Below are 80,974 nucleotides of genomic sequence, written 5' to 3'. Positions count from 1 at the left end.
CCCCCCTCTGCCCTGCCGGGCATCTCCCCCGCAAGGGGGGAGATCGGACGTCGCCGAGACCTCCGCCAATCCTCAACGTCCTTTAAAGCCCTCAAACAAAACCGCCGGGCTTTTACCCGGCGGTTCGTAAGCGAATTCTTATCAATCAATACGGGCAGGCGTTGTCGGCGGTATAGTCGTGCACCTGGATCGTGCCGGCGATGATGTCGGCCTTGGCCTTTTCGACGGCAGCCTTCATCTCGTCGGTGACCAGCGCCTTGTTGTTGTCGTCCATGGCGTAGTCGACGCCGCCTTCCTTGAGGCCGAGATTTTGCAGGCCGCCCTTGAAGGTGCCGTTCTTGCCGTCCATGAAGGCGGTGTAGACCGCAACGTCGACGCGCTTCAGCATCGAGGTCAGCACCTTGCCGGGCTGCAGGCCGTTCTGGTTTGAATCGACGCCGATGCCGAGCTTGCCGGCATCCGCCGCCGCCTGCAGCACGCCGACGCCGGTGCCACCGGCCGCGGCATAGACGACGTCGGAGCCCTGGTCGATCTGCGTCTTGGCGATCTCGCCGCCCTTGGCCGGATCGTTCCACGCCGCGGGCGTGTCACCGGTCATGTTCTGGATGACATCGGTCGCACCGGCCGCCTTGGCGCCGCCGACATAGCCGCATTCGAACTTGCGGATCAGCGGAATGTCCATGCCGCCGATGAAGGACACCTTCTTGGACTTCGAGGCCATCGCCGCCAGGATGCCGACGAGATAGGAGCCTTCGTTTTCCTTGAAGACCAGCGAGCGGACATTGGGCATATCGACGGCATCGTCGATGATGGCGAAGTTGAGATCGGGATATTCCTTCGCGACCACCTTCAGCGCATCCTCCCAGGCAAAGCCGGCCATGACGATCGGGTTGCGGCCGTCCTCGGCGAAGCGGCGCAGCGCCTGCTCGCGTTGCGAGGCGTTCGACACTTCGAACTCGACATAGGCGGTGCCCGTCTCGGTCTTGAACTTTTCGGCGCCGTGATAGGCAGCCTCGTTGAAGGATTTGTCGAACTTGCCGCCGAGATCGTAAAGGATGGCCGGCTGGACATCCGCGGCGAAAGCCGGAAGAACCATTGCGGTTGCGGCCAGGAGGCCGAGAACGATACGTTTCATGTGATCCACACCCTGTCGGTTATTTTTTTCCGTTACGCGCCGTCCGCCTGCCCGGTTCTCCGGCAGGCATGCGGCATCAGCCAGGAGTGTACTCCCCTCCCGCTCAAGGCAATCTGGCACGGCCCGAAACAAAATTCACGCGGAATTTTGACCTTTTGGAAAAGCATGCCCCCCGTTGGAAAAACATGCCCAAGACGGTGACAGCTGTGGGCGATTGCCACATTGTCGTCTCAAGTCCGCTGGGACAACCCATCAGCCCGGCGCGAATTCTCCGCCGCGCCGCCGGCGCCGGTAGCCGATCGCATAGAGGATGAAGGCAAGCACCGCGAACACGGCAAACCCGGGCTGGGCAAGCACCCAGGCGATGCCGCCATCCCATATCATCGGATTGACCTTGGCGCGCACGAAGGTCTCGAAGGCCGCGCGGGTGTCGGGCGAAACCGCCAGCCAGCTCGAATTCAGCGGCGTCATGACCAATGCGGAAGCCGCCACCGAGCGCGTCGCGTCGAGCACGGCCATGATGACGGCGACCGAGAGTGCGACCATGGCCGCGAGGCGAAACAAAAAACGCAGCATCGAAATCTTCCCCGGTCCTCAAGTTCCTCCCGAGGACCTTCCGGTCAAAGGCGAGGAATAGAATGCGCACGCCCGGCGTGCAATCGCCATACGCGAATTTGAAGCCTATCGCCCGCCTATGGCCACTTTTCGGCTCCGCCGATGGACGAGCCAGACGCTGAGGACGCCGCCGCCAATGGCCCCGACCACCAGCCCGGCAAGGCCGATGAACACCGCGAAGTAGCCGCAGCCGCCTTCGAAACAGCTGATGTCGGTGGCTTCGGCGATCCCCGCGCCGAGCGCGAAGCCGGCGACAGTGCCGACGACGGCGCCGAGGATGATGCCGGCCAGGGCGGCGACGATCGAACTAAAGGCTGACGGTGCCTGCGCTTCCGGCCTTGCATAAAAGGCCTTGGCCTCGTCGCGGCGGCGCAGCAAGTAAATGCAAAAAAGGCCGATGACGATTTCGGTGGCGGCGATCGCAAGCTCCCTGGCGGAGACGGTGAAATCGGGCACGGTCAGCGCATAGACCTGCTCGGCCAGCCGCCAGGCGATGGTGGTGATCTGCCAGATGGTGAAATGACGCGGAAAGCGCGCGGAACGGCTTAAGGCGAGGCCGAGCAGATAAAGCCCCCACACGATGGTGACGATGTCGAAGGCCAGTCCGCCAAGCACGAAATAGAAGACCCTGTCCGGCAGGCCGGAACTCTCGAACAGCCACCGCGCCGAGACCAGCCAGTAGACCGACCATGCCATGACGAAGAGGAGCCAGACCACGGGCACGAAGGACAGCCCGCTGTCCGGACGCCCTGCGGGCGTCAGCCCGCCTGGCATGCCTCCGGCCGGCGTTCCGCTGGCCGGCTGTTCATTGCTCGATGTCATGTCTGGACGTTGCCCCCGCAAAGCCTCCGCCGCACTCGACAGGTGGCGAGGGGCGAAGTCAAGCACGGCCGGCCCTGCCGCCTTGCCCGTGCACACCATTCAGAACCGAAGCGCCTTAGAAGCGGAGGCGTTCAACGCCCCGTGAAACGATGCGTGGACGGCAAAGCGAATAGACTGCCGTTATGGCTTGGCATTCGGCGCCGGATCGACTAGATGAGCCCCGCGCCCGTTTGATTGACGGGCGCCGGGAAGGGCATCCGCTGGTTGGCGGTGTCCATCAAGCGGGTCTTCCCGCAAATCCCAAAGGGATGCATCTCCCCAACCCGCGTGGCAAAACCGGCCGGCGCGAATGCAAGGACGGAGAGGTGGCCGAGTGGTTGAAGGCGCACGCCTGGAAAGTGTGTTTACGGGAGACCGTAACGCGGGTTCGAATCCCGCTCTCTCCGCCAGACCCCCTTAAGGTATTGATCCATAAAGAAAACCCTTGCGTTGCAAGGGTTTCGGCTCCAAATGGTGCTACAATGCCTGCTACAAAAAGGGCTAGCCAGCACCATGAAATATGTCAATTTCCAGCGCGGCCGATACGTCGTCCGTGTCACGGTGCCGCTCGAACTTCGTGGGATCATCGGCAAGCGCGAACTGGTCGCTCCGCTCGACGCGGACAAGCGGTCAGCGGAACGCGCAGCGCACGGCGTCATCAATGGCTTTCTGGCGACGATCGATGACGCGCAGGCAAAGTTCACCGCGACCAGGCCAACAACCACCAGCGCGGCCAAGGCGCACTATCAAGCTGAACTTGAGGCCGACGATCGCGAGCGGGCGGGTGCCGGATCAAGCGCCGTCGCCGAGACACAGGCATTGTTCGCGCCACGCCGTGCAAGCCTGCTTCGGCTAGTCGTGGCAGGCCAGATCGACGGCGACGAAGCCGAAGCGCTGATAGGCTATGCCGCCGACGATCTTGAAGCGAAGGGGCTTGCGCCGACACTCCCACGCGGCGACCTATTGCGCGCCCTCGCCGAAGTGCAGCTAGACGCCTTCGCTCGCTTCGATGAGCGAAACAAGGGCGTTGTCGTGCCGGGCGAACCGAAGAGCGCTCTGTTGACCGCGCCAGGGCCGCCAGCGCCCATGACGGCCCAAGATCGTGGCACAGGTGCAACGCTAGACGACGTGCTCGTTGCCTTCCACAAGGAGCGCACGGCCGGCGCAAGGAACCTAGCTGACAAGACCATGAGCGAGCACAAGGTCGCGGTTCGTATGTTCAACGAGTTCATGGGCGGTGCGATGCCGGTCCGGTCGATCACCCGCGCTGATATCCTCGGCTACAAGGGCGCTCTGCTACAGACACCTAATCGCTACGCCGCCCGCTTCCCTGGTCTAACACTGCCACAGGCGATCAAGGCGAACGGCAAGCTCGAAAAGCCGATCCCGACGCTCGACCCGAAAACGATCAATCTTAAATGGCTGTCGCACCTGTCGAGCATCTTCAGATGGGGTGCAAACAATGGGCTGGTCGACGCTAACCCGGCCGCTGGCATCCGCGTTGACGAGGGCAAGGGCTATCAAGAGCCGACCCGCGTTCCATTCACACAGGACGACCTACAGGCGATCTTCGGCAATGAGCTATTCAAGCACCCAGCGCGATACGAAACGCCACAATGGGCGCTGTTGCTGGCGCTCTACACCGGTGCGAGATCGTCAAGCGAGATAGCCAGAATACGGCTTGCCGACATCTATGAAGAGCAAGGCGTTCCGGTCATCAATCTCTCTTTGGCATCTAAAAACGTTCGATCAAAGCGCATCGTGCCGGTGCATGATGCTCTCATCCGGCTCGGCTTTCTTCCCTACGTCGACAAGCTGCGCCGCAAGGGCAAAGAGCGGCTTTTCCCTGATTGGGAGCCAGAGGACAAAATCAACCGCTGGTTCCTGCGAAGCTTTAAGCCGCTTGTCGGAATCAACGACAGCCGAAAGGTATTCCACTCTTTCCGGCACACGCTCAAAACCGCCCTGGCCCGCTACGGCGTCAATCGCGACGTGTCGGACCTGATCACAGGCCACGCCGACCAGTCAGTCGGTGGCATCTACATTGGCGATGCCGCCGTTACGATGGTCCAGGCAATGAGCGATGGAATAAACCGGATTGACTTCAAGCTGCCGATTACCAGCTTAGATCATAAATCGCCCGAAAAGTAAACCTCGATAAAGAAAGATATAGGACTTTGCTCCTATCTATGAACGTGAGACAATAACCTCGAAATCAAGTTCGAGGTTGTGTTGTTCAAGCGTCCCGTTGAGTTGTTCAAGAATTTGTTCGGTGGCGATATCGAAAAGAAATCGATATCGCTTACTGACCCTCTGGCGCTCGACTTGTTCGGTGCATTTCCGACAGTAGCCGGACCTTCGATCAATGCCGCGACCGCGCTTCGTGTCCCGGCCGTGTATTCAGCTATCGTGCTCATCGCGGGCACGATTGGTTCGCTTCCCGCCAAAATCTTTGTAGCAGGGGCAGATGGCGGGAAGCGAACCGCTAACGATCATCCGGCCTATCGCCTTGTGCATGACGAAGCCAATGAGTGGACTTCGGCCGGGCAGCTTCGCGCCACGCTCACTGCCGACGCGCTCCTGCACGATCACGGATATGCCCTGGCTATCCGTGTTGGAGCTGGCAAGCCACAAGAGTTCATTCGGCTCGACCCTCGAACCGTCACCATCAAAACGAACGAGCTGACTGGCGAGCCTGTCTACGTTCGGCGCGTCGGCACTCGCGAGTGGATCTATGATTTCCGCGATGTCCTTCATGTTTCGTCGCCTCTTAGCCTCGCGCCGATCAAAGCCGGCCGCGAAGCCATCGCCCTGGCTACGATCTTAGAGCGGCACGCATCGCAGCTCTTCGCCGGTGGCGCTAAGCCGTCCGCGCTCTTCTACAATGACAACAAAAAGGGCGGTGAGGGCGGCACCTCCGGTTCGAAGGTCATCGCCGCGATCAAGGCCGCCTACCGGGCCGCTACTTCGTCCGGCAGCTTCACCGAACCCATGGTGCTCGATGACGGCTGGAAATACGAACAGATAGCGCTGACCAGCACCGACGCCCAATTCGCTGAGATGCGCGTTGAACAGGTCAACGAGATCGCCCGCGTTTTCCGCGTTCCGCCTCATCTGCTTTTCGAGCTTTCCCGCGCCACCTGGTCGAACGCCGAAGAGATGTTTCAATCGTTCCTGACGCTCACGCTGCGCTCGTGGCTGGATGAATGGGAATGGGCTTACGCCCGCGTCTTGCTCACGCCTGAAGAGCGCAAAACCCATTACGTCGAGTTCGTCATTGACGACCTCATGACCGCCAATTCAGCGACCCGCGCCGAGACCTATCAGAAGTATCGTGCCATGGGCGCGATCACCGCCAACGAGGTTCGCGCCGGCTTGAACCGTGAACCGCTGGAAGGCGGCGACGTTCTGGCAAATCCGAATATCACGCCAGGCGCACCTTCAGCGCAAAATGACAACGGCACCGCCGACAAGGCGGCGGCATGAACGAGCACGTCGCATTCTTCGGTGACGGTGAGCGCACCTTTGCGCTCACGCCCGACCTCATCATCGAACTTGAACGCAAGACCGGGGCGGGCATCGGCTCGCTCTGCCTTCGCTTTCCTGAAGGCAACTTCCGCCACGCCGAGCTTGTCGAGATCATCCGGCTTTCGCTCATCGGCGGCGGCACCACGCCAAAGGAAGCGGCCGCCCTTGCTGACACCTACGCGGCCAAGCGTCCACTCACCGAACCATTCCCGATCGCGGTAGCGGTCTTGCAAGCAGTCTGGAGCGGCACGCCGGCACCGACAACGGAAGGCCAGGCACTCCCCAATGGATAAGCTCGTTCTCGAAACGAAATTCACAACCGATGAAACCGGCGACATCGAGGGCTTGGCATGGCCTTTCGGCTCTGCCGATCGTGTCGGCGACATCATCGAGAAGGGCGCTTTCGCTGGCGTCAAGCTCCCGCTTACCATGCTGTTCGGCCACGACCAGAACGAGCCTATTGGCGTCTGGACAGAAGCGACTGAAGCACCGGATGGCTTGCGTCTGAAGGGCCGGCTTCTGGTCGATGACGTTGCACGCGCCCGTGAGGTTCGCGCCCTGGTCCAGTCTGGCGCGGTGCGCGGTATCAGCATCGGCTTCGTCACCCGCAAGGCCCTGGCCCGCGTCGGCGGTGGCCGGACTATCTCAAAACTCGAATTGCTTGAGGCGAGCCTTGTGTCTCTCCCCATGCATCCCGGCGCGCGCGTCACCAGCGCGAAGTCGGCAATCAAGGCTCTCGGCATCGCCGATGCGCTCAACCGCGCCACGGCGCTCTTACGAAAAGGCCACTGACAATGAAGACTGCAAATAGGCGGGCGCTTACCGGCGCCCTCGAACTGAAGGAAGCCGACGACACTGAAAACGTCGTCACCAAGGCACTCGCCGACCTGACTAAAACGGTCGATGATCGCCTGAAGGCTGTCGAGGCCAAGTCTGGCGATAGCGTCAAGCTCACCGAACGCTTCGAAAAGCTCGAAGCCAAGATGAACCGCCCGGCTGCCGCGAACTCGAATGTTCCCGTCGCCGACAACGACAACCCTACGCCTGAAGCAAAAGCATTCGGCACGTATCTCCGACGTGGCGATCGAGGTCTTCAAGACATCGACGTGAAGGCTCTTACGGTCGCGACGGATGCGACCGCCGGCTATCTCGCACCGACCGAATTCAGCGGGGAGATTCTCAAGGCCTTGCGCCTTTTCAGCCCGCTTCGCCAATACGCCAAGGTCGTGACCATCGCCGGTTCAGAGATCAAGTTTCCTCGCCGCATCGGCTCGACCGCCGCGACCTGGGTTAGCGAGATCGCCGACCGCACCGAAAGCGGCCCGTCCTATGAACAGGTCACGCTGACGCCGTGGGAGATGGCAACCTTTGTCGAGATCAGCCGGCAGCTGCTTGAAGATGCCGCCTATAATGTCGAGGCCGAAGTTTCCAGCGATCTTGCCGAGTCGTTCGCCATCGCCGAAGGCAAGGCGTTCGTTGACGGCACGGGCACCGATCGCCCAAAGGGCATTCTCGTCGCTACCGGCATCGCCGAAGTGAAGACTGGCGTTGCCGCTGACTTCCCGACCACAAACCCCGGCGATAAGCTCATCGACGTCATGAGCGCGATCCCGACAGCACATGCGCAGAACGGCGCATGGGCGATGAACCGCAACACGCTCGGCATCGTGCGCAAGTGGAAGGACAGCCAGGGCAACTATCTCTGGCAGCCCGGTCTACAGGCCGGTCAGCCATCCTCGCTGCTTGGTCGTCCGGTTATCGAAATGGTCGACTTCCCCGATGTCGCGGCCGGCAAGTTCCCGATCGTGTTCGGCGACTGGTCCGGCTATCGTATTGTCGATCGCACCGACTTCAGCATCCTGTCCGACCCCTACACGCGGGCGAAGAACGGCATCNTCCGGCTATCGTATTGTCGATCGCACCGACTTCAGCATCCTGTCCGACCCCTACACGCGGGCGAAGAACGGCATCGTTGTTCTTCACAGCCGCAAGCGTGTCGGTGGCGACGTCACCAACCCTGACCGCTTCGCTAAGCTGAAGATTTCGGCGTAACGAACATGCGGCTCGCACCTGAAACCATCGTCATCCGGCAAGGCAGCCATGCTTTGCGGCTGCGACCGTCATTGCGGGCCGCAAGCATCCTTCAGCACAAGCACGGCCTGGGCATGGTCGTGCACGGCCTCAATCACGGCAACTTTGGTATCATCGCCGATGTTGTGATGGCCGCCACTGATGACCCGGCCGCCTACCGCGACCTTCTAGAGATCGTCGCCGACAAGGGCGTTCGTTCTCTCTCGTCGCTCTGCGATGACCTGTCCCTGTTCGTGGCATTCTGTTTCGGCATCGATGCCGACGCTGAACATCCCGCTGAGACCCGCGAGAAGGCGGGCAAAGAATTTTCAATCGAAGCCGGCCTTGAACAGTTCTTCGAGATCGGCACAGGCTGGCTAGGCTGGTCGCCGACCGACACATGGGCGGCAACGCCTGCGGAGATCATCGTCGCCCAGCGTGGCCTCGTCGCCAGGCTGAAGGCCATTCACGGCAGCGCCGAAGAGACGCCCGAATATGATCCGCTCGAAACTGTAAGCCCGGAACAGGTCCGGGAAGGCATCGCTAGATTGCGAGTGCTGGCGCGTCAGACCCAATGACCCGCCCCCCACACCTTTGCCAATGTGGCAAGATCGTTCCCGCGGAGCCGCGTTGCGCTTGTCAGGTAGTGCGCGACCGGACCCGCAAGGCACGCTTCGATCGCACTAGGCCGTCGGCCCGCGAACGCGGCTACGACTCCAAGTGGGAGAAGGAAAGCAAGGCGTTCCTCGCCATGCCACAGAACCGCCATTGCGCGTGCGCCTGCGGCCGGCTCGCTAATATGGTCGATCACATTGTCCCGCATCGTGGCGACAAGCGGCTCTTTTGGGACCGATCTAACTGGCAGCCGATGGCCGCGTCACCCTGTCATTCGAGCCTTAAGCAACGACAGGAGCGGCAGCCATGAACTCTTTTGGCGTTCGATCAATCAGGCTCAATCTCGACCATACGCTCAAGCATCCGAGCATTGTAGTCACGCCCATCTGCTCCAGAATGCGCACGCCGGTGGCAGTTTGGGCAAAGCCCGATCACGAAGCGGGGATTGTCAGGTCCGCCATCGCTGAGCCGACGAATATGATGTGGCTCAAGATAAGGGACGCCGTTCGGCCTAAGGAACGGTGCGGCTTGGCCGCAGCTCTCACAATTTCCTCTTGCGCGAGCCACGACGTAGTCGCGCACATCACGGCTGCGCTGGATTATGGTGCTCTCGGCCACTCTCCGGCCTGGGGCTTCTACCGACGCCGCGAACGCACGTGCGCGGAGCGCGTCGATATCGCGGCCTATCTGTGGCTCCACTTGTTGTGTGGCTTCCTCGACCGCCTCCAACGCGCGCAGTTCAAAGACGATCGCTTGGCGCATGTTGCCGTCGCGATCAGGTGCCTCTTGTCTGTGATAGCCCGCGCATACCATCTCGCCTTCGAAGCGAAGACCTGCTGGGAGCTTTCGAAAAAGAAGGAGATCGCAACCATTCGACAGGTGATTTGCGATCGCAGCGTTGCCGCGGGCTATCTGCATATCTCCTCTTTGTCCTTCTCCGAAATACTCAAACGTGCCGTCGGCAAGAAGCCGGTCGGCATAGCCGTGTTCAAGTCCTTCCTCACCTGTGATGACGATTACAACCTGGTGAGCGGCAGGCGTGATAATTCCGCCTTGCTGCTGCCCGCCGAAGTGCGCGTGAATGTCTCGACGCCGATTGTAAATCCGGCCGCGTTCGAATCCCCAAGCCATTGTTGCTTTCTCCCCTCAAAGCCCAGTTTGGCGGAGAGACTATCCGCGCGCAACTATCAAGGAAGACCCGAATGACGCGCGACTACACCCTTACGTTCGAAGGCATCTCTCAACCCATCTGGGAATGGGCGCTCGACTATGGAATCCCTGTAAGAACGATCATGACCCGCCTTCACCAAGGCATGTCCGTCGAACGGGCAATCACCAAAACCATTCTAGCCAAGCCAGGCGTCACGCTCGATGAACTCGACCCGACTTGGGCCCGGGGGGTGGTCTCTGACCTGCCAGCATCCGTAGGGACCGGCGGGAGGAGCACCGTGCAAGAGAGCACAAATATAAATATTTCAGCTTGCGCCAGTCATAAAATCCTGTATCAGGATCATGTCGAACCCAAAAAAGGATTTTGAACATGCTCCCTACACCAGCGACGGTCGCCAGCCTTTTCGCCCTCATGATGCAACGCTACGGCAAGACGCGAGCCCGCATCAGCAACGTCACCTTAAAGTCTGTCTCACGCCGGTCAATGCTGCGCGCGAAGTTCCTTTCGGACGTCCGCTCCGAACTTGAAGAGTGGGGCTATCTGATCGTCCCGCTTGATCGCGGCGGATTCGGTCTGCTGTCCAGTGCGTCTCTGGAAGGTGCGCCTCCCATCACCGCTAAGGGTCTCATCCCAGAAGAGCTCGCCGCATTGAAGAAAAACGACCTGAACGAAGATGCAGTCTGGGCGGAATTGGCTGCCGAGGTTGAAGAGCCTCAAGAGGAAACATGACCGACCTTGCCCTTCTCAAATCACACATGAACCTCATCGGCACCGATGACGATGCCTTGCTGACCCACAAAATCGCGGCGGCCGAACAGTGGATTTCTGATCACATCGGAAAGGATCTAGCCAGCATCGATCCGATGCCGGCTACCCTTACCGAAGCCGTGCTTCAGCTTGCAGCCGCCTGGTATGAGCAGCGCGAGGCCGTCTTAATCGGCATTGGCGCGAATGAAGTGCCTTTTGGCGTCCGCGATCTCATTCGCCCTTACCGTGAATGGGTGCTTTGATGGCGTATTCCAAACAGCTTCAAGCCTTCGACAAGGTCATGCGGGAGCTTCCCGACGCCGTCGCGAAGGCTGTTCAGCCTAAGCTGGTCATCGAGGCGAACAAGATCGCCGGCCGTATTCAGCGCGCAGCGCCGGAAGATAGCGGCGACCTGAAGGATTCAGTGGCCGTCACCACACCTGGTCAATCGACGCCTGCCTATTCGCAGCCAGGCGGTTCGCGCATCGCCGCGAACAACGAAGCCATCATCACCGTCGGCAACCACGTCGTTCGCTATCCGCATCTCATTGAATACGGCACTTCCAAGATGGCGGCTCAACCCTATTTCTGGCCGATCGTTCGGGTTTTCGGCCCGCGCGGGCAACGTGCGATCAAGCTCGCACTCGGCAAGCTGGTCAAAGCCGCGTGGCAACGGTCATGATCGAACCATCCCTGGCGCTTCAGACCGCCATCAACACCCGCCTTTCTTCAACACCGGCCGTCACTGCACTCGTTGCGGCCGATCAAATTCGCACCGGCAGCATGCGCCGTGAGCAGCTGCCTTCCGTCATCATGGCGGGCTCGCAAACCGAATATCTTGGCTATAATTCCGGCAGGCAATACAGCGCCCGCGTCTTGCTAGACCTACATATCTGGGCGCTCGACGCTGGCGGCGATTTGGCGAAGGCTATCGGCTTCGCGCTGCACGGCGCGTTGCTCGCGCCGCTCGTCATGGTGGACTGCGCTATCGATTTCTTTGAAGCCAGGAACGTCCGCTGGCTTCGCGACCCGGACCCTGACTTTGCGCATGGCGTCCTCAACGTCGAAGCCGTCATTAGGTGGAGCCTCTAGATGCGCGCTGGTAGACTTTCGAGAACGATCACGCTGCAGCGTTCCAACGGTGAGACAAAGAGCCCGACCGGCGTTGTCACGCTATCCTGGGTGAACCTCGCCACCAGCCTTCGCGCCGAGATGATCGGTGAGACCGCTGACGAGACGCCTCGCACGTTCGGCGAAGCCGAGAACATCACCATCACATTCCGCATCCGCTACGTCGGCAATCTCACCACGGCCGACCGTGTGCTTTATGAGGGGACGCCTTACAACCTGATCGGGATCGCTGAGATCGGCCGACGGCGTGGCCTCGAGTTGCGATGCGAGCGCAAGCGATGACTTGTGCTACCCTCACCGCGCCGGTGGCGCAATTGGTAGACGCGATTCGCAACGCAGCGGCCCGGATGTTGCCGGAAGCCTTTGTCGGCTGCGTTTTTGGTTGCGGGTTCGATCCCCGCCCGGCGCACGAACCATTCCTGTGACGCATCTTCGTGGCGTGAAGCCAGCCCTGTCGCATGATCGCGACCCGCTCACTAAGGCACCGCCACCACCTCGCTACTTCAGCGCGTTCGCTAAGGCCGAATGGGCGCGTGTCATGCCCCGGCTCATTGACGATCGGATCATCACCAAGGCCGATCTCGGCGGCGTCGAAGACTTCTGTCTGGCGCGCGGGCTGGTCCGTGAGATCGACGCCGTCATGCGCGACGATAGCGGCACGATCGACCTGAAGCTGGTGCGGGCACAAGACAAGGCAATGCAGACGGCCCGGCAGCTTGCCGCCGAGTATGGCCTGTCGCCAACTTCGCGCACCCGCGTCGGTGGTCGCGACGACGAAGACGGCGACACGAACCCGCTGGACGTGCGATGACCGCCAGCACTTACCCTGAATGGATATTCGACGGCTCGCCGATTGCCGACCCCCTTGGCTATGGCGACCGCGCCGTGCGCTTCCTGAGAAGCCTCAAGCATCCGAATAGCACCGCGCCTGGTAGCGGATTTCAACTTCATGATTGGCAGGAAAGGATTGTTCGACGCATCTATGGTCCGCGCCACCCAGATGGCCGCCGAATTGTCGAGACGGTTTTCTGGATGATTCCTAGAGGAAATCGGAAGACCTCGTTGGCCGCGGCGCTGGCGCTGCTTCACACGATCGGCCCTGAGAAAGTCCCGGCCGGCCAGGTCATCTTTGCCGCTTCCGATCGCGAGCAAGCCGGGCTCGGCTTCAAAGAGGCCGCGAACATCATCCGCATGGACCATCGGTTGATTGCTGCGACCAAGATTTACGATGCGCACAACAGCGTCAAAAAGATCGTCTACAAAAAGCAGGACGTATCGCTTCAGGCCATTTCGAGCGACGGCGCATCGCAGCACGGCAAGACGCCCGCCTTTATCCTGGTCGATGAAATACACGTCTGGAAAGGCCGCGACCTTTGGGAAGCGCTGAAGTCCGGTTTGGTGAAGACGCCCGGCACGCTCATGGTGATTGCCACCACGGCCGGCCGTGGCTCTGAGAACATCGGTTTCGAGCAATACGACTACGCCCGCAAGATCGCGCTCGGCGACATCGACAATCCCGCTTTCCTGCCGATCATCTTCGAAGCCGCCAATGACAACGATTGGAACGCTGAAGCGCTCTGGCATCGCGTCAACCCTGGCCTAAGACATGGCTTCCCGAATCTGAACGGCCTGCGCTCGCTGGCGAAGGAAGCCGAACACCGGCCGGCCGAACGCCACGCCTTCAAACAATTTAACCTCAACATGTGGCAGGCCCACAGCCGGACACCGCTTTTCGACATGGCTATCTATGACGAAGGCCTGTTCGAGTTCGAGCTTTCCGACCTTGAAGACTTGCCGTGTTTCATCGGCGTTGACCTGTCCGTGAACGGCGACCTGACAGCCGTTGTCGCCGCGTGGCGGCACGACGACGGCCGGATCACGGTCTTTCCATGGTTTTTCGTGCCAGGCGACGACCTGCGTGGCCGCGCCGACCGCGATGGCGTTCCCTATGAGCAGTGGAAGGCAGATGGTTATCTCACCGCAATCGACGGGCCGATCATCGAACCTGAAGTGATTGAGGCCCACGTCCGCGAACTATGCGCGCGCTTTCGCGTCGAGGAAGTAGCCTTCGACCCGCACCTTGCGCGGACGATGATGCAGCGGCTCCACAATGACGGCATCCCCGCAATCGAGATGCGCCAAGGTCCGCTCACGATGGCGCCAGCGATCGGCGACCTTGAGCGCACCGTCAATGGCCGCAAGATTCGCCACAGCGGCCATCCTGTCCTTCGACATCACTTCGACAGCGTCGTGGCCTCGACGGGCGATACCGGCCTGACGCGCATGCACAAGGCGACGGCCCGCGACCGCATCGACGGCGCTGTTGCAACCGCAATGGCAGTCAGCCGGGCCGCTGCGAACGACAACTCCCGCTCGATTTACGATCACGACGATCCCGAAGAACTCTTTGCATAGGAACGACCATGGCAGACGACCAGATTTTAGCCGTAGACCTCATAGCCCGCGATAGCGATTTCCGGCGAAGCTTCGAACGCGCCCGGGTCTCGGCTGTTTCTGACTTCGACAAGATCGAACAGCGTGCAAAGACCATGACATCGCGCCTGGACACGTCGTTCGCGAATATCGGCGGGCTGCTTAAGGGCGGATTGGCCGGCATGTTTCTAGGCGCTGGTGCAGCCGCTACGGCCGCGCTTGCACCGCTCGCGCTTTTCAACAAGGCGCTCGACACGATCGACATGGCTTCGCACCTGGTCGACACGGCCGACCGCATCGGACTGTCGACAACCGCTCTTCAAGAACTCGGCTTCGGCTTTGCGCAGGCTGGCGTCGAACAGTCTGAGTTCGAAACAGGCATGGAGCAGTTTTCGAAGCGCATCGGCGAGGCAGCTACGAAGGGCGGCCGGCTGGCTGACATCCTGAAGGCGAACGGCATCGCCATCCGTGACAGCAACGGGCAGATACGAACTTCCGAGCAGCTTCTCGCCAGCTACGCGGAGTTGATCCGCAATGCGTCTTCCGAGCAGGAAAAGATGCTCTTGGTCACCGAAGCCTTCGGTCGTGGGGGCGGCGCAATGCTCGTCGGCCTCAACGACGGCGCTAAAGGCATTCTGAACATGAAGAAAGCCGCAGAAGATGCCGGCGGTGTCATCGATGAGCAGCTATTGCGTCGTGCGGAGGAGATGGGCGACCGCTGGGACGCTGCATGGCACCGTTTCTCCGTAAGCTCACAATCGGCCATCCTGTCGGCCCTGGAAGGCATGGATGGCCTTAACAAGATGCTGGTGGACCATCAAAAGCTGGTGGCTGCAGCCGGGCTAGGCACGCTTGCCGGTTCGCTGGTGCCTGAGAAGGGTTCGGTCATCACTGGTGCGGGCAAGGGCGATAAGCCTGACGCGATCGACGTTCGCATTTCACAGGCCTTCGGCGGCGAGATCGACAAGGCCGACGACAAGCTCGTCGAACACCTGAAGGCCAGATACGGCAATGCCATGAACCGGGCGACCATCATTCCCGGGGAAGCCGGCGATAAGGCCAGCGGCTCAAAGGCAAAGTCTCCAGCGCCGGATGGTTTCGAGCGCGAGTTGGCACAGACGCAACGGCGCATTGCGCTCATGCGGGCCGAGACAAGCGCACAAGCTGGCCTCAATCCCCTGGTCAACGACTACGGCGACGCGCTCGCCTTCGCTCGAACTAAGCAAGACCTTCTCAACGCCGCACAGCAGGCCGGCAAGACGATCACGCCCGAACTGGCGGCAACGATCGACGGGATTGCCCGGTCCTACGCCAGCGCCTCTACAGAGGCGCAAAAGCTAGCTGACAGCCAGGATAAGACCCGCGCGATCGCGCAAGAAATGTCCGGCCTTGGTCGTGACGTTCTCGGCGGCTTCATTTCTGACTTACGCGCCGGCGCGTCGGCATCTGACATGCTGGTCAACGCCCTTGGAAAAATTGAAGACAAGCTTCTCGACATCGCCTTGAACGCGCTCTTCAGCACGACCGACGGCGGCGGCATCATGGGGATCATCGGTTCACTGTTTGGCTTCAGCGGTGGCGGGCTTGTGAAGGGGGATGCCTGGGCCGGTATGCGTCTCGCCGGTGGCGGCCACGTTCGCGGACCTGGCACCTCAACGTCCGACAGCATCCCGGCCAGGCTCAGCGACGGCGAGTTCGTCGTGAACGCTCGCGCTACGTCTCGCAACCTGGCACTGCTTCAGGCCGTGAACGACAATCGCCTTCCCGGCTTTGCCGATGGTGGGCTTGTCGGCGACACGCCAGCTTTCGCCGGCAATGACAACCGCGCTGGACCTCAAGTCGTCATCAGCGCCCCGGTGACCGTGCATGGCAGCGCGGGCACACCAGCACAGAACGACGACCTTGCTAAGAAGATGGGGCGTCAGATGGAGGCTACGATGCGCGGCGTCGTTGCCGACGAACTTCGAAGGGCCTCACGTCCCGGCAACCTCGCCAACAATCGAGGCCGCCGCTAACTTTCCGCTATATCGTAACCAGCAGAAAAAAAGATCGGCCACAGTTTCCCGACGGCGACCGATCTTCAGGAGTTTCTATGTCTGTATATAGCACTTCCGCGCCCGAAATGCGCTCTACCACAGAGGATTTTTTTCCTATCATCGCGACGACCCTGGGTCGGCCTGGTGACAGAAAGGGAAATCGGAAGCACCTCAAATCACCTTACCGCGATGCAGCGTTCCGCTATGCGTTCCAAGGGCTCGACGCTCTGGACGAGCTTGAGGAAAGCGGGCCGACTTCAGTTACAGTGTCCTTGCCCCTCACCAACACCTCAACCCCTACACGCTACGTCCGCGAACGTCTCTCCTCTGAAGCATCTGCACGCCATGAACGCTTCTGGGAACCCTTCAACGTCTACACCGGCTTGCCCGCCCACGACGTGCCGGCTGTCTGGCGCGATCTCAGCGACGTGTATCGCCTAGAGTGGTTTCATCACGCGCTGCGCCACACTGGTCCCGTTCACGCCTTTACCTTGAATCTCTCTCCCGACATCGACCGTCTAGCCCGCACCAAGCCGTCGGCCGTCAAATGGTTGTCCAGGCGGATTGCCCGTCAGCTTAGGCTCGCTCTCGGAATGCCTATTGATTTCTGGTTCGCTGTAGAGGTCACAGAGACGGGTCAGCCGCGAAGGCTACATTGTCACGGCGAGCTACAGATCGCGCCTGGTGACTCTGTGTGCGCCCGCAAAGCACTACGCATCGCCGGTGGTGAGTGGGATGACGCTCGCCAGTTCCAGGCTGACACCATCCCGAACCCGGATGTTGTCTGGAGTCACTACGTTCGCGGGTTGTCGGTCTTGTCTGGCGTCGTGCCTTATCGAGGGCGGTTCAAGAACCTAAGCCGGCCGATTAACGGTGACTGGTTCACCGCGACCAACACGGTTCGCAGCGGTGCGAGTTCGCTCTATACCGGCCGACGCCTAGCGGTTCTCTCGCTCCTAAAGAACTTTCCGGCAGCCTGAAAGTCATCGATGACTTATATAAGTATCTGAAAATGTTACATAATATTCGTTGACGGCTACGTCGGGATGACTCATGTTGCCCTCGCAATCCTGCAACGGAGGACACCCGCATGGATACCTACATCGATAACGACACCTATGACCGGCTTACCCTGGCTCTCGCCGAGATCGAGCCTTGCCCCTTCACCGGCAAGCGCGAGCCTTACCAGATGGTCGAGGCGCTTATGGCGGCCCAGTTATGGCCCGTGAGCATCAGGGTTAGCCCTAACGTCGGTCCGGCTGAAAAACCGCTATAATAGGAAAAACCCACAACCCGTGGGCTAAGGAGAACCACTTTGACGAACATACCTCTACAGCGGATCACCTATAAGCGTGTCCGTGAACTGCTACTGGCTTCTGCAAACGCCGATAAGGCGCACCAGGTGCAAATCCTGATCGATGAGGAAGGCAAGTCGTTCGCCACCGGCAGTGTCGACACCGACATAGCTGTAATGACCTATGACCGCATGACTGCCGAGCATCCTGACCTGGGGCTTATCCGCGTCTACTGGCCTCGCAAGCGGCCACAGGATCACGGCTACGCGACGGTGGCTTAGCTATGATCTAGGGAGGGATTATGAGCGGCGCATAATGGCGCCGCTCATGCTCCTAGTCTTTGTCGGAATGGTCCGGAAGAATGTCGACTGAAAGGCCGGCTGTGTTGATATCCTCGATCGAGGCTAGCGCATCTCTAGCCACTTGCTCATCAATGTGGTCATCGTGAATCATCGTGCTGAAATACTCTTGCAGCAAGTTATAGCGGCCAGCATTGTCCGCCTCGCCCCAATCGTGGTTGGAGCTCCCGGCCGACATCGGGTGAACAGCTAACGCTGGATGCTGCGGCATTGTCGTCACTACAACCCTTCCCCGGTTTGCTTGGCCTTCGTAAAGGTCGCTATTCGGGGTCCAAACTATCAACGCGTCCTTCGCTAGCATTTTACTCTCCCTGTTATGTTGCTTGAAATTGGGGGCCTACGTGCCGTCGGCCGACGTTCATTCTCATGGACTATCGCGGCCAGTGTCGCTTTCTATCTAATCCGAACTAGCCGGTCCTTAACCCCCTCCAGATCATAGATAAAGCCTTGCCATCCCGCCCGGCGAGCAGTTTCTGATAGGGGCTTTCGCATCTTGAACATAGCCGGCGTCTGAAGATCCGCCGAGAGGTAAAAGATCGAATACAGCCATGCCTCGTCCACGAGCACGAGGAACAGCGGAAAATAGATGGCGGCCAGCATGCGATCGTTCTGCGGCCCCCATGCAGCGCCCAGGATAGCCTTCGGGACGATATCTAGACGCTTAACACGACTGGCTTTGACCTGACCTAGATATCCGCAAAAATCGCATATGACATCTGCGCATTTGAAATTCGGTGGCAACCTGACGAGCGTTTTCGCCCGCTTGCATTTCGGGCAAGCGCAGTCGGCAACCACGCGTTGTTCGCCGAACAGTCCAAGATCCTGCTTGAGAGTAGGCATCATGTCACTCCTTCGAGCCTGAACACCCGACTCGCCGCGCATCGCACCCTGCCGACCTGTCTCAGCGCCCATTAGGCCATGTCTGACCAATCGCCGGACAACACATCCGAAGGGCGCGGATCACACCATGCACCTTTTTAGCCACCGCCGGTCCTTCGCGCCTCTCGCCTTTCTTTGGCTACTCTGATCCGCCCTGGCACCGTGTATAGCCGGGTGAGCAGTTGTTGCGTGAAATCCTGGAGATCAAGGGCATCTGCTTTGGTCAGCGTGCCATCATGGGCGCCGTCGTTTCCGTCTTGTTGCACGGCTTCCGCAAGTTCCTGAAGTTCAACAGGCAGCAGCTTATTGTCAAACAACCACTGCAGCCTAAGGCCAAGCGACCTCCTGATTCCTTTTGAGGGCTCAGGATTGTCTGCAGGCGGCAAAAGTGACTTAGTAGCGAGATCAATAACAGAGCGGAACATTGTTCCGGCCGCGTTCCAACATTCGACAGATCCGCAAGTTGCGCCTTCTAGAAATACGGCCGAGATATCGTCCGGTGTGAATTCGGGTGCCGGATCAATTTGACGATCGCGCAGCGAAATGTAACGCCCAGTTGTCATAAAGTCGTTCAAGTAGCCGTGCTTTTTCAGGAGCGCGCCTGGGGCCTGGATTTCCTCCCGAAGGTCATAAGTTTTGTTTTCAGCGACAAAAATCGTCCCTGTATGGCAATGGCGACATATCGAAAAAAGTTCGAACCGCTCAACCCAATTTGCCTCGACAATGCCTCTCGAATTTTGGCCCGCCACGTCAAACGTCGAATTTCTGGTGCCACATCTCGGGCAATCTTCTCTAAGTAACGCCATCCCCGTCTCTTCTCCGCCCGTGAAAAACTATTCGACTCATGCTCTAGGTAGCTGTCGCGATCAAGAGTGCATATGTTGAGTTGAGTGCAAGCCGGATGACGACTAGGAAATCGGAGGAGAGAACGGTGCCATTGACCCGCGATGAGGCTATCGAGGTGCGCAGGTTGCACTACGAAGAGCACCGTAAGGACGCACACCATGCTATGCAGCTGAATGCGGATTATGGAAAGTGGCTAATTGCCTCGCTTCTCCTGGTCCACGGCGCTGCAATCGCATTTCTGGCACAGAATGACCGGCTCTCGAAAAGCGTTTTGCCTCTAGTGTTCTGGTGGCACGTTACGGGCCTGATCACAGCGCTGACCTGCGGCTTTATCGTGTGGATCAACTGGAGCCTTCACGGCCGGTTCCACGGTTCGGTGTCGCCGCAGATGATATACGATGACACGCAATGGCCCGATTATGACGGTCCCGCGAGGTGGATTAATCGAACTCACTGGCTTGCTATTGCGATGGGGCTTGCATCGGCGATGTGTATCCTTGGCGCCGCCGTCACCGTATATACAAGGGCGATCTAGGGCCGCGTAGGGAAGAGGGGTGGCGCAGATGGGATCAGAGGTAACAAAAGCTCCAGAGGTAACGCTCATAAAAAGCGAGATGGAGGCCGCAGCCGCCCGCGTGGCAGAGAGAGCGATGAACACAACGCTAGACGGCGTGTCGGGCGTCCTGGGCGATTTATTCGGGGGATGGTTCGGCGACGGCATCAAGCAATGGCGAACGCGAAGGCTCATAGACACACTGATTAAGACCAAGGATCATCTGGAGGCGGCCGGAATCCCGATCGAGAATGCAAAGTCCCTACCTATGGGCGAGCTTTATGCGATCTTCGAGGGGTGCTCTAAGCAAGAGGATATTTCCCTCACAGAAATGTGGTCGGCATTGTTAGCAAACGCCATGAATCCGACCAATGACAAGTATATTGATCCATCGTTCTCCAGGATTCTGGGAAATTTAAGCGGGCTCGATGCGGCGATACTAAAGTATATAAAAGATTTTAACCGAAAAAGAGAAACCCTATCCGCAACGCAAAGAGAAATATTGAACAAGGCTCAAACTGATAGGCAGATCAAGGGTGAGAAAAGCTTCCATGAAATGATTGACAAAATTGAAAAGGAATTCTCAGAGTGGGCAGATAATGAGCATCTTAGCCAGTTCAGTGAATTTAGCGCAGAAAACATTTCTTACTCTATAAGCAACTTGCTTAGAATGGGGTTGATTTACCCTCCGGAATACACGATCCCTGAAAATCTTATCCAAGTCGGCATTCAGAAAAAACCTAGGAACGAGAATGAACTCGTAGCCGACGATAGGCGGTTGCGCGCATATCTACGAGCGATGAACGATCAGGCGGGCGCCGCCATCGAGAAGAGAAGCACGCTTCAAAGCCTTGTCACAATCGTCCGTCCCAATTGGCCAATGATTCAGCGAAACGAGACAATTCAGCCGGCGTATTCACTGTCTGGCCTTGCAATACGATTCCTGCTGGCGTGTTCGCCCTAGGCGGCTGCTTACGGGGCTGGTCCGTGGATCATTCGCATGATCTTGTCGAACGTGGATGCCGGAGGCTAGTTTGCCCGCGAGCTTGGCACTGGGTGGAAGGAACATGAACCGAATTGCCGCAATAGCGTTGATCGTAGCTGGATTGTTTCCGTCGCAGGCTTTGGCTCTTAGCACACAGGAGCTTCTGAATGCGTGCCAAAGCAAAAAAGGATCGGACGATAACTTGTTTTGCCTCGGCTATGTCAATGGCGTCGCCGACGCGATGGGTCGGTTGCTCGGGCCGGATGCCAAAGATAGGTATTGCCCCACACAACCTACAACCTATGGCGCCTTTCAGCAGGCATTTGTGAACTGGGCGCTGCGGCATCCTGAGAAATGGTCCGCAATAGCGTTCAATGGAGTGAATCAGGCTCTTCGCGCAACGTGGCCATGCCCGTAAGAAGCCATATATCAGTCGCTACAAAATTTAGCCCGTTGTGTGCTACAAAACTGAGCTATAGACGACCGATAACCCATTGAAATTAAAGGCAGTGATATACCCTCTGCGTTTCCCGCTCTCTCCGCCACTATCAAACCATTGAAACCGCCGCGATTTCCCATCCCAGCGGGTGCGGCTGACTTTACTTCACATGCTCGCCCTGGGTTCATGGCGGATTGCCGGCTTGCTCGCCAAGCCAGGCGCAGAAATGCCGCGGAGCGATGCGGCGGTCGTCGTCACCTGGTCCGCCAGAGTTTCAAAGGCGTAGCGCCGAACCTCTGTCTTCACTCTTCGTGCCCCATCTGTCACCGTCGCAACCAACGCGGTAGTGCCGCCTGGTGCGGTCTCAGGTCGCAGATGAGGTAATTCCATGAATTATAACGATATCGACCTCAATCTATTGCGGGTCTTTGACGTGATGATGCGGGAAAGGAGCGTGACGCGGGCGGCTACCGAATTGGGCAGAACACAATCAGCTGTAAGCCACTCCCTGTCGAAGCTTCGGTATCTATTGCAGGATGAATTGTTCACCAGAGATGGCGGCGAGATGCGGCCAACTCCCCGGGCAGTTGAGCTGCTGTCGAATATTTCCGCCGCACTCGCAACGATCCGCGCATCGATCGACCGGCATCAGATCTTCAATCCAGCAACGACGCGGCGCAACTTTCGCGTTGGACTTACAGATTATCATGCCATGGTTTTCATCCCGGGCCTCATTCGAGAATTTTCCAGGCAAGCTCCTGGCGCGACGCTGAACGTCATTCCCGCAAACGGACCCGAAATCGGTTCATCGGTCTATCTGAGACAAGTTGACTGCGCGCTGACGGGAGCAGCGATACGCGACGACCCAGGTCTCTTGAAGGTGGAGCTTGGCCAGGACCGATTGTTTTGCGCGGTGTGGAGTGGAAGCAAGATCGCCAGAAGCGCAATGACGCTGGAAACCTATCTGGCCAGTTCTCACCTCCAGATTTCCGCAGATGGCCTGGCGGAAGGCCTCGCGGATGCCGCCCTCAAACAGATGGGTCTTCGCCGCAATGTCGTTGCGACCATCTCGAACTATCCGGTGCTGCCCTGGGCGCTTCGCGGCACTGAACTGATTACCCATTGCGGTGATGCCATCCTGCAAATGCTGGATGAGAGGAGTGAGGTGACGTTGGTCCCGCCACCCCTTCCGATAGCGAATGTGAATGCCTGGCTTATTGTTCACCGCCAGATGGCGAATGACCCGGGAACCAGGTGGCTCCGGGAAATCATCGTGGGAATCTACAACGAATCGCGGACCAAGAGACACCAAGGCACGGTCGGAACACCGGGATCCGCCGTAAAATAGATCGCGCGCGCTATCGTCTGTTTCACCACTCGAACGCCTTTGTACCTGCGAGCGGGTGCCGCGCAGTTATGAAGGGCGCTCATTTTGACCATGAGAACAATCGATTTGACGAATAGTTCACCTGGAGAGCACATTCCCTTCAACAATAACAGGGGAATGCCGAAATGAGATCAACGTTCAAGGGCCTACTTGCCCTCGCTATCGCGTGCACCGCCTCCTCGGCGTGGTCCGCAACCCTCGACAATGTCAAGAAAAATGGCGTGCTGACCTGTGGCACAAATTCGGCCACGGCTGGCTTCAGCCTCCCCGACAATGAAGGCAAATGGACCGGATTTGTCGTCGATTATTGTCGCGCCGTGGCCGCTGCCGTGCTCGGGGATGCGCAAAAGGTCAAGTTCATCCCATTGACGCCAAAGGATCGCTTCACCGCCTTGCAGTCGGGAGAGATCGACATTCTCGCGCACAACGCAACCTGGACATCGTCCCGCGATACGTCGCTAGGCATACTGTTTGCCGGCACGTATTTCTATGACGGCCAGGGGTTCATGGTGCGCAAGGCCGACAACATCACGTCGGCCAAGGGGCTCGACGGCGCATCGATATGCGTCACCCAGGGCACCACGACCGAGTTGAACCTTGCCGACTATTTTCGCTCGCAGTCGATCAAGTACACGACGGTTGGTTTCGCGGACGAGGAAGCTGTGGTGAAGGCTTATGAGGAGGGGCGTTGCGACGTCTTGTCCGCAGACACCTCCACCTTGAACGCGTCGAGGCTTCGCATGGCCAAGCCGGACGACAGCATTGTTCTTCCCGAGCTGATCTCCAAGGAGCCGCTTGGCCCGGCGGTGCGGCAGGGTGACGACCAGTGGTTCAATGTGGCGAAGTGGACGCTCTACGTCATGGTGGCCGCGGAGGAATACGGGGTCACCTCCAAGAACGTCGATGCCATGAAATCGTCGGACAATCCCAGCATCCGCCGCCTGCTTGGCGTGGAAGGCAGCATAGGCAAGGACATCGGGCTCGGCGATAACTGGCCGGTCGAGGTGATCAAACAGGTCGGCAATTACGGCGAAGTGTTCGATCGCAATGTCGGCAAGGATTCGCCGCTGAAAATGGAGCGCGGCATGAACGCGCTCTGGAACAAAGGCGGCGTTCAGTACGCTCCGCCGATCCGCTAATGCATGTCGCTCAAAAATGGCCCCGGTTTTGAGACAACGACATGCATACCGAAGACCCTAAAGCGCGTCGCCTGAGTCCGTTCAAACCCGACGCGCTTTAGGCAAAGGCATGGTTGCAAGGCGCTGGCGTGTTACCGTCAGCGCCTTGCACGGACCCGATAGGAACAGCCCATGTCCCATTTGTCGCTTCCCGCGCCGTCGCGCAGGAGGTTGTCGCTGCACGATACGAAGGTGCGGGGCATCTTCTACCAGCTCTTGCTCGCCGGCTGCCTGCTGGCCTTGGCCCTGGGCATCGGCATGCAGACTGCATCGAATATGCGGGTCCGGGGGATTCCGCTCTCATTCGACTTTTGGAATGAGTCTGCCGGCTTCGACATCAATCAAACCCTGATACCGTACGATGCATTGTCCAGCTACGGTCAGGCGTTCTGGGTGGGAGTGGTCAACACCCTCTACGTCAGTCTCCTCGCAATCCTGTTTGCGACGTTGCTTGGCTTCGTCATCGGCGTTGCCCGCCTGTCGCCGAACTGGATCGTTTCGAAGGTGGCGACCGCCTATGTCGAGCTTGTGCGCAATGTTCCGTTATTGCTGCAGCTGCTGTTCTGGTACAACGCCGTCCTCAAGCCGTTGCCCTCGCCGAAGGCGTCCATCGCCATTCCCGGCGGCATCTACCTCAACAATCGCGGCCTCATCGTTCCGGAGATTCATTTGCATCCGGGAGCGGGTCTGGTGGGCCTGGCATTCGTTGCGGCCATTTCCTGCTGCGTTGCGTTCTGGTTTCGCGCCAGGAGCATCCAGAGACGGACGGGCAGGCAGCTGCCGGTGCTTCTGGTCAGTCTGGCGACCTTGATAGGATTTCCGCTGGTCGTGTTCCTGGCGGCTGGCGAGCCGGTCTCGTTCGTCGCCCCGCAGCTACGGGGTTTCAATTTTCAAGGCGGGCATCAGCTCTATCCGGAGTTTGCCGCTCTCCTGATCGGTCTGTCGGTCTACACCGGTTCATACATCGCCGAGATCGTGCGAGGTGGAATTCAGGCAGTGCCAAAGGGCCAGACCGAGGCTGCGCATGCGTTGGGGCTGGCGCCGGGCAAGACGCTTCGTCTGGTCGTCGTTCCCCAGGCGCTGCGCATCATCATTCCCCCTTTGACAAGCCAGTATCTCAACCTCATCAAGAACTCGTCGCTTGCCGTGTTCATCGGCTATCCCGACCTCGTTCAGATCTTTGCCGGCACGGTGCTCAATCAGACCGGAGCCGCCGTCCAGGTCATGGCGATTACTCTGTCGGTCTATCTCGTCATCTCCCTTGCCACGTCGTTGGTCATGAACGCGTGCAACCAACATTTTGCAATTGTTGAAAGGTGACGGATGAGCGATCAGTCCATGCGTTCGCCAATTGTGATCAGCGCGCTCATACCAGCCATGGCGCCTCCCGCGGACGTTCGACCGGGTCCAGTGAGCTGGATGAAAAAGAACCTGTTTTCGACGCCGTCTTCAGGCGCGCTGACAATATGCTTTGTCCTCCTCGCCACGTGGCTGCTGCATCACTTCCTGAGCTTTGCGATCTTCAACGCGGTCTGGAGCGGCGGCCATGAAGCTTGCCGTGCGAACAGCCAGGGGGCTTGCTGGCCTTTCATCGCCGAGAAGTTCGACTACCTGCGATACGGCGCGTATCCGGTTTCCGAGCGGTGGCGCGTGGACCTTGCGCAGGCGATCGGCGCCATCCTGATCGTTTGGCTCCTGTGGACGAAGGCTCCGCGGCGCAAAGTGGCGGCGTTGCTGTTCTTCCTCGTCTACCCCGTGGCCGCGTTCGTTCTCGTGCGCGGCGTTGCCTGGCTTCATTTGCCTGTCATAGATACGACGCTCTGGGGCGGTCTCTTGATCACGTTGCTGATGTCGATCGTGGGTATCGTCTTCTCGCTTCCGATCGGGCTTATCCTGGCGCTTGGACGCAGGTCGGAACTCCCTTTCGTCAAGACGGTTTGCGTCACGTTCATCGAAGTCGTCCGCGGCGTGCCGTTTATCACAGTGTTGTTCATGGCGAACTTCATGATGCCGCTCTTCGTCCCGGATTATCTGACACCTGATCGTCTGTTGCGCCCGCTCATCGCGATAGCGTTGTTCTCGTCCGCCTATATGGCCGAGGTCGTGAGAGCCGGCCTTCAGGCGATCCCGAAGGGCCAACACGAAGCGGCCAAGGCGCTCGGGATCGGCTACTTCGACATGATGCGCCTGATCGTCCTCCCTCAGGCGTTGACGATCGTCATACCGAGCATCGTCTCGACCTTCATCGGTCTGTTCAAAGACACGACTCTGGTCGCCATCGTCGGCATCGCGGATTTCCTGAAGGCCGTGGAAACGGCGCGCGTCGATCCGAACTGGGCAGGCCCGACGATCTCATCAACCGGCTACCTCTTTGCGGGGCTGGTCTACTGGAGCTTTTGCTTCGGCATGTCGCGTTACTCGCAATCTGTGGAGCGCCAATTGGCGCGTGGCCACAAATCCTAGGAGGCGCTGATGATGCCGCAAGCAATGCCCGCGGCAAGGTGACTATCAAATGGCTTGTGCAGACACGCCCGCATCGGCGCTTGGGCAGCGACATATCGCGGGAATAGATTTCGACCAGATCCACGACCGTCAGCAGTTCGGATCCGTCAAATGGGCCAACCAGTGGGACGAGTTCTCTCCCCAGGTCGAGGGCCAGGACCTGCTGTCGCTGTGGACGGCGGATATGGACTTCCGCGCTCCGGAAACCGTCATCGCGCGACTGCGCGAGGCCGCGGAGCATGGCATTTACGGCTACACACGCCGCGATCCGCGCCACTATGAGATCGTGCAATCGTGGTTCGCGCACCGGCACAACTGGTCGCCGAAACTGGAGACCTTGCTTCCCGCGCCGGCGATCATGCCGTCCGTGGCTGCGATACTGCGAACCTTCACCAAGCCCGGTGACTGCGTCATTGTGCAGTCGCCCGTGTACTCGCCCTATTTCGAAGTTGTTCAGGGAAACGGGCGGGTTCTGCTTACGAACCGGCTGAGGCTGCAGAACAACAGATATGAACTCGATCTGGATGATTTCGAGAAACTGGCGGCCGGTGGCGCCAAGGCATTCCTGCTGTGCAATCCTCACAACCCTGCCGGAATGGCCTGGACACGCGAAGAATTGACGGCGCTCAACGACATCTGCGAGCGCCATGGCATCCTGGTCATATCGGACGACATTCACTGCGACATAAGGTTGTCGGATCGTCCTCACATCGTCTTCTCCTCCATCTCGGAAGATGCTGCGGAGAAATCGTTCATCTGCACCGCTCCAACGAAGACTTTCAACCTTGCCGGGGTTCCTTCGGCAACGATTTCGGTAGCCAGCAAAAAGCGCCGCGAGGCGCTTCTTGCCGCAATGCAGGCGTCATTCATGGTGAATGCGAACTTTTTCGGCCGCCTGGCCGTGGAGGTTGCTTACAGCAGCGGCGCGCCGTGGCTCGACCAACTCACGCGCTACATCGCCGGCAACATCGATCTGGTTTGCGAGTTCGCCGGTGAACACCTTCCAGGCATCACGCCCATGCGGCCCGACGCATCGTTTCTGGTGTGGTTGGACGCGTGCGCGCTCGATGGCCGAGTGGGTGGAATTCAGAAATTCTTTGTCGATCGGGCCGGGGTTAATCTCTATGACGGCCGCGTCTATGGGCCTGGCGGCGAAGGCTTCATTCGCCTGAATGTCGGCTGCCCGCGTCCCCTGTTGCGCCAAGGGCTGGAGCGCATGTCCAGCGCGCTGGCATCCCTGTGATCGAGCGCCAGGGTGCTTCGGATTCGAGCCTGGTACTTGATGCCGGCAGCCGGTAAGGAAACGTCCGAGGGCCGACGAGCCGGGTGGCCCGCAAGTCCGGATCCATAACCGTGCCGGACACGACCCTCAAGCCAAGGTCGACATGTCCATCTCGATCGCCGCTACCATTTCACAGCGAACCCGAGCTTGGCGCCCAGGGCGTGGCTATCGCCAAAATCCTTGAGGCTTGTCCGCGCTGTTCCTTCTCCGAAGACGGCGTAGCGACCGTCCGCCCAGCTCAGCGAGCCACCAAGGCCGACACCGCCCCACAGCGCCTGATTTTCGCTGACCAGTTTCGTGCCAGACACATCGACATCATTTCCGTCGAGGAAGTCGTAGTAAAGGTTGCCGAGCCCGTAAATGTGCGTGCGGCTGACTTGCCCCGCATCGTCCACCCACTGGTCTTCATAGTCCGCGGAGAGGCCGAGGCGGCCAACGAGGCTGTTGCTGCTGCCGGGCGACACGACGGCGCCAAACGGGTCGGTGAACGTGTCGAAGTCGACCGACGAATAGACAAGCTGGGCTTGGGGCGTCAGCGACCAGTTGCCGTTGAGGGCGATCTTCTGTCCGGTCTCGATGCTCAGCCCGTAGCCGAAACCGTTGTTGCCGTCCGCAAGCGTGGTGCCCAGCGTGGCCGACCGGATGTCACTGTCATACCATGTCGCCTCGGCCTGCGCGTCGACGTAGAAGCCACCGCTGCCGAACCAGGTGAGCGTGCTGCCGACGCCGTAGCCGGTGGCAGCGATCGACCCTGCCCCGAAGATCGAGGAGACGTCCGACGACGCGGTTCCGTAGTGGGCCGTAATCCCTCCGATCAGGGTACCGGCGTCGCTTTCGTGCAGCAGGCCATCGACGCCGGCCTGCAGCTTCCAGGTGGTCACATCATAGTTCGTGCCGGAGGTCGACGTCTCCGGCTTGATCTCGGCATGGGCAGCTTCGATGCGCGCCCATATCGCCTTGCCGTCGACCGAGCCCTGGCCTGGCAGGTCCGCACCTTGCGGCGTAGCACCCTCGCCCCACGACCGATTGCCAATGCGTTGCTGCATGGTGCCCAGTTCATTGAACGCCTGCAGCACCCCTTCATAGGCCTCGTACAGCGGCACGCCGGGCGAATAGAGCGGCTGCGGATCGGGATCGCCGTTGACCAGGGCCGAGCGCAGATACCAATCGCCATCGGCCGGTGTGCTGACGCCGCCTTGGTAAAGCCTGTAGGCATAGGCGCCCGCGACGACCGCTGCATCGCCTTCGAAGGTATAATTGCCGTCGAGCGAGAAGCTGCCGTTCGAGACGCCGCCGACGTCGACGATCTTGATGCCTCCGACCGTTTGGGCGCCCGACCCGCCGAAATTGACGACCTGAAGGGTACCCGTCCCTGACGTGTTGCCGGCGATCACCAGCATGTCTGTCGGCGAACCGTCACCACCGAGCGCAGCGTTGAGAACGACGGCGCCGCTATTGCCGACATAGTCGCCGCTTACGGTAAGTGTGTCGCCTGGGACGCCACCCGCGATGCGCACCGTTCCGGCGTTGCTCAGCCCCGCAATCGTCTGGGACGTGCCGGCAAGATCGAGCGTGGCGCCCGAGGCGACGGAAAACTGCGAGGAGGAACTGAACGCGTTCGCAGCGCCCGCGGCAAGCGTGCCGCCGCTGACCGCAGTGGCGCCGGTAAAGCCTGAGTTGTCCAACGCAAGCAGCAGCGTGCCTTGGCCGTCCTTGATGAACGTACCGGCGCCCGAGAGCACGCCGGCATAGCTGGCGGAGGCGACTTGGTCGAATGTGAAGGAGGCGCCGGCGCCGATCGCGACATCGCCACCGAAGCGCTCGGCCGCCGAGACGAGGCCGCCTTGATTGACGGTCCAGTCCAGCAGCGACGTGCCTGACAGCGTCAGCACGCCGGCGCCATCCTTCATCATTGCGCCGGTGCCGGAGATATCGCCGGCGAAGCTGGCGTCCGCCGCCTGGTCGAACACGACAGTGCCGGAATTGCCGATGTCGCCACGAATCGAGGTTGCATCGCCGACCAGCGTGCCAGCGCTGACCAACGTGTTGCCGCCATAGCTGTTCGTTCCCGTAAGCGTCAGCGTGCCGGCGCCGGTCTTGGCAAGGCTGCCAGCGCCAGAGATCGCACCGGACAAGGTCAGGTCGGCCACAGTGTCGAAGGTGCCGCCGGCCGACGAAAGCGTGACGTCGCGCGCCGAGCTGAACGCCGCTGTGTTGCGCAGCGTCCCGCCGGAGAGCGTCAGGCCGCCAGCGGCAACGCCGAGATTGTTGTCGGCTGAAACAGATAGCACGCCGCCCAGGACGGTGGTGCCGCCCGTGTAGGTGTTGGCGCCGGACAGCACCAGCGTGCCCGCATCGGTCTTGGTCAGGCTGCTGGTCCCGGTTAGCACGGAGGCGATGGTGGCGGTGTAACCTGCTCCGGCCACCGTGCCGTCGCCGACCCGAATGATGCTCTCGCCGCCAGCGCCATCAAGCGTGATGGCGTCGCCTTCGATGCGGTAGCCATCGGCGGCGAATTGCATGCCCGTAATCGCAAGCGCGCCGGCGCTGCCGTCGGCGATGACGGTGCCGCCGAGCGTCTGGAAGATGGCGAAGCCGGGCTGCGGCTTCATCGCGCCAGTTACCAGGCCGGTGCTCGTCGTCCAGTTCAGGCTTGTCGCCGTCCACGTGCCGTTGCCGCCGTCGACCAGATCATTGTTGGCATTGCCGGCCGCGTCACCATCCCAGAAGAGCAAGTCGGTGCCGACGCTGCTGACGAGATTGACCTGGTTGGCGACGGAGGTCTGCACCGTCAGGTCGGCGGCCGTGACACCGGCCGGCAGATTGCCGAGCTCGAGACCATTGTCGGTGAGTGCGCCGCCATAATTGATTAGCCGGTAGACGCCAGGCCCGAAGCCGCCGACATCGGTGATGTTGAGGCTGCCGTCCAGCGTCAGCGCGCCGGTCACCTCGATCAGGTCGTTGACACCGCCGCCGACAATGGCCGCCTGGCCGAGCTCGTAGTCGAGCATAGAACCGGAGCTCAGGCTGAGCGATCCGACCGTAAGCGTGCCAGGGCTGGACCCCGGCGCCAGCACACCGCCATCGGCGACGATCACCGCGCCGCCGATCGAGCCGGAGCCGCCCAGCGTGCCGCCGCTGTTGACCGTCGTTTCGGTGCTGCCGAGCGAGCCCTCGACGATAAGCTTGCCGCTGTCGACGGTGGTGCGGCCGGAATAGGTACTGTCGCCCTTGAGCACCAGGGTGCCGGCGCCCTCCTTGTAGACGCCGCCCACGCCGGTCAGCTCGCCATTCGCGGTCAGCGTCGTACCCGCCGCCGCGCGGAAGTAGCCATAGGCGGAAGTGAGCTTGACATCGCGGCTCATGGCGAAGCTTGCTGTCGTGCCGAGTTCGCCGCCGTCGAGTGTCAGCAGGCCCGTAGCGGCACCCAGATTCTGGTCCGACGCGACCGAGATGCTTTTGCCGGTCCCGACCTTGGTGCCGCCGCTGTGGGTGTTGGCACCGGTCAGCGTCAGCGTGCCGAAGCCTTCGATGTCGACGCTGCCCGAGCCGGAGATATTTCCGCCGAAGGTGTGGGGGCCGAGGTCGAGAAACGAGACAGCGCCGTTGTCCAGGATGTCGCCACGGATCGCCACGGTGTTGCCGGCAAGCGTTCCTGCATTGACGATGTTGCCACCCGTATAGCTGTTGGACAAATTGGTGACGTTGAGCGTGCCGGCGCCGCTCTTGACCAGTGTGCCGGTGCCGGTCACCTGGCCTGACACGTCCAACTGCGTGCCTGCCACCGTGTCGAACCCGCCGGTCGAATTGATCAGGACATTGCGATTGGTGGCGAAGCTGGTGGTCGTGCGCAACGTGCCGCCGTCGAAGGTCAAGCCGCCCGAGAGGGCGCCCAGATTGTTGTCACTCGAAATTTGCAGGGTCCCGCCGGACAAGGTCCAAGGCGTGACGGCAGTTGTCGTCCCCGTTAGGGTCCAGGTGCTGTTTCCGGTTTTCTCGTAGAACCCAAACCCGTCATATTTGGCGCCAGCGCCGATCTGCGACACACCGAAACTGGCGCTGATATCGCCACCCAGCTTGAATGTATCCGCGGCGCTGAAAGCGACCACATTGCCTGTGATGGTGGAGCCGGCCTGAATCTCCAGCGAATTGACGCCGCCGGTGAACTGGATGGCTTTGCCGGCTGCCGGCGTTCCGCCACCGGTGCCGACGGCACCGCCGCTGATCGTACCCGCATTGATGACCGCGATGTTGGCGCCCTTGATCCCTGCGGCGCCATCGCCGCCTGCCAAGGAGCCCTGACCGCCACTGCCGCCAACGATCGTCGCACCTAGCTTGTTGATGACGGTTCCACCTGAAAGCAGCAGAACAGCGGCGCCACCGTCCCCACCGCCGCCGAGAACTGTTCTTCCACCGGCACCCCCGAGCAGATTCCCGCTGTTCTGGATTGTCCCGCCGCCCATCAGGACGATGGCAGCTGCGCCGCCGCCACCACCTGCTTGGACCCCAATTGTGGAAAGACTCGTGCCGCCGGTAACGCTGCCGCCCGCCTCTACAAACACGTTTGCGGACGAGAATATGCCGACGCCGCCACCACCGCTGCCGCTGTTGCCATTGGTCCCACCTCGGCCGCCAGTGCCACCACTCACCGATCCTGTGCCAGTGACTGTAACGTCGGCCGTGGCACTGACGCCCACACCGCCACCGCCACCGCCGCCGCTCCTGACGACGCCATTCGTGCCAGGGGAGCCCAAAGCGCCGGCCCCGCCGCTGATGCTGGTTGCAATGGTCCCGTCTGTCGAGATGACCAGACCCGTAGCACCAGTGGCACCGGCAACGCCATTTGGGTTGTTGGCTGTCCCACTTACCGCTCCCGATCCTCCTGGCGCCCCGTCACCCGTCGTGAGGTCAATGCCGCCACCACCGCCACCAGCGGTCGCGCCATTGGCGGCATTCTGACCCGTGGCACTCGCGAGCGCGCCGTCAACGCCACCTTGTCCAGCGCCTGCGCTGCTACCATTGCCGCCATCTGCCCGAGCCGGCGCGGCGCTCAGCGCAAGGGCAACAGTTAGGATCGTCAAGGTGGAAGTGCTGGAGCGAAGCGACACGACTTGCGGCAAGCGCGCGAGATGCAAAACCCAAAACCCATCACGCGCAATCCGCTCCGCCATGCCTAAGCTCCCTGATTCCTGAGTGCGCGAAGGCAGCATGAAAGCTATTCGCCCGCAAGAAGTTTATAGTCATGAGAGCTACCAAGAAGCTAACGGTGATCAGTAAAATGAAGTCTGCGACTTTTGAGCGACAGAAAATAGTCAATATTAGATATAGCTTATTAAACAGAGACCTTACGGAATCGCGAGAACAATCTCGCTGCATCAATTTATGCGGAAACGTTCGGACCTCCTGGGCTCCAGCCGATCCCATCGGGCGGAGGTGAGTTTCGCCTCTACGGGGGCGATGAGGCGCTAGGCTGCCCCTTGAGCGACCCCTCACTATCCTGCAAGAAGTGATTCTGTAATCGACTCCCACTCTGCGTCTAGCTTGCCAGTTGCCACAGGCTGCCCGGCGCGGCGGTACCAGTAGGCTGCATTAGAAAGGTCGCCTTCTTTGCGGTGCAGATAGGCATGAACCCATACAGAGGCCGGATCAGATTCGTTGGCCTGCACACACTCATGCGCCCGCTCCCAATCGCCCTGTCTATCCCACCATAGAGCGTGGAGCGCCATCCCAAGATTCGCCGGGGGCTCTACTCCCTGAAGGGTCGCACGGAACTCGTCGATGTCCATAGTTACCTCGCCTCTGGCTACGCCGGTCCTGTCCCGTTCCGTGCAACGAAATGCGCCCTCTGCCGGTGATTTGCTCTGCCGACTTTAGCAATGGCTCTGGCGATCTTTAGCGGAAACGGGGTTTTCGCTCGGCAAAGGCCGCATCAAGGGCTTCCAATTGACGAATGCTCGTTGCAGGGCTGCTTCCTGCTTCTAAGCTTCTTGGACGACAGAAGCTGCCACGGAAACCGAAGGCGCTTCCAGGCTCCATGTTATGCCATGCGGACCGTGTTCGAGAATTCCCTGCCCACTAACCGCTGCGGGCGCGACCCGCTTCAGCACCACGGTTCCAAAGCCACCTTGTCCGACAGTCTGAACCTGCGGACCATCGCTTTCGACCCAGGTGAGGTGAAAGAGCCTCGAACCCCCGGAACCGGTGATGCCCCATGTGACCGAAATCCGGCCCTTGTCCCCTGAGAGCACGCCATATTTGGCCGAGTTGGTCGCCAGTTCGTGGAAGGCAATCCCGAGATACTGAACTGCGTTGGGACTGAGCACCAATGATGGGCCCGACATTTCGATCAAATCCCCCCGCGGGAAAGGCTCGACCTGGGCCGCCAAAAGGTCGCTGATCGTGGCACCCTTCCAATCCGCCGATACAAGCAGGTCGTGAGATCGTGACAACGCCATGATGCGCTCGCGCACCTGGGTTTCAAATTGTTTTGGCGTCTCCGATCGCTTGTTGGTCTCCCGGATCATTGACAGGATGACCGAATACTGGTTTTTCACCCGGTGGTTGACCTCGCGCATCAGCATGCGGATGCGATATTCATTCTCCTTCGTCGACGTGATGTCTCGCGCTATCTTCGATGCGCCGGTGATCTGCCCGGTTGCGTTACGCACGGGCGATATCGTCAGTGAAACCGGAACCAGGCTGCCATCCTTGCGCTGGCGGGTCGTTTCGAATGGTTCGACGCGCTCGCCGCGGCGAATGCGTTGGAGAATGCGGGGTTCCTCGTCCTGATGGTCTTCGGGGATCAGCATGGTCACCGACCGGCCAATCGCTTCGTCGGCGGTGTAGCCGAAAAGCCGTTCGGCGCCCTGGTTCCAGCTTTTTATGATGGTGTTGAGATCCTTGCTGACGATCGCGTCAAATGAGGATTCCACGATCGCTGAGAGGTGCTGCCTGGTTTCTTCGGCACGTTGGCGGTCCGTCAGGTCCAGCAGCATGTTGACGGCGCCGATCAGAGCGCCGTGCTCGTCCCGCAGCGGTGTCGGGTAGGGCAGGAACGGAAAAAACGATCCGTCGGGACGTTGCGCAACAGCTTGCTGATTGCGGACCGGCCTGTTCTCCTTGAGCGCGATGGCCATCGGGCATTCATCGTGCGGCAATTCCTTGCCGTCGGCAGTGAACAGCTTGAACGTCACGCACCATTTATCCTTGCCGATTTCAGGCTCCCTGCCTGCCAGATCGGCCGCGGCGCGGTTGTAGTAGGTGATCGTCCCATCCTGATCGGTCGTGTAGATGGCGACGGGTAGGCCGTCGAGTATCTGGTGATAGGTACTGTCATGCTGCCTGAGCTCCGAGCGGGTGTGCACCAAGTCGGTTACATCGACCGTGAAGCACCGGGTGTTGATCAGCTTGCCGTCCCGGAAATGTCCGCTTGAGGTGACTTCGACGTGTTTGATCGATCCATCGCTGGCCCTCAATCGCGCCGGATATCTTACGATCTTCTCGCCATTGGCAAGGCGACCCAAAATGTCCTCTATGACGTCCCGGTCGGGATAGAACTCGGCGATGTGGCAACCGAGGTAGTCCTCTGCGGGATAGCCGAGAAGGTCGAGCTCAGCCTGGTTGGCATGCACGATTACGCCGTCTGCGTTCACCAGATGGAGGGCAACGGCGCCGTTTTCGAAGAAATCCTTGTAATCGAAATCCAGACCGTCATTGCTGGACACCCCCGGGTTTTCGAAGGCGACAACATTCGCCTGTGTTGCTTCATGCATCCCAAACACCTTGTCCAGTCCAACCAAATATAATGCGGCTTGGATCAGTTGGTTCCCATTGCTCGCGGTCTCGACCCGCTGCGTACGGGAACCGGACCCTAAAAGGGTCGTAGCCTCGACTCGTCTTCCATCTACAAACGTGCGATCATCCGCGCATGGGCAAACCCTTGGTCCTTGTCGTTGACGACGAAGCCTTGATAGCACTGGATATGGAGTCCACTCTTTCGGAGGCGGGCTTTGCCGTGGCATTGGCGGCGACATGTTCCCAGGCGAAACGTTTTCTTGCGGACCATACCCCCGCCGCAGCGATCCTGGACGTCAGGCTGTCGGACGGCGAGGCTGTTGACGCGGCAAAAACCTTGGCAGGGCGGGCGGTTCCTTTCATCGTCTATTCCGGCCTGGGGCTCGAGGAAACCCCCGAAGCGTTCTCGTCTGGCGTAAGAGTGATGAAACCCGCCGGACCTGCAGAGGTGGTCCGGGCTCTCAAAGCGATGACCGCCGCGCAGCATAAGGCGACGGGATAGCCGTGCTCTGAGCACCTTTGGTCTAAATTAGCCAGGCGCTGCCGGAGCAGCTGCCGCGCCTCACGGAGCAGCGAATTGCGGCCGGTGCCGATCAGGCGAACAAGGTCGCGCCCGCGATCCTCGGTGATGCCGGTCTCCCTGGCAATTGACAGCACCAGTGCTTCTTCCCTTCCACTTTCTTAGGGTCGTGCCTTGCCCGTGCTGGCATGCCTTCTCCATCGGCTCAACGCCAAGATCTGCGAGAGACTCATTCCTCGACGCACGGTCAACCTCTTTGTGCCGCGTTTGAGCGGCGGAGATAGCGGCTCAATTTGCATTACCCGGATCCATCCTGGCACAGCCAAGAGGCCGGTCCGTTCGCACGATAATGCGCCCCGCGCAGGGACGGCGCCAGCATGGGCCAGATCGACCAGGCAGATTGAGCAGTCCTATGTCTCTCCGAACTCGGTTTCGTTTCTTGACGTCGGGTGCCGCTCATAGTCAACGGGCGGCGGCAGGAGCACGACTTCGGTCTCCTTGCGGCCGAACTCTCTGCCGATCTGGAACGCTGCATAGATCGCGCCAAGGCGGATAAGGAATCTAAGCATGGGGGGTCTCCTTCGATGTTAGGAACCGCAAGGCCGCGAGATTGTTCCATGGCTTGCGAGTGGGGGACGATCTTGCCGTCTCACCAGGCATTCCAGCGCCGGCGCGGCAATCTGAGACATGGCGGTGCGGCTAGGCTGTTGCGGCCGTTGCCTGGGCCGGGATCCGTTTTCGAGGGGCCGGACGGCGTCGATCGCGGCGTTTCGAAACGACTTTGAGGGGAACGGCCGGCGCTGGAGAAAGTGCGCCAAGCACAGCGTTGACCATGCCGTGCGCTACGAAATCGGCGCTGATGTCGGCGGCCAAAGCTTGCCTTTCTTGCCCGACATCGCCCTGCTCCGCGTCTGACCAGAACACAATCCCAATTCTCAAACCTGCCTTGGCGCGCTTCAGTCTCCGGACCAGAAAGCGGGCATGCTTGAGCGAATCCCGGTTCAGGAAACCGACCACGACGGTGTCGATCGCCTCTAGTTCGAGACGACGAATACCTGCCGGCTCCATATCGACAAAACTGGCCTTCGCCACCGTAGCACCTTGCACCTCCAGCACCTGAGCGAGCATGGCGGCAGCGGCATCGTCGAGTTCGCCGCGACCGCCGGCACAAAGCACCGACATGTCCTTGCCGTCGGGCAGCTCGATCTCTTCCTCTTCGACGCCATCTGTTTCCCTGATCGCGCTCCCTTCCGCGGTGGTTGCCGGCGCGTCTTCCTCGCTTGCCTCTTCCTGTGCATCGTCGGCAAGATTTGCCACAAGAATTTGGGCGCTCGCCGCCACCTGCCTTCGCTGTTGATCGCCCATCACGCCACGCATGCGGTCCTGCTCGCCCAACAGGAGAGCAGGAATGGCGACAGTGTCGTAGAAATCGATCAGGTACTTCTCCTCGAGGATCTCCTCGGCATGGTCAGTGGCCTCGTCGGGATCGCCGGCCAGGAGCCGTTGATAGAGCCGGGCGTGAGCTTCAAGGACGGGCTCGTTGCCAAACAGGACGTCGAGAAATTCGAACTGCGGAACATGTCGCCCGAGGACGACGAGGCAAACTGTCAGCGGCGTCGAAAGGACCAGGCCGAGCGGCCCCCACAACCATGTCCAGAAAATTGCCGCAACGATGATTGCCAAAGGAGAAAGTCCCGTGCGCGAGCCATAGAGCCACGGTTCGATGACGTTGCCGGTTACCAATTCCATGACGACAAACAGTGCGGCGGTCCACAGCACCAGCGACCAGCCGGGCGCAACCGCCAAGGCCAGAAACAAGGGCAGCAGCATGCCGATAACAGGGCCGATATAGGGAACGAAGCGCAGCGCCAGTGCCAGCAACCCCCACAGCAGCGCGTTGGGAATGCCGAGCACCCAAAGGCCAATTGCGATTGGTATCGCGTAGACGATGTTGACCACCAATTGCATGATCAGATAACGGCCAACCCGTTTGCCGGCATCCTGCAATGCCTGCGTTGTGCGATGGAGGTCGCCATAGCCGACGAGGCGGATAAACCGGTCGCGCAGATCCTCGCGCTCAAGCAACATGAAGATGACGACGATGATGATCAGGCCAGCTGATGCCAGCGGGCTGATCAACGGTCCGATGATGTTCTGCAATACCTCCAGAGGTCTCTCGCGGGCGACGATCTCGACGGGAACAGGCTCGCGCCGGGGCTTGTCGGCCGCAGGCGGCGCCACATCCTGCTTGTCGATCTCCTGACCGACACGCTCGATCACCCCGCTCAGCCTGGCAATTATGCCGCCACCAACGCCCGTCTCCTTGAGGGAACGCACCTTGGTCAGAATGTTTGTCTGGTAGACGGAAATGTTCTGAGCAAGCTCGCTTACCTGGGTCGCAACAATGAAGCTGAACAGGCCCAGGGCCGCGAATGCGCCAATCACGCTCAGAAGCACTGCGGGCAGCCGAGGCAAGCCGACACGCTTCAGTGCGGAGACCATCGGCACCAGAGCAAAGGTCAAAAGCAGCGCGATGGCAATGGGAAGGAACACCTCACGACCGAAATACAGCGCAGCTACTGTCGTGACGATGGTTGCCACGGTAGGCAGAGCTGTGCGCGGATGGGCATTGCCTGCCGCAAGAATCCGTCCTAGCCCCCGCTCGGACGATGAGATGTCGTTTCGACGATTGGCAGCCACGTGATTCCCCCCGTTTCCTAGCGATAGTTAGACCCATTCGCCTGCCGGGCAATGTTTAGCAGGGCCGAATACATACGTTTTGCGGTTTTGCGCCCTGGGCGCTGTGCTCTGACGGTTCAGTCGATATCGTCGGAGCCGCAAATCTGTGGTAAAGCCGCCGCCCAACCAACCAAAGGACGACATCTGTGAGCGAACCGACTGTGGCCGAAGCGACCGAAAGTATCTATGCCTCGCTGCGGGCGGACAATGCCGACATCGACGCCCATATCGCGACGCTCAAGGCTGCGCTGACACGAGAGGGCGCAAAACAGGCGGTGTTCGATCCGGCAAAATTGGCGCAGAACAACCGCTCGGGCCGTAAGTTGATGCAGGCTTATTTTCGCCAGCGCGGCGTGAGCGTGAGGTTTTCGGACCAGTAGCGCGCTGCAGCTTGGGGAACGGCGTCCCAACGGACGGTCCGTATCTCGCCCGCTCCGCCCTGCGGTGGACTTTCGTCAATCCTAGGCGAATGCCCGCATTGCCCTGCCCAGGTCGGTGTCGCCCCCTGCCCCTGCAGCTCTTGACGGAAACCGGTGCCTCCTGTTTGAGGTGGACCAGGACGTTTGCTGCATGGGGAGATGGGCAAGGGTGGGCAAACAGTGAAGCGCGTTCTTCAGATGCTTGCCGCGGCGATCATCGCGTCCGGGGCGACCGGCTGCACGAGCATTTCCTACTACGCGCAGTCGTTGCAGGGTCACGCGCAGATCATGGCCGCGCGCAGGAATGTCGGGAAACTCATCCTTGACCCTTCGACGCCCGAGGCATTGCGCGCGAAATTGACGTCGGCCAGCGCGATAAGACGGTTTGCGACGGATGAACTGGCATTGCCCGAGAACAGCAGCTACCGCAGCTATGTCGACATCCATCGCGACGCCGTGACCTGGGCCGTTTTTGCCGCGCCGCAATTCTCGCTCGCGCCACGAACATGGTGCTTTCCGGTTTTCGGCTGCGTTCCATACCGGGGTTATTTCTCCCGGAAATCCGCGGCTGAAAGCGCTGTCGAGCTCCAAAGACAGGGCCTCGACGTCTATGTCTCGGGCGTCACTGCCTATTCCACGCTTGGCTGGTCCAGTGACCCGCTGCTGAGCACGATGCTTCGTCAGGACGACACCTATCTCGCAAGCCTTGTTTTTCATGAACTGGCGCATCAGCGCTTCTATATCGATAACGATTCCGCATTCAACGAGGCGTTCGCCGTTGCCGTCGAAACCAGCGGCGTCAGGAAATGGCTCCGCGCCGCCGGCGACCGGGCCGGATTGCGCCGATACGAAGCCGACCGCAAGCGCGGCGCCGATTTTCTCGGACTGGTGTCGAAAACGCGCGACGAGTTAAGGCAGGTCTATGGTAGTCCCCGCACCCCGGAAAAGATGGCGGCCGCCAAGGCAGCAACCATCGACCGGTTGCGGATGCGCTATCGGCGGATGCGCGACAGGCACTGGGCGGGATACCGGGGATACGACGCCTGGTTCGCTGCCCCGATCAACAACGCCAAGCTCGCCGCAACTTCTGTCTACGGTGAACAGGTTCCGGCCTTTCTTCGCTTGTTCGACCTGTGTTCCGGCGACTATCCGAGGTTTTACGCTTCTGTCCGGCGGATCGCGGATTTGCCCAAATCGTCCCGCGCCGAAGCGCTCAAGGCTGCCGACACGTGCAATTGACTTGAACAAGCACAGGCAGGTCCTGACGATCACCCCAGCGACAGTTCCTTCGTCTGGTGTCTCAAAACGAGGCCGACCGCGCCCAGCAAGGCATCGTTCTCGGTGTGCCTGCCAACGATGATGCGCGTGCGCAGCGCGGGAGCGACATCCCGGGACTTGATCAGCGTGTGGCGTTCATAGGACGCGATCAGCGGCGTCAGCAGAATGTCGCCTGCCAACGCCATGTGGCCGCCGATGATGATAAGCGGCGGGTTGAGCACTGAGCCGATGAGGCCGAGACCCCGACCGGCGATCTCGGCGGTATCCTCGATCATCCGCAACGCCCTGACGTCGCCCTGCTCGGCCATGGCGATGACATCGTCCATGGTGACTTGCCGCCCAACGACACGCGAAATCTGTTCCAGCGGCCGGGTAAAACTCGCGTAGAGCTCCAGGCAGCCGCGATTGCCGCAGCGGCAAAGGTCGCCGCCGGGATCGATGCTGATGTGCCCGAATTCGCCGGCGCCGCCGGCGACGCCCGTCACCAGCCGGCCATGCTGGACAATGGCCCCGCCGACACCCAGATCGATCTTGAACAGCACGAAATCGTCCTGGCCGACGGCCGCACCCCACATCAGCTCGGCAATGGCCGCGCAGTTGCTCTCGTTGTCGGCGAAGATCGGCTGTTCCAGAACGGGGCCGAACACATCTCGTATGTTGACGCCGGCCCATGTTGGAACCATGCTGGCGCGCAGCACCACTCCATCGCGGCTGACAGGACCGGAGACGGAGACACCAACCCCCAGGAGCCCCGCCACCGGCAGACCGTTTTCCCTGTAAGATTGGGCAATTGCCGATTTGACCGCCTGGGCCGCCTGTTGCGGCTGGTAGTCCAGCGCCATTGGAATATTTTGTTCGGCAATGACGGAATGCGAGACATCGGCGACGATGAGCCGTATCTGCTGAAGAGCCAGGTGAATGCCGACGCAGGTGCCCGCTGTCGGATTGAGCGTCACCGCCGCGGCTGGCCTGCCGATGCCTCTGATGCCGTCGCGGCTGGTCGGGGCTTCGATCACCATTCCAGACTTTTTCAAGCCGTTAAGCGCGGTTGACACCGTCGAGCGCGCCAGACCGGTGGCGCGTGCGATCTGCAACGCGGAGAGTGCGCCGCGCTCGCTCAGGCAGCGCACGATCATGCTCTCCGGCGACGCGGAGGGTCTGTCGATCAGCCAGGTTCTAAGCGAAGGTTTTGTCATGGCTCAACATAAACATCGTTGACTGATAGCTCCAATATGTCATCTTGGAAAGAACTCGAGATTGACGCATCTCGCTGGCGGCGACTTCAAACCGCGGCCATAAGCGGTCGAGACGAACCGTGCAACACGATATGGGAGTGAAACGATGAAGTCCGTCATGACCGCGCTTGCGGCCGCTGCTGCGTGCACATTTTTCGCCGGGGCAGCCTTCGCCGAACCCAAGACGAACCTTTTGCACCAGTGGGCGACCGGATCGGACGCCCAGGCGATCGCCAAGCTCGGCGAGATGTTCACCGCCAAGGGCGGCAAATGGGAACAGACCTCGATCGCCGGCCACACCGCCAATACGCTGGCCAAGCTGCGCGCCGACGTGATCGCCGGCAATGCCCCGCCTGCCGTGCAGCTCAAGGGCCCGGAAATCGCCGAATGGAACGAGACCGGCATGACCGCCGATCTCGACGAGTTGGCGGCCTCGGAAGGGTGGGAGAAAGTGGTGGCGCCGGAATTGCTTCCGGTGATGAAGCCGACCGGCAAATGGGTCGCCGCGCCCATGAACATCCACCGCATCAACTGGCTCTGGGCCTCGCCCAAGGTCATGCAGGCGGCCGGCGTGGCGGAAATGCCGAAGACCTGGGCCGAGTTCAATGCGGCCTGCGACAAGATCGTCGCCACAGGCAAGATCTGCATCTCGCATTCGACCGCCGACTGGACGGATTCGACGGTGTTCGAGGTCGTGCTCTACGGCCAGGACATCGATCTCTACCGCAAGGCCTTCGTCGAAGGCGATGTCGAGTCCATGCGCAGCCCGGGGATGGTCAAGGCCTTCACGCAGATGCGCCTGATGACGAGCAAGTACATGGATCCGGGCATGGTCGGCCGCGACTGGGATTCGATGTCGGCGCTCGTCGGCAAGGGCGACGCGGCGTTCCACATCATGGGCGACTGGACGATCGGCCTTTTGACCGCCGCTGGCTTCAAGGAAGGCACCGACTATGTCTGCGCCCAGGCGCCGACCGATTGGGGCAAACCCGGCTTCATCCTCAACTCGGACTCGGTCGTGTTCTTCAAGCAGAAGGACCAGGATTACATCGACGGCCAGAAGCTGCTGGCCAGCCTGATCCTGTCGCCCGACTTCCAGACGGTCTTCAACCAGGCCAAGGGCTCGATCCCCGCACGCCTGGATATCGATCTGTCGAAGGGCTTCAATCCGTGCCAGCAGCTCTCGCAGAAGGATCTGCAGGCTTCGATCAAGGAGGGCACGCTGGTCCGCTCGATGGCGCACAACATGACCATCCCGCAGAAGATGCGCGGCGCGATCATGGACTCCATTACCGAGTTCGTGGCGACGCCGGACATGTCGCCCGAGGATGGCGCCAATGCGATGGCCGACGCGGCGGAAGCACAGAAATAGATGGCAACGGCCGGGCGCGATGCCTATCCGCCCGGCCGTCCTCCCTTCCAGTCCCGTGCTCTGCCAATTTCCGTGCCCTGAATGTCAAATCACGACCTGATCCTGTCGGTACCGGCACCCGCCCGCCCCTGGCGCGAGCGGCTGGGCTCCGCGATGCCCTTGCTGGTGCTCGGCCCCTCTCTCGTGGCGAGCTTCGTCTACGTCTTCGTGTTCACCGGCTGGACGCTCTACATCTCTGTCTCGAACTCCTCGCTGCTGCCGACCTACGGCTTCGTCGGCCTGGAGAACTACGCGTCGCTGTGGGCGAACCGGCGCTGGAACATCGCCTACAACAACCTGTTTTTCTTCAGTGCTTTCTACATCGTCGGCTCGATGGCGGTGGGACTGCTGCTGGCGATCCTGATCGACCAGCGCGTGCGCGGCGAAGCGGCCTGGCGCACGATCTTCCTCTATCCGCTGGCCGTCTCCTTCATCGTCACCGGCACGGTCTGGAGCTGGCTCTACAATCCGACCGACGGCATCCAGGCCATGGTGCGCGGTTTCGGCTGGGCGAGCTTCAGTTTCGCACTCGCCAGCGACCGGCACTATGCGATCTACGCGCTGATCATCACCGGTGTCTGGCAGGCCTCGGGCTTTGCCATGGCGCTGTTCCTGGCCGGCCTGCGCTCGGTGGATCAGGACCTCGTCAAGGCCGCGCAGATCGACGGCGCATCGACGTTCCGCATCTATCGCAAGGTGCTTCTGCCAACCATTGCGCCGATCTTCCTGGCGGTCGCCGTCATCCAGATCCAGTTCGCCATCAAGACCTTCGACCTCGTGGCGGCCCTGACCAAAGGCGGCCCGGGGATCTCGACCACCTTCCCCGCCATCTACGTCTATGACCTGATGTTCCAACGCGGCCAGATCGGCGAAGGTGCGGCCGCCGCCATCATGATGCTTGCCGCTGTTGCCGTGGTGCTGGTGCCCTATTCATTCTGGGTGGTCTGGCGCCGGCGCAAGGAAGCCGGCCATGGCTGACGTCTCCCTGGACCAGTCGCTCGACCGTCGCGCTGCCGCAGTCGCGTCGCGCCGGCATTTTCTCACCCGCTTCGCCATCTATGGGCTGCTGGTCGTCTTCGCGGCGATCTACCTGGTCCCGTTGCTGGTGGTGGTGCTGAATTCATTCCGCGACCAGCAGGAGATCGCGCGCAACGGGTTGATCTCGCTGCCGCGCAGCTTCCGCCTCGATGCCTGGGGCCAGGCCTGGAGCACCTATTGCATCGGCGGCACCTGCGAGGGCATGCAGCGCAACTTCTACAACTCCCTGAAGATGACGATCCCGGCCACGATCATCTCGACGGCGGTCGGCGCGATGAACGGTTACATCCTGTCGAAATGGCGCTTCAGAGGTTCGGAAGCTTTGTTCACCTGCATGCTGCTCGGCGTCTTCATTCCGGGCCAGATTTCGTTGATGCCGTGGGCGTTCATCCTCGGCAATCTCGGCCTCAGCAATTCGGTCTACGGGCTCGTCCTCATCCACGTTATCCAGGGCATTTCGTTCACCACTTTGTTTTGCCGCAACTACTACGTCAGCATCCCCGACGACCTGATCAAGGCGGCGCGCATCGACGGCGCCGGCTTCTGGCGCATCTTCCGCAAGATCATTCTGCCGCTCTCCTCGCCGATCCTGATCGTCACGGTGATCTGGCAGTTCACCGGCATCTGGAACGAATATCTGTTCGGCGTCGTCTTCACCTCCGGGCAGCAACAGCCGATCACGGCAGCGCTCGTCGCGCTGACGGCAAGCGGCACCAATGTGCGCGCCTACGATGTCATGAGCGCCGCCGTGCTGATCGGCGCGCTGCCGCCGCTGCTGATCTATCTCTTCGGCGGCAAGTATTTCGTTCGTGGCCTGACCCAAGGGGCGATCAAGTGAGGCGCCGTCAAGTGAGGCGCGATCCAGTGAGCGGAGCCTGTCTCCTGTCGCCGATCGTCCCGTCCGCCAAGAAGGGCATCGCATGTCGACATTGACCATCCGATCGCTGCGCAAGAACTTCGGCGCGGTCGAGGTGCTGAAGGGCATCGATCTCGAAGCGCGGAACGGCGAGTTCATCGCGCTGGTCGGACCGTCCGGCTGCGGCAAGTCCACTCTGCTGGCGATGATCGCCGGGCTCGAATCTGTTACCTCCGGCGAGATCCGCATCGACGGAAGGCTGGTCAATTCGGTGCCGCCGAAGGACCGCGACATCGCCATGGTGTTCCAGTCCTACGCGCTCTACCCGACGATGACGGTGCGCGAGAACATCACCTTCGGCATGGAAAGCCGCCGCGTCCCGAAGCCGCAGCAGGACGAGGCCGTCAAGCGGGTTGCCGCCTTCCTGCAGATCGAACCGCTGCTAGGGCGCAAGCCCGGACAGCTTTCGGGCGGCCAGCGCCAGCGCGTCGCCATGGGCCGGGCGCTGGTGCGCGATCCCAAACTGTTCCTGTTCGACGAGCCGCTCTCCAATCTCGATGCCAAGCTGCGCGTCGACATGCGCACCGAAATCAAGAAGCTGCATCACCGCGTCGGCAAGACCACCGTCTACGTCACCCACGACCAGGTCGAGGCGATGACGCTGGCGTCGCGCATCGCCGTGATGCATCAGGGCGAGGTCCAGCAATTCGACGATCCCGCCACGATCTACAACCGTCCGGCCAACATGTTCGTCGCCGGCTTCATGGGGTCGCCGGCGATGAATTTTTTGGCCGCCGAACTGAGCCAGGAAGGCGGTCGCCGCACTGTTGTCCTGCAGACCGCCGACGGCAAGACGGCCAGCCTGCCGATCGTCCAGGCGCTCCCATCCGACACGCCGCGACAGCTTGTGCTCGGCATCCGTCCCGAGCACATCTACCGCTTCGATCCCGATCTTGCGCGCCGCAAGCCGGGCATCGCGCAGATCGATGCCGTGGTCGAGTTGGTCGAGCCGACAGGCGCGGAGACCATGGCCGTCCTGCGCCTGGGCGGCAAGGAGATCACCGGTCGTTTCGACCCCGACGGCACGCCGCTTATGGGTGAGACGGTGACGCTCGGCATCGACATGGCGCGTGCGTGCCTGTTCGACCCGACGACCAAACGCTTGATCTGACCCGATCTGACCAAAGCTTGATTTGAAAAGAGTTCCGCCTTGTCCTTCGCCACCTATCCGAGCCTGTCCGAGCGCGTCGTGCTGATCACCGGCGGTGCGTCGGGCATCGGCGCCGACACGGTCCGCGCCTTCGCCGCCAATGGCGCACGAGTGGCGTTTCTTGATCTGCAGCAGGAGGCCGGCGAGGCGCTCGCGCGGGAACTCGCCGCCGCGGCAGCGCACGCGCCCCTGTTCCTGCGCTGCGATGTGACCGATATCCCCGCCCTCCAGGCCGCGATCGGCACGGTGCGCGACCGCCTAGGGCCTGTCGCGGTGCTGGTCAACAACGCCGCCGATGACAATCGCCAGCCGGTCGCCGACGTGACCCAGGCGACTTGGGACCATGCCCAGGATGTGAACCTCAGGCACCACTTCTTTGCCGCCCAGGGCGTGCATCCGCACATGAAGGAAGTGGGCTTTGGTTCGATCGTCAATTTTTCCTCGATCGCCTGGCGTTTCGGCGCGTCAGAGATGGCCCCCTATGCGGCGGCCAAGGCTGCGGTGGTCGGGCTGACCTTCGCGCTGGCGCGGGCGTTTGGCCCCGACAACATCCGCGTCAACGCCATCGAGCCGGGCGCCGTCATCACCGACCGGCAGCGGGAGCTTTGGTACAAGACCGAAGGTTCGGTCGACCAGGTCGTGCAGCGCCAGGTGATCCGCAAGATTCTGCTCGGCGAGGAGATCGCGCGCACGGTGCTGTTCCTCGCCGCCGACGACAGCCGCATGATCACCAAGCAGTCGATCACCGTGGATGCCGGCCTGCGATGACCACACCTGACTCAAAGGATCGCTTCATGCTCGAGGTCGGCCTGAACCCCTACGGCCTGACCTATCATCTCGGCCTCCAGGGCCGCGGCACGCCACGCGCCAATCCTAGACCTGCGGGGCTCGAAGGTTTCATCGCGCTCGCGACCGATCTCGGCGCGCGCGTGCTGGAGATCTGGGTGCCATGGCTGACCGAGCTTTCCGACGACGCGGTGATCGCGCTGCGCGAACGGCTCGCCGGCCTTCGCATCGCGCCGGTCGTCAGCGGCGGCCTGCTGGTGGGCGAACCGCTCGACGATGCCTTTCGGGCCGCGCGCCTGCTCAAGGCCAAAATCATCCGCACGGCGCTGACGCCCATTCTCTGCGGCGACCGCAACGCCGCCGGCGAAAAATGGAGCGAGTACGCCGGCATCATTCGGGGGCGATTGGTGGAGTGGGGTCCCCGCGCGAATGCCGAAGGGTATGTCCTTGCGATCGAAAACCACCAGGACTTTACCAGCCGGGAACTCGTCGATTTCTGCGCCCTCGGTGGTGACAGTGTGGGCGTCACCTTCGACACCGGCAACACGTTCCCGGTCGGCGAAGCGCCGCTCGATTTCACGCGCGCGATCGCCCCCCATGTCCGCCATGTCCACCTCAAGGATTACCGCGTGCAGTTCACGACCGAAGGTTACCGGCTGATCCGCTGCGCCATCGGTGACGGTGCTGTGCCGTTCGCCGAGCTGTTTGCAATTCTTGCCCAGCACCATGATCGCCTGACCGCCGTCCTCGAACCGGGCGCATTGGAGGCGCGGCATGTCCGCTATCTCAGCGACGACTGGTGGCGCGGCTATCCCCCGAAGACGGCACGCGAATTTGCCGCCTGCCTGGCGGCCGCGCAGCGCAACCGGCTGCCCGACGATGCCGACTACCGCACCCCCTGGGAGCGCGAAGACGACGGCTCCCTGGTTTCCTATGAGCTCGACATGATCCGGCGCAGCGCCGCCAACATGCGCAAGCTGGTTCGATGAAAATGGAGAAGATCTGATGACGGCACGTGAACTCGATGGATTGACCGCCTTCGTCACCGGCTCCGGCCGTGGCCTCGGCCGCGTGATGGCCGAGCGCCTGGCCGAACTCGGCGCCAATGTCGCAATCCACGACATGAACGAGGAAGCGCCGGCCAAATATGGCGAGTTCGCCAATCTCGGCGAAGTGGTCGAGCGCCTGAAGCGGCATGGGACGAAGGTCACGTCGGTGACCGGCAACATTGGCGACCAGAAGGCGGTGGCCGAGATGAAGCGCAGGATCGAGGCCGATCTCGGTGACGTGCATGTGCTGGTCAATTGTGCCGGCGGCGACATCGGCGCCAAGGGCGGCAAGCCAAACCCGAACAACGCCCTGGACATCGAACTGGACGACATCCGCGTGCTCACCGAGAACAATCTGATCGGCACGATGCTGGTCTGCCAGGCCTTCGTGCCGCCGATGAAGCAGCGCGGCGGCGGCTCCGTCATCAACATCGCGTCGGCGGCGGCACATCTCGGCTGCTCGCCCGAGGTCGTCTACTCCACCTTGAAGGCCGCGGTCGTGCATTACACGCGCTGTCTCGCCAAGGAACTGATCGACGACGGCGTGCGCATCAACGCGGTCAGCCCAGGCGCCACCAAGACGGCACGCTTCCAGGCGACCCGCGTGGTCGATCCGGAGCGCATGGATTCCAGCCGCAAATCGCTGAACCGCTATGCGGAACCGGAAGAGATCGCGGAGGCGGTGGCGTTTCTGGCTGGCCCGCGGGCGCGGTTTATCAACGGGCAGGTGCTGCGGGTGGATGGCGGGTTTACGATCTTTCCGGGGTGATGGGGGAGGCCTCGAATTTCAATTTCAGGGCCGAAAGCGGAAGGTCCGTTTTCGGGATTCCTGGGTTAAATTGCCCCCTCACGCCTCGAGCTTTTCGCAGCGTCAAAACGGCTGTGGAGGGATTGGCAGGCTATACCGCTGACGAAGCGCACATGTGACGCACCGAGGATAAGTAACCCCGCTTGGTCACGAGGGCGCTGCCGACCGGTTGGTCGAAACTGGCGCTGGCACTCGCTATTCACGAAATTGCCGATCACCCTGACGAGGCCCACTAAGCAATGGTGAACGTCATTTCTGAAGTCGCAAGCAACTCGGCCGCCCTACTCCATTGAGGTCAGCCATGCCTTCGCGGAGCCGACGCAATCTCTGCTGGAGCCTGCATGCTTCTTCAGGCGCGAGCGCTGTGTCTCAGTGCGGCATGAATCCTTTTCTCAGCCAAGCCAATATCTTGCTCCCATTGAGGACCCTGCGGACACGCCCGGCGGCCCAGCCAGCCTGCATGGTGGCGCCGGTGTGGCAACTGCAGACGATCTCATGCAACTGCCAATCGGAGAGTTCGAAGAAGCGTCTGGCTTCCCCGTAGGTATCCGATTGCATGCCCGATGCACGCAGCAGTGGATCGTCAAAGGCGACACTGATCGCCGATCCGACCGCGCGCGCTTCTCCGCGGACAGAGGGATGCAGATGCTCAGTCCCGGTGAGAGCCACAAGGGAGCGCGTCGGATTTCGATAGAGCAGTTCCGCCCACCGCTCTATCCGTTGCGTCCTTGTAGCCAGCAGAGCCGGCGATAGTGGACTGATGTCCGCGACTGACTGGAGTTGATCGAGTGTCTGGTGCTTCATGACTGCCTCCTGTTGGTCGTTCCAATCCCAAGGCCTTTGCTGCAGGATTGGCTCACACGCTAAGCCGCCTCGTAAAGGAGCGGCGGCCGATCAGGTGTTGCCACCAATCGCCCACAGGCACCACGCGGCGGCATCTGCAGCGACCCCAACTGCATTCCTTCGCCAATGTTCCAGCGGGATGAAAAAAACTGTGCGGCCGGCCGACCCGACGGACCCGGCTGGCGCACGCAGGATCCTGAACTGCTGGACGATGATGACGCAGGCCTGGAAAGGCGGCTAGGTTGGACCTTGCTTTTCAGGCTTGACCATGATGTTTCACTACCCGCTCGGTCATCGCGGGAAGGCCAGGAGCAGAGCCGCTGGCAACGGTGAGTTGCGGACGAGGGCGGGCGGTGGAGGACGACGCCCTTGGGCCGCCAGGTCACTGAAGGACCAACCGAAGCGGCGCTTCGGGCGTAAAAGCGATGTCCTTGTAGGTCTGCAATGTCTGCTTATGGAGTAACGGCGGCAAGGCCTCTTTGACCGGCATGGGGCGCATTGCTGACCGGCAGATTTTCGGCCGACAGCAGACCCTCTGCTGCTTGGGTACCCAGCACGCAAGCTGACATGTGAGACCTCGGTGCGAAGGCCGGGACCAGGCCCACTGCGAACGTACGTGTTGGTTCGCATGTTGGCGCTGAAGCGCCTTATCGTTCAGCCTCGCGGCACATAGATCATATGAACCGTATCGTCCTCGATCAATGTGCTCGACACCAGTTGCAGCGGAGGCCTTGCCTCGTGGAAGAAAGGCTTGCCCTTGCCGAGCACGAACGGCCTCACGTGCAGGTGATATTCCTCGATCAGGCCCAGCCCGGTCATAAGACCGGCCAGTTCCGGACCGGAAACGCTCAGGATACCCTCCGTGCGGGCCGCGATCTCGCGAATCTGCGTTTCAATATCGCCGGAGATGAGGGTGGCGTTGGGGCCGACCCGTGAAAGTGTGCGCGAAACGACCCATTTGGGCAGCTTGCGCCAGAGTGTCGCGAACTGGCGAAGCGAAGCATCCCATTCCGCGCGATCATCGTCCCAATAGCGCATGACCTCGTACATCCGGCGGCCATACACAGCGCCGGCATGGTTGCGAATCGTCTCGATCCAGTACTCGAAGTGCTTCTGGCTTGGTGCGCCCATGACCAGATTTCCGGCAAGGTCATCGACATAGCCATCGATGGAAACGTTCATTCCCAAGATAAGTTTGGCCATAAGCAGCGCCTTCACATAGTCGGTTCACGGATTAACCGCTTGTAATTTGCAAGCAGTGAGACGCTATAGCAACTGATTGCAAATCGCAAGCAGCATGGAAAGAAGCGTTCGTGCCGCAAACGCGCCCTGCCTTGTCCCATCAACCCTGGACTTGAACAGCTGGGTGATCCGTCCGGCTACCGCCATCTACGCCTGCCTTCCCGAATCAAGCTGCACCCCAAGTCGCTCGTTCCGTCTCCACCGCACCACGGCGCGATAGCTGGTATGATCGACTGGCACGTGAAGCACGAAACGGTCGGGGATTGCGATATCGGCCTTGACCCGTAGCTCCGCGCCGTGGGCGTGCTGGTTGCAAACCAGACAATTGATACTGGCGTCGCCAACGCGGATTGTCGCTTCCTTCAGAACAAGATCACGGATATGCGACCGTCGCTCTATCGGTGGGTCAGCCGGCATTGCCTTATCCCTCTGATTTGACGACCTGAAACTCTTCTGAACCCGGGATGGAAAGCGCACTACCGGCCCAGCGGTTGCCTCGAAAGACTGACGAGCTCGGCTTCGTCGACCACGCCGGCCATATAGTTCGCGATAATCCGGGATGCGATGGCGTCGCGTGCTTCGGGCGACTGACCGTCGCGCTTAAGCTGCTCGAATACACGGCCCAACAGCTCGAGTTCGGATGGCTGCAAAACGCCGGCCTCGGTGGCTTTGCGTCGAATAGGCATTTGTGATCCTCCACTACGGTCAACAACATACGACCGCGGCAGGGAAACTCAACTCACCTGTCGAGGGCGCCGCGCGGGCGGCGCCGACCACAAATCCCGTTTACCCGAGCGGGGAGTTTTTCACTCAAAGCCACAGTGATCTGGCGTCCATACAAAGCCCGCCAGCAAAGCCGGCGGGCGCAATATTCATAAGATACGCCGCTAGAACCAGCTTCGGTCGCGTTCCTGGCTTTGCCCGAGCAGCATGCCGATCAACAACCCGGCAATGCCGCCAAGCACGAAAGCGCTGCTGATGGTGCCGGGATTTTGCTGGACGGCTTCGGACACCGTCTGCGCCTGCGATCTCAGCTGCTGCGTTGCCCGTGCCGCGCGCTCGGTCGCGCTGCCATACCAGCCGCCGGCTTCGCCGACGGCATCTTCTGCACGGTCGGCAAGCGTCCGGTTGATCTTGCTGATCTCGCGCTTCAGCGATGCAACCTGCTTCTCCAGGGCCTCCTGGGCCTCTCGGGCGGACATCTTCGGGGTGTCCTTCGGGGTGTCCTTCGGGGTGTCCTTCGGGGTTTCCTTCGCGGTATCCTTCGGGGTGTCGTTGTCGGCCATGGCTGTTCCTCTCGTTGAGGCAGGGGGAACGGCCAACGGACAAGGATGGTTCCGCCGCCTGCGCTCACAGTCATTCACCCGGCCGGCCGCCAACTTTGGGAACACTCTCCCGATCCAACGGTTGTGGCTGATGGAGGGCACGCATTTGTCGAATCGATCGAGCCATGCTGAAACGCTGCGGACGGTCTCCGACCTGCTCCACCGCGCCCGCCGTGTCATCCGCGACGGCGGCCATGCGGCGGCGATGTTCGAAATAGATACGCTGCTGCAGGTCGCCCAGACAGAGGTTGCGCGCCGCCTCGAACGAAACGATCGCTGAACCTCGATAGGCCACCGCGGGCGCTATTCATTGCGGGCGGCGAAGGCCTCGTTTCCCTTTGCGATGGACTTGCAAGGCGCCCATCGAGCAGGTCGCCGTCCGCGCCACGCGTCGACATCGCAAAGGCGCAAAATCCGAGGATGAGGGACCATCATCGCGGCATCGACCCTCCCTGTTATAACGCTTGGGCGGCGGAACAAAGCTTGGCCGCACTGGTTAGGCTCACAGCACGATGTGTGCCCCAACGAGGATCTCTGTCCATGAAAACACGTGTTCTTCTAGCTTCGCTGGCCACCGCCACAGCCATGGTCTTCGCCCTGCCCGCCTTCGCCGCCGACAGTGCTCAGGACTTTGTCGACAAGGCCGCCATCGGCGGCATGTTCGAGGTGGATTCGAGCAAGGTCGCCGAGGGCAAGGCGCAGGATCAAGGCGTCAAGGATTTCGCCAAGAAGATGATCGACGATCACGGCGCCGCCAACGCCAAGCTTGCGACCATCGCCGGCGAACAGAAGCTGAAAGTGCCAACGGAGCTGGACGCCAAGCACAAGGCCGATCTGGAGGCTCTGCAGAATGCCAACGATGCCGTCGACAAGCCCTATGTCCAGATGCAGCGCGATGCGCATTCGGAGGCAGTCACGCTGTTCGAGAGCTATGCCAAGGGCGGCGACAACGCGCAGCTGAAGACCTTCGCCTCCGAGACCTTGCCGACGCTCAAAATGCATCAGGAAATGGTCGAGAAGATCGCTTCCGCCGACAATGCATCGTCGACCACCAGCTCCACCACCCCGGCCGTGAGCACGACCGACACCACCAATCCGGCCGCCCCGGTCCCGGGTGCCAACAGCTTCACCGAGGATCAGGCCAAGAGCCGCATTCAGGATGCCGGCTTCTCCGGCGTGTCCAAGCTGACCAAAGACGACCAGGGCATCTGGCGCGGTCAGGCCACCAAGGATGGCAAGACCACGACCGTGGCGCTCGATTATCAGGGCAACGTCGTTGCCGGCGCGAACTGAACCCTCTGAACCAGAACGAGGAGATCAAGACCATGAAAACCGTAACCGGACTTTTCGACAACTACGATGATGCCTCCGATGCCGTCGGCGAACTGGAGGCAATCGGCGTGCCGCAGGCCGACATCAGCATCGTCGCCAACAATTCGGATGACTGGTACGACGACGGCGACACTTCAAACGCCGCCGAGGATGCAGCCGGCGGCGCCGGTCTCGGAGCCGTCATTGGCGGCGCCGGCGGGCTTCTGACAGGGCTCGGCATCATGGCCATTCCGGGCGTCGGTCCTGTCGTGGCCGCAGGATGGCTGGCCGCCACCGCGGTTGGCGCCGTTGGCGGCGCGGTCGTCGGTGGCGCTGCCGGCGGCATCGTCGGGGCGCTGACCGAGTCAGGCGTCCCCGAAAGGGATGCGCATGTCTATGCGGAGGGCGTTCGCCGCGGTGGCACGATGGTGACCGCCAGGGTCAGCGACGAACTCGCCGATGAGGCCGAGCGTATTCTTGGCGAGTCCAACTCGGTCGATCTGCAAGACCGCCGACGCGCCTACGAAGCCGGTGGCTGGACCGGCTTCGATGCCAATGCCGACCCCTACACCGACATCGAGGCCGAGCGCGACAGAACGCGCAACGCCAGCCCACTTTGATCATCGAGCCCCNGCCGCCATACGGCGGCGGGGCCAAGGGTGCTTTCGGCGCGCTGCGAGCGACATTCAATTTCGGCCATAAGGGGCGGGTCTATTCGGACCTGCCCGTTTTCGCTGTTGCCTTGGCTTGACCGGCTCTTGCCGTGTTAGCATCGAACCAACGGAACCAGCCCCAGGAAAGCATGAGCCCGTCCCCGCAACTGATTGCCGAATGGCCGTTGTCGCCGTCAGCGACACTCGGGTCCGCCGTGCGCTCCAAGGGGATCGAACGTGAAGTCAGAGCCCGCCTGCCATGGGCAGTCAGGAAGCATGTCAAGGCCGAGACGGGCCGCATCGCATTGCGAATGTCGAAATCCGAAGCGGAAGCGTTCAAGGCCGCCTCTGCCAGCATCTCCAAAACACTGGAGGGAGTGGAGGCGCTGCCTGTGCTTCCGCGCGAGGTCGAGGATATCCTCACGATCTCTTCGCGCGAGCGCCACAAATGGCTCAAGGACGGTCGGCTGCAAAGCACCGGCACACGTACCGTCAAGATGCGTGGGCGATCAAAGTCTGTCACCTTCCACGTTTTCGACCCGCGCCACATCGAAGACGTCCTGGACCGCGATCTGGCAACCGTGTGGAGAGAGCAGGATGTCCAGGAAGTCGCCGAGAACAGGCGGTGCGGCGCGGGCAAGGCCGCGCTGACGCGCGCGGGAAAGGGCACCGGCCAGGCTCGCACTGCGAGGAACACCCGGAACACGGACGGCCCGGCGCCCGGATTGAAGGGCTGGGATGCGTTCGAGGACGAAGGCCTGCTGCGATAATGATGCTGGCGCTTGCCCTTGTATTTTGGGCGTGTGCGGGGCGAGCCTCAGCCTCGGCGCATCAATCCCGCTGCCCGCAGCGCGTCCTCGATGACCTTGGTGATCCCGGCCGCCGGACCGCCGCCTGGCGGATTGACACGCTCCGGGGTCGGATCGACACGGACGGCTCGCGGTTTTTCCTTCGGCGAGAAAGGCTGCAATGCAGTGCCTGAAGCGGCCTTGGCTTTCGCCGCGCGTCGTACCTCTGGCTTCGTCAGCCCCCAGAAACGGGCGATGTGGCGCGTCGAGGAAATCCCGGCATCCAGCATGAACGGCCCTGCTTTGCCGAGAGCATTGTCGCCGCTCGCCTGCAATGGCGTGCCATGGCCCATGCCGGCAATGCTGTATGCCTCGACCACGTCGCGGCCTTTGCCATCGGACCAGACTTTTCGGCTCTGACCGTCGACCTTTTCCGTGCGTGTCGGCGCTTGAGCGAGGCCGTGCACGCCCTGCCATTGCGCCAGCACCGCGTCGGCATTGGAAGGCACCACTGTCGTATCGGCCGAGCCCTGCCAGACCGAAATCCTCGGCCACGGCCCCTTGTGCAGCGAAGCAGCCCGCAAAAGACGCTGCAGGTCGCTTCTGGACGGGCCGCCATGGCCACGCATGCGGTCGAAGGCTTCGGGGATGGTCGAGGCGCTGCCATAGGCAAGCCCGGCAATGATCGCGCCACCGGCAAACACGTCCGGGTAGGTCGCCAACATCACCGCCGCCATGGCGCCGCCAGCGGAAAGGCCGGTGACGAATATCCGCTTGCGGTCGAGACCGTGAGTGACCACCGCCGCCTCGATCATCTGGCGGATGGACAGCGCCTCGCCGCTGTCGCGGCTTATATCGCCTGGCACGAACCAGTTGAAGCAAAGATTGGCGTTGTTGGCGCGCTGCTGCTCGGGGAAAAGCACGGCAAAACCCTGATCGGCAGCAAGTTCGGTCCAGCCGGAACCATGGTCGTAGCCGGCGGCAGTCTGGGTACAGCCATGCAGCACCACGACCAGCGCCGCCTGCTTCGGCAGGTTTTCAGGAAGATAAAGCCGCGCACGCAAGGCGCCCGGATTGGACCCGAACCCTGTCATCTCGGACAGGTGATCTTCCTTGCTCTGTCCTGCATCGGCTGGCCGGCGGCGCATCGCGCTCAGCCGGGCGATCGTATCGGATATGTCTCGCAAATTGGTATCCTTGCGCGCCGGAATGGGCAGACTCGTGCACACAACGCACACGCAGCAATATCGTTGCTGCACTGCACAATAACAAGCGGCACGGCCGATTAAATGACCGGTGGATCACAGGATCCGCTGCACAGCTTGTAACGACGAGCGCAATTTGCCCCGGCTGACCTCTGGTCAGTCAGCCGGTCGAGGGCGGCAGGCGCTGGCTCACCAGCGCTGATGCACGTAGGGCTTGATGTTCTCATCGTAGACCGCCTTCACCTTGGCCATCAACTCGGAGGATAACGGCGCAAGCTCAGCCGCTTCCGCATTGGAAACCGCCTGCGCCGGATTGCGGGCGCCGGGGATGACAACCGTCACCGCGTCGAACATCAGGATCCAGCGCAGCGCGAATTTCGCCATGGTGGTGTCGCCTGACACCAGCGGCCGCACCTTCTCGACCGCCGCCAGCCCGACCTCATAGGGCACGCCCGAAAACGTCTCGCCGACATCGAAGGCTTCGCCATTCCTGTTGAACAGGCGATGGTCGGTGGTCTCGAACTTGGTGTCCGTCCTGAACTTGCCGGACAGCAGGCCGCTGGCCAGCGGCACGCGGGCGATGACGGCGACATCGTTCTTTTTCGCCTCAGCGAAGAACAGCTCGGCCGGGCGCTGGCGAAAGGCGTTGAAGATGATCTGCACGCTGACGACGCCGGGATATTGCATCGCCTTCAGCGCCTCTTCGACACGCTCGACGCTGACGCCGTAATTGCGGATCTTGCCCTGCTCGGTGAGCTTGTCGAGACGCTCGAACACCTCCGGATGATAGTAGAGATCGGTCGGCGGGCAATGCAGCTGCACCAGGTCGAGCGTGTCGGTCTCGAGGTATTTCAGGCTGCGGTCGATCCAGCCGGTGAGGTTCTCGACGCTGTAGCCCTCGACCGTCTGCTTCGGCAGCCGCCGTCCGGCCTTGGTGGCGATGAACGGGCGCGCGCCACCGCGTTCCTTCATCACCCGTGCGATCAGCTTTTCCGAACGGCCGTCGCCATAGACGTCGGCGGTGTCGAGGAAGCTGACGCCGGCATCGAGCGCGGCATGCAGGGCTGCGACCGCATCGTCATCATTGACCTCGCCCCAGGCGGCGCCGATCGCCCACGCGCCGAAGCCGATCTCGCTGACTGATCTGCCGGTACGGCCAAATTTCCGTGAATGCATCTCGCTGTTCCTGACTTGCGGCTTCGCCGGCAATGCCGGCTCCATGATTGCGATTTTTCCGGGAGCCTCATACCGCATGGCAACGCGATTGACATCCCTCTTCCCTGGATTTACCAGATTACAGGGTTGTATGACAACGGGGTAAGACTGCAACAGTGGGAGCCGGGAGGAACATTTCGCTGATGCACGAACTCTATCTCGGCGGGGTCGCCGGATGAGCAGTCCGTCAACCGTGGTTGGCCCCCTAATCGTGAACAGCCTTGTTGCGCAGATCCTCGAAGCGGGCATAGCTTTTGGTCAGATGGCTGCGCATGGCGCGCCGCGCGGCATTGACGTCCCTGGCTTCGATTGCCCCGAGAATGGCGCGATGCTCGCGCTGCATGCGGTCGAGATATTTTTCCCGCTCAGCCTCCGTCATCCGGTCGAGCCGCGTCCAATGGCGCGGGACCATGGCGCTGCCGAACGTGTCGAACAACCGGGTGAAATTCGGGTTCTGCGTCGCAGCGAGAATGGCGCGGTGGAAGCCGAAATCCTCTTCCGAGCCGGAGCCGCCGGCACGCACCGCCGCTTCCAGCGCATCGAGCCGCGCGCTCATCTGCTGGAGCGCCGCGTCGCTGCGCCGCTCGGCGGCAAGGCCGGTCGCTTCGACCTCGATGCCCATGCGCAGTTCGAGCACGCGCAGCACCTCGTCGATCGATTCGAGATCGTCGGGCAGCACGGAAAACGTCTTCGGCGGCGGATCCTTGGCGACGAAGGCGCCGAGCCCCTGGCGCGTGGTAATCAGCCCGCGCGCACGCAGCGCCGCCAGCGCCTCGCGCACCACGGTGCGGCTGACGCCTGTGGCAGCAACAATCTCCTGCTCGGTCGGCAGCCGCTGCCCCGGCGCAAGGTCGCCGGATTCGATCTGCGCGATCAGCGTGTTGACCAGACCCGTCCGCAGGTTGGGCGCCTGCGGTATGGCGTCGAAAGTCATGGGCTCCGCCATCAGCGCGACTCCGGTTCGATTCTTGTTCAAAGAATTGCATCGACGGGTGCCCGCCGCAAGGTGACGAAAGTTCGGCCCGCTGGCACGAGCCATGGGAGGATTGCATGAAAGAACGCATCGGCTTCATCGGCCTGGGCAGCATGGGCGCCGGCATGGCCGACAATCTGCTGCGCAAAGGCTGGCCGCTGACGGTGCATGTCCACCGCAGCCGCACCGCAGCCGACCGGCTGATTGCGGCCGGTGCCACTGAAGCGGCCAGCCCGCGCGACCTCGCCGCTGCCTGCGACATCGTCATCCTGTGCGTCACCGGCTCGCGCGAGGTCGAAGCGCTGGTCAAAGGCCAGGATGGCCTTGCTGCGGCAGCTAAACCGTTGCTGATCATCGACTGCTCGACCTCCAACCCGTCATCGACGACAGCGCTTGCCGCCGACCTCGCGGAGCAGGGGATGACGCTGATCGACGCGCCGCTGGCGCGCACGCCCAAGGAAGCCACCGAGGGCAAGCTCGACGTCATGGTCGGCGGCGCGGCCGAGATCGTCGCCCGCGCCCGGCCGGTGCTGGAGGCGTTTGCCGCCCGCATCGTCCACACCGGCCCGACCGGCAGCGGCCACACCATGAAGCTGCTCAACAATTTCGTCTCGATGGGTTATTCCGCGATCTATTCCGAAGCGCTGAGCCTGGGCGCCAAGGCCGGGCTGACGCCGCAGGTCTTCAACAGCGTCATCTCCGGCAGCCGCATGGATTGCGGCTTCTACCAGGCCTTCTTCGATTTCGTCCTCAACCGCAACGAAAACGCCCAACGCTTCGCCATCGCCAATGCGCTCAAGGACATGACCTATCTCGCCTCCTTCGCCCACGCCGCCGGCATCGCCAACCCGATCGGCGCCGCGGTGCGGAATGGGTTCGCCACGGCCGTCACCACCGGCCATGGCGAGAAGTTCGTGCCGGCGCTGTCGGATATCGTGGCGGGGCTGAATGGGGTTTCACTGGTGGAGGCGTGAACATCGCATAGGGTGCTCCCCCACTCCGTCTCGGCTTCGCCGAGCCACCTCTCCCCCACAAAGTAGGGGAGAGGAAACCCAAGCTTTGAGGGCTGCGACCCCGAAGATTGCCATTTCCTCTCCCATTAAATGGGGGTAGAGGTGGCTCGGGGAAGCCGAGACGGAGTGGGGCCGGCACTGCCAGTCGAGGATTAGGCTGCGTAGAGCCGCCTACGAATAAGCCGATCAGTCGCGCCTCCAACCGGCAACTAGCGAGCACTCGTCCATCCTATCAAACCGCAAGATCGGTCGAGCGCGACATGTCCGGAACCGCCTATCTGGTGTCGCCACGCAGGACGAGACGTTTGATGACGCCACTTGAAAGCTACCAAGCCCGGATGCAGCGGGTGCTGGACCACATAGACCAGCATCTGGACGGAGATCTGGGCCTGGAAGCGTTGAGCGGCGTCGCGGCGTTCTCGAAATACCATTTCCACCGGCAGTTCACGTCAACCTTCGGCTTGTCCGTGCATCGCTATGTCCAGCTCGCCCGCCTGAAGCGCGCTTCGTACCGGCTTGCCGAGAGCGACGCCCAAAGCGTCACCGACATAGCGATGGATGCCGGTTACGACGCACCGGATGCCTTCGCCCGCGCCTTTCGGCAACGGTTCGGACAATCGCCTTCGTCGTTCCGGAAGTCTCCCGACTGGGGGGCGTGGCTCATGGCCTTCGGGCCGCTCGACAAAGCAAGGACCACGCTCATGCAGATAATCTTCGAACCCGCCGACGTGATGATCCGCGATGTGCCGCCGACGCCGGTGGCGATCATGGAGCATCGCGGCGACCGGGCGACGCTTCCTGACACCATCCAGCGCTTCATCGCCTGGCGCAAGGCGGCCGGCCTCTCGCCCGAGACAAGCCCGACCTTCAACATCTTCCGTTCCGAAAGGGAGCCCGCGAACCCGGCCGATTACAGCATGGACATCTGTGCCGGAACCGACCTGCCGGTAGAGGGCGGGCCGATCGAGGACGTGCAGATGAAGGCCGGCGTGATCCCCGGCGGACGCTGCGCGGTGCTGCGCTACCCCGGCAACACCAACAATCTCGAGCCGGCAGCGCTCTACCTGTACCGCGAATGGCTTCAGGCCAGCGGCGAGGAGGCGCGCGACTTTCCGATCTATTGCCAACGGCACTTTTCGTCGAACGGACCGGTGCGCGAGGTGGTGCTTGAGCTGTTTCTGCCGCTGAAATAGCGCGGTGGGGTGGCGGCCTGTCTCCGGCCCTGAGCTGGTTGAGCCGACGACCGAGTGAAATCTGATATGGCGCTCCCCCACTCCGTCTCGGCTTCGCCGAGCCACCTCTACCCCCACATTCGTGGGGGAGAGGAAACCCAAGCTTTTGAAGGGCTGCGATCTCGGAGATTGGCATTTCCTCATCCCCCATGAAATGGGGAGAGGTGGCTCGGCGAAGCCGAGACGGAGTGGGGGTCAGCGCTGCCATAGGCGATTGGCCCAGCGCGCGGATAAGGCAAGGCTATCCCTAAGCCTGCCCGCGCACAGCCTTCCGCAACCGCGAATGCCGTACCGGAGACGCTGCCTCGGGCCCCGGCGCTATCTCCGCAGCTTCCCCCTCATGCAACCCCACCCGCAGCGCCGCGCCCGCCAGATGGTCGCGCATCGCGGCTTGCGCCCCTTCGGCGTCGCCGGCACGGATCGCTCTCAGGATGCGCTCATGTTCGCCGAGCGTGATGCGGGCCATGTCGTCCGACTTTTGCTGGTTGCCGGCAGCGAGAATGCTTTCGCGCACCCGCTCGGACACGAAGACCAGGAATTGGCCCATGTAGGAATTGCGCGTCGCCTCGGCGACGGTGCGGTGGAATTCGAGGTCGCTGCGCAGCCAGGCGACGCTGCCATAGGGGGCGGCGCGCATGCCGGACAGCGCATCGCCCATGGCTTTGAGATCGGCGTCGCTGCGCCGTTTTGCGGCAAGGGCCGCCGCCTGCACTTCGAGGATGCCACGCAGTTCGAACAGATTGCGAAACGAGTCGGCGCGCTGCAGCGTCTCATGGTCGATGGTCAGCACCGTCGGGTTGTTGCTCTCGACCACGAAGGCGCCGCGCCCCTGCTGCGACCAGATTCGGCCTTCCGAGCGCAGCCGCGCGATCGCCTCGCGCACCACGTTGCGGCTGACCCCGAAAGTGGTTGCCAGCGCCGCCTCGGTCGGCAGCTGGTCACCCGGCTTCAGTCGGCCTTGCGCGATCTCGCGCGAGATGGAACTGGCCACCAGAGTGGAGAGGTGTGGGCCGCGATTGACCTTGTCGAGTTTCAGCGTCATCGCTCACCTATAGTCGACGGCGGGTGCGGACGCCAGAATGCGGCCGTTGCTGAGAATGTGGCGCGGGTCGAATGCGTCCTTGATGCCGGCGGCGAGGTCGAGCGTCACCGGATCGATGCGTTCGAGGAACGCCTTCTGCTTGACCCGGCCGATGCCGTGCTCGGCGCTGATAGAGCCGCCATAGCGATCGACGACGGTGAAGATCTCGGCTTCCGCCTGCTCGAACAGATGTTCCATCGCCTCGGTGCCCATGCCTTCCGGCGGCACGACGTTGAGGTGGATGTTGCCGTCGCCGACATGGCCGTAGGTGACGGCCAGCGCGTCGGGCCGGGCTTTCTCCAAGGCGGCCAGCGCATCGGTGACGAAATCGGCAAGCCTGGAGATCGGCACCGACACATCGGTGCGCAGGTAGCGCCCGCCCCTGCCCTGCCGCTCGACCATGATCTCGCGGTAGAGCCACAACCGCTCACCTTGAGCCCTGGTCGAAGCGATGACGCCGTCCTCGACGATGTCCTCGACGCTGCCGAGAAACCCCAGCAGCATATTGGAGAGGTCGATCAGCCCGCCCGACGACACCTCGATCAGCACATAGACGGGATAGGGCTGGCTGAGCGGATCGGGAAAATCCTGGCCTTCGCGCATGGTGATCTCGATGCCGCCGCGCAGGATCAGTTCGAAGGCGGTGAGCAAATCGCTGCAATCGCGCCGCGCCCTTGCATAGAGTGCCATCGCGTCCTCGACGGAGCGCAGGCCAACCAGCGCGGTTTCGATCTGCGTCGGCTTGGGGAATAGTTTCAGCGCCGCCGCGGTGACGATGCCTAGCGTGCCCTCCGAGCCGATGAAGATCTGCTTCAGATCATAGCCGCGGTTGTCCTTGCGCAGCACTTTCAGCCCGTTCCAGATGCGGCCGTCGGCCAGCACCACTTCGAGGCCAAGCACCAGGTCGCGCGTCATGCCGTAGCGCAGCACGTTGAAGCCGCCGGCATTGGTGGCGACATTGCCGCCGATGCGGCAGCTGCCCTGCGCGCCGAAAGTGATCGGCAGCAGGCAGTCGCTCGCTTCGGCGGCGCGCTTGGCGTCCTCGAGAATGCAGCCGGCCTCGACCACCATGGCGAAGTCGATCGGGCTGATCGAGCGAATCTTGTTCATGCGCTCCAGCGAGATGACGATCTCGCCGCCATCCGCCGCCACTGCGGCGCCGACGAGCCCGGTCAGGCCGCCTTGCGGCACCACCGGAATGCGCTCGGCATGGCAGAACCGCATCAGCGCCGACATCTCCTCCACCGAAGAGGGCCGCGCCACGGCCAGCGGCCGGCCGAAATGATCGCCCGACCAATCGCGGCTGAAGCGCGCCAGATCCGCTTCATCGGTCAGCAGCCCACCGTTCGGCAGCAGGCCGGCGAGGGCTGCGATCTGCGATGCGGAGGGCGCGGCATTCATGGATTGGCTCTGGGCCCCTTGGCAAAACGACTGGACAAATACCTGCGTTGTCGTGTTATCATACAACCCTGATTTAGAACATCAAGCGAGGCCATTTGCCGTCAAGCGTTCGATGTGGATGATCAGACCCGCAAATCACAGAATTCGGAGGACTCCCCCAATGAGCGACGCCCCGGGCTTTCGCTATATGCACACCATGATCAGGGTGCTCGACCTCGACAAGTCGATCGCCTTCTACACCGAGGTGCTTGGCATGACCCTGCTGCGCCGCGACGACTACCCCGGCGGCAAGTTCACCAACGCCTTTGTCGGCTACGGCCCCGAGGAAAAGGAAGCCGTCGTCGAGCTGACGCTGAACTGGGGCCGCGAGGAGCCCTACGAGATCGGCACCGGCTTCGGCCATCTGGCGCTCGGCGTCAACGACATCTACGCCGTCTGCGCCGAACTGGAAAAGCGCGGCGCCAAGATCCAGCGCAAGCCCGGCCCGATGCAGCACGGCACCACCCACATCGCTTTCGTCGAAGACCCCGACGGCTACAAGATCGAGCTGATCGGCCTCGACACGATGTGATCCGATCGGGCCGGACCGCATCGGCCTCGCGCCGATGCGGTCCCGTCCTGTCCGCGCTTGCCTGGGAGGCGGGATCACTTGATGACCGCGATCTTGCTGCGGTCGATGGTGATGGCGACGGCGGCAATGAGCACGGCGCCGAACACCATGTTTTCCAGGAAAATGTTGACGCCGACAAAGGTCATGCCGATGCGAACGATCGAGATGATCAGCGCGCCGACCGCCGTGCGGGCAACGCCGCCGAGCCCGCCGGTGATCGCCGTGCCGCCGACGATGACGGCGGCGATGGCCGGCAGCAGCAGCTGGTTGGCCAGCACCGGCGAACCGCTCGACAGCCTGGCTGCCAGCACGATGCCGGCGATGGCCGCGAGCATACCCGACGCGGCAAAGGCGATGATCTTGGTGCGGTCGACATTGATGCCCGCGGCCCACGCCGCCGGCTCGCCGGCGCCGACCGCGATCGCCTGGCGGCCGAAGCGCGTGTAGCGCAGCGCCAGAAAGGCGGCGATGCCGATCACCGCCGAAATCAGCACCACCACGGGAATGCCAGCGACAGTGGCGTTGATCCAGGCGGTGTTTTCGCGACCATCCTCCTCGATCGTGATGGCGCGGCCATTGGAGACCCAGAGCGCCAAGCCGGTGACGACGCCGCCGGTGGCGAGCGTCGCGACGAAGGACGGCACGCGTAGCTTGACGTGAACGACGCCGCTCAACACGCCGAAGGCGAGCCCCGACAGGATCGCCACCGGAAAGGCGGCAAGGCCGAGCGAAGGCAGCAATTGCGCCAGGATGACGCTGGCCAGCGATGCCACCGCCTGGATCGACAAATCGATGCCGCCAAGCAGGATGGCGAAGGTGACGCCGGTCGCCAGGATGAACAGTACGGCGGTGTTGGCAAACAAAAGCGCCACGGTCTCGCCGGTCAGGAAGCCGGGCGCGGCGATCTCGATGATCAAAAGCAGGCCGACAAGCAGCACCAGCGGAATGGCGCCTTGCGTCCACTTGCCTTCGAAAACCCGCCTGATGGAGAACGCTTCATTCATCGGCTCACACCATTGCCCTGAGAAGATCGACCTGGTTCGGCTTGTTGCCCGGACTGGCATCGAAGCGCGCGGTGATTGCGCCGTCGCGCATCACCAGCACCTGGTGCGACAGGCCGATCGTTTCCTCCAGCGTGTCGGAAATCAAAAGGATCGCCACGCCTTGCGCGGAGAGGTCGCGCACCAATTCGTAGACCTCTTCCTTGGCGCCGACATCGAGCCCGCGTGTGGGATGGTCGAGCACCAGGATGCGCGAGCCCGCCGTCATCCAGCGCGCCAGCACCACCTTCTGCTGGTTGCCGCCGCTGAGCTTGCGGCAGGCGGCATCGGGGCCGGGCGCCTTGATGCGCAGCCGCTTGATCCAGTCGGCGGCAAGCCGGCGCTCCTTGCCATAATCGATGGCGCCATGGCGCATGACGCTGGAGAGATCCGCCAGCGAAATGTTCTCCGCGATCGACAGGAACATCACCAGCCCTTCGAGCCGGCGCTCGCGCGGGACATAGCCGATGCCCTTGCGCACCGCCGGTTCCGGCGAGGAGAAGCGCACGACATCGCCGGCGATTTTCATCTCGCCCGCATCATGCTGGACGAAGCCGCCAACGGTGCGCGTCACCTCCTCCCGGCCGGAGCCGACGACGCCGGCAATGCCGACGATCTCGCCCGCTCTGATCGAGAGATCGACGCCGTGATAGAAACCGTTGGCGCCAAGCCCCTTGGCCTCGACCATCACGGTATCGCGCGGCGCCAGCTGGCGGGCCTCACGGTAATATTCGGCCTGCAGGCCGCGCCCGACCATGATCTCGTGCAGCTCCGGCGCGGTGACTTCAGCTGCGCGGTGCTCGGCGACGACCGCGCCGTCCTTCATCGTGTAGACACGGTCGGAGATGTTGAGCACCTCGTCGAGGCGGTGCGAGACGAACACAAAACTGGCGCGGGATTTAAGCGAGCGCACCCGCGCGAACAGCACCTCGATATCAGCGGCGTTGAGCACCGAGGTCGGCTCGTCGAGCAGGATGAGCAACTGCCGCTCGACCACTTCCTCCAAGGTCAGCGCCTTGGCGAGCTCGACCATCTGGCGTGCGGCGAAGGTGAGTTCGGAGGTGCGCGCGGTGACGTCGATGTCGATGCCGATCTTGGCCAGTTGCCGCCGCGCCGCCGCGTTCATGGCGCGCCAATTGACGAGGCCGAAGCGGGTGAAGCGGTCCTCTTCGCCGAGATAGATGTTTTCGGCAACCGTCAGGTTCAGCACCAGCGACTGCTCCTGGAACACCATGCCGATGCCATGCCTGGCCGCATCACGGGCGTTGCGCATGCGCAGCTGTTCGCCATCCAGCGTGAGCGAGCCGCCATCCGGCCGGTAGCCGCCGGCCAGCACCCGCATCAGCGTCGACTTGCCGGCGCCGTTCTCGCCGATCAGCCCGACCACCTCGTTGGGCCGCACTTCGATAGAGACGTCGCGTAGCGCCTGGACGCCGGGGAAATTCTTGATGATGTTGGACGCCTGCAGCATGGCGTTCACTTGACGATTTTCAGGCGGACACGGTCGAGCGACAGCGCCACCGCGGCGATGATCATCAGACCCTGCACCGTCTGCTGGATGTAGGGCGAGATGCCGAGCAGGATCATGCCATTGGCAAGCACGGTGACGATCAGCACACCGATCAGCGTGTTGACCACACCGCCCTCGCCGCCGGTCAAAGCGGTGCCGCCGACGACCACTGCCGTGACCGCTGCAAACAGCCTGCCGTCGCCGATGACGGCATGCGACTGGCCGAGCTGTGCGGCGGCAAGCACACCGGCAATGCCAAAGAAGAACCCTGCCAGCGCAAAAGCGGTGATGCGCACGCGCACGACATTGACGCCGGAGAGCTTGGCGACATCCTCATCACCGCCGATCGCCAATATGTGGCGGCCGAGCTTGGTGTGATACTGGATGACAGTGGCGAGCAGGAAGGCGCCGAACGCAACCCAGACCGCCACCGGCAGGCCGAGGAAACGGTGCAAGGCCAGGTCGCGGATCGAGGCGTCGTTCAGCTTGATCGCCGTGCCGCCCAGCATATAGACCGACAGGCCGAGGCCGATGAACCACATGCCGAGCGTGCCCATGAAGGACGGGATGCGCAGCATGGCCTGGACGAGACCGCTGACGAAGCCCATGGCGGTGCCGGCGGCGATGGCAGCGAGCACCGCCCACCAGCCATAGTCGTTGCCGTTGCCGTCATTGGCGGCGAGCAGCACAAGCACCATCGCCGCCACCGAAAGCGTGCCTTCGACTGCGAGGTCGATGCTGCCCATCAGGATGATGAAGGTCAGCCCCATGGCCAGCGTCAGCGGCACGGCGGCGGAATTCGCAAGCCGCACCAGATTGCGCAGCTCGATGAAATTGGGATTGGCAATGGCGATGAGTACGCAGAGTACAATCAGCACCGCCATCGGCGCCAGGCTGCGCCAGCGCCTGCCGCCCAGGAATGTCGCGATGCGGCCGGGGAACGGTGTCATGGGCGTCGTCCGCTCGATGTCCGAAACGGACTTCAGGGGTTCTGTATGGATTGTCAAGAAACCGCTTCCCGTCTGCTGGTGACAGCCGTCGCGACAAGGGGATCGCGACGGCTGCGGGAGGAAGCGGGCCGCCAGGGAGGTGCAGCCCACTCCGATGGATCAGGTACGGATTGCTCCGGTGACCCGGCCCCACAGATCGTTCCAGTCGATCTCGGGCTTCGCATCGACATTGGTCTTGTAATATTCCTCGACATTGTCGTGCGAGATCAGCACCGCCTTGCCGTAGAACTCGCGGTGCTCCGGGGGCTCCTTGGTCGGGTCGAACTTGCCGATCTTGGCGTTGTAGCCGATGGCGAGACCCATGCCGCCCTGCCAGAACGGATCCGAAGTGACCGTGCAGGCGAATTCGCCGGTGCGCACCGCATCGACCGCCGTCTTGATGCCGTCGACGCCGACGATCGGCACCTTGCCGGCGAGGTTTTCGGCGCGCAGCGCTTCCAGAGCGCCCGAGCCCATATCGTCATTGGCCGCCCAGATGCCCTTGATGTCGTCGCCGAAGCGGGTGAGCAGATTGCCCATCAGGTCGAAGGCTTCGGTCGACTTCCAGTTGGCGACCTGGAAGTCGAGCAGCTTGATGTCCGGGTTGGCGGCAAGCGCTGCGTCGAGGCCCTTCTTGCGTTCGATCGCCGCCGTGGTCGAGATCAGGCCGCCGAGCGCTACGATGCCGCCCTTGCCGCCAATGGTCTTGAACAGGATCTCGGCGATGGTCTTGCCGCTGTCGATGCCGTCGAACTCGATATGCGAGACATAGTTCGGGTTGAAATCCTTCGGGTGCAGATCCCCAGGCTTGTTCCACTGGGTCACCACATAGGCGCCGGCCTTGGCGCAGGCCTCGACGATCGGGCGCGCATCGGGCGTGTCGTTGGGATCGGAATTCAGCACCATATTGCCGCCGGTCTTGGCCAGCATCGCCTTGATGTCGGCAATGCCCTTCTCGCTGTTGCCTTCCGAAACCAGCGTGACGTGCTCCAGCCCGGCCCATTTGGCATACGCTTCGGCGCCGGTCTTCCACACCGCGTGATAGGGGTTGGACAGCGAGCGGATCGATGTCACCAGCGTCGGCTTGTCCTGCGCGCGCAGCACGCTCGGCATGGCGAGTGCCGCCACGCCGGCGGTGGCGCCCATCATCAGCGTGCGCCGGTTGACTGCAAAATTCTTCGTGTCGTTCATACCTCGAAACCTCCCGATTGAATTCTGTTCCGCCCGGCATCTTGCGCAGGGAGCGCGGCCGGGACCTCCTGGTGAGGATCGTCAAGCTCCTCCACTTGTACGACAACCCTTCAACACGATAACCATACCCTTTCTCTTGACGTGGCACAAGCGACTTGAGATCGTCGCGCGCAAGAGGAAGGGGCGGTGATTTTCATCGCCCGCCGGAGCATGATCCCTAGAAGTGGGAACCGGTTTTCTCGGACAAATCGAGAAACCGTTTTGTCCGGAGATCATGCTCCAACAAAGAGAACCCGGGAGTGGAAATGACGGATTACATCATTGTCGGCGGCGGTTCGGCTGGCTGCATTCTGGCCGCCCGGCTGAGCGAGGACCCGGACGTGTCCGTCATGCTGCTCGAGGCCGGTCCGCCCGACACCGATCGCTACATCCATCTGCCGGTCGGCTTCTTCAAGATGACGTCGGGGCCGCTGATCTGGGGCTATGACACCGCGCCCGGCAAGGAAATCGACGGCCGCACCATGGTCTATCCGCAGGCCCGCGTGCTGGGCGGGGGCTCCTCGATCAACGCCCAGGTGTTCACCCGCGGTTGCCCGCAGGATTATGACGGCTGGGCGGCTGACGCCGGCTGTGCCGGCTGGAGCTATGCCGACGTGCTGCCCTACTTCGTCCGCTCCGAGGGCAACGACACTTTTGCCGATGCGCAGCATGGCATTGACGGCCCGCTCGGCGTCTCCAGCGGCGCGCCGCATCCGCTGACCCGCATCTTCGTCAAGGCGGCGCAGCAGGCGGGCCTTCCTTTCCGCGCCGACTTCAACGCCGGTGAGCAGGCGGGCGCCGGCTTCTACCAGACGACGACGCGTCGGGGGAAACGCTCGAGCACGGCGGTCGCCTATCTGAAGCCGGCGCTCGGCCGCAAGAATCTGACGCTACGCACCGACGCCTCCGTCAGCCGCATCGTGGTCGAGAACGGCCGCGCCATCGGTGTCGAGATCATCGTCAATGGCCGCACCGAACTGCTCCGCGCCGAGCGCGAAGTCATCGTCGCCGCCGGCGCCATCGGCTCGCCGAAATTGCTGATGCTGTCCGGCATCGGCCCGGCCGTGCATCTCGGCCATCACGGCATCAAGGTGGTCCACGATTCCAAAAACGTCGGCCAGAATCTGCACGATCACATGGACGTCGATGTCGTCGCCGAGCTCAACGGACCGCACGGCATCGACCGTTACAAGAAGAAGCGCTGGCAAGCGGTCGCCGGTCTTGAATATGCGCTGTTCGGCAAGGGGCCGGTGGCCTCCAACATCGTCGAGGCCGGCGGCTTCTGGTGGGGCGACCGCGCGGAGAAGACGCCGGACATCCAGTTCCATTTCCTGCCCGGCGCCGGCGTTGAGGAAGGCATCGGCTCGGTTCCCGGCGGCAATGGCTGCACGCTGAACTCCTACCATGTGCGCCCGCGTTCGCGCGGCAGCGTCACGCTCAAGTCCGCGGACCTGCGCGATGCGCCCATCATCGACCCCAACCCGTTCGCCGAGCGCTATGATCTCGAACGCGCCATCGACGGCATCGAGATCAGCCGCGAAATCCTGTCGCAGCCAGCCTTCGCCAGATACATCAGCCGCGAGCATCTGCCCGGCAAGGCGATGCAGGGGCGCTCAGCACTCGAAGCCTTCGCCCGAGAACATGGCCGCAGCGCCTATCACCCAGTCGGCACCTGCCGGATGGGCGGCGATGCCGACAGCGTCGTCGACCCCGAGCTTCGCGTGCGCGGGCTGCAAGGCCTGCGCGTCTGCGACAGCTCGGTCATGCCGAGCATCGTGTCGTCGAACACCAACGCCGCCGTGGTCATGATTGCGGAGAAGGCGGCGGATCTGATTGCGGGGCGGATGCTGCCGGTGGCGTAAGCAGGACAATGGCATGTGGTGGCGCCATGCGATTGCCTTGCCTTGAGCACCTGTCGCTGAGCGCATAGCACTCGAACCCCACTAAAAACGACAGCCTCCCGCAGCGCCTTCAACCGGCGCTTGCGCAACCCACCAACCGACCGGAAACCCCCGGTTGCGGGCCCGTTGCCGACGCCTGCGCGGGGATGTGAAAGCGCTTTGGCGCCAGTTCCGCGATCACACCATATGAACCGATCCAACCTCTGCTAGCTTGTGGACGTGGGACTTGTCCCGCTTTGGCCGGTGCTTCAGGCAACCCCATCCCAACCCCCCGCCCCCTGTGGCGCCGGCCATCCCCCTCCCTTCTACCAGGCTTCCCGACCTGCCATCCTCAGCCGTCCTTGCCAACTTCGAGGTCGACGACGAGGCCTGATGCGTTGCATGCAAATCCAAACCATCGGGCAGCGTATCGAGGAATTTCACATCGGCTGTCTGGACGACCTCCTGAAAGGCGACCAGATCCGGGTCGAGCCGCCCCAGCTCCCGGTTGATGGCCGCCAGGCGCTCCGGTTCGCCTTCCGTGTTGCAGACATTGAGAGTAACGAGACGTAAGCGCATAGGACTTTTCCTCAATGTTGAACGACCCTCGACGCACGCGACGTGGATAGGTGCCACGGTAGGTTTCCGTGTCTGGTGACGTTCAGCGAACCACCGCCTCGATGCGTTCCAAGCGGTGCGCGAAACGGCTTGGCCATCGGCGCGGTTCGGCTTGCCAAATGCCGCCATGCCGCCCATACACGGCTTGAACAACCGCCCCGAGGGTCCGCGCCCATTTTGCCAAAGGATACTCTCCGATGTCTGTGACGCCGTCGCCGTGGTCAAAACCGTGACGGCTTCCCTCGCAAGCCTGGGCTGGACGGATTTCTTCGGCGACCAGCTTGAAGCCGATGAGGCAGACCTGGTGCCGACGCGCATCGCTTCGGTGCACCGCGACCGTCTGGCCGGTCTGTCTCTGTCAGGGCCAGTGGATCTGACGCTGCCGGCCAATGCCAACACCGGCGACTATGCCGTCGGCGACTGGGTGCTGGTCGAGCCTCACACGCATCTGCTGCGCCGCCGCCTGACCCGCAAGACGGTGCTGGAGCGCCGCACACAGGGCGGCAGGGTGCCGCAGCTGGCCGCGGCCAATGTCGACACGCTGTTCATCGTGACGTCCTGCAATGCCGATTTCAACATCGCCCGGCTCGAGCGCTATCTCGCGCTGGCCAACGAGGCCGGAACGACGCCGGTGATCCTGCTGACCAAGGCCGACACCGCTGACGATGCCGAGGCTTACCAAGGCCAGGCCGCCGCCCTGCAGCGTGGGCTGGCCGTGGTGGTGCTGAACCCGCGCGTCGCCGATGCCGCAGCGGCGCTTGCTCCCTGGTGTGGCGCAGGGCAGACGGTGGCGCTGGTCGGCTCCTCCGGCGTCGGCAAATCGACGCTGGTCAACACGCTGGCCGGATCGGCGCAGCAATCGCCGCAACAGACCGCGGGCATCCGGGAACACGATGCCAAGGGTCGCCACACCACCACGGCGCGGTCGCTGCACCCCATTGCCGGTGGCGGCTGGGTGATCGACACGCCGGGCATGCGCACGCTGCATGTCAGCGACGTCGCATCCGGCATCGACACGCTGTTTGCCGAAATCACCGAGCTCGCACCGCTGTGCAAATTCCGCGACTGCACCCATGTCCACGAACCGGGCTGCGCGGTGCAGGCTGCGTTGAAGGCGGGTACGCTCGACCCTGAGCGCCTTGCCCGCTGGCGCAAGCTGTCGGAGGAAAACCAGGGCAACACGCCGGTTCAGAGCGGCCCGCGCGGCAACAAATCGCCTGCCGGGCGCCCGAAGCGGCGTTGAGCGGATAGGAATTGCGGAACGAGACGTCGGAGGCCCGGCATGTGCCGGGCCTCCCTTTTTTCACTCTCCGCGCATCGTTGCCTGGAAGGTCGGCAGGTGCTTCTTCTGCGCATCCAGCATGCGCTCGCGGTAGACGCCGTAGATGACGTCGGTGTCGTGCAGCGTCACGCCGGCAATGGTCGGCGAGGCGAAGACCGGCAGTTCGATGCCGCGCTTGGCGAGCTGCTCGGCGGTGCGCGCGATCAGCTCATGCGCCAGGATCATGGCAAGCACCGTCGATGAGCCCGACACCGGCCGGCTCCAGCCCTCGACCGGCACGATGGCGTCCTCGATCGGCGAACAGGTGTCGATGACGAGGTCGGCGGCATCCGCCAGCCGCTTGCCGGAGGAGTGCGTCGCCGGCTTGTCCAGATTGTTCTTGCTGGTGACCGCGACGACGAAGATGCCGCGCTTCCTGGCGTATAGCGCGGTGTCGATGCCCGACGAGTTGCGGCCGCTATGGCCGAAGATGATGATCGAATCGCCCTGGTTGAGCGGCTGGTGGTCGAGGAATTTTTCGGCGTATTTTTCCGTACGCTCCAGCCACAAAAGCTCGCGCACGCCGCCGGCGCCGAGCACATTGTGCCACATCACGCGCGGGTCGGTCAGGGGGTTGAAGCCGACATAGCTGCCATAGCGCGGAAACACTTCCTGCACCGGCAGCACCGAATGGCCGGAGCCATAGAGATGCACCAGCCCGCCGCCCTCGAGCGAGTCGGCAAAGTGGCTGGCGGCCTGGCCAAAGGCCTCTTCATTGGCTTTCGCAGCCTGATCGATGAGGGCGGCGAGACGGTGGATGTAGAGATCGGACACGTGGGTACTCCTGTTTGCTGTGTCGGTCTGGAATGGATCAGCTTCTCGGGTTCAGCGGCACGCGTCCGGCGCGCAGCGTCGAGCGGATTTCGTAGCGGTCGCCGCGCATGATCGAGACGGTGAATTCGAACGGGCCGCGCTCGTCGGTGGTGATGCGTTCGACGACGAAGGCCGGGCTGCCGACAGCGAGGTCGAGCAGTTCGGCGTCCGCCGCGCCGACCGCGCCGACCCGGTAGTTCTCCCGCGCGGCCACCGGCACGATGCCGTAATGGCGCTCCAGCGCCTCGTAGAGCGAGCCCTGCAGCAGGCCGGCATCGAGGAAGCCCGGCACGCGCACCGCCGACAGCTGCGCCGTCTGGATGCCGATCGGCTCGTTGTTGCCGAGCCGCAGCCTGCGAATGCGCACCACCGGATCGCCCTCCTCGATCTCCAGCGCGCCGGCAGCCGCCGCATTGGCGGTGGTCAGGCTGCAGTCGAGCAGGCGCGAGCCCGCGACCACGCCCATATTGCCCATCTCCTGGGTAAAGCTGGTCAGCTCGCGCGTGCCGGCGACCAGCGTGGTCGAGCGCACGAACGTGCCGCGGCCATGTTCGCGCCTGAGCAGTCCTGCCTCCTCGAGATTGCGCAAGGCGTGGCGCAGCGTGATGCGGCTGACGCCGAACAGGGCGCACAGCCTGTCCTCCGCCGGGATCTGGTCGCCCGTTGCCCATTCGCCGCTCTTGACGATGGCTCGGATCGCCTCTTCGACCTGGTACCAGAGCGGCTCCGGCCGTCTGCGGTCCGGTTGCTGAAAGCTTGCTTCGCTCATCGCACCTGCCTCCACCCTTGCCCAACGGCGCCGGCCAGCGCCGCGCCGACCAGACCGGCGCGGGGACCGAACTTTCCAGCCTTGACGTCGATGCCGCGCAGATGTGGCGGCAGTTGACGTCGCAGCGCCGCAAGCAGCGGCGGCCGGATCACATCCAGCGCCTCCGCCAAACCACCCGAAATCAGCACCGCTTGCGGATCGAGCAGCGCGACAGCGCCTGCCAGCGCGGTGCCGAGCTGTCGCGCCGGCAGTTCAAGCAAGGTGAGTGCAGCCAGCTCGCCGGCCTGGGCAGCGGCGATCAGTTGGCGGCCGTCGGCAAGGCCGATCTGGCCGGCAAGGGCATCGAGCGCCCGGCCCGACGCAACGCGCTCCAGCCAGCCGCTGCGCTCTTCACCATGATCCCTCACGTCGGCGCAGGCCCAGCCGAACGAGCAGGCGCCGCCATGCGCGCCGGCAACGATGCGGCCATTGGCCAGCACCGCCGAACCGATACCGGTGCCGATGGCGAGCAGGATCGCATCCGGCATGTTTTTCGCACTGCCTTCGACAGCCTCTCCCAGCAGCGCGATCTGTGCGTCATTGCCGAGCGCTACGCGCACTTTGGGAAACAGCGGCTGGATATCGACGCCGTCGAGGAACGGCAAGTTGGGGATCCAGCGGCAGATTGAGCCCTCGACCAGACCCGGCACCGCGATGCCAAGCGCTGAGACCGACCCGGCCTCAGTGCACAGCGCGTCGATGCGCGCAATGAAGGCATCAAGGGTTGCCGGCGCCGGCTCGCTGCCCAGCGCCTCCAACGCACCGACATCGCCCGTAGATACGGCAGCGCGCAGATTGGTGGCGCCGAGATCGATGGCGAGTACCCGCGTCATCGACCCGACCCTTTGCCGAAGGGGAGCGAGAACAGGCCGCTGCCGGCATTCCACGAATGCGACGCCGCCGCGAAGGCCTGCGCATGGCGCGTGCCGCGCAGGCAGCCGCGCAGCCGGTAGAGCGAACTGTAATAGTCGACATAGGGGAAGCTGCTCAGGCCGCGCGCCAGCTCATACTCCATGACCGCGTCGCGCCAGGCCTCGAACCCGTCGCTGACATCGACGAGATGCTCGGGCCGGAAGCCGTCATCGTCCTCCCAGTTCTCGCCGAACAGCAGCAGTTGCGGCGTGTGCGCCGGATGGTCGCTGGCAACGGTCGGCAGTCCGGCGAAGAAGATACCGGTCTTCGTCAAATGCGCGGCGGCGCGATGGTCCTTGTGCCAACTGCCATGCCAATGGGTGATGACGATCTCGGGTTTCAGCTCGCGAATGATGTCGCCCACTTCGAGCGCCGTCTGATCGTCTGTGGGCAGGAAGCCGTCGCGCAGGCCAAAGCCACGCATGGTGACGCCGAGCCGCTCCGCCGCGCTGCCCGCTTCCTCTTCCTTCTGCACGCAATAATGCGCGGGAACCAGGTACGGATGGCCCTGCTCACCCATGGTCAGATGCAGGAAGGTCACCGTGGCGCCGCGCTTGACGGCAGCGGCCGCCAGCGGCCCGGCCATCACCTCGGCATCGAAGGCGTGCGCGCCGACCACCAGGATCGATTTCGCCGCATAAATCCTGTCTTCGATCATTTCATGCCCCCTCCGGTACCGACGCCTTCGCGAATCTGGCGCGCCAGCAGACAATACATGATCAGGATGGGCGCCATGGATATCGCCAGCGAGGCGAACACCAGACCCCAGTCGGTGCGGAACTGGCCGACGAAGACGCTGATCGCCAGCGGCACCGTCTTGTAGCGGTCGTCGAAGATGAAGATCAGCGGGAAGAAGAAATCGTTCCACACCGCGATCGCGGTGAAGATTGCCACGATCGACACCGCCGGCTTGACCATCGGCAGGATGATCTGGAACAGGATGCGGACCTCGCCGGCGCCGTCCATGCGCGCCGCCTCGTCCAACTCGGAGGGCAAGACGCGCATGAAATTGGCGAAGATGAAGACGGCGAAGGGAATGCGGATCGCCGAATAGACCAGGATCAGCCCGGTCAGCGAATCCAGCAGGCCGAGATTGCGCATCAGCGTGAACAGTTCGACCGAGGCCAACCGGATGGGCAGCATGATGCCGGACAGGAACAGGCCGAGCATGATGGCATTCCAGCCAAGCTTGTAGCGGCTGAGCGGATAGGCGGCCATCGCCGAGACGACGATGGTGAGGATGACGGCGCCGCCCGTGACGATCAGGCTGTTGATGAAATTCTGGCCGAGATCGGCGCGCGTCCAGGCGTTGATGAAATTGTCGAGGGCAAAGCTTTGCGGCAGGCCGAGCCTGTTGTCGTAGATCTCGGCCGTGGTCTTGAAACAGGAGACGATGAGGATGTAGAGCGGCAACAGCACGGCCGCCGTCCAAACGACCAGCACCGTCCAGCCGGGCAGCCGCGCCAGCTGCCGAGAGATGGCCGGTCTTTGCGAAATCGCCAGCGCGCTCATAGCTGCACCGTGCGGCGGTCGAAGAAGCGCAGCATCATGAGCGTGCCGATGCTGAGGATCAAAAACAGCACGGTGCCGAGCGCCAAAGCCAGACCGATATCGGTGATGCCGACAGCACCTTCCGCGCCGAAGGCCAGCCGGTAGAAGTACGTCACCAGCGTGTCGGTCGAATAGCTCGGATTGCCCTGCACGCCCTGCATGACATAGACGATGTCGAACTGGTTGAAGGTGTTGATGAACGACAGCGTCGTCAGCGTGCCCAGCGCCGGCATCAGCAGCGGCAGCGCGATCGAGAACAGCATGCGCGCATTGCCGGCGCCGTCAAGTTTTGCCGCCTCGAAAATCTGGCCGGAAATCTGCCGCAGACCTGCCGTGTAGATCAGCACCGGCAGGCCCATCCAGTTCCAGGCATCGACGGCGATCAGCATGGCGAGCGCGGTGTGGCTGTTGCCGAGCACAGTCAGGCTGCCCTGGTGCAGGCCGAGCCCGTTCAGCGCCCATTCGACGACGCCGCCCGGTGCCAAAAGCAACCGCCACAGCGCGCCGACGATGACCGGGCTCAGCACCGCCGGAAAGAAGAACACCGACTGGAAGAACGCAGCACCCCTGTCGCGCAGGAACAGCAGCCAGGCGAACAAAAGCCCGATTCCGTTCTGGAACAGCATGATGCCGAAGAACCAGGCGGTGTTGTGCCACAGCGCGCCGTAGAGCCGCGCGCCGCTGGGGAAAACGAACAGCCTTGAGAAATTCGACAGGCCGGCGAACTCGACCATGCGCAGCCCCTTCCAGACGAAGAAGCTGCCCCAGAGCGACATCCCCAGGGGATAGAGGACGAACAGCGCATAGACCGCCAGCGCCGGCAGGGTGAACAGCACGGCCATGCGCTGCTGCGTGCGGCGAAGGCTGCTGGTGCGGCGAAGGGTGCTCATGCGCTTTTCTGGTCCGTGAGAGGCCGGCCGCTTTGCGACCGGCCGCGCCTACTGCTTCGGCTTGAACCAGGTGGCGACTGCGGCCTGCATGTCGGCCGCCAGCTTCTCCGGCGCGATGTTGCCTTCGACCATGTCGATGATCTCCGACTGCAGCACCGAAGACGCCGTCGGCGACTGCCAGCGGAAGCCGACCAGCGTCAGATAGGGCGTCGAATTCTTCGCCATCTCCATCATCGAGGCCAGCACTGGATCCTTCACCGTCACATCCGTGCGGGCCGGCGGCCAGCCGAGCTCGTCGGCGAACATCTGCGCGAACTCTGCCGAAGCGATGAAGCCCAGCACCTTGGTCGCGGCCTCCTTGTTTTGGCTCTCGGAGACCAGGCCATAGGAGCCGTCGGAGAAGGCCGAGGTGTAGAGTTTTGCCCCGGCATCGTCGGCGGGGAACGGGAAGATCGAGAATTTCAGCTTCGGGTTCTGCGCCTTGAAGCTGCCGTTCTCGAACGAACCGCCGAGGAACATCGCCGCCTTGCCGCCGATGAACTGCTGCGTGGCGGTGGTGTAGTCGATGCCGGCGAAGCCGTCGGGGAAATACGGCTTCAGCTCGGCGAAGCGCTTCAGCGCCGCGACATAGCGCGGATCCTCGAAGGTCGCCTTGCCGCTCATCATCTCGTCGTAGAATTCAGGACCATAGACGGTCGGGCCGACGACGCCGACGGCGATCTCCAGTTCCCAGGCCGAGCCGTTGGCGCCGCCGGTGGCGATCGGCGTGATGCCGGCCGCCTTCAGCTTCTCGCAGACAGCGGTGAAATCCTTGTAGGTCTTCGGTATCTCGATGCCCTGGGCGGCGAAGATATCCTGGTTGTAGAAGACGCCCATCATCGGCACCGAATAGGGCACGCCATAGAGCTTGCCGTCGCTGCGGCCGCGCGCGCCGCCAAGCGCCGCGTCCTCCATGTTCTTCAGCTCCGGCACGCTGTCGTCCAGCGCGTCGAGATAGCCGGCCTCGACGAAGGGCTGCAATTCGCCATAGGCCTTGAGCTGGGCGATGTCGGGCCCGCGCCCGCCGCGCAGCGCCGTGCTCAGCCGGTTCTGGTAGTCGGCATCGGGCGTGAACTGGATGGCGACCTTGATGCCGGGGTTCTTCGCCTCGAAGGCATCGAAGATGCGGCGCATCGCTGCCTCGTCCTCGGTGCGCCAGCTCCACAGCGTCACCGTGCTGTCGGCGGCTCGCGCCGGCAATGAGGCGAAGACGCCGGCGCAGGCGGCGGCAAGGCCGCCGATCAGGCCAAGTGCTGCGCGCCGGTCAAGTGAAAGCATGCTCATTGCCAGTCTCCCATTGTTCTCTGTCCTTGGCGTCCCGCGGCATTTCCTGCCGTGAGAGAGCCATTGGCTCGGGAAAAGTCATTATAATGACATAGCGGCATTCGCAAGAGGTCTGCTGCGCCTCAGGAATGGCGGCGTTGGCCCCCTCACGACATTGCAGTACCCGCATCCGTTTGTTACCTAACGATAAATATCCACATTCCAGCGCTGCAAAGAAATCTGTGACCGTACCATGTGAGACTTTTTCGCCAGCAAGCCCTTGCGTCGCCGCGCTAACTTGTCATAACGTCATTGTGAACCGATAGGAGGATGAGGAATGTCGTTTGCCTGGACGTCGAAACTGGCACTGGCCGCAGGCCTCGCCATCCTGCCCACCACCGGCTGGGCGCAATCGGTCAACATCTCCTATCTCACCCACTGGTCGCCGGAGACGGTCGCGTTGCTGGAAGCGGCGGCCAAGGATTATGCCAAGACCAATCCGGATGTCAGCGTCACCGTGCGCGCCGTCCCCTTCGGCGACCTCCTGACCACGCTGCGCTCGCAAGGCGGCGGCGCGGACGGCCCGACGATCGGCGGCATCTACGATCTCTGGTTGCCGGAACTGGCGCGCGACAAGCTGGTCGCGCCCGCTCCCGATGCGGTGGCCAGCGAGGTCAAGGCCGCCTGGCCGGCGGGCATCACGAGCGCCGCCTCGGTCGGCGGCACGCTCTATGGTATCCCCAACGAGATCGACGTCTATGCGCTGAACTACAACAAGGCGCTGTTCAAGCAGGCCGGCATCGCGGCGCCACCCAAGACCTGGGACGAATTCAAGGATGCGGCCAAGAAGCTGACCAACAAGGATGCGGGACAGCAAGGCTTCGGCATGATCAATTCATGGGCCGCCGGTGTCGTTCATCCCTTCGCCTCGCTACTGGTCTCCAATGGCGGCGACCTGGTCAAGGACGGCAAGCCGGTGCTAGACAGCCCGCAGGCGACCGAGACCTTCCAGCTCTATGAGGACCTGATCAAGTCGGGCGCCAGCGTGCCGGCGATGGCGACCGCAGACGCCAACACCACCGGCCCCTTCCTCGACAATTTCGTCTCCGGCAAGACCGGCATGATCATCATGGCCAATTGGTGGGAGAGCGCACTGAAGGCCGGCATGGGCGACAAGTTCGCCGACATTGCAACGGCGCCGCTTCCCGTCGGCCCGAGCGGCGACAAGCCGCATTCGATCTCCTACTCCTGGATGACCGTGGTCAACGCCAATGCAGGTGCGGCCGAGCAGAAGGCGGCATGGGACTTCCTCGCCTGGCTGAACAATCCAAAGTCCGGAAAGAACGGCGCTTCCGCGATGTCGGATATCCTCATGTCGATGGGCATCCTGCCCTCACGCCTCTCCGACATCGAGGCGCACAAGGACAAGCTCGGCTCGGAATTCCTCTCCGGCTATGTCAGCGTGCTCACCGACGCCAAGCCGTTCCCGGTGGTGCCGGGCGGCCAGGAATTCTCGGAATCGCTGCAGCAGACGCTCGAGGCGTTGCAGTATGGCCAGGTCTCGGCCAAGGATGCGCAGGCGACGGCGCAGGCCGACGCCATTTCGATCCTGGAGCGCGCCGCCAAATAATGATTCAGAGGTACCGTGCCTCGGCGGGCATCATGCTGGCGCCCGCCGTGACGCTGATCGGCATCTTCGTCCTGTTGCCGATGCTGCTCACCGTCTGGCTGTCGTTCCAGGACTGGTCGACGCAGACGCCGTTTTCCAGCGCCAGCTTCATCGGCCTCGACAATTTCCACGAGATTTTCGGGGCCACCTCGATCGGCCGCGACTTCAAGGCCGCGCTCACGAACACAGCCGTCTACACCGCGCTCTCCGTCGTCCTCATCCTGCCTCTGTCGGTGGCCTTCGGCCTGATGGTCTACCAGCGCGATGTCGCCGGCGGCACGGCGCTGCGCACGGTGCTGTTTGCCACCTACATGGTGCCGATGATCGCGGTGGCGCTGGTCTGGTCGAAGCTTTATTCG

General features: G+C 62.2%; 83 protein-coding genes, 2 tRNA genes and 1 pseudogene (1 of these 86 cut by a window edge). 50 read left to right on the top strand and 36 right to left on the bottom strand.

Translation table 11 applies throughout. The features are described from left to right. Nucleotides 1–145: 145 nt before the first annotated feature. The 3 genes from X757_RS148785 to X757_RS148795 all read right to left on the bottom strand — a co-directional run bounded on the left by X757_RS148785 (nt 146) and on the right by X757_RS148795 (nt 2,572). A complete protein-coding gene (locus X757_RS148785; RefSeq protein ID WP_023683177.1) occupies nt 146–1,135 on the bottom strand; it encodes a BMP family protein in 990 nt (329 codons plus the stop codon). Between the two features lie 252 nt (nt 1,136–1,387). After that, a complete protein-coding gene (locus X757_RS148790; protein ID WP_023691865.1) occupies nt 1,388–1,711 on the bottom strand; it encodes a hypothetical protein in 324 nt (107 codons plus the stop codon). 105 nt (nt 1,712–1,816) lie between these two features. Next, nucleotides 1,817–2,572, bottom strand: a complete 756-nt coding sequence (locus tag X757_RS148795) for a hypothetical protein (protein WP_023726551.1) — start codon at nt 2,570–2,572, stop codon at nt 1,817–1,819. 359 nt (nt 2,573–2,931) lie between these two features. On the opposite strand from X757_RS148795, the gene X757_RS148800 reads away from it, so the two are divergent. The 8 genes and pseudogenes from X757_RS148800 to X757_RS148825 all read left to right on the top strand — a co-directional run bounded on the left by X757_RS148800 (nt 2,932) and on the right by X757_RS148825 (nt 8,787). Then, nucleotides 2,932–3,021: transfer RNA gene (locus X757_RS148800), tRNA-Ser, on the top strand. Nucleotides 3,022–3,124: 103 nt separating this feature from the next. Continuing rightward, a complete protein-coding gene (locus tag X757_RS148805) occupies nt 3,125–4,762 on the top strand; it encodes a site-specific integrase (protein ID WP_023726550.1) in 1,638 nt (545 codons plus the stop codon). An 81-nt stretch (nt 4,763–4,843) separates the two neighbouring features. After that, nucleotides 4,844–6,097, top strand: a complete 1,254-nt coding sequence (locus X757_RS148810; protein ID WP_023726549.1) for a phage portal protein — start codon at nt 4,844–4,846, stop codon at nt 6,095–6,097. Next, nucleotides 6,094–6,432: a gene transfer agent family protein gene (locus X757_RS148815; RefSeq protein ID WP_023726548.1), complete on the top strand. Its 339-nt coding sequence runs from the start codon at nt 6,094–6,096 to the stop codon at nt 6,430–6,432. The genes X757_RS148810 and X757_RS148815 overlap by 4 nt, the downstream gene beginning before the upstream one ends. After that, nucleotides 6,425–6,931, top strand: coding sequence for an HK97 family phage prohead protease (locus X757_RS148820; protein ID WP_023726547.1), 507 nt, complete (start codon nt 6,425–6,427; stop codon nt 6,929–6,931). Before X757_RS148815 ends, X757_RS148820 begins: the two co-directional genes overlap by 8 nt. Before the next feature lie 2 nt (nt 6,932–6,933). Further along, nucleotides 6,934–7,971: pseudogene (locus tag X757_RS01000000164885) on the top strand (phage major capsid protein); the annotation flags it as partial. Then, a complete protein-coding gene (locus X757_RS1000000169705; RefSeq protein ID WP_373432838.1) occupies nt 7,919–8,191 on the top strand; it encodes a phage major capsid protein in 273 nt (90 codons plus the stop codon). The pseudogene X757_RS01000000164885 and the gene X757_RS1000000169705, both read left to right, overlap by 53 nt. Before the next feature lie 113 nt (nt 8,192–8,304). Then, nucleotides 8,305–8,787: a hypothetical protein gene (locus tag X757_RS148825; RefSeq protein ID WP_156933437.1), complete on the top strand. Its 483-nt coding sequence runs from the start codon at nt 8,305–8,307 to the stop codon at nt 8,785–8,787. A gap of 364 nt (nt 8,788–9,151) precedes the next feature. On the opposite strand, the gene X757_RS1000000168965 is transcribed toward X757_RS148825, so the two are convergent. Then, entirely contained in the window at nt 9,152–9,586 is a 435-nt protein-coding gene (locus tag X757_RS1000000168965; RefSeq protein ID WP_245275074.1) for an HNH endonuclease signature motif containing protein, read from the bottom strand. A gap of 440 nt (nt 9,587–10,026) precedes the next feature. Here X757_RS1000000168965 and X757_RS148835 point away from each other — a divergent pair, with 440 nt between their 5' ends. The 13 genes from X757_RS148835 (at nt 10,027) to X757_RS1000000167985 (ending at nt 17,918) form a co-directional block, all read left to right on the top strand. Beyond that, nucleotides 10,027–10,362, top strand: a complete 336-nt coding sequence (locus X757_RS148835; protein ID WP_023726543.1) for a hypothetical protein — start codon at nt 10,027–10,029, stop codon at nt 10,360–10,362. A 2-nt stretch (nt 10,363–10,364) separates the two neighbouring features. Then, nucleotides 10,365–10,724, top strand: coding sequence for a hypothetical protein (locus X757_RS148840; protein ID WP_031251342.1), 360 nt, complete (start codon nt 10,365–10,367; stop codon nt 10,722–10,724). Next, entirely contained in the window at nt 10,721–11,005 is a 285-nt protein-coding gene (locus tag X757_RS148845; protein ID WP_023726541.1) for a head-tail connector protein, read from the top strand. The genes X757_RS148840 and X757_RS148845 overlap by 4 nt, the downstream gene beginning before the upstream one ends. Continuing rightward, nucleotides 11,005–11,424 carry an HK97 gp10 family phage protein gene (locus X757_RS148850; RefSeq protein WP_023726540.1) on the top strand — a complete coding sequence of 140 codons (420 nt, stop codon included), beginning with the start codon at nt 11,005–11,007 and terminating at the stop codon, nt 11,422–11,424. The genes X757_RS148845 and X757_RS148850 overlap by 1 nt, the downstream gene beginning before the upstream one ends. Next, the gene (locus X757_RS148855) at nt 11,421–11,834 is read left to right on the top strand and encodes a DUF3168 domain-containing protein (protein WP_023726539.1); all 414 of its coding nucleotides are present in this window, start codon (nt 11,421–11,423) and stop codon (nt 11,832–11,834) included. The genes X757_RS148850 and X757_RS148855 overlap by 4 nt, the downstream gene beginning before the upstream one ends. Beyond that, nucleotides 11,835–12,155 (top strand): phage head closure protein, encoded by a 321-nt coding sequence (locus X757_RS148860; RefSeq protein ID WP_023726538.1) that lies wholly within the window; start codon nt 11,835–11,837, stop codon nt 12,153–12,155. Between the two features lie 17 nt (nt 12,156–12,172). Continuing rightward, a tRNA-OTHER gene (locus X757_RS1000000167990) sits at nt 12,173–12,282 on the top strand. Nucleotides 12,283–12,411: 129 nt separating this feature from the next. Continuing rightward, complete coding sequence (locus X757_RS148865; RefSeq protein WP_245275071.1) at nt 12,412–12,684, top strand: P27 family phage terminase small subunit; 273 nt, start codon at nt 12,412–12,414, stop codon at nt 12,682–12,684. Next, complete coding sequence (locus X757_RS148870) at nt 12,681–14,288, top strand: terminase large subunit (protein ID WP_023726536.1); 1,608 nt, start codon at nt 12,681–12,683, stop codon at nt 14,286–14,288. The genes X757_RS148865 and X757_RS148870 overlap by 4 nt, the downstream gene beginning before the upstream one ends. Nucleotides 14,289–14,296: 8 nt before the next feature. Continuing rightward, nucleotides 14,297–16,321 carry a hypothetical protein gene (locus X757_RS148875; protein WP_023726535.1) on the top strand — a complete coding sequence of 675 codons (2,025 nt, stop codon included), beginning with the start codon at nt 14,297–14,299 and terminating at the stop codon, nt 16,319–16,321. A gap of 77 nt (nt 16,322–16,398) precedes the next feature. Continuing rightward, entirely contained in the window at nt 16,399–17,322 is a 924-nt protein-coding gene (locus tag X757_RS148880; RefSeq protein WP_023726534.1) for a hypothetical protein, read from the top strand. Nucleotides 17,323–17,432: 110 nt separating this feature from the next. Then, nucleotides 17,433–17,618, top strand: a complete 186-nt coding sequence (locus X757_RS148885) for a hypothetical protein (protein ID WP_023726533.1) — start codon at nt 17,433–17,435, stop codon at nt 17,616–17,618. Between the two features lie 39 nt (nt 17,619–17,657). Further along, the gene (locus X757_RS1000000167985) at nt 17,658–17,918 is read left to right on the top strand and encodes a hypothetical protein (protein WP_023726532.1); all 261 of its coding nucleotides are present in this window, start codon (nt 17,658–17,660) and stop codon (nt 17,916–17,918) included. Nucleotides 17,919–17,970: 52 nt separating this feature from the next. Here X757_RS1000000167985 and X757_RS148890 read toward each other — a convergent pair whose 3' ends face one another. The 3 genes from X757_RS148890 to X757_RS1000000166605 all read right to left on the bottom strand — a co-directional run bounded on the left by X757_RS148890 (nt 17,971) and on the right by X757_RS1000000166605 (nt 19,681). Next, nucleotides 17,971–18,297 (bottom strand): hypothetical protein, encoded by a 327-nt coding sequence (locus X757_RS148890; protein ID WP_023726531.1) that lies wholly within the window; start codon nt 18,295–18,297, stop codon nt 17,971–17,973. Nucleotides 18,298–18,389: 92 nt separating this feature from the next. Then, nucleotides 18,390–18,836, bottom strand: a complete 447-nt coding sequence (locus X757_RS148895; RefSeq protein ID WP_031251340.1) for a DpnI domain-containing protein — start codon at nt 18,834–18,836, stop codon at nt 18,390–18,392. Nucleotides 18,837–18,973: 137 nt separating this feature from the next. Beyond that, nucleotides 18,974–19,681 carry a DUF4145 domain-containing protein gene (locus X757_RS1000000166605; protein WP_023726529.1) on the bottom strand — a complete coding sequence of 236 codons (708 nt, stop codon included), beginning with the start codon at nt 19,679–19,681 and terminating at the stop codon, nt 18,974–18,976. A gap of 125 nt (nt 19,682–19,806) precedes the next feature. On the opposite strand from X757_RS1000000166605, the gene X757_RS148905 reads away from it, so the two are divergent. From X757_RS148905 to X757_RS148935, 8 genes are all read left to right on the top strand, one after another. Next, on the top strand, nt 19,807–20,256 hold the full coding sequence (locus tag X757_RS148905) for a hypothetical protein (RefSeq protein WP_156933436.1): 450 nt from the start codon (nt 19,807–19,809) through the stop codon (nt 20,254–20,256). Nucleotides 20,257–20,284: 28 nt separating this feature from the next. After that, nucleotides 20,285–21,238, top strand: coding sequence for an Abi-alpha family protein (locus X757_RS148910; RefSeq protein ID WP_023726527.1), 954 nt, complete (start codon nt 20,285–20,287; stop codon nt 21,236–21,238). A gap of 103 nt (nt 21,239–21,341) precedes the next feature. After that, the gene (locus X757_RS1000000167980) at nt 21,342–21,677 is read left to right on the top strand and encodes a Rap1a/Tai family immunity protein (protein WP_156933435.1); all 336 of its coding nucleotides are present in this window, start codon (nt 21,342–21,344) and stop codon (nt 21,675–21,677) included. Between the two features lie 409 nt (nt 21,678–22,086). Next, entirely contained in the window at nt 22,087–23,046 is a 960-nt protein-coding gene (locus tag X757_RS148915) for a LysR family transcriptional regulator (RefSeq protein ID WP_023726526.1), read from the top strand. 164 nt (nt 23,047–23,210) lie between these two features. Continuing rightward, nucleotides 23,211–24,224, top strand: a complete 1,014-nt coding sequence (locus tag X757_RS148920) for an amino acid ABC transporter substrate-binding protein (protein WP_023671115.1) — start codon at nt 23,211–23,213, stop codon at nt 24,222–24,224. A 171-nt stretch (nt 24,225–24,395) separates the two neighbouring features. Continuing rightward, complete coding sequence (locus X757_RS148925) at nt 24,396–25,583, top strand: amino acid ABC transporter permease (RefSeq protein WP_023726525.1); 1,188 nt, start codon at nt 24,396–24,398, stop codon at nt 25,581–25,583. Nucleotides 25,584–25,601: 18 nt separating this feature from the next. Continuing rightward, nucleotides 25,602–26,726 carry an amino acid ABC transporter permease gene (locus X757_RS148930; RefSeq protein WP_373432837.1) on the top strand — a complete coding sequence of 375 codons (1,125 nt, stop codon included), beginning with the start codon at nt 25,602–25,604 and terminating at the stop codon, nt 26,724–26,726. A 49-nt stretch (nt 26,727–26,775) separates the two neighbouring features. Further along, the gene (locus X757_RS148935) at nt 26,776–28,008 is read left to right on the top strand and encodes a MalY/PatB family protein (protein ID WP_050593938.1); all 1,233 of its coding nucleotides are present in this window, start codon (nt 26,776–26,778) and stop codon (nt 28,006–28,008) included. Between the two features lie 161 nt (nt 28,009–28,169). Here the strand turns inward: X757_RS148935 and X757_RS1000000165750 are convergent, their stop codons facing one another. From X757_RS1000000165750 to X757_RS148940, 4 genes are all read right to left on the bottom strand, one after another. Next, entirely contained in the window at nt 28,170–32,696 is a 4,527-nt protein-coding gene (locus tag X757_RS1000000165750; protein ID WP_156933434.1) for an autotransporter outer membrane beta-barrel domain-containing protein, read from the bottom strand. Between the two features lie 215 nt (nt 32,697–32,911). Further along, nucleotides 32,912–33,067, bottom strand: a complete 156-nt coding sequence (locus X757_RS1000000167975; RefSeq protein ID WP_156033724.1) for a hypothetical protein — start codon at nt 33,065–33,067, stop codon at nt 32,912–32,914. A 472-nt stretch (nt 33,068–33,539) separates the two neighbouring features. After that, entirely contained in the window at nt 33,540–33,833 is a 294-nt protein-coding gene (locus X757_RS1000000166600; RefSeq protein WP_023704064.1) for a hypothetical protein, read from the bottom strand. A gap of 192 nt (nt 33,834–34,025) precedes the next feature. After that, nucleotides 34,026–35,819 (bottom strand): PAS domain S-box protein, encoded by a 1,794-nt coding sequence (locus tag X757_RS148940; protein ID WP_032996227.1) that lies wholly within the window; start codon nt 35,817–35,819, stop codon nt 34,026–34,028. Between the two features lie 155 nt (nt 35,820–35,974). On the opposite strand from X757_RS148940, the gene X757_RS148945 reads away from it, so the two are divergent. Then, nucleotides 35,975–36,343: a response regulator gene (locus tag X757_RS148945; RefSeq protein WP_023726520.1), complete on the top strand. Its 369-nt coding sequence runs from the start codon at nt 35,975–35,977 to the stop codon at nt 36,341–36,343. Nucleotides 36,344–36,771: 428 nt separating this feature from the next. Here the strand turns inward: X757_RS148945 and X757_RS1000000168535 are convergent, their stop codons facing one another. Both X757_RS1000000168535 and X757_RS148950 read right to left on the bottom strand, forming a co-directional pair. Next, complete coding sequence (locus X757_RS1000000168535) at nt 36,772–36,930, bottom strand: hypothetical protein (protein ID WP_023726519.1); 159 nt, start codon at nt 36,928–36,930, stop codon at nt 36,772–36,774. A 130-nt stretch (nt 36,931–37,060) separates the two neighbouring features. Beyond that, a complete protein-coding gene (locus tag X757_RS148950) occupies nt 37,061–39,061 on the bottom strand; it encodes an AI-2E family transporter (protein ID WP_023726518.1) in 2,001 nt (666 codons plus the stop codon). Between the two features lie 185 nt (nt 39,062–39,246). Here X757_RS148950 and X757_RS148955 point away from each other — a divergent pair, with 185 nt between their 5' ends. Next, entirely contained in the window at nt 39,247–39,480 is a 234-nt protein-coding gene (locus X757_RS148955; protein WP_023671105.1) for a hypothetical protein, read from the top strand. A gap of 237 nt (nt 39,481–39,717) precedes the next feature. After that, nucleotides 39,718–40,758, top strand: a complete 1,041-nt coding sequence (locus tag X757_RS148960; protein ID WP_032996219.1) for an aminopeptidase — start codon at nt 39,718–39,720, stop codon at nt 40,756–40,758. A 29-nt stretch (nt 40,759–40,787) separates the two neighbouring features. On the opposite strand, the gene X757_RS148965 is transcribed toward X757_RS148960, so the two are convergent. Continuing rightward, nucleotides 40,788–41,993: an ROK family transcriptional regulator gene (locus X757_RS148965; protein WP_023751363.1), complete on the bottom strand. Its 1,206-nt coding sequence runs from the start codon at nt 41,991–41,993 to the stop codon at nt 40,788–40,790. A gap of 145 nt (nt 41,994–42,138) precedes the next feature. On the opposite strand from X757_RS148965, the gene X757_RS148970 reads away from it, so the two are divergent. From X757_RS148970 to X757_RS149000, 7 genes are all read left to right on the top strand, one after another. Next, a complete protein-coding gene (locus X757_RS148970; protein WP_023683165.1) occupies nt 42,139–43,404 on the top strand; it encodes an ABC transporter substrate-binding protein in 1,266 nt (421 codons plus the stop codon). An 81-nt stretch (nt 43,405–43,485) separates the two neighbouring features. Continuing rightward, the gene (locus X757_RS148975) at nt 43,486–44,421 is read left to right on the top strand and encodes a carbohydrate ABC transporter permease (protein ID WP_023683164.1); all 936 of its coding nucleotides are present in this window, start codon (nt 43,486–43,488) and stop codon (nt 44,419–44,421) included. Then, entirely contained in the window at nt 44,414–45,319 is a 906-nt protein-coding gene (locus tag X757_RS148980; protein ID WP_023671100.1) for a carbohydrate ABC transporter permease, read from the top strand. Before X757_RS148975 ends, X757_RS148980 begins: the two co-directional genes overlap by 8 nt. Before the next feature lie 82 nt (nt 45,320–45,401). Continuing rightward, nucleotides 45,402–46,508: an ABC transporter ATP-binding protein gene (locus X757_RS148985; protein ID WP_023726515.1), complete on the top strand. Its 1,107-nt coding sequence runs from the start codon at nt 45,402–45,404 to the stop codon at nt 46,506–46,508. Between the two features lie 39 nt (nt 46,509–46,547). Next, the gene (locus tag X757_RS148990; protein ID WP_023726514.1) at nt 46,548–47,315 is read left to right on the top strand and encodes an SDR family NAD(P)-dependent oxidoreductase; all 768 of its coding nucleotides are present in this window, start codon (nt 46,548–46,550) and stop codon (nt 47,313–47,315) included. Then, complete coding sequence (locus X757_RS148995) at nt 47,312–48,322, top strand: sugar phosphate isomerase/epimerase (RefSeq protein ID WP_245275070.1); 1,011 nt, start codon at nt 47,312–47,314, stop codon at nt 48,320–48,322. The genes X757_RS148990 and X757_RS148995 overlap by 4 nt, the downstream gene beginning before the upstream one ends. A gap of 16 nt (nt 48,323–48,338) precedes the next feature. Then, a complete protein-coding gene (locus tag X757_RS149000) occupies nt 48,339–49,151 on the top strand; it encodes an SDR family NAD(P)-dependent oxidoreductase (RefSeq protein ID WP_023726512.1) in 813 nt (270 codons plus the stop codon). A 408-nt stretch (nt 49,152–49,559) separates the two neighbouring features. Here the strand turns inward: X757_RS149000 and X757_RS149005 are convergent, their stop codons facing one another. The 5 genes from X757_RS149005 to X757_RS0134065 all read right to left on the bottom strand — a co-directional run bounded on the left by X757_RS149005 (nt 49,560) and on the right by X757_RS0134065 (nt 52,561). Beyond that, a complete protein-coding gene (locus X757_RS149005; protein WP_023671095.1) occupies nt 49,560–49,994 on the bottom strand; it encodes a hypothetical protein in 435 nt (144 codons plus the stop codon). A 693-nt stretch (nt 49,995–50,687) separates the two neighbouring features. Further along, nucleotides 50,688–51,236: a dihydrofolate reductase family protein gene (locus X757_RS149010; RefSeq protein ID WP_023726511.1), complete on the bottom strand. Its 549-nt coding sequence runs from the start codon at nt 51,234–51,236 to the stop codon at nt 50,688–50,690. A gap of 186 nt (nt 51,237–51,422) precedes the next feature. After that, nucleotides 51,423–51,692: a PilZ domain-containing protein gene (locus X757_RS1000000169700; protein ID WP_023726509.1), complete on the bottom strand. Its 270-nt coding sequence runs from the start codon at nt 51,690–51,692 to the stop codon at nt 51,423–51,425. 59 nt (nt 51,693–51,751) lie between these two features. After that, nucleotides 51,752–51,961 (bottom strand): hypothetical protein, encoded by a 210-nt coding sequence (locus X757_RS149020; RefSeq protein WP_023671091.1) that lies wholly within the window; start codon nt 51,959–51,961, stop codon nt 51,752–51,754. Between the two features lie 201 nt (nt 51,962–52,162). Then, on the bottom strand, nt 52,163–52,561 hold the full coding sequence (locus X757_RS0134065; protein ID WP_023726508.1) for a hypothetical protein: 399 nt from the start codon (nt 52,559–52,561) through the stop codon (nt 52,163–52,165). Nucleotides 52,562–52,706: 145 nt separating this feature from the next. On the opposite strand from X757_RS0134065, the gene X757_RS149025 reads away from it, so the two are divergent. From X757_RS149025 to X757_RS149040, 4 genes are all read left to right on the top strand, one after another. Next, nucleotides 52,707–52,880 (top strand): hypothetical protein, encoded by a 174-nt coding sequence (locus X757_RS149025; RefSeq protein WP_155923304.1) that lies wholly within the window; start codon nt 52,707–52,709, stop codon nt 52,878–52,880. Nucleotides 52,881–53,140: 260 nt separating this feature from the next. Then, on the top strand, nt 53,141–53,893 hold the full coding sequence (locus X757_RS149030) for a DUF4142 domain-containing protein (protein ID WP_023726507.1): 753 nt from the start codon (nt 53,141–53,143) through the stop codon (nt 53,891–53,893). 32 nt (nt 53,894–53,925) lie between these two features. Beyond that, the gene (locus X757_RS149035) at nt 53,926–54,531 is read left to right on the top strand and encodes a general stress protein (protein ID WP_023704148.1); all 606 of its coding nucleotides are present in this window, start codon (nt 53,926–53,928) and stop codon (nt 54,529–54,531) included. Nucleotides 54,532–54,713: 182 nt separating this feature from the next. Beyond that, nucleotides 54,714–55,334 carry a hypothetical protein gene (locus X757_RS149040; RefSeq protein WP_031251334.1) on the top strand — a complete coding sequence of 207 codons (621 nt, stop codon included), beginning with the start codon at nt 54,714–54,716 and terminating at the stop codon, nt 55,332–55,334. A 47-nt stretch (nt 55,335–55,381) separates the two neighbouring features. Here the strand turns inward: X757_RS149040 and X757_RS149045 are convergent, their stop codons facing one another. The 3 genes from X757_RS149045 to X757_RS149055 all read right to left on the bottom strand — a co-directional run bounded on the left by X757_RS149045 (nt 55,382) and on the right by X757_RS149055 (nt 58,718). Continuing rightward, nucleotides 55,382–56,539, bottom strand: a complete 1,158-nt coding sequence (locus tag X757_RS149045) for a PHB depolymerase family esterase (RefSeq protein WP_023726504.1) — start codon at nt 56,537–56,539, stop codon at nt 55,382–55,384. 207 nt (nt 56,540–56,746) lie between these two features. After that, the gene (locus X757_RS149050) at nt 56,747–57,733 is read right to left on the bottom strand and encodes an aldo/keto reductase (protein ID WP_023726503.1); all 987 of its coding nucleotides are present in this window, start codon (nt 57,731–57,733) and stop codon (nt 56,747–56,749) included. A gap of 244 nt (nt 57,734–57,977) precedes the next feature. Then, complete coding sequence (locus tag X757_RS149055) at nt 57,978–58,718, bottom strand: FadR/GntR family transcriptional regulator (RefSeq protein WP_023726502.1); 741 nt, start codon at nt 58,716–58,718, stop codon at nt 57,978–57,980. 38 nt (nt 58,719–58,756) lie between these two features. Here X757_RS149055 and X757_RS149060 point away from each other — a divergent pair, with 38 nt between their 5' ends. Together X757_RS149060 and X757_RS149065 are read left to right on the top strand one after the other, a co-directional pair. Further along, the gene (locus tag X757_RS149060; protein WP_280940381.1) at nt 58,757–59,719 is read left to right on the top strand and encodes an NAD(P)-dependent oxidoreductase; all 963 of its coding nucleotides are present in this window, start codon (nt 58,757–58,759) and stop codon (nt 59,717–59,719) included. A gap of 347 nt (nt 59,720–60,066) precedes the next feature. Then, entirely contained in the window at nt 60,067–60,951 is an 885-nt protein-coding gene (locus X757_RS149065) for an AraC family transcriptional regulator (protein ID WP_031251333.1), read from the top strand. A gap of 286 nt (nt 60,952–61,237) precedes the next feature. Here X757_RS149065 and X757_RS149070 read toward each other — a convergent pair whose 3' ends face one another. Continuing rightward, entirely contained in the window at nt 61,238–62,032 is a 795-nt protein-coding gene (locus X757_RS149070; protein WP_023671079.1) for a FadR/GntR family transcriptional regulator, read from the bottom strand. 3 nt (nt 62,033–62,035) lie between these two features. Further along, nucleotides 62,036–63,472 (bottom strand): FAD-binding oxidoreductase, encoded by a 1,437-nt coding sequence (locus X757_RS149075; protein WP_023726499.1) that lies wholly within the window; start codon nt 63,470–63,472, stop codon nt 62,036–62,038. A 160-nt stretch (nt 63,473–63,632) separates the two neighbouring features. Between X757_RS149075 and gloA the strand changes: the two genes are divergently transcribed. Continuing rightward, a complete protein-coding gene (gene gloA / locus X757_RS149080; protein ID WP_023726498.1) occupies nt 63,633–64,043 on the top strand; it encodes a lactoylglutathione lyase in 411 nt (136 codons plus the stop codon). 74 nt (nt 64,044–64,117) lie between these two features. On the opposite strand, the gene X757_RS149085 is transcribed toward gloA, so the two are convergent. The 4 genes from X757_RS149085 to X757_RS149100 form a co-directional block, all read right to left on the bottom strand. Then, nucleotides 64,118–65,086, bottom strand: coding sequence for an ABC transporter permease (locus X757_RS149085; protein ID WP_023726497.1), 969 nt, complete (start codon nt 65,084–65,086; stop codon nt 64,118–64,120). 4 nt (nt 65,087–65,090) lie between these two features. Continuing rightward, nucleotides 65,091–66,593 carry a sugar ABC transporter ATP-binding protein gene (locus X757_RS149090; RefSeq protein WP_023726496.1) on the bottom strand — a complete coding sequence of 501 codons (1,503 nt, stop codon included), beginning with the start codon at nt 66,591–66,593 and terminating at the stop codon, nt 65,091–65,093. 5 nt (nt 66,594–66,598) lie between these two features. After that, complete coding sequence (locus X757_RS149095; protein ID WP_023726495.1) at nt 66,599–67,582, bottom strand: ABC transporter permease; 984 nt, start codon at nt 67,580–67,582, stop codon at nt 66,599–66,601. 159 nt (nt 67,583–67,741) lie between these two features. Then, complete coding sequence (locus tag X757_RS149100) at nt 67,742–68,812, bottom strand: sugar ABC transporter substrate-binding protein (protein WP_023683136.1); 1,071 nt, start codon at nt 68,810–68,812, stop codon at nt 67,742–67,744. 305 nt (nt 68,813–69,117) lie between these two features. Between X757_RS149100 and X757_RS149105 the strand changes: the two genes are divergently transcribed. Further along, on the top strand, nt 69,118–70,713 hold the full coding sequence (locus X757_RS149105) for a GMC family oxidoreductase (RefSeq protein ID WP_023671073.1): 1,596 nt from the start codon (nt 69,118–69,120) through the stop codon (nt 70,711–70,713). A 216-nt stretch (nt 70,714–70,929) separates the two neighbouring features. Here the strand turns inward: X757_RS149105 and X757_RS149110 are convergent, their stop codons facing one another. Further along, a complete protein-coding gene (locus X757_RS149110; RefSeq protein ID WP_023726494.1) occupies nt 70,930–71,310 on the bottom strand; it encodes a hypothetical protein in 381 nt (126 codons plus the stop codon). A 256-nt stretch (nt 71,311–71,566) separates the two neighbouring features. On the opposite strand from X757_RS149110, the gene rsgA reads away from it, so the two are divergent. Continuing rightward, entirely contained in the window at nt 71,567–72,592 is a 1,026-nt protein-coding gene (gene rsgA, locus X757_RS149115) for a ribosome small subunit-dependent GTPase A (protein ID WP_023671071.1), read from the top strand. A gap of 60 nt (nt 72,593–72,652) precedes the next feature. Here rsgA and X757_RS149120 read toward each other — a convergent pair whose 3' ends face one another. Genes X757_RS149120 through X757_RS149150 form a run of 7 tightly spaced genes read right to left on the bottom strand, consistent with a single transcriptional unit; the run spans nt 72,653 to nt 78,967 of the window. Next, nucleotides 72,653–73,444, bottom strand: coding sequence for a sugar isomerase domain-containing protein (locus X757_RS149120; protein ID WP_023671070.1), 792 nt, complete (start codon nt 73,442–73,444; stop codon nt 72,653–72,655). A gap of 37 nt (nt 73,445–73,481) precedes the next feature. After that, nucleotides 73,482–74,252, bottom strand: coding sequence for a GntR family transcriptional regulator (locus tag X757_RS149125; RefSeq protein WP_023683130.1), 771 nt, complete (start codon nt 74,250–74,252; stop codon nt 73,482–73,484). Further along, nucleotides 74,249–75,124 carry an ROK family protein gene (locus X757_RS149130; protein ID WP_023691907.1) on the bottom strand — a complete coding sequence of 292 codons (876 nt, stop codon included), beginning with the start codon at nt 75,122–75,124 and terminating at the stop codon, nt 74,249–74,251. The genes X757_RS149125 and X757_RS149130 overlap by 4 nt, the downstream gene beginning before the upstream one ends. Beyond that, nucleotides 75,121–75,861, bottom strand: a complete 741-nt coding sequence (locus X757_RS149135) for a PIG-L deacetylase family protein (protein WP_031195993.1) — start codon at nt 75,859–75,861, stop codon at nt 75,121–75,123. Before X757_RS149135 ends, X757_RS149130 begins: the two co-directional genes overlap by 4 nt. Beyond that, nucleotides 75,858–76,715 carry a carbohydrate ABC transporter permease gene (locus X757_RS149140; RefSeq protein ID WP_023704165.1) on the bottom strand — a complete coding sequence of 286 codons (858 nt, stop codon included), beginning with the start codon at nt 76,713–76,715 and terminating at the stop codon, nt 75,858–75,860. The genes X757_RS149135 and X757_RS149140 overlap by 4 nt, the downstream gene beginning before the upstream one ends. Beyond that, nucleotides 76,712–77,644 (bottom strand): carbohydrate ABC transporter permease, encoded by a 933-nt coding sequence (locus X757_RS149145; RefSeq protein WP_027049764.1) that lies wholly within the window; start codon nt 77,642–77,644, stop codon nt 76,712–76,714. The genes X757_RS149140 and X757_RS149145 overlap by 4 nt, the downstream gene beginning before the upstream one ends. A 48-nt stretch (nt 77,645–77,692) precedes the next feature. After that, a complete protein-coding gene (locus tag X757_RS149150) occupies nt 77,693–78,967 on the bottom strand; it encodes an extracellular solute-binding protein (protein ID WP_023726493.1) in 1,275 nt (424 codons plus the stop codon). Between the two features lie 316 nt (nt 78,968–79,283). Between X757_RS149150 and X757_RS149155 the strand changes: the two genes are divergently transcribed. Then, entirely contained in the window at nt 79,284–80,576 is a 1,293-nt protein-coding gene (locus tag X757_RS149155) for an ABC transporter substrate-binding protein (protein WP_023726492.1), read from the top strand. Continuing rightward, a protein-coding gene (locus X757_RS149160) for a carbohydrate ABC transporter permease (RefSeq protein ID WP_023726491.1) crosses the window boundary here: on the top strand, nt 80,576–80,974 show its 5' portion. The gene runs 492 nt beyond the window's last position; 399 of the gene's 891 nt are visible here — the first part of the coding sequence; the start codon lies at nt 80,576–80,578; its stop codon lies beyond the right edge, outside the window. Before X757_RS149155 ends, X757_RS149160 begins: the two co-directional genes overlap by 1 nt.

The sequence above is a fragment of the Mesorhizobium sp. LSHC412B00 genome (assembly GCF_000503035.1).
In the GTDB taxonomy this organism is placed as follows: Bacteria; Pseudomonadota; Alphaproteobacteria; order Rhizobiales; family Rhizobiaceae; genus Mesorhizobium.
This window is presented reverse-complemented; position numbering and strand designations above follow the sequence as displayed.

Coding starts and splice junctions, on each gene's coding strand:
- X757_RS149000 (WP_023726512.1), top strand. CDS start 48,339: ATGACGGCACGTGAACTCGATGGATTGACCGCCTTCGTCACCGGCTCC.
- X757_RS148985 (WP_023726515.1), top strand. CDS start 45,402: ATGTCGACATTGACCATCCGATCGCTGCGCAAGAACTTCGGCGCGGTC.
- X757_RS148795 (WP_023726551.1), bottom strand. CDS start 2,572: ATGACATCGAGCAATGAACAGCCGGCCAGCGGAACGCCGGCCGGAGGC.
- X757_RS1000000167975 (WP_156033724.1), bottom strand. CDS start 33,067: ATGGTAGCAGCGCAGGCGCTGGACAAGGTGGCGTTGACGGCGCGCTCG.
- X757_RS149050 (WP_023726503.1), bottom strand. CDS start 57,733: ATGCATTCACGGAAATTTGGCCGTACCGGCAGATCAGTCAGCGAGATC.
- X757_RS149020 (WP_023671091.1), bottom strand. CDS start 51,961: ATGCCTATTCGACGCAAAGCCACCGAGGCCGGCGTTTTGCAGCCATCC.
- X757_RS148965 (WP_023751363.1), bottom strand. CDS start 41,993: ATGACAAAACCTTCGCTTAGAACCTGGCTGATCGACAGACCCTCCGCG.
- X757_RS148940 (WP_032996227.1), bottom strand. CDS start 35,819: ATGCATGAAGCAACACAGGCGAATGTTGTCGCCTTCGAAAACCCGGGG.
- X757_RS149150 (WP_023726493.1), bottom strand. CDS start 78,967: ATGAGCATGCTTTCACTTGACCGGCGCGCAGCACTTGGCCTGATCGGC.
- X757_RS149035 (WP_023704148.1), top strand. CDS start 53,926: ATGAAAACCGTAACCGGACTTTTCGACAACTACGATGATGCCTCCGAT.
- X757_RS148860 (WP_023726538.1), top strand. CDS start 11,835: ATGCGCGCTGGTAGACTTTCGAGAACGATCACGCTGCAGCGTTCCAAC.
- X757_RS149065 (WP_031251333.1), top strand. CDS start 60,067: ATGACGCCACTTGAAAGCTACCAAGCCCGGATGCAGCGGGTGCTGGAC.
- X757_RS1000000167980 (WP_156933435.1), top strand. CDS start 21,342: ATGAACCGAATTGCCGCAATAGCGTTGATCGTAGCTGGATTGTTTCCG.
- X757_RS148895 (WP_031251340.1), bottom strand. CDS start 18,836: ATGCCTACTCTCAAGCAGGATCTTGGACTGTTCGGCGAACAACGCGTG.
- X757_RS148870 (WP_023726536.1), top strand. CDS start 12,681: ATGACCGCCAGCACTTACCCTGAATGGATATTCGACGGCTCGCCGATT.
- X757_RS149135 (WP_031195993.1), bottom strand. CDS start 75,861: ATGATCGAAGACAGGATTTATGCGGCGAAATCGATCCTGGTGGTCGGC.
- X757_RS148980 (WP_023671100.1), top strand. CDS start 44,414: ATGGCTGACGTCTCCCTGGACCAGTCGCTCGACCGTCGCGCTGCCGCA.
- X757_RS149070 (WP_023671079.1), bottom strand. CDS start 62,032: ATGACGCTGAAACTCGACAAGGTCAATCGCGGCCCACACCTCTCCACT.
- X757_RS148945 (WP_023726520.1), top strand. CDS start 35,975: ATGGGCAAACCCTTGGTCCTTGTCGTTGACGACGAAGCCTTGATAGCA.
- X757_RS1000000166600 (WP_023704064.1), bottom strand. CDS start 33,833: ATGGACATCGACGAGTTCCGTGCGACCCTTCAGGGAGTAGAGCCCCCG.
- X757_RS148845 (WP_023726541.1), top strand. CDS start 10,721: ATGACCGACCTTGCCCTTCTCAAATCACACATGAACCTCATCGGCACC.
- X757_RS0134065 (WP_023726508.1), bottom strand. CDS start 52,561: ATGGCCGACAACGACACCCCGAAGGATACCGCGAAGGAAACCCCGAAG.
- X757_RS148890 (WP_023726531.1), bottom strand. CDS start 18,297: ATGCTAGCGAAGGACGCGTTGATAGTTTGGACCCCGAATAGCGACCTT.
- X757_RS148835 (WP_023726543.1), top strand. CDS start 10,027: ATGACGCGCGACTACACCCTTACGTTCGAAGGCATCTCTCAACCCATC.
- X757_RS148935 (WP_050593938.1), top strand. CDS start 26,776: ATGGCTTGTGCAGACACGCCCGCATCGGCGCTTGGGCAGCGACATATC.
- X757_RS148975 (WP_023683164.1), top strand. CDS start 43,486: ATGTCAAATCACGACCTGATCCTGTCGGTACCGGCACCCGCCCGCCCC.
- X757_RS148885 (WP_023726533.1), top strand. CDS start 17,433: ATGGATACCTACATCGATAACGACACCTATGACCGGCTTACCCTGGCT.
- X757_RS149040 (WP_031251334.1), top strand. CDS start 54,714: ATGAGCCCGTCCCCGCAACTGATTGCCGAATGGCCGTTGTCGCCGTCA.
- X757_RS1000000169700 (WP_023726509.1), bottom strand. CDS start 51,692: ATGCCGGCTGACCCACCGATAGAGCGACGGTCGCATATCCGTGATCTT.
- X757_RS148850 (WP_023726540.1), top strand. CDS start 11,005: ATGGCGTATTCCAAACAGCTTCAAGCCTTCGACAAGGTCATGCGGGAG.
- X757_RS148960 (WP_032996219.1), top strand. CDS start 39,718: ATGCTTGCCGCGGCGATCATCGCGTCCGGGGCGACCGGCTGCACGAGC.
- X757_RS148875 (WP_023726535.1), top strand. CDS start 14,297: ATGGCAGACGACCAGATTTTAGCCGTAGACCTCATAGCCCGCGATAGC.
- X757_RS149105 (WP_023671073.1), top strand. CDS start 69,118: ATGACGGATTACATCATTGTCGGCGGCGGTTCGGCTGGCTGCATTCTG.
- X757_RS149055 (WP_023726502.1), bottom strand. CDS start 58,718: ATGGCGGAGCCCATGACTTTCGACGCCATACCGCAGGCGCCCAACCTG.
- X757_RS149125 (WP_023683130.1), bottom strand. CDS start 74,252: ATGAGCGAAGCAAGCTTTCAGCAACCGGACCGCAGACGGCCGGAGCCG.
- X757_RS149005 (WP_023671095.1), bottom strand. CDS start 49,994: ATGAAGCACCAGACACTCGATCAACTCCAGTCAGTCGCGGACATCAGT.
- X757_RS148920 (WP_023671115.1), top strand. CDS start 23,211: ATGAGATCAACGTTCAAGGGCCTACTTGCCCTCGCTATCGCGTGCACC.
- X757_RS149010 (WP_023726511.1), bottom strand. CDS start 51,236: ATGGCCAAACTTATCTTGGGAATGAACGTTTCCATCGATGGCTATGTC.
- X757_RS149100 (WP_023683136.1), bottom strand. CDS start 68,812: ATGAACGACACGAAGAATTTTGCAGTCAACCGGCGCACGCTGATGATG.
- X757_RS148790 (WP_023691865.1), bottom strand. CDS start 1,711: ATGCTGCGTTTTTTGTTTCGCCTCGCGGCCATGGTCGCACTCTCGGTC.
- X757_RS1000000168535 (WP_023726519.1), bottom strand. CDS start 36,930: ATGCTTAGATTCCTTATCCGCCTTGGCGCGATCTATGCAGCGTTCCAG.
- X757_RS148925 (WP_023726525.1), top strand. CDS start 24,396: ATGTCCCATTTGTCGCTTCCCGCGCCGTCGCGCAGGAGGTTGTCGCTG.
- X757_RS149130 (WP_023691907.1), bottom strand. CDS start 75,124: ATGACGCGGGTACTCGCCATCGATCTCGGCGCCACCAATCTGCGCGCT.
- X757_RS148880 (WP_023726534.1), top strand. CDS start 16,399: ATGTCTGTATATAGCACTTCCGCGCCCGAAATGCGCTCTACCACAGAG.
- gloA (WP_023726498.1), top strand. CDS start 63,633: ATGAGCGACGCCCCGGGCTTTCGCTATATGCACACCATGATCAGGGTG.
- X757_RS149075 (WP_023726499.1), bottom strand. CDS start 63,472: ATGAATGCCGCGCCCTCCGCATCGCAGATCGCAGCCCTCGCCGGCCTG.
- X757_RS148995 (WP_245275070.1), top strand. CDS start 47,312: ATGACCACACCTGACTCAAAGGATCGCTTCATGCTCGAGGTCGGCCTG.
- X757_RS148805 (WP_023726550.1), top strand. CDS start 3,125: ATGAAATATGTCAATTTCCAGCGCGGCCGATACGTCGTCCGTGTCACG.
- X757_RS148785 (WP_023683177.1), bottom strand. CDS start 1,135: ATGAAACGTATCGTTCTCGGCCTCCTGGCCGCAACCGCAATGGTTCTT.
- X757_RS148930 (WP_373432837.1), top strand. CDS start 25,602: ATGCGTTCGCCAATTGTGATCAGCGCGCTCATACCAGCCATGGCGCCT.
- X757_RS1000000168965 (WP_245275074.1), bottom strand. CDS start 9,586: ATGCGCCAAGCGATCGTCTTTGAACTGCGCGCGTTGGAGGCGGTCGAG.
- X757_RS148970 (WP_023683165.1), top strand. CDS start 42,139: ATGAAGTCCGTCATGACCGCGCTTGCGGCCGCTGCTGCGTGCACATTT.
- X757_RS149095 (WP_023726495.1), bottom strand. CDS start 67,582: ATGACACCGTTCCCCGGCCGCATCGCGACATTCCTGGGCGGCAGGCGC.
- X757_RS149030 (WP_023726507.1), top strand. CDS start 53,141: ATGAAAACACGTGTTCTTCTAGCTTCGCTGGCCACCGCCACAGCCATG.
- X757_RS149140 (WP_023704165.1), bottom strand. CDS start 76,715: ATGAGCGCGCTGGCGATTTCGCAAAGACCGGCCATCTCTCGGCAGCTG.
- X757_RS148865 (WP_245275071.1), top strand. CDS start 12,412: ATGCCCCGGCTCATTGACGATCGGATCATCACCAAGGCCGATCTCGGC.
- X757_RS148820 (WP_023726547.1), top strand. CDS start 6,425: ATGGATAAGCTCGTTCTCGAAACGAAATTCACAACCGATGAAACCGGC.
- X757_RS148815 (WP_023726548.1), top strand. CDS start 6,094: ATGAACGAGCACGTCGCATTCTTCGGTGACGGTGAGCGCACCTTTGCG.
- X757_RS148910 (WP_023726527.1), top strand. CDS start 20,285: ATGGGATCAGAGGTAACAAAAGCTCCAGAGGTAACGCTCATAAAAAGC.
- X757_RS148840 (WP_031251342.1), top strand. CDS start 10,365: ATGCTCCCTACACCAGCGACGGTCGCCAGCCTTTTCGCCCTCATGATG.
- X757_RS148825 (WP_156933437.1), top strand. CDS start 8,305: ATGGTCGTGCACGGCCTCAATCACGGCAACTTTGGTATCATCGCCGAT.
- X757_RS148855 (WP_023726539.1), top strand. CDS start 11,421: ATGATCGAACCATCCCTGGCGCTTCAGACCGCCATCAACACCCGCCTT.
- X757_RS149110 (WP_023726494.1), bottom strand. CDS start 71,310: ATGCGCTTACGTCTCGTTACTCTCAATGTCTGCAACACGGAAGGCGAA.
- X757_RS148915 (WP_023726526.1), top strand. CDS start 22,087: ATGAATTATAACGATATCGACCTCAATCTATTGCGGGTCTTTGACGTG.
- X757_RS149085 (WP_023726497.1), bottom strand. CDS start 65,086: ATGAATGAAGCGTTCTCCATCAGGCGGGTTTTCGAAGGCAAGTGGACG.
- X757_RS149145 (WP_027049764.1), bottom strand. CDS start 77,644: ATGAGCACCCTTCGCCGCACCAGCAGCCTTCGCCGCACGCAGCAGCGC.
- X757_RS149090 (WP_023726496.1), bottom strand. CDS start 66,593: ATGCTGCAGGCGTCCAACATCATCAAGAATTTCCCCGGCGTCCAGGCG.
- X757_RS149155 (WP_023726492.1), top strand. CDS start 79,284: ATGTCGTTTGCCTGGACGTCGAAACTGGCACTGGCCGCAGGCCTCGCC.
- X757_RS1000000166605 (WP_023726529.1), bottom strand. CDS start 19,681: ATGGCGTTACTTAGAGAAGATTGCCCGAGATGTGGCACCAGAAATTCG.